Annotated in this window: 103 protein-coding genes, 1 tRNA gene and 1 other RNA gene (1 of these 105 running past the window's edge); 61 read left to right on the forward strand and 44 right to left on the reverse strand. The window is 64.2% G+C overall.

Going from position 1 to position 114366, the window contains the following annotated elements:
- The 5 genes from recR to ffs form a co-directional block, all read right to left on the reverse strand.
- Positions 1 to 293, reverse strand: the beginning of a protein-coding gene (gene recR, locus FJ974_RS00285; RefSeq protein WP_140533355.1) for a recombination mediator RecR. The gene continues 313 nt to the left of window position 1, outside the view; 293 of the gene's 606 nt are visible here — the first part of the coding sequence; it begins with the start codon at positions 291 to 293; the stop codon falls past the left edge of the window.
- Positions 294 to 493: 200 nt separating this feature from the next.
- The gene (locus tag FJ974_RS00290) at positions 494 to 1468 is read right to left on the reverse strand and encodes a cell wall hydrolase (RefSeq protein WP_140533356.1); all 975 of its coding nucleotides are present in this window, start codon (positions 1466 to 1468) and stop codon (positions 494 to 496) included.
- Positions 1469 to 1685: 217 nt separating this feature from the next.
- A complete protein-coding gene (locus tag FJ974_RS00295) occupies positions 1686 to 2009 on the reverse strand; it encodes a YbaB/EbfC family nucleoid-associated protein (protein ID WP_140533357.1) in 324 nt (107 codons plus the stop codon).
- A 21-nt stretch (positions 2010 to 2030) separates the two neighbouring features.
- Positions 2031 to 3842: a DNA polymerase III subunit gamma/tau gene (locus FJ974_RS00300; protein WP_140533358.1), complete on the reverse strand. Its 1812-nt coding sequence runs from the start codon at positions 3840 to 3842 to the stop codon at positions 2031 to 2033.
- 105 nt (positions 3843 to 3947) lie between these two features.
- Positions 3948 to 4044, reverse strand: an RNA gene (ffs, locus tag FJ974_RS00305) — signal recognition particle sRNA small type.
- A 191-nt stretch (positions 4045 to 4235) separates the two neighbouring features.
- On the opposite strand from ffs, the gene FJ974_RS00310 reads away from it, so the two are divergent.
- The 3 genes from FJ974_RS00310 to FJ974_RS00320 are packed head-to-tail and all read left to right on the forward strand — an operon-like array spanning position 4236 to position 5955.
- Positions 4236 to 4655, forward strand: a complete 420-nt coding sequence (locus FJ974_RS00310; RefSeq protein ID WP_140533359.1) for an HIT domain-containing protein — start codon at positions 4236 to 4238, stop codon at positions 4653 to 4655.
- A 45-nt stretch (positions 4656 to 4700) separates the two neighbouring features.
- On the forward strand, positions 4701 to 5642 hold the full coding sequence (gene nudC, locus FJ974_RS00315) for an NAD(+) diphosphatase (protein WP_140533360.1): 942 nt from the start codon (positions 4701 to 4703) through the stop codon (positions 5640 to 5642).
- A 10-nt stretch (positions 5643 to 5652) separates the two neighbouring features.
- On the forward strand, positions 5653 to 5955 hold the full coding sequence (locus FJ974_RS00320; protein WP_140533361.1) for a Dabb family protein: 303 nt from the start codon (positions 5653 to 5655) through the stop codon (positions 5953 to 5955).
- Between the two features lie 298 nt (positions 5956 to 6253).
- Here the strand turns inward: FJ974_RS00320 and FJ974_RS00325 are convergent, their stop codons facing one another.
- Together FJ974_RS00325 and FJ974_RS00330 are read right to left on the reverse strand one after the other, a co-directional pair.
- Entirely contained in the window at positions 6254 to 7117 is an 864-nt protein-coding gene (locus FJ974_RS00325; protein ID WP_140533362.1) for a prephenate dehydratase, read from the reverse strand.
- Positions 7118 to 7143: 26 nt separating this feature from the next.
- The gene (locus tag FJ974_RS00330) at positions 7144 to 7872 is read right to left on the reverse strand and encodes a 3-deoxy-manno-octulosonate cytidylyltransferase (RefSeq protein WP_140533363.1); all 729 of its coding nucleotides are present in this window, start codon (positions 7870 to 7872) and stop codon (positions 7144 to 7146) included.
- A gap of 192 nt (positions 7873 to 8064) precedes the next feature.
- Between FJ974_RS00330 and FJ974_RS00335 the strand changes: the two genes are divergently transcribed.
- The 7 genes from FJ974_RS00335 to FJ974_RS00365 all read left to right on the forward strand — a co-directional run bounded on the left by FJ974_RS00335 (position 8065) and on the right by FJ974_RS00365 (position 17557).
- A complete protein-coding gene (locus FJ974_RS00335) occupies positions 8065 to 8757 on the forward strand; it encodes a c-type cytochrome (RefSeq protein ID WP_140533364.1) in 693 nt (230 codons plus the stop codon).
- Positions 8758 to 8914: 157 nt separating this feature from the next.
- The gene (locus tag FJ974_RS00340) at positions 8915 to 10795 is read left to right on the forward strand and encodes an extracellular solute-binding protein (RefSeq protein WP_140533365.1); all 1881 of its coding nucleotides are present in this window, start codon (positions 8915 to 8917) and stop codon (positions 10793 to 10795) included.
- On the forward strand, positions 10795 to 12666 hold the full coding sequence (locus FJ974_RS00345; RefSeq protein WP_140533366.1) for an extracellular solute-binding protein: 1872 nt from the start codon (positions 10795 to 10797) through the stop codon (positions 12664 to 12666). Before FJ974_RS00340 ends, FJ974_RS00345 begins: the two co-directional genes overlap by 1 nt.
- Positions 12667 to 12696: 30 nt before the next feature.
- Complete coding sequence (locus FJ974_RS00350; protein ID WP_140533367.1) at positions 12697 to 13794, forward strand: microcin C ABC transporter permease YejB; 1098 nt, start codon at positions 12697 to 12699, stop codon at positions 13792 to 13794.
- Positions 13794 to 14936: an ABC transporter permease gene (locus tag FJ974_RS00355; RefSeq protein ID WP_140533368.1), complete on the forward strand. Its 1143-nt coding sequence runs from the start codon at positions 13794 to 13796 to the stop codon at positions 14934 to 14936. The genes FJ974_RS00350 and FJ974_RS00355 overlap by 1 nt, the downstream gene beginning before the upstream one ends.
- Positions 14933 to 16561, forward strand: coding sequence for an ABC transporter ATP-binding protein (locus FJ974_RS00360; protein WP_140533369.1), 1629 nt, complete (start codon positions 14933 to 14935; stop codon positions 16559 to 16561). The genes FJ974_RS00355 and FJ974_RS00360 overlap by 4 nt, the downstream gene beginning before the upstream one ends.
- A gap of 54 nt (positions 16562 to 16615) precedes the next feature.
- Positions 16616 to 17557, forward strand: a complete 942-nt coding sequence (locus FJ974_RS00365) for a 2-hydroxyacid dehydrogenase (RefSeq protein ID WP_140533370.1) — start codon at positions 16616 to 16618, stop codon at positions 17555 to 17557.
- 116 nt (positions 17558 to 17673) lie between these two features.
- On the opposite strand, the gene FJ974_RS00370 is transcribed toward FJ974_RS00365, so the two are convergent.
- Positions 17674 to 18066, reverse strand: coding sequence for a hypothetical protein (locus FJ974_RS00370; RefSeq protein WP_140533371.1), 393 nt, complete (start codon positions 18064 to 18066; stop codon positions 17674 to 17676).
- Positions 18067 to 18143: 77 nt separating this feature from the next.
- Positions 18144 to 19058 (reverse strand): methyltransferase domain-containing protein, encoded by a 915-nt coding sequence (locus FJ974_RS00375; RefSeq protein ID WP_140533372.1) that lies wholly within the window; start codon positions 19056 to 19058, stop codon positions 18144 to 18146.
- Positions 19059 to 19164: 106 nt separating this feature from the next.
- Here FJ974_RS00375 and FJ974_RS00380 point away from each other — a divergent pair, with 106 nt between their 5' ends.
- A complete protein-coding gene (locus FJ974_RS00380; protein ID WP_140533373.1) occupies positions 19165 to 20175 on the forward strand; it encodes a ligase-associated DNA damage response exonuclease in 1011 nt (336 codons plus the stop codon).
- 1 nt (position 20176) lies between these two features.
- The gene (locus FJ974_RS00385; protein WP_140533403.1) at positions 20177 to 21781 is read left to right on the forward strand and encodes a cisplatin damage response ATP-dependent DNA ligase; all 1605 of its coding nucleotides are present in this window, start codon (positions 20177 to 20179) and stop codon (positions 21779 to 21781) included.
- Here FJ974_RS00385 and FJ974_RS00390 read toward each other — a convergent pair.
- Both FJ974_RS00390 and FJ974_RS00395 read right to left on the reverse strand, forming a co-directional pair.
- Positions 21778 to 22182 (reverse strand): YybH family protein, encoded by a 405-nt coding sequence (locus FJ974_RS00390; protein WP_140533374.1) that lies wholly within the window; start codon positions 22180 to 22182, stop codon positions 21778 to 21780. The two genes, FJ974_RS00385 and FJ974_RS00390, sit on opposite strands and share 4 nt — an antisense overlap.
- 214 nt (positions 22183 to 22396) lie before the next feature.
- Complete coding sequence (locus FJ974_RS00395; protein WP_181177122.1) at positions 22397 to 23599, reverse strand: hypothetical protein; 1203 nt, start codon at positions 23597 to 23599, stop codon at positions 22397 to 22399.
- A gap of 346 nt (positions 23600 to 23945) precedes the next feature.
- On the opposite strand from FJ974_RS00395, the gene FJ974_RS00400 reads away from it, so the two are divergent.
- Both FJ974_RS00400 and FJ974_RS00405 read left to right on the forward strand, forming a co-directional pair.
- A tRNA-Thr gene (locus tag FJ974_RS00400) sits at positions 23946 to 24021 on the forward strand.
- A gap of 68 nt (positions 24022 to 24089) precedes the next feature.
- Positions 24090 to 24527, forward strand: a complete 438-nt coding sequence (locus FJ974_RS00405) for a VOC family protein (protein WP_140533376.1) — start codon at positions 24090 to 24092, stop codon at positions 24525 to 24527.
- A gap of 143 nt (positions 24528 to 24670) precedes the next feature.
- Here the strand turns inward: FJ974_RS00405 and FJ974_RS00410 are convergent, their stop codons facing one another.
- A complete protein-coding gene (locus FJ974_RS00410) occupies positions 24671 to 25165 on the reverse strand; it encodes a type II toxin-antitoxin system HicB family antitoxin (protein ID WP_226891434.1) in 495 nt (164 codons plus the stop codon).
- A gap of 3 nt (positions 25166 to 25168) precedes the next feature.
- Positions 25169 to 25387 carry a type II toxin-antitoxin system HicA family toxin gene (locus FJ974_RS00415; protein WP_140533406.1) on the reverse strand — a complete coding sequence of 73 codons (219 nt, stop codon included), beginning with the start codon at positions 25385 to 25387 and terminating at the stop codon, positions 25169 to 25171.
- A 337-nt stretch (positions 25388 to 25724) separates the two neighbouring features.
- Here FJ974_RS00415 and FJ974_RS00420 point away from each other — a divergent pair, with 337 nt between their 5' ends.
- From FJ974_RS00420 to FJ974_RS00455, 8 genes are all read left to right on the forward strand, one after another.
- Positions 25725 to 25913 carry a YodC family protein gene (locus FJ974_RS00420; protein WP_140533377.1) on the forward strand — a complete coding sequence of 63 codons (189 nt, stop codon included), beginning with the start codon at positions 25725 to 25727 and terminating at the stop codon, positions 25911 to 25913.
- Positions 25914 to 26073: 160 nt separating this feature from the next.
- A complete protein-coding gene (locus FJ974_RS00425) occupies positions 26074 to 26508 on the forward strand; it encodes an EF-hand domain-containing protein (RefSeq protein WP_140533378.1) in 435 nt (144 codons plus the stop codon).
- Positions 26509 to 26553: 45 nt separating this feature from the next.
- Positions 26554 to 27096 carry an RNA polymerase sigma factor gene (locus FJ974_RS00430; protein ID WP_140533379.1) on the forward strand — a complete coding sequence of 181 codons (543 nt, stop codon included), beginning with the start codon at positions 26554 to 26556 and terminating at the stop codon, positions 27094 to 27096.
- Between the two features lie 74 nt (positions 27097 to 27170).
- Positions 27171 to 27626, forward strand: a complete 456-nt coding sequence (locus FJ974_RS00435; protein ID WP_140533380.1) for a hypothetical protein — start codon at positions 27171 to 27173, stop codon at positions 27624 to 27626.
- Complete coding sequence (locus tag FJ974_RS00440; RefSeq protein WP_140533381.1) at positions 27623 to 28069, forward strand: periplasmic heavy metal sensor; 447 nt, start codon at positions 27623 to 27625, stop codon at positions 28067 to 28069. The genes FJ974_RS00435 and FJ974_RS00440 overlap by 4 nt, the downstream gene beginning before the upstream one ends.
- A gap of 112 nt (positions 28070 to 28181) precedes the next feature.
- A complete protein-coding gene (locus FJ974_RS00445; protein ID WP_140533382.1) occupies positions 28182 to 28460 on the forward strand; it encodes a GCG_CRPN prefix-to-repeats domain-containing protein in 279 nt (92 codons plus the stop codon).
- A 101-nt stretch (positions 28461 to 28561) separates the two neighbouring features.
- On the forward strand, positions 28562 to 30028 hold the full coding sequence (locus tag FJ974_RS00450; protein ID WP_140533383.1) for a DUF1800 domain-containing protein: 1467 nt from the start codon (positions 28562 to 28564) through the stop codon (positions 30026 to 30028).
- Between the two features lie 34 nt (positions 30029 to 30062).
- Complete coding sequence (locus FJ974_RS00455; protein ID WP_140533384.1) at positions 30063 to 31301, forward strand: DUF1501 domain-containing protein; 1239 nt, start codon at positions 30063 to 30065, stop codon at positions 31299 to 31301.
- 349 nt (positions 31302 to 31650) lie between these two features.
- Here FJ974_RS00455 and FJ974_RS00460 read toward each other — a convergent pair whose 3' ends face one another.
- The 6 genes from FJ974_RS00460 to FJ974_RS00485 form a co-directional block, all read right to left on the reverse strand.
- Complete coding sequence (locus tag FJ974_RS00460) at positions 31651 to 31917, reverse strand: GCG_CRPN prefix-to-repeats domain-containing protein (RefSeq protein ID WP_226891435.1); 267 nt, start codon at positions 31915 to 31917, stop codon at positions 31651 to 31653.
- Positions 31918 to 32001: 84 nt separating this feature from the next.
- Positions 32002 to 33585 carry an indolepyruvate oxidoreductase subunit beta family protein gene (locus tag FJ974_RS00465; protein ID WP_140533385.1) on the reverse strand — a complete coding sequence of 528 codons (1584 nt, stop codon included), beginning with the start codon at positions 33583 to 33585 and terminating at the stop codon, positions 32002 to 32004.
- A complete protein-coding gene (locus FJ974_RS00470) occupies positions 33578 to 35731 on the reverse strand; it encodes an indolepyruvate ferredoxin oxidoreductase subunit alpha (protein WP_140533386.1) in 2154 nt (717 codons plus the stop codon). Before FJ974_RS00470 ends, FJ974_RS00465 begins: the two co-directional genes overlap by 8 nt.
- Positions 35732 to 35775: 44 nt before the next feature.
- Positions 35776 to 36258, reverse strand: a complete 483-nt coding sequence (locus tag FJ974_RS00475; protein WP_140533387.1) for a MarR family winged helix-turn-helix transcriptional regulator — start codon at positions 36256 to 36258, stop codon at positions 35776 to 35778.
- Complete coding sequence (locus tag FJ974_RS00480; protein WP_140533388.1) at positions 36258 to 37829, reverse strand: phytoene desaturase family protein; 1572 nt, start codon at positions 37827 to 37829, stop codon at positions 36258 to 36260. The genes FJ974_RS00475 and FJ974_RS00480 overlap by 1 nt, the downstream gene beginning before the upstream one ends.
- 17 nt (positions 37830 to 37846) lie before the next feature.
- The gene (locus tag FJ974_RS00485) at positions 37847 to 38638 is read right to left on the reverse strand and encodes a cyclase family protein (RefSeq protein WP_140533389.1); all 792 of its coding nucleotides are present in this window, start codon (positions 38636 to 38638) and stop codon (positions 37847 to 37849) included.
- Between the two features lie 118 nt (positions 38639 to 38756).
- Here FJ974_RS00485 and FJ974_RS00490 point away from each other — a divergent pair, with 118 nt between their 5' ends.
- The 12 genes from FJ974_RS00490 (at position 38757) to FJ974_RS00545 (ending at position 52294) form a co-directional block, all read left to right on the forward strand.
- On the forward strand, positions 38757 to 40331 hold the full coding sequence (locus tag FJ974_RS00490; protein ID WP_140533390.1) for a phytoene desaturase family protein: 1575 nt from the start codon (positions 38757 to 38759) through the stop codon (positions 40329 to 40331).
- Between the two features lie 94 nt (positions 40332 to 40425).
- Positions 40426 to 41952, forward strand: coding sequence for an ABC transporter substrate-binding protein (locus FJ974_RS00495; RefSeq protein WP_140533391.1), 1527 nt, complete (start codon positions 40426 to 40428; stop codon positions 41950 to 41952).
- A gap of 185 nt (positions 41953 to 42137) precedes the next feature.
- Positions 42138 to 43145: an ABC transporter permease gene (locus FJ974_RS00500; RefSeq protein WP_140533392.1), complete on the forward strand. Its 1008-nt coding sequence runs from the start codon at positions 42138 to 42140 to the stop codon at positions 43143 to 43145.
- Positions 43138 to 43986, forward strand: a complete 849-nt coding sequence (locus tag FJ974_RS00505) for an ABC transporter permease (protein ID WP_140533393.1) — start codon at positions 43138 to 43140, stop codon at positions 43984 to 43986. The genes FJ974_RS00500 and FJ974_RS00505 overlap by 8 nt, the downstream gene beginning before the upstream one ends.
- The gene (locus FJ974_RS00510) at positions 43983 to 44873 is read left to right on the forward strand and encodes an ABC transporter ATP-binding protein (RefSeq protein WP_140533394.1); all 891 of its coding nucleotides are present in this window, start codon (positions 43983 to 43985) and stop codon (positions 44871 to 44873) included. The genes FJ974_RS00505 and FJ974_RS00510 overlap by 4 nt, the downstream gene beginning before the upstream one ends.
- Positions 44866 to 45681: an ATP-binding cassette domain-containing protein gene (locus FJ974_RS00515; RefSeq protein WP_140533395.1), complete on the forward strand. Its 816-nt coding sequence runs from the start codon at positions 44866 to 44868 to the stop codon at positions 45679 to 45681. Before FJ974_RS00510 ends, FJ974_RS00515 begins: the two co-directional genes overlap by 8 nt.
- 108 nt (positions 45682 to 45789) lie before the next feature.
- Positions 45790 to 48084, forward strand: coding sequence for a bifunctional salicylyl-CoA 5-hydroxylase/oxidoreductase (locus FJ974_RS00520; protein WP_140533396.1), 2295 nt, complete (start codon positions 45790 to 45792; stop codon positions 48082 to 48084).
- A 325-nt stretch (positions 48085 to 48409) separates the two neighbouring features.
- Entirely contained in the window at positions 48410 to 49168 is a 759-nt protein-coding gene (locus tag FJ974_RS00525) for an SDR family NAD(P)-dependent oxidoreductase (RefSeq protein WP_140538999.1), read from the forward strand.
- Positions 49162 to 49632, forward strand: coding sequence for a MarR family winged helix-turn-helix transcriptional regulator (locus FJ974_RS00530; protein ID WP_140539000.1), 471 nt, complete (start codon positions 49162 to 49164; stop codon positions 49630 to 49632). The genes FJ974_RS00525 and FJ974_RS00530 overlap by 7 nt, the downstream gene beginning before the upstream one ends.
- Positions 49629 to 50441, forward strand: a complete 813-nt coding sequence (locus FJ974_RS00535; protein ID WP_140539001.1) for an enoyl-CoA hydratase family protein — start codon at positions 49629 to 49631, stop codon at positions 50439 to 50441. Before FJ974_RS00530 ends, FJ974_RS00535 begins: the two co-directional genes overlap by 4 nt.
- A gap of 237 nt (positions 50442 to 50678) precedes the next feature.
- Positions 50679 to 51827: an acyl-CoA dehydrogenase family protein gene (locus tag FJ974_RS00540; RefSeq protein WP_140539002.1), complete on the forward strand. Its 1149-nt coding sequence runs from the start codon at positions 50679 to 50681 to the stop codon at positions 51825 to 51827.
- Positions 51828 to 51898: 71 nt separating this feature from the next.
- Positions 51899 to 52294: a RidA family protein gene (locus tag FJ974_RS00545; RefSeq protein WP_140539003.1), complete on the forward strand. Its 396-nt coding sequence runs from the start codon at positions 51899 to 51901 to the stop codon at positions 52292 to 52294.
- Between the two features lie 237 nt (positions 52295 to 52531).
- Here FJ974_RS00545 and FJ974_RS00550 read toward each other — a convergent pair whose 3' ends face one another.
- Positions 52532 to 53623 carry an LLM class flavin-dependent oxidoreductase gene (locus FJ974_RS00550; RefSeq protein ID WP_140539004.1) on the reverse strand — a complete coding sequence of 364 codons (1092 nt, stop codon included), beginning with the start codon at positions 53621 to 53623 and terminating at the stop codon, positions 52532 to 52534.
- Between the two features lie 487 nt (positions 53624 to 54110).
- Here FJ974_RS00550 and FJ974_RS00555 point away from each other — a divergent pair, with 487 nt between their 5' ends.
- The 3 genes from FJ974_RS00555 to FJ974_RS00565 all read left to right on the forward strand — a co-directional run bounded on the left by FJ974_RS00555 (position 54111) and on the right by FJ974_RS00565 (position 57107).
- Positions 54111 to 54908: an ABC transporter substrate-binding protein gene (locus tag FJ974_RS00555; protein WP_140539005.1), complete on the forward strand. Its 798-nt coding sequence runs from the start codon at positions 54111 to 54113 to the stop codon at positions 54906 to 54908.
- A gap of 200 nt (positions 54909 to 55108) precedes the next feature.
- Positions 55109 to 55783 (forward strand): amino acid ABC transporter permease, encoded by a 675-nt coding sequence (locus FJ974_RS00560; protein ID WP_140539006.1) that lies wholly within the window; start codon positions 55109 to 55111, stop codon positions 55781 to 55783.
- 40 nt (positions 55784 to 55823) lie between these two features.
- Entirely contained in the window at positions 55824 to 57107 is a 1284-nt protein-coding gene (locus tag FJ974_RS00565; protein WP_140539007.1) for a cysteine desulfurase-like protein, read from the forward strand.
- A gap of 261 nt (positions 57108 to 57368) precedes the next feature.
- On the opposite strand, the gene FJ974_RS00570 is transcribed toward FJ974_RS00565, so the two are convergent.
- From FJ974_RS00570 to FJ974_RS00590, 5 genes are read right to left on the reverse strand one after another with little or no spacing between them, the layout of a single operon-like run.
- Positions 57369 to 58196 (reverse strand): dipeptide ABC transporter ATP-binding protein, encoded by an 828-nt coding sequence (locus FJ974_RS00570; protein WP_140539008.1) that lies wholly within the window; start codon positions 58194 to 58196, stop codon positions 57369 to 57371.
- A 13-nt stretch (positions 58197 to 58209) separates the two neighbouring features.
- Positions 58210 to 59061: an ABC transporter ATP-binding protein gene (locus FJ974_RS00575; protein WP_140539009.1), complete on the reverse strand. Its 852-nt coding sequence runs from the start codon at positions 59059 to 59061 to the stop codon at positions 58210 to 58212.
- Entirely contained in the window at positions 59061 to 59969 is a 909-nt protein-coding gene (locus tag FJ974_RS00580) for an ABC transporter permease subunit (protein WP_140539010.1), read from the reverse strand. The genes FJ974_RS00575 and FJ974_RS00580 overlap by 1 nt, the downstream gene beginning before the upstream one ends.
- A complete protein-coding gene (locus tag FJ974_RS00585; protein WP_140539011.1) occupies positions 59969 to 60976 on the reverse strand; it encodes an ABC transporter permease in 1008 nt (335 codons plus the stop codon). Before FJ974_RS00585 ends, FJ974_RS00580 begins: the two co-directional genes overlap by 1 nt.
- Before the next feature lie 44 nt (positions 60977 to 61020).
- Complete coding sequence (locus tag FJ974_RS00590) at positions 61021 to 62619, reverse strand: ABC transporter substrate-binding protein (protein WP_140539012.1); 1599 nt, start codon at positions 62617 to 62619, stop codon at positions 61021 to 61023.
- A gap of 476 nt (positions 62620 to 63095) precedes the next feature.
- Here FJ974_RS00590 and FJ974_RS00595 point away from each other — a divergent pair, with 476 nt between their 5' ends.
- The 3 genes from FJ974_RS00595 to FJ974_RS00605 all read left to right on the forward strand — a co-directional run bounded on the left by FJ974_RS00595 (position 63096) and on the right by FJ974_RS00605 (position 67059).
- Positions 63096 to 65066, forward strand: a complete 1971-nt coding sequence (locus FJ974_RS00595) for a long-chain-fatty-acid--CoA ligase (RefSeq protein WP_140539013.1) — start codon at positions 63096 to 63098, stop codon at positions 65064 to 65066.
- Between the two features lie 71 nt (positions 65067 to 65137).
- Positions 65138 to 65779, forward strand: coding sequence for a class I SAM-dependent methyltransferase (locus FJ974_RS00600; RefSeq protein ID WP_140539034.1), 642 nt, complete (start codon positions 65138 to 65140; stop codon positions 65777 to 65779).
- Between the two features lie 188 nt (positions 65780 to 65967).
- Positions 65968 to 67059, forward strand: a complete 1092-nt coding sequence (locus tag FJ974_RS00605; protein WP_140539014.1) for a hypothetical protein — start codon at positions 65968 to 65970, stop codon at positions 67057 to 67059.
- Between the two features lie 31 nt (positions 67060 to 67090).
- Here the strand turns inward: FJ974_RS00605 and FJ974_RS00610 are convergent, their stop codons facing one another.
- Positions 67091 to 67813 carry an HAD family hydrolase gene (locus FJ974_RS00610; protein WP_140539015.1) on the reverse strand — a complete coding sequence of 241 codons (723 nt, stop codon included), beginning with the start codon at positions 67811 to 67813 and terminating at the stop codon, positions 67091 to 67093.
- Positions 67814 to 67818: 5 nt separating this feature from the next.
- Positions 67819 to 69462, reverse strand: coding sequence for a glucose-6-phosphate isomerase (pgi, locus tag FJ974_RS00615; protein WP_140539016.1), 1644 nt, complete (start codon positions 69460 to 69462; stop codon positions 67819 to 67821).
- Positions 69463 to 69927: 465 nt separating this feature from the next.
- Between pgi and FJ974_RS00620 the strand changes: the two genes are divergently transcribed.
- Positions 69928 to 71421, forward strand: coding sequence for a PLP-dependent aminotransferase family protein (locus FJ974_RS00620; RefSeq protein WP_140539017.1), 1494 nt, complete (start codon positions 69928 to 69930; stop codon positions 71419 to 71421).
- Between the two features lie 220 nt (positions 71422 to 71641).
- Positions 71642 to 73249: a trimethylamine methyltransferase family protein gene (locus tag FJ974_RS00625; protein ID WP_140539018.1), complete on the forward strand. Its 1608-nt coding sequence runs from the start codon at positions 71642 to 71644 to the stop codon at positions 73247 to 73249.
- Between the two features lie 9 nt (positions 73250 to 73258).
- On the opposite strand, the gene FJ974_RS00630 is transcribed toward FJ974_RS00625, so the two are convergent.
- Both FJ974_RS00630 and FJ974_RS00635 read right to left on the reverse strand, forming a co-directional pair.
- Positions 73259 to 73657 carry a hypothetical protein gene (locus FJ974_RS00630; protein ID WP_140539019.1) on the reverse strand — a complete coding sequence of 133 codons (399 nt, stop codon included), beginning with the start codon at positions 73655 to 73657 and terminating at the stop codon, positions 73259 to 73261.
- Between the two features lie 108 nt (positions 73658 to 73765).
- Positions 73766 to 75571: an IlvD/Edd family dehydratase gene (locus FJ974_RS00635; RefSeq protein WP_140539035.1), complete on the reverse strand. Its 1806-nt coding sequence runs from the start codon at positions 75569 to 75571 to the stop codon at positions 73766 to 73768.
- A gap of 150 nt (positions 75572 to 75721) precedes the next feature.
- Between FJ974_RS00635 and FJ974_RS00640 the strand changes: the two genes are divergently transcribed.
- A complete protein-coding gene (locus FJ974_RS00640) occupies positions 75722 to 76180 on the forward strand; it encodes an SRPBCC family protein (protein WP_140539020.1) in 459 nt (152 codons plus the stop codon).
- 16 nt (positions 76181 to 76196) lie between these two features.
- Here FJ974_RS00640 and FJ974_RS00645 read toward each other — a convergent pair whose 3' ends face one another.
- Complete coding sequence (locus FJ974_RS00645; RefSeq protein ID WP_140539021.1) at positions 76197 to 77375, reverse strand: Mrp/NBP35 family ATP-binding protein; 1179 nt, start codon at positions 77373 to 77375, stop codon at positions 76197 to 76199.
- Between the two features lie 233 nt (positions 77376 to 77608).
- Here FJ974_RS00645 and FJ974_RS00650 point away from each other — a divergent pair, with 233 nt between their 5' ends.
- The 12 genes from FJ974_RS00650 (at position 77609) to FJ974_RS00705 (ending at position 90031) form a co-directional block, all read left to right on the forward strand.
- Positions 77609 to 77986: a VOC family protein gene (locus FJ974_RS00650; RefSeq protein WP_140539022.1), complete on the forward strand. Its 378-nt coding sequence runs from the start codon at positions 77609 to 77611 to the stop codon at positions 77984 to 77986.
- Positions 77987 to 78076: 90 nt separating this feature from the next.
- A complete protein-coding gene (locus tag FJ974_RS00655; protein WP_140539023.1) occupies positions 78077 to 78976 on the forward strand; it encodes a LysR family transcriptional regulator in 900 nt (299 codons plus the stop codon).
- Between the two features lie 193 nt (positions 78977 to 79169).
- Positions 79170 to 79649: a formate dehydrogenase subunit gamma gene (locus FJ974_RS00660; RefSeq protein ID WP_140539024.1), complete on the forward strand. Its 480-nt coding sequence runs from the start codon at positions 79170 to 79172 to the stop codon at positions 79647 to 79649.
- The gene (locus FJ974_RS00665) at positions 79646 to 81202 is read left to right on the forward strand and encodes a formate dehydrogenase beta subunit (RefSeq protein WP_140539025.1); all 1557 of its coding nucleotides are present in this window, start codon (positions 79646 to 79648) and stop codon (positions 81200 to 81202) included. Before FJ974_RS00660 ends, FJ974_RS00665 begins: the two co-directional genes overlap by 4 nt.
- Positions 81203 to 81212: 10 nt before the next feature.
- The gene (fdhF, locus tag FJ974_RS00670; protein WP_140539026.1) at positions 81213 to 84125 is read left to right on the forward strand and encodes a formate dehydrogenase subunit alpha; all 2913 of its coding nucleotides are present in this window, start codon (positions 81213 to 81215) and stop codon (positions 84123 to 84125) included.
- Between the two features lie 3 nt (positions 84126 to 84128).
- Positions 84129 to 84959, forward strand: a complete 831-nt coding sequence (gene fdhD, locus FJ974_RS00675; protein ID WP_140539027.1) for a formate dehydrogenase accessory sulfurtransferase FdhD — start codon at positions 84129 to 84131, stop codon at positions 84957 to 84959.
- Entirely contained in the window at positions 84949 to 85260 is a 312-nt protein-coding gene (locus FJ974_RS00680; RefSeq protein ID WP_140539028.1) for a formate dehydrogenase subunit delta, read from the forward strand. The genes fdhD and FJ974_RS00680 overlap by 11 nt, the downstream gene beginning before the upstream one ends.
- 111 nt (positions 85261 to 85371) lie before the next feature.
- The gene (locus tag FJ974_RS00685) at positions 85372 to 86925 is read left to right on the forward strand and encodes an alpha/beta fold hydrolase (protein WP_140539029.1); all 1554 of its coding nucleotides are present in this window, start codon (positions 85372 to 85374) and stop codon (positions 86923 to 86925) included.
- A 111-nt stretch (positions 86926 to 87036) separates the two neighbouring features.
- On the forward strand, positions 87037 to 87513 hold the full coding sequence (locus FJ974_RS00690) for a carboxymuconolactone decarboxylase family protein (RefSeq protein ID WP_413468344.1): 477 nt from the start codon (positions 87037 to 87039) through the stop codon (positions 87511 to 87513).
- Between the two features lie 79 nt (positions 87514 to 87592).
- Positions 87593 to 87955, forward strand: a complete 363-nt coding sequence (locus FJ974_RS00695; protein WP_140539031.1) for a nuclear transport factor 2 family protein — start codon at positions 87593 to 87595, stop codon at positions 87953 to 87955.
- A gap of 42 nt (positions 87956 to 87997) precedes the next feature.
- On the forward strand, positions 87998 to 88312 hold the full coding sequence (locus tag FJ974_RS00700; RefSeq protein ID WP_140539032.1) for a hypothetical protein: 315 nt from the start codon (positions 87998 to 88000) through the stop codon (positions 88310 to 88312).
- Positions 88313 to 88621: 309 nt separating this feature from the next.
- Positions 88622 to 90031, forward strand: coding sequence for an FAD-binding oxidoreductase (locus FJ974_RS00705; RefSeq protein WP_140539033.1), 1410 nt, complete (start codon positions 88622 to 88624; stop codon positions 90029 to 90031).
- Between the two features lie 287 nt (positions 90032 to 90318).
- Here FJ974_RS00705 and FJ974_RS00710 read toward each other — a convergent pair whose 3' ends face one another.
- The 7 genes from FJ974_RS00710 to FJ974_RS00740 form a co-directional block, all read right to left on the reverse strand.
- Positions 90319 to 91701, reverse strand: coding sequence for an IS1380 family transposase (locus FJ974_RS00710; RefSeq protein ID WP_140539328.1), 1383 nt, complete (start codon positions 91699 to 91701; stop codon positions 90319 to 90321).
- Between the two features lie 127 nt (positions 91702 to 91828).
- Entirely contained in the window at positions 91829 to 93256 is a 1428-nt protein-coding gene (locus FJ974_RS00715; RefSeq protein ID WP_140534689.1) for a gamma-aminobutyraldehyde dehydrogenase, read from the reverse strand.
- 103 nt (positions 93257 to 93359) lie between these two features.
- Positions 93360 to 94175, reverse strand: coding sequence for an ABC transporter permease (locus FJ974_RS00720; protein WP_140534687.1), 816 nt, complete (start codon positions 94173 to 94175; stop codon positions 93360 to 93362).
- Positions 94165 to 95130 carry an ABC transporter permease gene (locus FJ974_RS00725; RefSeq protein ID WP_140534684.1) on the reverse strand — a complete coding sequence of 322 codons (966 nt, stop codon included), beginning with the start codon at positions 95128 to 95130 and terminating at the stop codon, positions 94165 to 94167. The genes FJ974_RS00720 and FJ974_RS00725 overlap by 11 nt, the downstream gene beginning before the upstream one ends.
- 223 nt (positions 95131 to 95353) lie before the next feature.
- Positions 95354 to 96352, reverse strand: coding sequence for an ABC transporter ATP-binding protein (locus tag FJ974_RS00730; RefSeq protein WP_140534679.1), 999 nt, complete (start codon positions 96350 to 96352; stop codon positions 95354 to 95356).
- Positions 96353 to 96515: 163 nt separating this feature from the next.
- Complete coding sequence (locus tag FJ974_RS00735) at positions 96516 to 97670, reverse strand: ABC transporter substrate-binding protein (protein ID WP_140534702.1); 1155 nt, start codon at positions 97668 to 97670, stop codon at positions 96516 to 96518.
- A gap of 213 nt (positions 97671 to 97883) precedes the next feature.
- A complete protein-coding gene (locus FJ974_RS00740; protein ID WP_140534676.1) occupies positions 97884 to 98729 on the reverse strand; it encodes a class I SAM-dependent methyltransferase in 846 nt (281 codons plus the stop codon).
- Between the two features lie 75 nt (positions 98730 to 98804).
- Between FJ974_RS00740 and FJ974_RS00745 the strand changes: the two genes are divergently transcribed.
- A complete protein-coding gene (locus FJ974_RS00745) occupies positions 98805 to 99281 on the forward strand; it encodes a helix-turn-helix domain-containing protein (protein ID WP_140534674.1) in 477 nt (158 codons plus the stop codon).
- Positions 99282 to 99289: 8 nt separating this feature from the next.
- On the opposite strand, the gene FJ974_RS00750 is transcribed toward FJ974_RS00745, so the two are convergent.
- Together FJ974_RS00750 and FJ974_RS00755 are read right to left on the reverse strand one after the other, a co-directional pair.
- Positions 99290 to 100195 (reverse strand): LysR substrate-binding domain-containing protein, encoded by a 906-nt coding sequence (locus FJ974_RS00750; RefSeq protein ID WP_140534671.1) that lies wholly within the window; start codon positions 100193 to 100195, stop codon positions 99290 to 99292.
- Between the two features lie 80 nt (positions 100196 to 100275).
- Entirely contained in the window at positions 100276 to 101040 is a 765-nt protein-coding gene (locus FJ974_RS00755) for a DeoR/GlpR family DNA-binding transcription regulator (RefSeq protein WP_140534668.1), read from the reverse strand.
- A gap of 385 nt (positions 101041 to 101425) precedes the next feature.
- On the opposite strand from FJ974_RS00755, the gene FJ974_RS00760 reads away from it, so the two are divergent.
- Positions 101426 to 102310, forward strand: a complete 885-nt coding sequence (locus FJ974_RS00760) for a phosphotransferase family protein (protein ID WP_140534666.1) — start codon at positions 101426 to 101428, stop codon at positions 102308 to 102310.
- Positions 102307 to 104760, forward strand: a complete 2454-nt coding sequence (locus tag FJ974_RS00765; protein WP_140534663.1) for a GcvT family protein — start codon at positions 102307 to 102309, stop codon at positions 104758 to 104760. The genes FJ974_RS00760 and FJ974_RS00765 overlap by 4 nt, the downstream gene beginning before the upstream one ends.
- A 6-nt stretch (positions 104761 to 104766) precedes the next feature.
- Here FJ974_RS00765 and FJ974_RS00770 read toward each other — a convergent pair whose 3' ends face one another.
- The gene (locus tag FJ974_RS00770) at positions 104767 to 105402 is read right to left on the reverse strand and encodes a class I SAM-dependent DNA methyltransferase (protein WP_140534660.1); all 636 of its coding nucleotides are present in this window, start codon (positions 105400 to 105402) and stop codon (positions 104767 to 104769) included.
- Between the two features lie 110 nt (positions 105403 to 105512).
- Here FJ974_RS00770 and FJ974_RS00775 point away from each other — a divergent pair, with 110 nt between their 5' ends.
- Complete coding sequence (locus FJ974_RS00775) at positions 105513 to 106412, forward strand: phosphotransferase family protein (protein ID WP_140534658.1); 900 nt, start codon at positions 105513 to 105515, stop codon at positions 106410 to 106412.
- 39 nt (positions 106413 to 106451) lie between these two features.
- Here FJ974_RS00775 and FJ974_RS00780 read toward each other — a convergent pair whose 3' ends face one another.
- The 3 genes from FJ974_RS00780 to FJ974_RS00790 form a co-directional block, all read right to left on the reverse strand.
- Positions 106452 to 106925, reverse strand: coding sequence for a DUF805 domain-containing protein (locus tag FJ974_RS00780; protein WP_140534655.1), 474 nt, complete (start codon positions 106923 to 106925; stop codon positions 106452 to 106454).
- A gap of 116 nt (positions 106926 to 107041) precedes the next feature.
- Positions 107042 to 107965, reverse strand: a complete 924-nt coding sequence (locus FJ974_RS00785) for a DMT family transporter (RefSeq protein ID WP_140534653.1) — start codon at positions 107963 to 107965, stop codon at positions 107042 to 107044.
- A 374-nt stretch (positions 107966 to 108339) separates the two neighbouring features.
- On the reverse strand, positions 108340 to 109653 hold the full coding sequence (locus FJ974_RS00790) for an amidohydrolase family protein (protein ID WP_140534650.1): 1314 nt from the start codon (positions 109651 to 109653) through the stop codon (positions 108340 to 108342).
- 164 nt (positions 109654 to 109817) lie between these two features.
- On the opposite strand from FJ974_RS00790, the gene FJ974_RS00795 reads away from it, so the two are divergent.
- Positions 109818 to 111572 carry an ABC transporter ATP-binding protein gene (locus FJ974_RS00795; protein WP_140534648.1) on the forward strand — a complete coding sequence of 585 codons (1755 nt, stop codon included), beginning with the start codon at positions 109818 to 109820 and terminating at the stop codon, positions 111570 to 111572.
- A 158-nt stretch (positions 111573 to 111730) separates the two neighbouring features.
- Here FJ974_RS00795 and ilvD read toward each other — a convergent pair whose 3' ends face one another.
- The gene (gene ilvD / locus FJ974_RS00800) at positions 111731 to 113575 is read right to left on the reverse strand and encodes a dihydroxy-acid dehydratase (RefSeq protein WP_140534700.1); all 1845 of its coding nucleotides are present in this window, start codon (positions 113573 to 113575) and stop codon (positions 111731 to 111733) included.
- Positions 113576 to 113823: 248 nt separating this feature from the next.
- On the opposite strand from ilvD, the gene FJ974_RS00805 reads away from it, so the two are divergent.
- Positions 113824 to 114291 (forward strand): VOC family protein, encoded by a 468-nt coding sequence (locus FJ974_RS00805; RefSeq protein WP_140534645.1) that lies wholly within the window; start codon positions 113824 to 113826, stop codon positions 114289 to 114291.
- The last annotated feature ends 75 nt before the right edge of the window (positions 114292 to 114366 follow it).

A 114366-nucleotide genomic window follows, 5' to 3' on the forward strand; every position in this document is an offset into this window, starting at 1 on the left:
TCAAGCGCCCAGAGGTCGGAGACGTCCTCGACGACGATCAGCGTGCCGGCATCGCGGCGCGGGTCGGTGCAGATCATGCAGGGATCTGACGTATCGACATTGCCGCAGGTGGAGCAGATGCGCACCTTGTCGACCGCCTCGCCCATAGCGGCCGCGAGCGGCTCGAGCAGCTGCTCCTTCTTCTTGATGAGATGGAGCGCGGCGCGCCTGGCCGAACGGGGCCCGAGCCCCGGCACCTTGGCCAGAAGCTGGATCAGGCGTTCGATCTCCGGACCGGCGATTCGCTTCGACATCGCCCTGATCTAGAGCAATTCCAGGAAAAGTGCGAAGCGGTTTTCCGTCCGCAATTGCGTCAAACGAGAAGTTGGAGTGGCTCACGTCTCCGTGAGGCGGTGAACCGATCCAGGATTTTTCAGAGCGCTTTGGAATATCCGCTACCGGGAATGATCCGCCATGCTGCCAGGCGGATCATCGGGCAGGTGGGCTGAGCCGGTTAGAGCGGCCGGTTCTGGCTGACGATCAGCGCTCCGATGGCGTCGGTGTTCTCAGGCGTCGACTGGAACCCCATCGATGCTTCCTGCGGGGCGCTCGGAACGGAGGTGACATACCGGCCCTTCAACGTGCCGCCGAAGCGGGACGCGTCCGGCTCCTCCATCGGCTCCTGCATCGCCACCACCGTCGGCTTCGCCGTGACGCGGCCGGCCTTCTGCGCCGGCGCGGCGGAGGCCGTCATATAGGTCTGCTCGGCCGGACCGGTCGCAGGCTTGACCGGAAGCGCAGGTGCCGCGGCCGCCGCCATCGCTGCCTGCTTGGCCGGATCGGCATGGACAATGGTCTTGACCACCGGTTCGGCGGAAGCGACGAGCACCGGAGCGGCAGGGTCGATCTTCTGGGGCTTGACAGAGGCCATGGCGACCATCGGCTCGTCCGGCAGCGGCTGCCAGTTGCGGCCGCGCTTCTCATAGAAGGCGTTGCCGCCGGCAACCATCGTGTAATGCATGTTGTTGTAAGGGAACCGCAGGCCGGCGGTGTGGAAATACATCGTGTTCTTGAGCTTGGCCTTGCGCTCGCCCTTGAGCACCGCCTCGGCGGCTTCCTCGACATCGGGCAGCGCCCGCGAATTCATCGGCCGGGTCATCACGCCGGGAGCGAACTGACCCGGCTCGCCGACAACCTCGCAGATGGTGTTGCCATGCTGGCCGGAACGCAACCGGTTCATGACGACGGTGCCGACGGCGATCATGCCGTCGCGGCTCGACCGGTTGGACTCGAAGAACATCGCCCTTTCAAGGCATTCCTTGTCCTTCATCGAATAGGAGCGTGAGCTCAGGAAGCTCGGCGTGATGGCATCGGTGAGACTCGCCACCGACATGCCGTGCGAGGTGGTCTGGCTGCAGCCGGCCAGAAGCAAGGGGGAAGTGACGATGCCGACCAGCAGCAGCGGCGTCTTCCATCGCGTCGCGATCAACAAAAAAGCCTCATGTCCTGATGCCAGCCCGCCCCGAGATGTGGCAAGAATGAGACTCTTTCAGGCAAAAAGATGGCTAGAAGGTTAGCAATCTCTGGACTTGGGTAAAACTTTATGAATGCCGCGAAATGCGTCCGTGAACAACGCCGGCAAAATGGTTAATAACGCGGCCTGTGCTCAATTTCCGTTCGTAATCAATTAACTGGCGGCGACTGCCTCAGAAGGGCAGTTTCATTCCGGGCGGAATCGGCAAGCCTGCCGTCAGCGCCTTGGTCTTCTCCTGCATGATCTGCTCGACCTTATTTTTGGCGTCATTGTGCGCGGCAAGCAGCAGGTCTTCCAGGATCTCGACCTCGTCCTCCTTGAACAGCGACGGGTCGATCTTCAGCGCCTTCATTTCGAACTTGCCGGTCAGCGTGACGCTGACCAGGCCGCCGCCGGCCTGGCCGGTGGCTTCGAGCAGCGCAATCTCGTCCTGCATGGCCTGGAACTTGGCCTGCATTTCCTTCGCCTTGCCCATCAGGCCGAGAAGATCCTTCATCTCAATGTCCTCTTTGTTTTGTCAGATTTCGTCGTCGTCGGCCGCAGGCTCGACCGGCAGCTCGGCTGCGGTCTCGTCCACTTCCGGCACCTCCGGAATGCGTACATCGATGATCTTCGCGCCGGGGAAACGGGCGAGGATGGCGGCGACCGTCGGGTCGCTCTTGGCGTCGAGGAAAGCGTTCTCGCGCTTGGTCGATTCCATCTCGGCCAACGTCTGGCCGCCCTCTTCCTTCGACAGCGACACCAGCCAGTTGCGGCCGGTCCAGGCGCGCAGCTTGGAGGTCAAATCGTTGAGCAGCATCTTCGGCGCGTCTTCGGTAAGGGTGACGTCGATGCGGCCGGGCTCGATGCGCACCAACCGCACGCAGCGCTTCAGGAGCACCTTGAAGGCGATGTCGCGATTGGCGTCGGCAAGAGCTGCGATATCTGCCAGCGACTTCAACGGAACGGCCGGCGTCTCGACGACCGGCTCGGGGGCCGGAACAAAGGCCGTGGGCATCGGCTCGGCCTCGACCAGCCGCATCGTCTGCGCGCCGCCACTGGAGCTGGGTATCCGCGCCTGCGCCACCGCGCTGGCGCCGCCGCCATTACCGGGGCTTGCCGGCGTTCCGTTGACGTGCGACGTACCACTCGGCAGAGGTGCCGCGCCTTCGAGCGATTTCAACGCTTCGTCCAGCGTCGGCAGGTCGGCGGCATGCGCCAGCCGGATCAGCACCATCTCGCCGGCGCTGACCGGCCGGTTGGAGGACTGCACCTCGGGAATACCTTTGAGCAGCATCTGCCAGGTCCGCGACAGCACGCGCACCGACAGCGTCTTGGCGAATTCGGCGCCGCGCCGGCGCTCGTCCTCGGAGAGCGAGGCATCGTCGGCGGCCGACGGCACGAAGCGCAGGCGGGTGACGAGGTGATTGAATTCGGCGAGATCGGTGAGCACCGCGGCCGGATCGGCGCCGGTGTCATACTGCGCGCGGAATTCGGCAAGGGCCGCCGCCACGTCGCCCTTCATGACATGCTCGAACAGGTCGATGATGCGGGCGCGGTCGGCAAGGCCCAGCATGGCGCGCACGGCCTCGGCGGTGACAGCGCCGCCGCCATGGGCGATCGCCTGGTCGAGGATGGAGAGCGAATCGCGCGCCGAGCCTTCGGCGGCGCGGGCGATCATCGCCAGTGCGTCGTCGTCGATGGAAATGCCTTCCTTGGCCGAGATCGCGGAAAGATGCGCGACCAGCGCGCCGGCATCGATGCGCCGCAGATCAAAGCGCTGGCAGCGTGACAGCACCGTGATCGGCACCTTGCGGATTTCGGTGGTGGCGAAGATGAATTTGACGTGCGGCGGCGGCTCTTCCAGCGTCTTCAACAGGCCGTTGAAGGCCTGGGTGGAGAGCATGTGCACTTCGTCGATGATGTAGACCTTGTAGCGGGCCGAGACCGGCGCGTAGCGCACGCGCTCGATGATATCTCGGATATCGTCGATGCCGGTATGCGAGGCGGCGTCCATCTCGATGACGTCGACGTGGCGGCCTTCCATGATCGCCTGGCAATGCTCTCCGAGCGCCGAAAGATCGACCGAGGGCTGATCTATTGTAGCAGTCTTGTAATTGAGCGCCCGCGCCAGGATGCGCGCCGTCGTCGTTTTGCCGACGCCGCGCACGCCGGTCAGCATCCACGCCTGGGCGATGCGGCCGGTGGCAAAGGCGTTGGTCAGGGTGCGGACCATCGGCTCCTGGCCGATCAGCTCGGAGAAATTCGAGGGGCGATATTTGCGCGCCAGCACGCGATAGGCGCCGGCCTTGCCCGTCTCCAGAGCCCCCGAATTTCCGGCTTCGCTCATTCGCCGTTAAAGCTCCAAGGACCGCCACTGAAGGCGGCCGATTCCTGCGCATAGTTTCGCCCGCACGGCTCGCAGCCGTCAATGTCGCGGGAGAAAGGCGAAGAGGCGGGAGGCTGGAACAATGACCCGTTCCGGGCTCGTTAGGGCTGCTTCCTTCCGGACCTGACCCGGTTGGCGAGTGGATCGTCCACCACCAACCTCCCGCGTCCCATATCGGCAATTCGGCGGCGAAATGCAAGGGCGCAGGCGAAGGATGGGCCGAGAGCCGTGTGGCGCCTGCCGGCGGAAAGCCCTTCAAATCGATAATGGCGCTCAATGAATCGCTTGCAGCCACCTTGCCGCCGCTCTAGCGTTCCATGTTTGAAACATGCTCCAAAAGCGAGGGAAACGCCGATGCTGCCGGGCCTCAAGGCCGGATTTTCGCTGGACGCCCGGCTGGAGGCGGACAGCGAGCAGCTGATATGGCTCGGCTTGTGCGAACTCAGGGTGATGAACGACCGCCGCTGGCCGTGGCTGGTGCTGGTGCCGCAGCGGCCGGGCGTGGAAGAAATTCACGACTTGACGCCGCTCGACCAGACGATGCTGACCTTCGAAACCAACATGGTGGCGCAAGCGCTGAAGAAGGTGACAGGCTGCACCAAGATAAACAGCGGAGCGCTGGGCAACATCGTTCGCCAATTGCATGTCCATGTCGTCGCCCGTTCCGAAGGCGATCCCGGCTGGCCCGGGCCGGTCTGGGGGCACGGAATACGCGAGCCCTACCAGCGCTCCGAAATCCGCCGGTTTGCCCAAACGATCAAGGCAGCGCTATAAGCTGACGCTCGTGTCCATTTCCGAACCTGCGCTCTCCGAGTCCCCATGAGCTTTCGCCTGTTTGACGCGCCCTTGCGCGAGCCGAGCCAGTTCGTCGGTTTCGCCGGCAACACGGTCGACCGGCAGTCGGAGAACCGCGCCGACGATTCCGTCGAGAAGGCGCTTGCCGATCCATCGACGCGGCTGCTCCTGATGCAGGGCGGGCGGCTCCATCTGAAACTGGAGGACGGCAGGTTCGACCCCTGGTTCGGCGCCGCCGAAAGCCAGACATTGCAGCCATCCCTCGAACGAGGCGTGCTGCTCGGCTTTTCGGAAAGCGGGCCGGTGCTGGCAGTGCCGGCGGGCGTCGAGCCGGAAACCCTTCCCGAAACCATCAAGGCGATCGACTACCGCTCGGTCTATATGCAGGGGCTGATCGACGAAGCGGCGGCAGGTGCGCTGGCGCAAGGCGCTGCGCTGCTTGCCTGGCATGCCAGCCATCGCTTCTGTTCGAAATGCGGCACGGAATCCGAAATGCGCGCCGGCGGCTACAGGCGCCATTGTCCGAATTGCGGCACCGAGCATTTCCCGCGCACCGATCCGGTGGCGATCATGCTGACGGTGACGCCCGAGAAATGCCTGCTCGGGCGTGGCCGGCATTTCGGGCCGGGCATGTATTCGGCGCTTGCCGGCTTCATCGAGCCCGGCGAGACGATCGAGGCGGCGGTGCGCCGCGAGACGCTGGAAGAGGCCGGCATCCGGCTCGGCCGTGTCGTCTACCATGCCAGCCAGCCCTGGCCGTTCCCCTATTCGCTGATGATCGGCTGCTTCGGCGAGCCGCTCAACGAGGACATCCAGGCCGACCTCGACGAGCTGGAGGATTGCCGCTGGTTCTTCCGCGACGAGGTGCGCTCGATGCTGGACAGAACCCATCCCGGCAATCTGATCACGCCGCCGAAAGGCGCGATCGCCCATCACCTCATCCGCGCCTGGGTCGACAGCGAATAGGAGCAGAAGAATGATCCGCCACACCGTCGTGTTCACTTTGAGGCATCCGCTGCAGTCGCTGGAGACGAAGCGCTTCCTCCATGACGCGAAGAAGATCCTGACCGGGATCAAGGGCGTCACGCATTTCGAGCAGTTGCGGCAGGTGAGTCCGAAGAACGATTACCAATTCGGCTTCTCGATGGAATTCGCCGACCAGGCGGCCTACACAAGATATAACGAGCATCCGGACCATGTCGCCTTCATCCGTGACCGCTGGGTGCCGGAGGTCGAGACGTTCATGGAGATCGACTACGTGCCGTTGGGATTTGGCTGATGTGCGGGTTGAGCGCAAACGTCGGAGATTGGCGAAGGCCTTCGTGCTTCGTCATCCACGGGCGAAGCAAGGAGCGAAGCGACGCGCGTAGACCCGAGGATCCATTCCGTGACGTCGACGCGTTACAACGGTCCAGAATTCTGCTCCGCTGCGCCCCTTGATTGAGGTAACGGCATGGATCCTCGGGTCTGCGCTCCGCTTCGCGTCGCTCCGCCCGTGGATGACGACCTCGCGAAGGCTCCCGCCAATCTCGAAGGTCTGTGAGCTCCGAACCGCCGGTTGGCGGACCGAAGACCGTTCAGTCCGCGACCTTCCACTGCTCGCGCGATGCGCTCGCCGGATAGACGCCGAGAATCCGCACTTCGCGCGAGAAGAAGCGCAGCTCGTCGAGCGCCAGCTTGACCAGCGGATCGTCGGGGTGGCCCTCGATGTCGGCATAAAACAGCGTCGCCGTGAAGGCGCCGAGCTGATAGCTCTCTAGCTTGGTCATGTTGATGCCGTTGGTGGCGAAGCCGCCCATGGCCTTGTAGAGCGCGGCCGGCACATTGCGGACGCGGAAGATGAAGGTGGTCATCATCTTGGCGTCGGAGGACGGGCGCTCGGCCCATTGCTTGTTCTTGGTCAGCACGACGAAGCGGGTGACGTTGGAATCGGTGTCCTCGACATTCCTTTCAATGATGTCGAGACCGTAGAATTCCGCGGCGAGCGCCGGCGCCAGCGACGCCATGGTGCGGTCCCCGACCTCGGAAACCAGCTTGGCCGAGCCCGCCGTGTCGCCGGCGACCACCGCCTTCCAGCCGTTCTTGCGGATGTATTTGCGGCATTGGCCAAGCGCGTGGATATGACTGTGCACGGTCTTGATCTCGTCGCGCTTCACACCCGGCAGCACCATCAGCTGGAAATGGATCGGCAGAAAATATTCGCCGACGATGTGCAGTTTCGATTCCGGGAGCAAATGGTGGATGTCGGCAACGCGCCCGGCGATGGTGTTTTCGATCGGGATCATCGCCAGGTCGGCCTTGCCGGTCTCGACTGCGTTGAAGGCATCCTCGAAGGTCGGGCACGGCAACGGCTCCATCGACGGGAACATGTTGCGGCAAGCGGTGTCGGAGTTGGCGCCGGGCTCGCCCTGGAAGGAGATTCTGTTGGTCTTTTCAGGCATTCGCCAATGTCTCGCTTACGGATGTCTCAGTTTGAAAGGATTTCCCTTGCCCGTTGCAGATCGGCGGGCGTGTCGACGCCAAGCGGCAGCGAGCGGACGATCTCGGCGTCGATACGCATGCCGGCTTCGAGCGCCCGCAACTGCTCCAGCCGCTCGCGGCGCTCCAGCGGCGACGGCATCAAGGCAACGAAGCGTTCGAGCGCGGCGCGGCGATAGGCATAGAGCCCGACATGATGATAGAGCGGCCCCTCGCCCCAAGGCGCTGTGGCGCGGGTGAAATAGAGCGCCCTGAGCCGCGTTTCTGACAACGGCGAGCCGACGATCTTGACGACGTTCGGATTGGTCTTTTCCTCGTCGCGGACGATCTCGACGCCGAGCGTGGCGATGTCGACGGCGCTGTCCTCGAAGGGTCTCAACGATGCCCCGATGATTTCAGGATCGATGGTCGGCAGGTCGCCCTGAACATTGACGATGGTCTCGACCTTTTTTCCGGGGTCGAGGGCGTTCAGCGCCTCGAAGATGCGATCGGAACCCGACTCGTGATCCGGGCGCGTCATGACCGCCTCGAAACCATGCGCCCGCACCGCTTGCGCCACCGCTTCCGTATCGGTCGCGATCACCACACGGCCAAGCCCTGCCTCGGCTGCGCGGCGGGCGACATGGACGATCATCGGCGCGCCGGCGATGTCGGCCAGCGGCTTGCCCGGCAGGCGTGTCGAGGCCATGCGGGCGGGGATCAGGATCAATGTCGACATCGGGCTTCAGGGCGCCTGAAAAAAGCGGATGGGAAAGTGGCAAAAGGTCTCACTGGAAGCGCCCTTATAGGTGTTGCAACGCCGGAGCAAAAGACCTAGTTTCCGCGCGGTTTGACTGGCCCTGCCGGGCCTTTCGCGATACCGACGGACGGAGTGGACGGGACGGTCCGCCGGAAAAGGAGCAAGGGGCGCATGGATTCCGACGAAGTCAACAAGCTGCTGGCCGGATTTCTTGGAACCGTCTTCGTCGTCTTTTCGGTCGGCATCGTCTCCGACGCGCTGTTTGCTTCGCCGGCGCCCGAGAAGCCCGGCTTCGCCATCGAGGCGGCCGAGCCGACCGAAGGCGGTCCTGCCGCGCCTGCCGCGGCGGAAAAGCCGATCGCCGACATGCTGGCCAGCGCCAGCGTCGACCAGGGCGCCGCCATCTTCAAGAAATGCCAGGCCTGTCACTCGGGTGAGAAGGGCGGCCCTAACAAGGTCGGCCCCGACCTCTGGGATGTGGTCGACCGTCCGGTCGCCTCGCATGAGGGCTTCGCCTATTCGGCCGGCATGAAGGATTTCTCGAAGGGCGGCAGCGAAAAGTGGACCTACGACAACATCAACCACTTCATCACCTCGCCGAAGAAGTTCGTGAAGGGCACGGCGATGGGCTTCGCCGGCCTGCCGAAGGAAGAAGACCGCGCCAACGTCATCGCCTATCTGCGCACGCTGTCGGACAATCCGAAGCCGCTGCCGCAGCCGGGCGCTTCGGCGGAGGCCAAGCCCGCCGAAGGCGCAAAGCCCGCCGGCGCAGCACCTGCCAAGCCCGCTGAGGGCGCCGCTCCCGCCAAGCCCGCCGAAGGGGCCGCCCCGGCCAAGCCCCCGGCGCCCGCTCCCGCTCAATAGACAAATTGTAATAGAGATATCCTCAGAAAAGCCGGGTTCGTCCCGGCTTTCTGTTAGGAAATCGCATTTGCGGCGACAAAGACCGTGCCTTGCGGTTTTCACCGCCGTCAAATGATCTAGATTGGCGGTGGACATAAGTACGCGAAGAGGAGAATGCATGAGGGTCGGCCGCTCCCGGACACTTTTCGCATCGATGATCGTGATGGCTCTCGCCGCCGGCCTGCAGGCCAGCTTCGCCGATGAATGGCACACCACCTCCTCGCTGATCGGCCCTTCCAAATACGGCGAGAATTTCCAGCGCTACGACTACGTCAACCCGGACGCGCCGAAGGGCGGCACCTTCAATTCCGTCGTCCAGGGGACGTATGACAGCTTCAACCCCTATATCGTGCAGGGAGCGCCAGCGGCCGGCTTCGCAGAATTCGGCGGCGGACTTCTCTACGACACGCTGATGGATCAGGCGCAGGACGAAGGCAGCGTCAGCCACCCGCTGATCGCCGAGGCCTATAAATACCCTTCGGACTATTCCTCGGCGACCTACCGGCTCGACACGCGCGCGAAATGGCATGACGGCCAGCCGATCACCGTCGACGACGTGATCTGGTCATTCAAGGTGCTCAAGGCCAATAGCCCGATGTACAGCCGCTACTTCGAGAACGTGACCGACGCCGTCGCGGTCTCGGATCGCGAGGTCGAATTCCATTTCAACCAGAAAGGCAACCGGGAACTGCCGAAGATCCTCGGCGACCTCGTCGTGCTGCCGAAGCACTGGTGGGAAGGCACCGACGCCAACGGCAAGAAGCGCGACATCACCCGGCCCACGCTGGAGCCGCCGCTGGGTTCCGGCGCCTACAAGATCGCCAGCTTCAAGCCTGGTTCGGAGATCGTCTGGCAGCGTGTGCCCGACTATTGGGGCGCCAAGCTTGCGGTTAAGATCGGCCGCGAGAATTTCGACACCCAGCACTTCACCTATATCCTCGACGACAATGCCGCCTGGCAGGCCTTCACCAAGGGCGGGCTGGACGACGTAAAGCCGGAAAACAGCTCCCGGCGCTGGGCGACGGCTTATAATTTCCCGGCTATCAAAGCGGGCGACGTGATCAAAAAGGAATTCAAGACCACCTCGCCGGAGCCGATGCAGGCCTTCATGCTGAACCAGCGGCGGCCTCTGTTCCAGAATCGGCTGGTGCGCGCCGCGCTGACCATGCCCTTCGACTTCGAGACGATGAACCGGACGCTGTTCTACAATTCGAACACGCGCACCCACAGCTATTTCGAAGGTACCGAACTGGCGTCGAGCGGTTTGCCGCAAGGCAAGGAGCTTGATATCCTCGAGAAGTATCGCGACAAGCTGCCGCCGGAATTGTTCACGCAGGAATTCAAGCTGCCGGTCTACGACTCGCCGCAGGCGGAACGGAAATATCTGAAGCAGGCGGTCGACCTGTTTGCCCAGGCAGGCTGGGTGATCAAGGGCGGCAAGATGGTGAACGCCAAGACCGGCGAGCCGTTCAAGTTCGAGATCCTCGGCTCGAACGATACGGACCAGGTCATCTCCAGCCCCTGGATCGCCAATCTGCGCAAGATCGGCGTCGATGCGACGCTTCGCATCATCGATCAGGGCCAGTACATCAATCGCCGCAACAATTTCGACTACGATGTCGTCATCGGAATACTCGGCCAATCGGAATCGCCAGGCAATGAGCAGCGCGACTTCTGGAGCTCGAAGGCCGCCGACTCGCCTGGATCCCGCAATTATTCCGGTATCAAGAACCCGGTCGTCGACGCGCTCGTCGACCGCATCATCTTCGCAAGCGATCGCGACGATCTGGTTGCTACCACCCATGCGCTCGATCGGGTGCTGTTGTGGAACTACTATGTCGTCCCGCAATACTACCGGGCGGTGGTGTGGCTCGCCTACTGGAACAAGTTCGGCATGCCGGAGAAACAGCCGAGCTACCGCGGCGCCGATATCGATTCCTGGTGGATCGACACAGAGAAGGAAAAGGCACTGACGGCAAAATACAAAGGCAGTGATTGATGGGGCGGGTGCTTCCCCGCCGCGACTTCCTGGCGCTCGGCGCCGCGGCGACCACCGCCGCGCTGCTGCCCGCACGAGCCTTTGCCGCTATTCCGACCGGCGTGAAGGTGCATGGCCTATCGGCTTTCGGCGACCTCAAATACAAGCCGGACTTCACGCATTTCGATTATGTCAATGTCGACGCGCCGCAAGGCGGCATCTTCAACTTCTCGCCGTCCACTTGGGACTACAACCAGAGCACCGACACTTTCAACACTCTCAATTCATTCAGCCTGAAGGGTGACGCGCCGCCGCGTATGGAGATGTGCTTTGATTCCTTGATGGTCCCAGCACTGGACGAGCCAGATGCCGTCTACGGTCAGGTCGCCGAGAGTGTGATCCTTTCGCAGGACCGCAATAGTTTCGAATTCTCGTTACGAGGCGAAGCGCGCTTTCACGACGGCACACCACTGACGGCCGAGGATGTCGCCTTCACCCTCAATCTCTACAAGGAGAACGGGCATCCCAAGCTTTCGCAGCCATTGAAGCATTTAACGGAGGCCGTGGCGGTCAGCGCGCGCGAACTGCGGCTGAGCTTCTCAGGCGGGCAATCCTCGCGCACCATTCTCAACGTCGTCCAGTTCCCGATTCAGTCGAAGGCCTTCTACACGGCCAATCCGTTTGATTCCTCGCAGCTCAATCCGCCACTAGGCTCCGGCCCCTACAAGGTTGGCCGCTGGTCGGCTGGGGCGTTGATCGAGTATGAGCGAGTGGCCGATTATTGGGGCAACCATCTTCCGGTCAATCGTGGCCAATACAATTTCCAGCGCATCCGCATCGAGTTCTACCAGAACCGCAACGCCGGTTTTGAAGCATTCAAGAAGGGCGAAATCCTATACAGGGAGGAAGCCACCTCGCGCGTCTGGGCAACGGCCTACGACTTCCCCGCCTTCACAGCCGGCAAAGTGGTCAAGAACGAGTTCCCGGGCGAAAAGCTGCCCTCCATGCAGGCCACCGCCGTTAACCAGCGACGCGAGCAGTTTCGGGACCCACGCGTGCGGCAGGCGATAGCATTGTGCTTCGATTTCGAATGGACAAGGCGCAACTTTTTCTACGACTCCTATGAGCGTTCGCAATCCTGCTTCGAGAAGTCGGATTTTCGCGCCGAAGGTATGCCGTCGTCTCAGGAATTGGCCCTCCTGGAGCCGCTGCGCGACCAGCTTCCACCCGAGACTTTCGGCGATGCGGTGACGCAACCGACCTCCGACGGCTCCGGTCGAGATCGCAAAATGCTCGGGAAAGCCGCCAAGCTGCTCGCCGAGGCCGGCTGGAAGCGGTCGGGCGATCTCGTCGCCAACGACAAGGGGAGACGGTTGTCGGCCGAATTCCTTGTCGATGACGAAGTCTTCGTCCAGGTTTATTCGCCTTGGGTCGCCAATATGAAAGCGGTCGGCGTCGATGCCTCCATCCGACTGGTCGATTCGGCGCAGTACCAGATCAGGCAATCGACGTTCGATTTCGACCTGATCTCCGCCGGGTTCTTGTTTTCGGCGACACCGACCCGCGACGATCTCGAAATCTTCTTCCATTCGCGAAGCGCGGCCATTTCAGGCTCGCGCAATTTGCCGGGCACGTCGAACCCAGCGATCGACATCCTCATCGATGCCGTGGGCGCGGCCAAGGACCGCGAAAGCCTGACGGTGGCGATGCGCGCGCTCGACCGGGTCTTGCGCGCGCGGCGCGATTGGATTCCAAGTTGGTATCTGGCGAATCATCGGAGCGCCTATTGGGACATGTTCGGCTTTCCCGAACAGAAACCCGATTTCGGCTTTCCGGTCGAAGCGCTGTGGTGGGTCGACAAGGGCAAGGCGGCGAAAATTGGCAAAGCCTGACACTCAAGTTCGCGCGGGGCCGGCGGCCTGATGGGCGCCTATATTCTGCGCCGCATTCTTTTGATGATCCCGACGCTGTTCGGCATCATGGCCATCTCTTTCGCCGTCATCCAGTTCGCGCCCGGCGGCCCGGTCGAGCAGGTGATCGCCAGGCTCACCAACCAGGGCGGCAGCGATCGTCTCGGCACCGGCGGCGGTGGCGATGCAGGCGCCACCAATTTCGACGTCGCCGGCGATGTCAGCTCGAAATACCGCGGTGCGCAGGGGCTCGACCCCGAATTCATCAAGAAGCTCGAAAAGCAGTTCGGCTTCGACAAGCCGCCGCTCGAGCGCTTCGGCATGATGCTGTGCAACTATGGCCGCTTCGATTTCGGCGACAGCTATTTCCGCGACATCTCGGTGCTCGACCTGATCTTGGAAAAAATGCCGGTGTCGATCTCGATCGGGCTGTGGATCACGCTGCTTTCCTATCTGATCTCGATCCCGCTCGGCATCCGCAAGGCAGTCAAGGACGGCTCGGCCTTCGACGTCTGGACCAGCGGTGTCGTCATCGTCGGCTATGCTATCCCCGGCTTCCTATTCGGCATCCTGCTTTTGGTGCTGTTTGCCGGCGGCTCGTTCTGGGACTGGTTCCCGCTGCGCGGCATCGTCTCCGACAATTGGGCCCAGCTGTCGTGGCCGAACAGGATCGTCGACTATTTCTGGCACATGACATTGCCGCTGGCAGCGCTTGTGCTGTCGGCCTTCGCCACGACGACGCTGTTGACCAAGAATTCCTTCCTCGAGGAAATCCGCAAGCAATATGTGGTGACAGCGCGCGCCAAGGGCCTGTCGGAGCGCAAGGTGCTCTACGGCCATGTCTTCCGCAACGCCATGCTGATCGTCATCGCCGGCTTTCCAGGCGCCTTCATCTCGGCCTTCTTCACCGGCTCGCTGCTGATCGAGAAGATCTTTTCGCTCGACGGCCTCGGCCTGCTCGGCTTCCAGTCGGTCATTGCCCGCGACTACCCGGTGGTGTTCGCCACGCTCTACATCTTCTCGCTGCTTGGCCTGTTCGTTAATCTGTTGTCCGACCTCATCTACACCTGGGTCGATCCGCGCATCGATTTCGAGCGGAGAGACGTCTGATGGCCGAACTCGTCTCAGCCACAGCGTCCGCAGCGCGTATCCGCCGGCCATGGCTGTCGCCGCTCAACCAAAGGCGGCTACAGAATTTCAAGGCGAACCGGCGCGGCTACTGGTCGCTGTGGATCTTCCTTTTCCTGTTCGTGCTGTCGCTGTTTTCCGAGCTGATCGCCAACGACAAGCCGCTGATCGCGTCCTACAAGGGCGAGATCCTGTTTCCGGTGGCGGTCGCCTATCCGGAGGAGAAGTTCGGCGGCTTCTATGCCGTTACCGATTATCGCGACCCGGTGATCCAGGAAGAGATCAACGCCAATGGCTGGATGATTTGGCCGCCGATCCGCTATTCCTACCTGACCGTCAACAACGCCATCCCTGAAGCGGCACCCGCCAAGCCGTTCTGGCTTTACGACAAGAAGACGCGCTGCAGCCAATATCCGAAAGGCGCCGACGACCCCAATTGCATCATCGGCAACTGGAACTGGCTGGGCACCGACGACCAGGCCCGCGATGTGCTGGCAAGGCTCATCTATGGATTCAGGATCTCGGTGCTGTTCGGCCTGATCCTGACCGCAGGCTCGTCGCTAATCGGCGTGGCGGCGGGCGCCCTGCAAGGCTATTTCGGCGGCTGGACGGACCTTTTGTTCCAGCGCTTTATCGAAATCTGGTCGGCGATCCCGGTGCTCTATCTGCTGCTCATCGTCGCCGCCATCCTGCCGCCCGGGTTCTTCATCCTGCTCGGGCTGATGCTCTTGTTTTCCTGGGTGTCGCTGGTCGGTGTGGTCAGGGCCGAGTTCCTGCGCGCCCGCAACTTCGAATATGTCAACGCGGCTCGCGCGCTTGGCGTACCTAACCTCACCATCATGTTCCGGCACCTGTTGCCGAATGCCATGGTGGCGACGCTGACCTTCCTGCCCTTCCTGCTCTCAGGCTCGATCTCGACGCTGACATCGCTGGACTACCTCGGCTTCGGCCTGCCGCCCGGCGCGCCTTCGCTGGGCGAATTGCTCAAACAGGCAGAGCGCAACCTCACCGCGCCGTGGCTCGGCATTTCCGCCTTTATCGTCATCTCGCTGATGCTGTCGCTGCTGGTGTTCGTCGGCGAGGCGACGCGCGACGCCTTCGATCCGCGCAAGACATTCAAATGACCGCCGCTCTGCTTTCCGTCCGCGATCTCAGCGTCGCCTTCGCGCAAGGCGGCAACCAGTCGATGGCCGTCGACCGCATCTCCTTCGACATCGCCAAGGGCGAGACATTGGCGCTGGTCGGCGAATCCGGCTCCGGCAAGTCGGTCTCGGCGCTGTCGGTGCTGAAGCTGCTGCCTTACCCGATCGCCAGCCATCCCTCGGGCAAGATCCTGTTCCAGGGCGCCGACCTGCTCGCCCTGAACGAGAATGCGCTGCGCAGCGTGCGCGGCAACAAGATCACCATGATCTTCCAGGAGCCGATGACCTCGCTCAACCCGCTGCACACGATCGAGCAGCAGATCGTCGAGGTGCTGCAGCTGCATCAGGGCCTGCGCGACAAGCCGGCCCGCGCGCGCACGCTGGAACTGCTCAAGGAGGTCGGCATCCGCGATCCGCAAAAGCGCCTCGACGCCTATCCTCACCAGCTGTCCGGCGGCCAGCGCCAGCGCGTCATGATCGCCATGGCCTTGGCCAACGAGCCGGAACTGTTGATCGCCGACGAGCCGACGACGGCGCTCGACGTCACCGTGCAGGCACAGATCCTCGAACTGCTCGCCGGCCTGAAAAGCCGCAAGGGCATGTCGATGCTGTTCATCACCCACGACCTCGGCATCGTCAGGAAGATCGCCGACCGCGTCTGCGTGATGACCAAGGGCAGAATAGTCGAGACCGGTCCGACCAAGGACATCTTCGCCAACCCGCAGCATGCCTATACCAAGCACCTGCTGGCGGCCGAGCCGAAGGGCAAGCCGCCGGCGGCGAATGCGGCCGCCAAGGCGGTGATGACGGGCAAGGATATCAAGGTCTGGTTCCCGATCAAAAAGGGCTTCTTCCGCACCACCGTCGACCATGTGAAGGCGGTGGACGGCATCGATGTCACCGTGCGCGCCGGCCAGACGCTCGGCGTCGTCGGCGAATCCGGTTCCGGCAAGACGACGCTCGGCCTGGCGCTGGCCAGGATGATCTCCTCGACCGGGGCGATCAATTTCAACGGGCGCGACATCAACCAGCTTTCCTTCAGCGCCATGCGGCCGCTGCGGCGCGAGTTGCAGATCGTGTTCCAGGACCCGTTCGGGTCGCTCAGCCCGCGCCTGTCGATTTCGGAGATCATCGAGGAGGGGCTGAAGATCCACGAGCCGAAGCTGTCGCCAGACGAGCGCGACGACAAGGTCGTCGCCGTGCTGAAGGAGGTCGGGCTCGATGCCGAAACCCGCCACCGCTATCCGCATGAATTCTCCGGCGGGCAGCGCCAGCGTGTCGCCATTGCGCGGGCCATGGTGCTCAACCCACGCTTCGTCATGCTCGACGAGCCGACTTCGGCGCTCGACATGAGCGTGCAGGCGCAGGTGGTCGACCTGCTGCGCAACCTGCAGGCCAGGCACGATCTAGCCTACCTCTTCATCAGCCACGATTTGAAAGTCATCCGCGCCCTTGCCAATGACGTCATCGTCATGCGCAATGGCCAGATCGTCGAAGCCGGGCCGTCCGAACAGATTTTCAGCAGCCCGCGAACCGACTATACGCGGGCGCTGATGGCGGCAGCCTTCAAGATCGAGACCGCGCCGGTAGGGGTGGTCAGCGAATAGGCTCGGCCCTGGACCGATAACCAAGACCGACATAACAGGGACAAAAATCCGCGAATGGAAAAAGGCAAAATCCTGCTTGCCGTCACCGGCTTTCACCCGCAGCGCTGGCGCGAGTTGCTGTCGGCCGAGCGTGAGGTGGTGCTGGAGCCGGACGGCGCCAGCGATCCTTCGATCACCTATGCGGTGGTGTGGAAGCAGCGGCCCAACTTGCTTTCGTCGTTGCCCAATCTGCGCGTTATCTTCTCGATCGGCGCCGGCGTCGACCATATCTTCGCCGATCCCGGCCTGCCCGACGTGCCGATCGTCAAGATCGTCGCCGACAACCTCACCCAGTACATGACGGAATATGTGGTCTGGCGGGTGCTCGACCACCATCGCCAGGGCATGCTCTACCGGGCGCAGCAGCTGAAGAAGACCTGGCACGAGCCGCAGCAGCGGCCGGCCGGCGACATTTCGGTCGGCATAATGGGACTGGGCAATCTCGGCCGCGCGGCGGCCTCGGTGCTTCTGTCGCTCGGCTTTCCGGTCAATGGCTGGTCGCGCACGGAGCGGCCGATGCAGGGCGTTTCCACCTATTCAGGGGAGGCCGGGCTGATCCCGTTCCTCAACGCCACCGACATCCTGGTGGTGCTTTTGCCGCTCACCCCCGAGACGCAAGGCATCGTCAATTACGGCGTTCTGAAGGAGCTGAGAAAGCGCAACGGACTCGGCGGCGCGGTGCTGATCAATGCCGGACGCGGCCGGCTGCAGAAGGACGCCGACATCTTGCGGGCATTGGACGACGGCACGCTGAAGGAGGCGAGCCTCGACGTGTTCGAGGTCGAGCCTTTGCCGAAGACCAGCCCGCTTTGGGCCCATCCGAAGGTATTCGTGACGCCGCACGCGGCGGCGACGTCCGATCCCGTCCACCTGGTTCCGATCATGCTGCGCCAGATGGACGCTTTCGAGCGGGGCGAGAAGCTCGACAATCTGGTGGACCGCAAGGCGGGGTATTGAGTTGCGGCTTCGGCCTTAGACCGTTTCATCGTTTCACGGAAACGCTGAACCGCTCTATCTCTTTGTTTTGACGCAATTCCGAACGGAAACCGCTTCACACTTTTCCTGGAATTGCTCTAGCTCTGGGCGGGTTTCGATCCCGGCAGCGCGAGACTGTCCTTCTTCTTCGGCTTGCCGCAGTCGCGGCGCTCGATCGAGCGGCTCATGGCGTCGATCTCGCCGCTCGCCTTGTCGCTGTCACGCTTTGCCTTGGAGCGCATGTCGGGCGTGAACGGGCCGAAGCCCATCGCCGGATTGGAAAAGCTCGGCTTGGCGGTGACCGGCAGATTATGTTGCTGCGCCAGCGCATTGCGATTGGCCAGCAATTGATCGCAAGGCACGCTGTCATATTGCAGCGACGATTGGACATCCTCGTCCTGGCGCTCGGCCATCGAGGAGCCGCCGACGCAGCCGGCCGCAATCAGGCAAGATGTCAGGCACGACGCCAACACCACCATGGTCCAGCGCATGGGTCCCTCCGTGCTGTATCCGCCCGACACAACCCCGCCACGCGATTGGGGCTTTTTCGCAGCAGCCGGCGCCTCGATCATCGCGGCGCCCGGCCGGCCAACACCGCCAAACCATCGACGGGCTCATCGTGGTCGTACCGGATGGCCGTGTCTTGCATCGACAGCATTGAAAATCCGCCGGCGGCCAGAACGCGCCGCACATAGGCCTCGGCATGGGCATAGCGGCGCGACGGACGCAGCACAAAATCCTCGGCGCCGACAAGCGTCTCAACCGAAAACGCGAACAGGCCACCGTCGTCCAACACGCCGGCAACCGCCCCGACGATGCGTTCGAGCGCGCCGACATAGATGAACACATCGGCCGCCACCGCCAGATCGGCCTTCAAGCCGTCATGGGAAAAATGCTGCAGGTCGGCCTTGACCAGCAGGTCGTATATGCCTTTGGCGCGCGCTTTGCTGAGCATGCTGGCCGAGATATCGTAGCCTTCCAGCCGGTCGACGAATGGCCGCAGTCTTTCGCCCATCAGGCCGGTGCCGCAGCCGAGGTCGAGAGCCAGCCGAAATCGGCCCGACCTTGCAGCGCGGATGGCGCGCGCAAGGAATTCCGGCAGGCGGTAGCCAAGCCTGCCGACAAGCGACTCCTCGAATTCGTCGGCATAATGATCGAACAGGGTCTCGACGAAGGCGCTGGGTGGCGCCGTGCCGGCCGGTGCCTTGCCGATCAATTGCAGCTTCAGCGCAGCGCCCAGCCGATCCGCCGGCTCCAGCTTCAGGGCCATCGTCCAGGCCTGGGCGGCCTGTTCGAGCAAGCCGGCGGCCTCCTGCACCTCGCCCAGCCGAAACCAGCCCGCCGCCCATTGCGGCGCAAGTTCCAGCGCGCCGAGCAGCAGTTCGGCCGTCTGCGCGGGCTCGCCGGAGGCGAAGAGCATCTCGGCGAAATCGGCGCGACGGTCGGCGTTCAGGTCGCCGGACGAAGCCTGAAGCGGTTTCATGGTTGAAGGATCCCACCGGTATTGGCGCCGGCCGCCGGCTGTAGGACGAGTCAGCAGTCTGTTGCAACAGGCTTCCCGGCAGGAATTTAGCCATTATCTTCAAGGTATGCGTGCCAGCGACCTGCTCAAGCCCCGGCCGGAGGGCCTTTACTGCCCGCCCGGTGATTTCTTCATCGACCCGGTGCGGCCGGTAGGCCGCGCATTGATCACGCACGGCCATTCCGACCACGCCCGCTCCGGCCACCGCTCGGTTCTGGCCACGCAAGAGACGCTCGACATCATGGGGCTGCGCCATGGCGAGGATTTTGCCGGATCGACGCAGGCCGCTACCCTCGGCGAGACGATCGACCTCAACGGCGTCTCGGTCATTTTCCATCCGGCCGGCCACGTGTTGGGCTCGGCGCAGATCGCCGTCGAGCACCGCGGCATGCGCATTGTTGCCTCCGGCGACTACAAGCGCCAGCAGGACGCCACCTGCCTGCCTTTCGAGCCCATCCATTGCGACGTCTTCATCACCGAGGCAACCTTCGGTCTGCCGGTGTTCCGGCATCCGCCGGACAGCGAGGAGATCGCGCGGCTGCTGAAATCGGCGGCGCAGTTTCCCGAACGCTCGCATCTGATCGGCGCCTATGCGCTCGGCAAGGCGCAGCGCGTCATGCGGCTCTTACGCGACGCCGGCTTTGATGGACCGATCTATATCCACGGCGCGCTGGCCAAGCTCAGCGAATACTATCAGGGCCAAGGGATCGACCTCGGCAGGCTTGAACCGGCGACCGTCGAAAGCGGCGGCAAGGCCGATTTTGCCGGCGCCATCGTCATCGGCCCGCCGGCCGCCTTCGCCGATCGCTGGGCGCGGCGCTTTCCCGATCCGATCTCATGCTTCGCATCGGGATGGATGCGCATCCGCCAGCGCGCCAAGCAAGGCGGCGTCGAGCTGCCGCTGATCATTTCCGATCATGCCGACTGGGACGAACTGATCGCCACGATCAAGGAGACGGGCGCGGAAGAAATCTGGGTCACGCATGGCCGCGAGGAAGCGCTGGTGCGCTGGTGCGAGCTGGAGGGCATTGCGGCGAGGCCGCTGCATCTGGTCGGCTATGAGGACGAGGGTGATTAAGTTGAACCGCTTCGCCGAACTTCTCGACCGGCTGGTGCTGACGCCGTCGCGCAACGGCAAGCTGACGCTCATCACCGACTATTTCCGCGCCGTCGAGGACCCAGACCGCGGACTGGCGCTGGCGGCGATCACCGGCGACCTGTCGATCGCGGCGGTCAAGCCGGCGATGCTGCGCGCGCTGGTGGTCGAGCGCATGGACCCGGTGCTGTTCGGCTATTCCTACGACTATGTCGGCGACCTCGCCGAGACCGTGTCGCTGGTCTGGCCGCAGCCGGCCGGGTACATCTCCAACCATGCGCCGACGCTGGCCGAGGTGGTCGGCAAGCTGCAGGCGGCAAGCCGTTCCGACGGACCGAAGGTTCTCGCCGGCCTGCTCGACAGCGCCAGCATCTCGGCACGGTTCGCCATCATCAAGCTGGTCACCGGCGGCCTGCGCATCGGGGTCTCGGCGCGGCTCGCCAAGCAGGCGCTGGCCAATCTCGGCAAGGTCGACGTCACCGAGATAGAGGAACTCTGGCACGGGCTGACGCCACCCTACACCAGCCTGTTCGCCTGGCTCGAGGGCCGCGCCGAGAAGCCGAAAAGTACGGCGCTGGCGCTGTTCCGGCCGGTGATGCTCTCCAACGCCATCGACGACGGAGACCTCGAAAAACTCAATCCGGCCGACTACGCCGCCGAGTGGAAATGGGACGGCATCCGCGTGCAGGCGGTGTGCGAAGGCGGCATTCGCCGGCTCTATTCGCGCACCGGCGACGATGTCTCCGGCGCTTTTCCGGATCTCGCCGCCGCGATGGATTTTTCCGGAGCTCTCGACGGCGAGCTTCTGGTCGGCGATCCACGCGTGGCGACGGGTACCTTCTCGGACCTGCAGCAGCGGCTGAACCGCAAGAGCGTGTCGCCGAAAATCCAGCAGCAATACCCGGCCTTCATGCGCTGCTACGATGCGCTGCTGATCGGCGACGAGGATTTACGCGCGCTGCCCTTCACCGAACGCCGCGCCCGGCTCGAGGCTTTCGTCGGAACACTCGATCCCAGCCGCTTCGATCTCTCGCCGCTGGTCGAATTCCCTGGCTGGGAGGCGCTGGAGCGGCTGCGTCAGGCGCCGCCGCATCCGATCATCGAAGGGGTGATGCTGAAGCGCTGGGATTCGCCCTATCTCGCCGGCCGGCCGAAAGGTCCGTGGTTCAAGTGGAAGCGCGATCCGCACACGGTCGACGCGGTGCTGATGTATGCGCAGCGCGGCCACGGCAAGCGCTCCAGCTTCTATTCCGATTACACTTTCGGCGTCTGGTCGGGACCTGACGGCGCCGAAGAGCTTGTGCCGGTCGGCAAGGCCTATTTCGGCTTTACCGACGAGGAGCTGAGGCAGATCGACAAATATGTCCGCGACAACACCATCGAGCGCTTCGGGCCGGTGCGCTCGGTGCGCGCCGACCGCAAGAACGGGCTGGTGCTGGAGGTGGCCTTCGAAGGCCTTAACCGCTCGACGCGGCACAAATCGGGTGTCGCCATGCGCTTTCCACGCATTTCGCGGCTGCGCTGGGACAAGCCGGCGGCGGAAGCCGACCGCATCGAGACGCTGCAGGCGCTGCTGGACGAGGCTTAGTCGGTTGCCGGCACCGAGTGGTGCTCATGCATGAAGGTCCACTGGCCGTCGACCTTCTCGAAACAGATGGTCAGCCGGAAATCGAGGTCGCTGGGTCCGGTCGCCTTTGCCTCGACGCAGCGCATCAGCGCGATCGCAAATGCCACATCGGCGCCCGCGGTGATTTTGAGATCGACGATGTCGAACACAGGCGTCGGCGGCGAAGCGCCAAAGAACAGAGGCCAGGTGTCACGATAGGCCTCGATGCCTCTCGATTGCAGCGGCGGCGGCACGTCGAACATGACGAAATCCGCCGCGTGATGACGCAGAATTCCATCCATGTCCTTGCGGCGCACGGCCTCGGCCCAGCGTTCGATCAGGCCGCGAACTTCCTCGACTTCTTTCGGGTGCACGGTGTTCATCGCGTCCTCCTCTTCTTGTGCATGGAGCGGCAGACGATCGAGAGCAATTCCAGGAAAAGTGTGACACGGTTTTCCGTCCGGAATTGCGTAAAAACAAAGAGATGGAGTGGTTCGCCGTTTCCGTGAAACGGTGAAACACTCCAGGCCGGGCGTTTGCGCGCACGCTCCTGGTCTTGCTTCGAAAGAACGATCCCGGCGTGAAATGCTTCCGAAATTACTGGGCGATCAAGACGCGTATCTCGTAGACATCGACGGACTTGCCCTGCTTGTCGAAGTCGGAGTTGACGGCGATGGTGCCGGCGGCGCCCGGGTGTTTGTCGGGGAACTGCACGTCGAACAGATATTCGTTGCGCTCGTGGCCGACCGCGTAGCGCTTGCGGCCGCAATCGCCGAGCTCGCCGAAATTGCAGTCGACCGAGATCTGCGTCTCCTTGCCCTCTTCCGAGCGGGCGATGATGTCGAACATGGCATGCTTGCCGGCGAGCTTTTCCAGGACACCCTGGCCGACATCGAAGGCGATCGCCGAACCGGAGGCGCCGGAACGGATGCGCAGGAACGAGCCGGTGTCGTCCTTCATCACCTCGGCATTGACGTCGGACGGCGTGCTGACATGGGTCGGATCACTCGGCGAGAAGATGTTGATCCAGTTCCGGGCCTGGTCCGCCTCGCCTGGCTTTTGCGGCGAGCCGGTGTTGGCCGGCTGCGAGGAGTCCTCGTCGTCCAGTGTCGCGGGTGCTTCCGGCGGCCCGGTGTCGAGCTGCGCCGCCGTCTTGAAGACACCGGTCTGGATGGCGAAGTACAGGCCGATGCCGGCCGCCGCGGCGAGCGTCGCGACAACGAAGATCGCCGTCAGCGGCAGCCGCCGTCCCCTGATCCGCCGCTCGTCGCGGTCGGACGCGACCTCGGCGCCGTCGTTGCCGACGGGAGCGCCGGGCGAATCGTCCAGCGTCGGCGCGTCGGGAAGTGCTGCCTCGTCCGGCATGATGTCGGGCACCACGGGCAGCACGCGCGAGCGCGGCGCATCCGCGGCAGCGGGCTGCACGGGTCTGTCAACGGTGATCGATGGCGAGGCTGCTTCTGCCGCAGGCGCCTGTCGCGGCGCGTCGACCGCCGGCGCCGCAGCCGGCGGCGATGCCTCGACGGCCGGTTCCCGGACCTGGTTTTGAGCCTGTGCCTGGCTTTCGGGCGGAAGCGTCACATCCGGTACGGCCGGCAGGAATTCCGATTCGATCTCGGCGATCTTGGCCTGCACCGCCTTGCGGCGGCTGATGGCGGCTTCCACCGTCACATTCGGATTGGCCTGCAGGACGCGGTCCAGCGCGGCAAAGGCCGATCGGTAGACCCTCTCGCGAAACGCCCGGTCCTCGGCATTGCCCTTCTCGAAGGCATTGCGGATCGCTTTCTCGATGGCGTCCAAGCGAGCTCCCTCTGCACGTCCGCTCTCATTGCCCTGATCGTTAGCCGCAGCCAACGGATCAATCAACGACGAAGCGCTGCCTCTGTAGGCGCGTACGGGTCCATTTCGGCGGTTTTTGCTGAAGAATCAACAATTTTCGTCATTCTTCCTCTGAGGCCAACCACCCGCCCGACAGGGTATTCTCTGTTCGAGCGGAGAGCCGTGCCGGACGGCGCTCGCAGCTGCAACGCGGCCATCAGCACCGGGAATTGCCGATCCCAAGGCTGGAATTCCGTGCCACCCATCTTGAATTAGCGCCCGGTTGAGTCTATCACCCAGCGCATCTTGGAAGCTGAGAGCTTCCCGGGCCGCTTTAGCTCAGTTGGTAGAGCACATCATTCGTAATGATGGGGTCGCGTGTTCGAGTCACGCAAGCGGCACCAAAAATTCAATAGCTTAGCTGATCGCCTCGCCGGATTTGTACAGAAACCGCGCAGAAAAGGCTCCGCACATGGCGCTCAAACGAATGGACAACGTAGGAATCGTCGTCGATGACCTCGATGAGACGATTGATTTCTTTCGCGAACTCGGCCTTGAGCTCGAAGGGCGGGCCACGATCGAAGGCGAATGGGCCGGACGTGTCACCGGACTGGGCGATCAGCGCGTCGAGATTGCCATGATGCGCATGCCGGACGGCCACGGCCGGATCGAGCTGTCCCGCTTCCTCACGCCGCCTGTCGTCGCGGATCATCGCAACGCCCCGGTCAACGCTCTTGGCTACCTCCGCGTCATGTTCGCCGTGGACGACATCGACGAGACGCTTGAAAGGCTCCGCAATCGCGGCGCGCAGCTCGTAGGCGAAGTCGTCCAGTATAAGGACGTGTATCGGCTCTGCTACATCCGCGGGCCCGGAGGGCTTCTCATCGGACTCGCCAAGGAACTCGGCTAGGGTCTACGAAAGACAGGCTACACACTGCCTCGCCACTGGGGAAATCGCCCGACAAGAGCGCTGCGTGTTCAGCACTGCCTGTCGCAAGGGCCGCGACAACGCCCCCTTCGACAAGCAGAGGCCGTTCTATTTGTGGCGGCATGTTAGACGGTTTCCCGGATTTTATCCCGTAAGGCAGCCGCGACGAAAGCCGATCGAGTAACGCCCAAACGATGGGCTGTTTCATCCACATCGGCAAGCAGGCCGGCGTCCAATGAAATATTGGCCCGCGCCGGCCTGCCGGCATCGCGTATCAAAGGTACCTGGGCCAAAATGGCGCCACCAGCGAGGGCCTCCCTAACTTCGGCATCGTTTACAAGTACCTCAATACTGCGGGGAGCAGGAATTTGACGACCTTCTGCGACTTCCTCGTCCACCCATTCGGCGAGTGCGGCCACTGCATCCTTAATGGCCTCGTCCCGATCTTTTGACTGAGCAACGCAGCCGGGGGCATCAGGGAAGGATACACCGACAAAGCCGTCGGCGGCGTCCACGAGAGCGATATAGCGAGACATAGTCCAACAAACCTTGAGCTGGGAATTTCTGTTAAGCGTTAAGCGTGAGTTGTTCGGATCCAGAGTTTTTGTGACGAGGGGCATGGACTACTCCCAGCCCGCCGCCTTGGCGATCGACCGAGCCACCAGTGGGGTCAGGGTCCGGTGACGGGGCACCATGATCGTCGGCATCCCGTCTTTTTTGTATTTGTCGTGTTTTGACCCGCCGACCTTAACCCAACCCTCTCTTTCGAGGCGGGCCTTGACCTTAGCTGTGTTATTCTCAGGCACTTCGCCATCCCAATCTATGTGCAAATATATGCACATAGATTGCGCAGCGGTCAAGCCATGACGTGCAAATAAATGCACAAGATATTCCGTGCTGTTCGCGACTGGCCTTAGGGGCAAGGCGCATATTCCAGCGTAGGCCTGACACCTGTTTCCGCGCCGAGCCAGGCGGTTTTTCGGCCTGTTGCAGCTGCCGAGAGCCGCTGTTCGGAGCTTTTCAACAACGCGAATTGAATGGACCCCATGGTTTTGCGATGAGGCTTTGCCTCGCGCAAGCGGCACCAGCTTCCCTGTGCCCACACCCTCCCGGCATCACGGCCATTGTCGAGACTCATGTTTGGTGGAAAACTCCCGGCGTCAGCATGGGAGGTCGAAAATGCCCTATAGTCTCAAGACCGGAGACGTCGTCAGGCTGAAATCCGGTGGCCCGGAGATGACCGTGAGCGACGGCGCCGCCTCGGGCACTTATCTGTGCCACTGGTTCAACCGCGAGGGCGACGTCTGGACGCCGCAGCATGCCGGCTTCAAGCCAGACCAGCTGGTGGTGATCGACCAGCCGAAATAGTCTTTCGCGAGCTCGTTCTTCTCGAGAGTTTAGCTCCGGCGCTGCCGGATCGGCTGTCGTCGTTGCCTCGATAGAGCCCAACCGACGGATTTCTTTCGTCGCCGCGTTTAACGACTGAAGCGTGGCCGCCAATGGCTGCGCCCAACCGGAGACGAAAAGCATGATTTGCCGTTCGATATTTGCCGCCGCCCTTGGTTTGCTGACCGCCGGCGCGGCACTGGCCCAGATAACGGTGCCGACTCCTGCCCCAGCGCCGGCTCCAGCGGCGCCGAGCGCGCCCGCGGCCGACAAGCATGGCCTCACGCTGGCGACGTTCGAGATGCGTCGGGAAAAGGCATTCACGGCCGCAGATACCGACGGCGACGGCAAAATCAGCCTTGCCGAATGGACGGCGTTCCAGACCAAGCGCAAGGGCAAGGGCGATCCCGAGAAATCCTTCGCGCGGATGGACGCCAACAAGGACGGCTTCATCGACAAGTCCGAGCTCGACGCCGTGCTCGCCAAGCGCTTTGCCAGGCTGGACAAGAACAGCGACGGCATGCTCAGCGCCAGCGAGCGGCCGGGCCACAAAACCGCTCCCGATCAGGAGCAATGACCGAGAGGTTATGCCGTACCATGACAATTGCGAGCGCCCCGGTTGATGGGCGCCGATCCGGACGAGGATCTGGTTCGCCGCGTTGGCGCCGGCGACGCGGCGGCCGTGCAGGCCATGGTGGCGCGCAAGCTGCCGCGCATCCTGGCGCTGGCCACCCGCATGCTGGGCGACGCGGCCGAGGCGGAGGACGTCGCCCAGGAGACCTTCGTGCGCATCTGGCGCCATGCTTCCGGCTGGCGCCGGGGGCGCGCGCGGTTCGACACCTGGGTTCATCGGGTGGCGCTCAACCTTTGCTACGACCGGCTGCGGCGCCGGCGCGAATGGACGACGGACGAATTGCCGGAGGTGGCCGATGAAGCAGCGCTTCCCGACGCATTCCCCGGCGATGACGAGCGGCGTGTCGGCCAAGCGCTGCAGCGCATCGCGCCGCGCCAGCGCGAGGCGATCGTGCTGGTGTATTATCAGGACATGTCCAACATCGAGGCGGCCAGCACCATGCAGGTCAGCGTCGATGCGCTGGAAAGCCTGCTCGCGCGGGGGCGCCGCTCTCTGCAGGCAATGCTCGCCGGAGGCGATGGCGATGACTGAGACAGCAAGGGCACTGCCGGTTCCGCGGGATGCAACGTGGGGGGCCACGCCGAAAAAGTGGAAGGGGGAACGAAATGGCTGACGGCAGAAGGCCCGCCGGCGGGCCGATGGATGCCCGGCGCTTCGCCGCGCTGGCGGATGCTTATGGCGGCGCGCTGCGGCGATGGCCACAGGCCGAGCAGGCTGGCGCGACGCTGTTTGCCGAGACCGAGGAGGGCCGCGCCATCTTGGCGAGCGCCGGCAGGCTCGACGCGATTCTGGACCGGCATCGCGTCGAGGCGCCCGGTCCGGCGCTCCATAGCGCGATTGTCGCGAAGGCCGCGACCGAGCTCAGGCTGGGCCGGCGCCGGCAACTCTGGTGGCTCGGCTTCGGGCTCGCCGGCGTCGGCCTCGCCGGCGCGGTTGCCGGGCTGGCGCTGGTCACCGTCGTCACCCCCGACATGCCCTCCGACCATTATGTGATGGATGCCAACGCGACGTCGTTCGGCGATGCCGGTTCCGACGCCGATCCGCTCGAGGAAAACCTATGAACCCCCGTCTTGTCGCGGCATCGCTGGTGCTCAACGTCTTCCTGATCGGCGTCGTGGCCGGCGGCACCGGCTGGCTGCTCGGCCGGTCCGGTCCGGGCTATTCGCTGGAATCGGCAGGCAGCCGGCTCCCGGCCGGCGACCGCAAGGCGTTCCGGCAGGCTCTCAGGGAAGTCCGTCGGGAGTCCCGCGATGTCATCGTCGACGGTCAGCAGGCGCGGCGCGAGGCAGCCAACCTTCTGCAACAGCCGACGCTCGACGCGGCTGCCCTGGCGGCCGCGCTGGAGCGGGCGCGCAACGCCGATGCCACTGTCCGCACCAGGCTGGAGCAGCGCATCGTCGCATTCGCCGCAGCGGGCTCGCCGGAAGACCGCCACCTGCTTGCCGATGCCTTGCTGCGGCATGTCGGCAGGCAGCGGACGCCGCCAGTAAAAAATTCGCCCTGACGAGCGACGGAATGAGCGGGGCATTGCCGTTCAAGGGAGAGAGGGACAGCCCTGCCGCCGCACGGATTGCGGGCAGGTTGGTTTCAACCTTGTGAACTTTCGGGAGTATCCCATGAACGGTCTGGCGAAATATTTCGGTGCTGCCGCCCTCGCCGTCGGCGGGACGGTTGCGGCAAGCGCTGCTTCGGCGATGCCGATAGCGCCGGTCGCGGCGGCTCCGGCGCTGGTGGAACATGTCGCCTGGGGCTGCGGCCCGGGCTGGCATCCCAACTACTGGGGCCGCTGCGTGCCCAACCGCCGCGTCGTCTACCCTGGCTGGCACGGTCCGGCCGTCTATATCGGCCCGGTCTGGCATCCCTACCACCGCTGGCATCACTGGCGCCGCTGGTAAGGCGTCGGCCGCTGTCATGATGGCGGGTCCGGCATCGTGAGAGCTTCCCTTCACACATGGCCGACGCGACCGGCGTCGGCCTCTGACGACGGAGGCCCTCGATGGCTGCATCCGTTTCAAATGCCGGCTCGCCTGATCCGGGCCTGATCGCGCTCAACCGTTTCGGGCTCGGCGCGCGGCCGAGCGACGACCTCGCCAAGATCGCCGGCGATGCGCGCGGTTACCTGGAGGCAGAGCTCACGCAGCCGGACATCGCGCTCGTCGCCACCGACGATCCGGCCAATGCCGGGCTGCTGGACAGCACGGCCTCCATCCAGGCCAGCATGGCGGCGGCCGCGGAACGCAAGGCGGCGCGGGACAGCATGGCGTCGCGGCCATCCATGCAGCCGGCAGCGGACGCCCCAGCCGAGGCGTCCGTACCGACCGAGGCAAAAGCCAAGCCCGCCGTGCCGCCGGTCGAGGCCGATATCTATCGGGCGGAGGCGCAGGCGCGTCTCGCTAAGGCGCTCGGCGCCGGCGCCGGCTTCGTCGAACGGCTGGTCGGCTTCTGGTCGAACCATTTCTGCGTCTCGGCCGCCAAGGCTCCGATCGTGCGGGCGAGCGCCGGCGCCTTCGAGCGGGAGGCCATCCGCCCGTTCGTGCTCGGCCGCTTCGCCGACATGCTGCTCGCGGTGGAGCACCACCCGGCGATGCTGTTCTATCTCGACAACCAGCAATCGATCGGGCCCGATTCGCGCGCCGGCAAACGGCGCGAGCGCGGCCTCAACGAAAACCTCGCCCGCGAAATCCTGGAACTGCACACGCTGGGTGTCGGCGCCGGCTACAGCCAGGCCGACGTCACCAGCTTCGCCGGTATGCTCACGGGCTGGACAATGGCCGGGCGCAAGGGCCGGCTCGGCGAACCCGGCAGCTTCGTCTTCAACGCCAACGCGCATCAGCCCGGCGATGCGGTGCTGCTCGGCAAGACCTATCCGGCCGGCGGCATGGGCCAGGCGGAAGCGGCGCTCAACGACATCGCCCGGTATCCGGCGACGGCGCAACATATCGCCGCCAAGCTCGCGCGCCATTTCATAGCGGACGACCCGCCGCCGGCGGCGGTCACCCGGCTCGCAAAAGTCTTCACCAGGACGGACGGCGATCTGCGGGCGCTTGCGCTGGCGCTCATCGACTTGCCGGAAGCCTGGTCGACGCCGCTCGGCAAGCTGCGCTCGCCCTACGACTATGTCGTTGCGCTTCGCCGCGCGATCGGTGCATCCACCGGCAACGAGCCGCAACGAACGCTTCGCTGGCTAAGCATCCTGGGCGAACCGTTGTGGCAACCGGCCGGCCCGAACGGGTTTTCCGACCAGACCGACGCCTGGACATCTCCCGAAGGCATGAAGACCCGCCTCGACATCGCCTGGCAGGCCGCGAAGCAGGCGGACGACATCGGCAGTCCCAACGAAATGCTCGACCGGCTGCTCGGCGCCTCCGCCTCGGCCGAGACGCGGCAGGCCATTTCTCGCGCGGAGTCGAAGCAGCAAGGCCTGGCGCTGCTGTTGATGGCGCCCGAATTCCAACGAAGATGATTCCAGCGCCGGCAAAACGAACGGAGATGCGGTCATGAGCCTTTTGTGCGAAACTCCCAACCTGTCCCGCCGCGCCGTGCTGATGACCGGCGGCGCGCTGTTTGCATGGGCCTATCTGCCGCGCTTCGCCCGTGCGGCCGACAATCGCGATCCGCGCCTGATCGTCATCGTGCTGCGCGGCGCGCTCGACGGCCTGTCGACCGTCGGGCCGGTCGGCGACCCCGATTATGCCGGCTTGCATGGCGACATCGCACTGTCGCTTTCGGGTTCAAACCCGGCGCTGCCGCTTGACGGCTTCTTCGCCGTCAACCCGGCGATGCCGGTGTTCGCGCGCCTGTTCAAGACAGGGCAGGCAGCGGTGGTGCATGCTGCCGCGACCGGCTATCGCGACCGCTCGCATTTCGACGGCCAGGATGTGCTGGAGAGCGGCCTGCCAGGGCCTGGCAACGCCACCACGGGATGGCTCAACCGGGCGCTCGCCAGCCTACCGACCGGTGACAGGATAGCGAAAGCCGGCGGGCTGGCGGTCGGGCCATCGACGCCGCTGGTGATCCGCGGTGCCGCCCCCGTGCTCGGCTGGGCGCCGCAGGCCTTGCCGGCACCCGGCGACGCGCTGGCGGCGCGCGTGCTCGACCTCTACAACCACCGCGATCCGGTGCTGGCGGCAGCGCTGCAGAAAGGCCTCGACGCCGACCGGATGGCGGCGAGCGACCAGCTCGATGGTGAGACGATGAAGCCGAAAGGCGGCCTCGACAATGCCGCCGGCATGCGGCAGTCGGCACAGGGCGCGGCGAAGCTGATGGCAGCCGACGACGGACCGCGCATCGCGGCGCTCGCCTTCGACGGCTGGGACACGCATGTCAATGAAGGCGGCGCCACCGGTCGGCTGGCCAATTTGCTCGGCGGCCTCGACGGCGCCTTCGAAGAATTCCAGCAAGGGCTTGGCGAGCGCTGGCAGGACACGGCGATCGTCGCCATCACCGAGTTCGGGCGCACGGCCCGCATCAACGGCACGGTGGGGACCGATCACGGCACCGGCACGGTGGTGCTGCTTGCCGGCGGCGCGATCAAGGGCGGCCGCGTCATCGCCGACTGGCCCGGCCTGAAGCCGGCTCAGCTTTATGAACAGCGCGACCTCGCCCCGACAAGCGATGTGCGGGCGGTGCTGAAGGGGCTGCTTGCCGATCAGTTCGGGCTCTCGGCCGCGGTGCTTGGCGACAAGGTGTTTCCGGATTCGGCGCTGGTGTCGCCGATGCGGGGTTTGGTGGTGTGAGCCGCGAGCTTGTCCATCAGCGATAGGCGCCAGCGCCTGGCAGCTCGTCATCCACGGGCGGAGCGGGAGCGAAGCGGACGCGGAGACCCGAGGATCCATTCCGTTACCTTAATCGAAGGGCGCAGCGGAGCAGAATTCTGTATTGTGACAACGCCTCAACGTCACGGAATGGATCCTCGGGTCTGCGCCGCGTCGCTTCGCTCCTTGCTCCGCCCGAGGATGACGAGGCTGAGGGGCTTCGGCCAATCACGAACGCTGGCGCGAAGGCCCACCGAATGAACTGCATGGGGAACTCAACAAAAACGCCCGCGCCGTTCCCGGGGCGGGCGTTCTTCTCCCCTTGGGACGATCAATAGCCCCAATAACCCGGGTGCCAGCGGTGATGCGCCCAGAAGCCGGGATGCCAATGGCGCACGGGGCGGATGGCCACGCGACCGTTCGGCACGCATCTGCCCCAGCGGTTCACGTGCCAGCCCGGACCGCAGCGCCAGCCGACGGTTTCGACTGGCAGCGGCGCAGCGTTGGGCTTGGCCATCGGCATGGCCTGCGAGCCGGCGCCGGACAGCATCAATGTCCCCGCCGCCAGCGCGAACGGTAGAAAATATTTGGTAAGCAAGGTTCGTCTCCGTGATTCATCCCTACCGCCGTGAAACGGAGGGCATGGCCGAAACCCGTCGGAGCGTGGCGGATCACATCTTCGTTATCGAGCGACGTCTTCGCCAAGCGTCGCCACGGTCTTCAGCGCGCCGTCCAGCATGTCGCCCTTTTCGTCCTTCAGCGCCGCCTCGCGCAGGCGGCGGATCCAGTCGGCGGCGTCGGCGCGGCCCTTGAGCATGGGCAGCGCCGAGAGCACGCGGTCGAATTTCGACTGGGCGCGGGCATGGGTGTCGCTGTAGCCCTTGATCAGCCGGCGGCAGTTGAGGATTTCGACAGCAAGCACATAGTCCTTCGGCGCGTGGTCAAGCGCCAGATCGTACCAGCGCTCCAGATGCTCGGCTTCGACCTTGTGGCGCAGCAGGCGGCGGCGCCATCGGCGCAGGCCGCCGATGAACCACAAAGCTGCAAAGCCGGCAAAGCTGTCGGTGCGGATGTGGCGACCGCGGTTGATGCGGCGGTCGAGGAAGGCGGCGAGCTTCGGCCGGTTCTCGATGTAGCTGCCAAGGCCCACCGGCAGCGTGCCGCAGAACTCCTCGATGCGCGGATGGAAATATTCGGTCACCTGCAGGACCGTACCGTCCTTGACGCCGACCTCGTTGCGCACCCGCTTGTCTCGCGTCGAGCGAGTCTTCAAATCCGCGACGCGGATCATGTCGTCGTAGCACATGGCGTTGGCGAGGTGCTTTGCCGCGGCGATCGACAGCGCATAACCGCGCTCCGCACTGTCCAGCGCCACCCCCCTGCCCAACCGGTCGAGGTATTCGCCGCCATAGGCGATGTCCTGGTAATCGACGACCTTCTTCAGCCCGCGCTCGGCCATGTCGCGCACGGGCTCCGGGAGCGCCGCGACCCGAGCGGCAAGCCCCTGCCAGCCCTTAAGGAGGGTTTCCGGTCCGCTGACCTTCGCCGTCGACTTGGGTTCGCCAGCAGCAGGCTTCGCTGTCTTATCGCCGGCGGGCGCAGCCGTAATCCCACGCGCGCGATCGTAAGCCGCGCCGAAGGCGGCGAGGCTTGGCCCGACGCCACGGCCGCCGGCGCCGATCGCCTGCTCGTACCTCTCGCGCGTGAACGGCAGCGCATCCGAGCCGGCCAGCGCGCCGAGCAGGCTGGCCGAGATCATGGTGCCGTTCTCGGCCGCGATCTTTTCCATGTCGAAGGCGATGAAGCGCTTGGCCGCCGCTTGCGCCGTCGCGTGCACCTTTTCCGAGGAGGCGCGGCCGTCGCCCGGCTCGATCTTTTCCGAGACGGCGGCGATGCGGTGCGAGGAGGCGATGAGCGTCGTGCGCTCGGGCGTCACGAATCCCCTGATGATGGCGCGGCCGGCCTCCATAAGCTCGGCGGCGATCAGGATATCGACATCGCCCTGCGAGGGCGACAACGCGAAGACCGGCAGCCGGCCGGTGTCGCGGGCCATCTCGACGTAATAGATCGTCGCGCCAGTGCGCTGGGCGACACCTGCAACGGACGTCGATTGCGCGATGTAGCCGCTGCGCTCGGCGACGTCGGTGATCCAGTCGGCGAGCACACCGCCGCCCTGGCCGCCGACGGCAAGCACGGCGAGTTTAATCACTGGCTCGTCTTCGCTGGCGCCGGCCTTGGGGCGCAATACGGCGTTGTGGTCAAGCATCGGCGAACATCAGGCGGCGGCTCTCGCGGCGCCGCTGCAGGAGACCAATCACCGCGCGGCGCGTGCTTTCCAGGAAGCGGTCCCAGCGGCTTGGGTTGTGCACGACATCGGCGCGATAGAAAGAAGGGCAGAGCACGGCGGCGTCGGCCACCTCGCCGCAATTGCCGCAGCCAACGCAATTCTCGTCAATCGAGGCAACCGGATCGTCGCGCAGCGGATCGTCCAGCGACTTCACCGACAGCGACGGGCAGCCCGAAAGCCGCATGCAGGCGTGGTCACCGGTGCAGATATCCTCGTCGACGCCGAATTTCGGCTTGACGATGCGCGCTCCTCCCTCGATCGCCTTGTCGATCAGCGGCTTCTCCCGGCGCTGGCGGTTGAGCATGCATTCCGACGAGGCGACGATGACCTTCGGCCCCTTCTCCTCCGTCGTCAGCGCCTCGCGCAGCGCGGCTTGCATCTTGCCGACATCATAGGTGCGGTCGATGTGGCGCAGCCATTTGACGCCCATGCCTTTCACCGCTTCATCGATCGGATGCTTGGTCGACTTGGTGCGATTGTTGGCGCGGGATGAAAGAATGTCCTGGCCGCCGGTGGCGGCCGAATAGAAATTGTCGACGATGACGATGACGCCATCGTTCTTGTTGAACACCGCATTGCCGATCGAGGAGGTCAGGCCGTTGTGCCAGAAGCCGCCATCGCCGACGAAGGAGATCGAGCGGCGTTTTGCTTCGGGCGAATTGAAGGCCGAGGCCGAAGCCGGGCCCAGCCCATAGCCCATAGTGGTGGCGCCGAGCTCGAAGGGCGGCATGATCGAGAACAGATGGCAGCCGATGTCGGACGCGATGTGGTGCTTGCCGAGTTCCTGCTCGACCAGCTTCGTTGCGGCAAAGATCGGCCGCTCCGGACAGCCGATGCAGAAGCCCGGCGGGCGGCCCGGCACGACGTTGATCAGGTCCGCGGTGTCGACGCCCTCGCCCAGCTTGTTCGGCGCACGCACCTCGCCCGGCAAAAGATGCGGGGCGTTGGTGCGCAGGAAGGAGCCGATGCCGTCGAGCATGACCTGGCCGGTGTACTCGCCGGCCATCGGCAGATGTTCCTTGCCGACCAGCCTGGTGCCGCGGCCGGCCTTGTGCAGCATGGCGGCAAAGGCCTGCTCGATGTAATTGGGCTGGCCTTCCTCGACGACCAGCACCGCCTGCTTGCCCTCGCAGAAGGACAGGAACTCGTCGTCGACCAGCGGATAGACGGCGTTGAGCACGTAGAGCGGCACCTCGGTGTCGCCATAAGTGTCGGCAAGGCCGAGCCTCTGCAGCGCGCGGATCACCGAATTATACATGCCGCCCTGCATGACGATGCCGACAGAGCCGTGGTCCGAGCCGAAGATCTCGTTGATCTTGCGGCTTTTGATGAAGTCCACCGCCGCCGGCCAGCGCTTCGCAACCTTTTCCTTCTCATGCAGGAAGGAGGCGGGCGGCAGCACGATGCGGCCGGTGTCGCGGCGCGGCGCTTCCAGTGCATCGGCCACCGACATTGGCGGGCGCTTGTTGTCCTTGGCGATGAAGTGGCCATGGACGTGGCAGCAGCGGATGCGCACCTGCAGCATGACAGGCGTATTGGAGACTTCGGACAGCTCGAAACCGTCCTCGACCGCCTTGACGATCGAAGGCAGGTTGGGGCGCGGGTCGAGCAGCCAGACCTGGCTCTTCATCGCGAAGGCATGGCTGCGCTCCTGCATGATCGAGGAGCCCTCGCCATAGTCCTCGCCGACGATGATCAGCGCGCCGCCGGTGACGCCGCCGGACGCCAGATTGGCGAGCGCATCGGAAGCGACATTGGTGCCGACTGTCGACTTGAAGGTGGCGGCACCGCGGATCGGGTAGTGCACCGAGGCGGCAAGCATGGCGGTGGCTGTCGCCTCCGAAGCGCTCGCCTCGAAATGCACGCCGAGCTCGCCCAGAATATCCTGCGCGTCGGCCAGCACGTCCATCAGGTGGCTGATCGGCGCGCCCTGGTAGCCGCCGACATAGCCGACGCCGCATTGCAGCAGCGCCTTGGTGATGGCGAGGATGCCCTCGCCGGCGAATTCCTGCCCGGCGCCGAGCCTCAGCTTTTCGACTTCCCTGGCAAAAGACCGTTCGGCCATCTCTGCCTCCTTCCGTTGCCGCCGATTTCGGGCGGCGCGTACAACTAAATCTCGTGCTTGCGGATGTTCTTCAGCATCTTCTGCAGCGTAGCGATCAGCGCGGCATATTCGGCGTCGTCGATGCCGTCGAACATCGCCTCGAAAGCGTCGTGCATGGCCGGCCAGGCGCGGGTGAACAATGCCCGCCCGTCATCGGTCAGGAATACGTGGCGGAAGCGGCTGTCGCTGACGCCCTGCTCGCGCCGCACCAGCCCCTGCCCTTCCAGCGTATCGAGCGTGCGGCTGAGCGTCGATTGCTCGATCACCGTGTAGACCGAGAGATCGTTGACGGTGATGCCGTCGGTGACCGACAGCACGGCCAGCGTGCGGACCTGCGGAATGGTCAGGCCCTGCTTGCGAAAATCCTCGCGCAGCGTGGCGTTGTAGCGGCCCATGATGCGGTTCATCAGATAGGGCGCGAATTGCTGCAGGCCGATCTGGCCGAGGGTCGAGATGCGCTGGCGCTTCTCGAGCGGCTTCTGATCCATCAGAGCCTCCTCGCCAGGAGAAAGCCGGAGCCGCCGCCGAGGCCGGCGCCGGGGTGGGTGGAGGCGCCGATATGGTAGAGGCCCTTGATGCCGGTCTCGTGGTTGCGGCTCGCCTTGAACGGCCGCCACAGGAAGGACTGGTCGATGGTGGAAGAGCCGCCATAGGGATCGCCGCCGACCAGGTTGATGTTCATGGCTTCGAGATCGGCCGGCGAACAGGCGCGGCGCGCGATGACCGTCTCGCGGAAGCCATCGATATGATTGGCTAGGATCGCCTCGACCCGGTCGGCATAGGCCTCGCGCAAGGGTTCGGTCCAGCGTCCGTCGGCCGGCGCTTCGAGCTTGCCGGCGGCATCGCCCTTGATATAGCGCGGCGCCTCCGGCAGTTGCAGCCACAGGATCGCCTTGCCCTCAGGGCAGCGCGACGGATCGAGTGCGTGCGGCTGGCCGACGCAGATGGTCGGCACTTCCGGCAGCAGGCCGCGCACCGCCTCGTTGCAGGCCTTGGAGACGCCGTCGAGGCCTGGCGTCAGATGCAGCAGCGCCACCTTGTCGAGGCCCTCGCCGCGCCAGGCCGGCGGCTTGTCCAAGGCATAGTGGATCTGGAAATTGCCTTTGCCGTAGCGATAGTTCTGCGTGGCCTTGGCTGCGTCCTCGGGCGCATCCTTGCCGAGCAGGCGGCCATAGAGCTGGGTCGGGGTGACCGAGCAGATGACGCTCTTGATGGCGTTGATCGTTTCGCCTGAGGCGAGCCGCACACCGGTGGCACGGCCGCCGCCCTGGACTATCGAGGCGACGTCGGCATTGACGCGGATGCCGCCGCCGCGCTCGCGGATCAGCGCCTGGAAAGCGGCAAGCAGGTTTTTCGCGCCGCCCTTGACGATCGGCGCGCCGGCGGCCTCCAACGCGAAGGCAATAACCTTGGCGATCTGGCCGGAAAAGGCGTCTTCCGGTCCGAGGCCGGCATGCAGCACCCAGGGCGCCCACAGCGCGCGGACGGTGTCGGATGTGTAAGCCGTTTCTAGCCAGCCCCGCGCGGGTACCAACGCCTCGCCGAGAAAGGCGGCGAGATTGCGCGGCCCGCGCCGCCAGGCCTCGCTGGCCATCAGCTTCGTCGTTGGATAAGACCACAGCGCGCCGCCAAGCAGGCCGAAGAGCAGGCCGGCATTGCGCTTTATGTCGCCGACATCGCGGCCGTGGCGGTCGCCGTCGCCTGATGCGATCTTGTTCAGCGCCGCGATGTTGGCGGCGCGGTCGGTGGTGAGCACGGCATGGCTGCCGTCAGGCCTGAGCACGCCGGTGGGCGTCGCGGTATGGCAGAACTCCAGCCCGTGCCGCGCCAGGTCCTTGCCGAGCGCCGCATAGGCCGGCGAGGTGATGAACAGCACGAAGGTCGTCGCCATCACATCGTGGACGAAGCCGGGCGCCGTGATCTCCTCCGTGCGCATGCAGCCGCCGACGCGGTCGTTGCGCTCGAGCACGAGCACTTTGGCGCCTTTGGCGCCAAGCATCGCCGCGCAGACCAGGGCGTTGATGCCGCTGCCGACGATGATGTGATCGACATCGCTCATCGTCGTGGCCTTAAGCCTTAGCCTCGTGGCACCAGCGCCAGCGCGCGGATCGGGCTGCCGGTGCCGTGCTCGATCTTGAGTGGGGCAGCGATCAGGATCGCGCCTTTCGGCGGCAGTTGATCGAGGTTGCACAGGCTGGCCAGACCATAGCGGTTGGCCTTGTGCATCAGCGTATGCGCCGGGAACGGCGGTTCCATGCCGCCGGCCTTGCCGGCATCGGTGCCGATCGTCTCCGAGCCCCAGCCCTTGATGTCCTTGCCGATCAGGAACTGGATGGCTTCCGCCGTTGGGCCAGGCGTGTGCGGGCCGGTCTCGTTGGCGTTGAGAAACTCGGCCTCCGAGCCGTTGCGCTTGTACCAGTCGGTGCGCATCACCACCCATTCGCCCGGGTTGATGGCGCCATGCTCTGCTTCCCAGGCCTTGATGTGGTCCACGGTGAGCAGGAAATCGTGATCGGCGGCGGCTTCCTTGGAGCAGTCGATGACATTGACCGGGCCGACGAAATTCTGCGCCGGAATGGTGTCGGTGGCGCCGTCCGGATAGTCCTTGCCGGTGATCCAATGCTGCGGTGCGTCGAAATGCGTGCCCGAATGCTCGCCGAGCTTCAGCCAGTTCCAGGCCCACCACGGACCGTTCTTGTCGTATCTGGAGATGGCGTGGATCTCGACCTTCGGCGTGTCGACGGCGAGTTCCGGCGGCAGCTTGATCAGCGGCGTATCCGGCCCGAGCGGCGCCGACAGGTCGACCACCTTGATGGCGCCCGAAAGCAGCTGGCCGGCGACCTCGCCGAGGAGTTCTTGCGTGTCCATGGTCTTTCGTTCCCTCTTTCTCGTGATGATCAAGGCTCGTTGCGGCCCTTAATATCCTACTAGACGAAAACATATGCATCTGCAATTATCTTTAAGCATAAAGCATCTGGGGCGGGGCGTGAGCGAGTTCGACGCCATCTTTGTCGGAGCGGGCCATAACAGTCTGGCTTGCGCCGCGCATCTGGCGCTCAAAGGCTGGAAAACCGCGGTTTTTGAACGCGGTGCAACAATCGGCGGCGCCGTCAGGACGGCGGAATATACGCTTCCCGGCTTCCGGCACGATTTCGGCGCGATGAATCTGAGCCTGTTCGCCGGCTCGGCCTTCCACCGGAAATATGCAAATGAATTGAAAAGCCACGGGCTGGAATTCGCCCCGGTGGCCGATTGTTTCGCCAGCGCCTTCCCGGACGGGAAATGGTTCGGCGTCAGCAACGACCTGGAAAAGACCGCGTCGCGGCTGGCCGCCTTCTCGGCGGCGGACGCGGCCACATGGCGTAAGCTGGTCGGTGCTTTTCCGGGGGAAGCGGAGCATTTGTTCCGCCTGCTGGGTTCGCCGATGAGCGTGCGCGCGCTCGCCGGCACGGCATGGAATCTCTGGCGCAAGAAGGGCATTGCCGGCGCGCTCGATACGGCGCGCCTGCTGTTGTCCTCGCCTCGCGCCTGGCTGGATGAAAATTTCGAGACGCCGCATGTCAGGGCGACGCTCGCCGCCTGGGGCATGCATCTCGATTTCGCGCCCGACATCGCCGGCGGCGCCGTGTTCCCCTATCTGGAATCGATGGCTAACCAGAGGTTCGGCATGGTGCTCGGCAAAGGCGGCGCCGATACCATCATCCGGGCGCTTGCCGGCATGCTCAAGGCGGCCGGCGGCAAGATCATAACAGGCGCGGAGGTGTCGGAGATCACGGTTGCCGGCGGAAAGGCGACGGGCGTGCGGCTGGCTTCCGGCGATTTTCATGCCGCCAGCAAGGCCGTCATTGCCGGCGTCGCGCCCAAGGCTCTGGCGGGCAAGCTTCTGCCCGGCGGATCGGGCGATGCCGGCTTCGATGCGGCGATGAAGACATTCCGCCACGCGCCGGGCACGATGATGATCCATCTGGCGCTGGACGACCTGCCGGACTGGCGCGCCGGCGCCGAGCTTCGCCAATTCGCCTATGTGCATCTGGCACCGTCGCTCGATACGATGTCGCGCACCTATCAGCAAGCGGTTGCGGGCCTGTTGCCGGACGAGCCGGTGCTGGTCGTCGGCCAGCCGACGGCGGTCGATCCGTCGCGGGCGCCCGTCGGCAAGCACGTGCTGTGGGTGCAGGTGCGCATGCTGCCTGCCGAAATCCTTGGCGATGCTGCAGGAAAGATCGAGCCTGCCCCTTGGGATATAGTCAAGGATGCCTATGCCGAGCGCGTGCTCGACATTATTGAGGCCTATGCGCCAGGATTGAGGCGGAGGATTCTCGGCCGAGCGGTCTTCTCGCCGCTCGACCTCGAGCGCGAGAATCCGAACCTGGTCGGCGGCGACCAGATCTGCGGCAGCCATTACCTGGCGCAGAATTTTCTGTTTCGCCCGGCGCGCGGCTTTGCGCGCTGGAACACGCCGGTCGCCAACCTCTACCTCACCGGCGCCGCGACATGGCCCGGCGCTGGCACGGGTTCTGCGTCCGGCTACATGCTCGCCCAACAGCTCGGAGGGAATTAGAATTCCAGGACGGGAAGTGCGCGGTTGCCCGGGAACCTGAACCGACGGATCGATTACGCCGCGCAAACAATGACAATCAACAAGGGGAACGACCATGACCATCAACAGACGCGATCTTCTCGGATACAGCGCCGCAGCGATCGGCACCGCCACGCTCGGCTTGCCGAAGACGGCAAAAGCGGCGGACGAGCTGACCATCGCCTACAACGTCAACCTGCCGTCCTGGGACCCGACCACCGGGCCTTCTGCCGTCAACCCGACAATCCAGGGCCTCTACCAGTCGGTGTTCGACCAAATCATCGGCCAGAAGCCGGACCTGTCCTTCACGCCCGGCCTGCTCACCGAATGGGGCTGGAACGACGACCGCACCAAGGTGATGATGACGGTGCGCGACGGCGTCACCTGGCATGACGGCTCGCCCTTCACGGCGGAGGACGTCGTGTGGTCGCTGCAGCGGGCCGGTGACGAGAAGACCGGCAATCCGATCCAGTTCGTCTGGAAGAACGTCAACAACTTCAAGATCGACGGCAACAAGATCACCGGCGACGTCGTGCAGTTCGACCCGGTCTATTTCAAGTGGATGTCGTTCCTCACCGGCTACATCCTACCGAAGGCTTATTACGAGAAGGTCGGCGCGGAAGGCTTCGAGAAGGCGCCGATCGGCACCGGTCCCTACATGGTCGACAAGTTCGAGCGCAACGCCTTCCTGCGGCTCAAGGCCAATCCGCATTACTGGGGCGCCAAGCCGGCCTTCGAAAACGTGACGATCAAATTCGTCACCGATGCGGCAAGCCGCGTCGCCGAGATCGAGTCGGGTTCTTCGCAGGTGACGCTCGAAATTCCGTATGAGGAGTATGACCGGCTGATCGCCAAGGACGGGCTCGCCGGCTCGATCAAGAACGTCTCCGATATCGGCATGATCTTCTTCAACGACATCGAGGCGATGCTGGACAAGAATGTCCGCCAGGCGGCCGTGATGGCAGTGGACAAGGACCTGCTGGTCAAGCGGCTGCTTCGCGGCTACGGCCAGCCGATCGCCACGCTGGAGACGCCGGAATATGCGGCGTTCGATCCATCGATCAAGGTCGAGCACAATGCGGAAAAGGCCAAGGAACTGCTCGCCGCTTCCGGCTATTCGCCCAAGAAGCCGGTCAAGTTCACCATTCAGACGACCAAGGGCTTCAAGCCCAAGGACTATGAGATGATCCAGGCGATCGTCGGCATGTGGCGCAAGGTCGGCATCGAGGCCAATATCGAGGTCTACGAGATCGCCAAGCATTACGAGCTGCGCGCCGCCGACAAGCTGGCGCCGGCCGCCTTCTACAACTGGGGCAACTCCATCGGCGACCCGACCACATCGACCGGCTTTGCCATGTACGGGCCGAGCCCGCATTCGGTGTGGGACAGCCAGGACCTGATCGACATGATCAACCCGCTGTGGGGCGAGAAGGACGAGGCCAAGCGCATCGCCGGCTGGAAGGCGGTCGACAAATACATCGCCGAGCAAGCCTATGTGCTGCCGCTGATGCAATATGCCCAGCCGATCGTGCATTCGAAGAAGGTCAATGTCGTGCAGCACGTGTCCGGCGCGCTGCTTCCGGCGCTGATGACCCCGGCCTGATCATCGGCCTTGCTCCTGCCGGTCTTCGCCCGGCAGGCCCCCGCATCCGGCCGCTTCGCGGCCACCTTCTCCCCGGTGGGGAGAAGAGACTAGCTCAGCCGTCTGCGACCTCTTCTCCCCTCGGGGAGAAGGTGGCCGCGAAGCGGCCGGATGAGGGGGAGTCCGTTCAGAGTGATTACGCCAGCATGCTGCTGCAAAGATTCCTCGTTCGTCTGGTGACGATGCTGGTGACGCTGTTCGGCGTCGCCATCGTCGTCTTCGTCGTCATCCGCGTCGCCCCCGGTGACCCGATCGCGATGATGCTGCCGCCCGGCGCCAGCAATGACGACATCGCGCGGCTGCGGGCGCTCTACGGACTGGACAAGACCATCGTGCAGCAATTCTTCATCTGGCTTGCCGGCGTCCTCAGGGGTGATTTCGGCACTTCGATCTCGCTCCGCCAGGACGTGCTCGGCCTTGTCTTCAACCGGCTGCCGGCGACGCTGGAGTTGGCCACCGTCGCCCTCATCATGGCAGTGGCGATCGGCGTCAGCGCGGCGATTCTCGGCGCGCGCGAGCGCGGCACGGCGGTCGAGGCCGGCATCGATATCGCCAGCGGCGCGACGCTCTCCATTCCAGACTTCCTCTGGGGTCTGGTGCTGATCCTGCTGTTCGGCGTGCTTGTGCCGGTGTTCGATATTTCCGGCAGGGTGTCGCCACAGCTCGACCTGCCCTTCGTCACCCAGTTCTATCTGATCGAGAGCATTGTCAGGCTCCGCTTCGACCTGACCTGGGATCTGCTGAAGCACATGCTGATGCCGTCGATCGCGCTGGCGCTGCCGCTGGCGGCGATCATCGCGCAGCTTTTGAAACAGTCGCTCAACGAAGTGCTCGACCTCGACTATGTCGTGCTGGCTCGGGTGAAGGGCTTTTCCGAGACACAGGTGATCCTGCGCGAGGCGCTGAAGAACGCCGCGCTGCCGACGCTGACGCTGGTCGGCGTGCAGTTCACTTTCCTGATCGGCGGCACGGTCATCGTCGAGCGGCTGTTTTCCTATGAAGGCCTCGGCAATATGGCGATCGACGCCGTCATCAACCGCGATTTGCCGCTGATCCAGGGCATCGTGCTGGTGTTCGCGCTGCTCTTCGTGCTGATCAACCTTGCCGTCGACATGATGTATGCGCTGCTCAATCCGAGGCTGCGCCATGGATGAAGCCCGCACGCCGCGACGCAGGCTGAGCCCGCGACTGTGGTTGGCCGGCGGCTGGCTGCTCGTCGCACTGCTGGCGGCGATCTTCGCGCCCCTGATCGCGCCGCAAGACCCGCTGGCGCAGGATCTGATGCTGGAGCGCCTGCCGCCCTTCTGGCTCGACGGCGCCGAGCCCGGCTATTGGCTGGGCACCGACAGCCTCGGGCGGGATCTGTTGTCGCGGCTGATCTTCGGCGGTCGCATCGCCTTTGTCGTCGCCTTTGCCGCCGCGTCGGCTGCCTGCCTTGTCGGATCGGCATTGGGGCTGATCGCCGGCTATTTCGGCAGCTGGGCGGACCGCATCATCTCGCGCATCGTCGACGTCTGGATGGCCTTCCCGCCGGTGCTGTTCGCCATCCTTCTGGTGGCGGTGCTGGGCACGGGCTTGAGCTCCGTCATCATCGCGATCGCCGTCATCGACTGGACGCGCTTTTGCCGGGTGATCCGCGCCGAGGCGTTGGGCCAGTCGCGCATGGACTACGTCGAGAACGCCCGCATCGCCGGCTATGGCCGCATCGGCATCATGCTACGCGAGGTGCTGCCCAATGTGGTGCCGTCCATCGTCGCGCTTTTGTCGCTCGAAATGGGCATCGCGATTATCGTCGAGGCGATCCTGTCCTTCGTCAATCTGTCGATCTCGACCGACGACCCGACCTGGGGCGGCATCATCGCCGAGGGCCGGCTGTCGATCCATCAGGCCTGGTGGGTGCTGGTGTTTCCGCTGATAACGCTCATCCTCACCGTGCTGTCCTTCAGCCAGTTCGGCGAAGGGCTGAAGGCGCGTTTCGACCCGGTGCTGCGATGAGCGCCGCCGCCAAATCGTGCCTCGACATCCGCAACTTGAGCGCCGTGCTGCCGAACGGCCAGCGCGTGCTACGCTCGGTCTCGCTGGTGGTCCAACCCGGCGAGGTGCGCGCGCTGGTCGGCGAGAGCGGCGCCGGCAAGACAATGATCGGCAAGGCAGTGCTCGGCGTGCTGCCGAAAAGCGTGCGCATCGTCGAGGGCGAAATGCTGATCGAGGGCGAAGACCTCGGCCGTCTCGACGCCAAGGCGCGGCGGAACCTGATCGGCGCGCGCACAGCGCTGATTCCGCAGGATCCGCTCACCGCGCTCAATCCGTCGCGCCGCATCGGCTCGCAGATGACGGACCGGCTCGTGCGCATCCTCGGCTGGAGCGGCCAGCGGGCGGATCAGCGCATACGGCAGTTGCTCGACGAGGTGCATATCCGCGACCCGGAGCGCGTGCTGAAATGCTACCCGCACGAATTGTCCGGCGGCATGCGCCAGCGCGTGCTGATCGCGGCGGCCTTCGCGGCGGAGCCCAGGCTGATCGTCGCCGACGAGCCGACGACGGCGCTCGACGTGACCGTGCAGAAGCAGATCCTGCGGCTCATCGCGCAGTTACAGCGCGACCACGGCACCGCGATCCTGTTCGTCACCCACGACCTCGGCGTCGTCGCTAAGATCAGCCAGAAGGTGTCGGTGCTCTTTGCCGGCAAGGTGGTCGAAGAAGCCGAGACGGCCGCGCTCTTTGCCGCCCCGCAGCACCCATATACGCGGGCGCTGATGGCGGCGACGCCGCGCTATACCGATCCGCTGGCGTCGCTGAAGCCGGTGGACGAAACCGTGCTCGCCGGGCTTGCGGCGGAGATCGCGGCGGCAGACCAGGCATGGAGGCCCGGCCATGGCTGAGCCGCTCATCTCCGTGCGCGGGCTGAAGGTGGCACTGCCAGACATGACGCGTAAGCCGCTGATCGGCCGGGCGCCGCTGGCCGAGATCCTGAAAGGGCTCGATTTCGACCTGCCGAAAGGATCGGTCACCGGCATCGTCGGCGAATCCGGCTCGGGCAAGTCGACGCTCGGCCGCACGCTGGTGCGGCTGATCGAGCCGAGCGCCGGCTCCGTCCATTTCGACGGGCGCGACATCAGCCATCTTTCGGACGCCGAGCTGAGGCCTTTGCGCCGCGACCTGCAGATGATCTTCCAGGACCCGATGTCGTCGCTCAACCCGCGCCGCACCATTTTCAGCATCATCGCCGCGCCGCTGAAGCAGAACGGCCTCAGCGACAGGCTGAAGGAGCGCATCGCTGAGGCCTTGCGGCGCGTCGGCCTGCCGCAGAGTTTCGCCAGCCGCTACCGACATGAATTGTCGGGCGGCCAGCGGCAGCGCGTCGGCATTGCCCGCGCCCTGGCGCTGTCGCCGAGATTCGTGCTGGCCGACGAGATCGTCTCGGGCCTCGACGTCTCGACCCAGGCGCAGATCCTGACGCTGCTGGAAAAGCTGGCGGCGGAGATGGGGCTGACGGTCGCCTTCATCAGCCACGATTTGTCGGTGATCCGGCGGCTCTGCCAGCAGGTCATCGTCATGCGCGAAGGCGTGATCGTCGAGGCCAGCGCCACCGATGCGCTGTTCGAAAACCCGCAGCAGGCCTATACGCGCGACCTGCTTGCCGCCATTCCCCTGCCCGAGATCGATGCGGACTGGCTGACGTCCCGATAGCGGCAAGTCGTCATGATTGGCCCCTTCATCTTAGAAATTTTAAGCTTGAAACAATTTGCATGACACGCCATGATGCGTGTGGGCGAAGGCAAAGAGGAGATCGCAGGCATGAAGGTTGCGGTTCTCGGCGGCGGACCGGCCGGGCTCTACTTTGCCATCTCGCTGAAACTCCGCGACGCCGCGCATGAGGTGACGGTGTATGAGCGCAACCGGCCGGACGACACGTTCGGCTGGGGCGTGGTGCTGTCGGCCGAAACACTCGAGAACCTGACCAAAAACGACCCGGTCAGCGCGGTCTGGATCCGAAAGCATTTTGCCTATTGGGACGACATCGCGGTCATCCATGGCGGTGTGCGCACGGTCTCGACCGGCCACGGCTTCTGCGGCATCGGCCGCAAGCGGCTGCTGATCCTTCTGCAGCGCCGCGCCCGCGAGCTCGGCATCAAGCTGATGTTCGAGACCGACATCGCCGATCCCAAGCCGTTCATGGAAACGCACGACCTGGTGGTCGCCGCTGACGGGCTTAATTCCAAATCCCGCGCCACTTTCGCCGATGTCTTCAAGCCCGATATCGACATCCGCAAATGCAAGTTCGTCTGGCTCGGCACGACGCAGAAATTCGACGACGCCTTCACCTTCATCTTCGAGAAGACGGAGCTTGGCTGGGTGTGGGCGCATGCCTACCAGTTCGACAGCGAGACCGCGACCTTCATCGTCGAATGCAGCGAGCAGACCTGGGAGCGCTTCGGCTTCGGCCACATGACGCAGCAGGAATCGATCGCGGCCTGCGAGCGCATTTTTGCAAAGCATCTCGGCGGCCATCCGCTGAAGACCAATGCCAACCATATCCGCGGTTCGGCCTGGATCAATTTCCCGCGCGTGCTGTGCGAGCGCTGGTCGTACAAGAATCTCGCGCTGATGGGCGATGCGGCGGCATCGGCGCATTTCTCGATCGGCTCGGGCACGAAGCTGGCGCTGGAGAGCGCTGTGGCGCTGGCCGACTATGTCGAGTCCGAGCCGGACCTCGAGGCGGCCTTCCGCAAATACGAAGATGCGCGGCGCACCGAGGTGCTGAAGCTGCAATCGGCGGCGCGCAATTCGCTCGAATGGTTCGAGGAAGTCGAACGATATCTCGGTTTAGATCCAGTTCAGTTCAATTATTCGCTGCTCACCCGCTCGCAGCGCATCAGCCACGAGAACCTCAGGCTGCGCGACGCCGAATGGCTGGCGGGTGCGGAGGAATGGTTCCAACGCAAGGCCGGCGCCGGCGGCAACAGCTTACGCCGCGCGCCGATGTTCGCACCGTTCAAGCTGCGCGACATGGCGGTGCAAAACCGCATCGTCGTCTCGCCGATGGCGCAGTACAAGGCGGTGGATGGCTGCCCGACCGACTGGCATTTTGCCCACTATGCCGAGCGCGCCAAGGGCGGCGCGGGACTGCTCTATATCGAAATGACCTGCGTCAGCCCCGAAGGCCGCATCACGCCCGGGTGCACCGGCTTCTATAAGCCCGAGCATGAAGTGGCCTGGAAGCGGCTGGTCGATTTCGTTCATGCCGAGACCGAAGCCAGGATTTGCGCCCAGATCGGCCATTCGGGCGCCAAGGGCTCGACCCGCGTCGGCTGGCAGGGCACCGACGTGCCGCTGCCCTCCGGCAACTGGCCGGTGATGGCGCCGTCGGCAATTGCCTGGTCGCCGCAGAACCAGGTGCCGAAGGCGATGGACCGCGCCGACATGGATTTGGTGCGCGATCAGTTCATCGCCTCGGCGCAAATGGCCGCGCGTTGCGGCTTCGACATGCTGGAGATCCATGCAGCGCATGGCTATCTGCTGTCGTCCTTCATCACGCCGCTGACCAACCGCCGTACCGACGCCTATGGTGGCCCGCTGGAAAACCGCATGCGCTACCCGCTGGAGATCTTCCATGCGGTGCGCGCGGTATGGCCGGCTGAAAAGCCGATCTCGATGCGCATCTCGGCCAATGACTGGGTTGGTATCGAGGGCGTGACGCCGGCGGACGCGGTCGAGATCGCGAGACTCCTGCATGAGGCCGGCGTCGACCTTTGCGACGTGTCGGCCGGGCAGACCTCGATTGCCGCAAAGCCTGTCTATGGCCGCATGTTCCAGACGCCGTTCTCCGACCGCATCCGCAACGAGGTCGGCATGGCGACGATGGCGGTCGGCAACATCTATGAGCCGGACCATGCCAATTCGATCCTGATGGCCGGCCGCGCCGACCTGGTGGCGCTGGCAAGGCCGCATCTCACCGATCCCTACTGGACGCTGCATGCGGCCGTCGCCCTCGGCGACCGCGGCGTCAAATGGCCCGATCCTTATCTGCCTGGGCGCGACCAGATCTACCGGCTGGCAGAGCGCGAAGCGGCAGGGGGGCTGAAGGTATGAGCGCTTCCTTGGCCCTAAAGCGGCGGCGTGCCCCCGCCCCTAGCCCTTCCCCTTTATGGCAGGGCAATCGCACATGGCGGCGCCAGCCCCCCACTCCGTCCGCTGCGCGGCCACCTCTCCCCCATGTCCATGGGGGAGAGGAAACCCAAGCCTTCCAACGCCGCGACCTCGGCGGTTGGCGTTTCCTCTCCCTCACCGAAGGTGGGGGAGAGGTGGCTCGGCGAAGCCGAGACGGAGTGGGGGAGCGCCGTACGCGATTGCCCTGCCCCTTGTGGGGAGGGGTTAGGGGTGGAGGTACCCAGCGCCAGCCTTCGGAGGCGTTCGCATGATCGCCGGGACGCACGCCCTCGTCACCGGCGGCGGCTCGGGCGTCGGGCGCTCGATCGCGCTGGCGCTGGCGGAAGCCGGCGTTACCGTCACCATCTGCGGCCGGCGCGAGACGGCGCTCGCGGAAGTAGCCCGCGAAAACGACCGCATCTTTGGCATTGCCGCCGATGTCACCGACGAAGCGGAAATGGCCGCCCTCCACGAGAAAGCGGAAGCTGCGCGCGGACCGATCGACATCGTGGTTGCCAATGCCGGGATGGCCGGCAGCGCCCCGGCGCAAAAGATTTCGCTGGCCGACTGGCGGCGCACGCTCGAAGTCAACCTGACCGGCGCCTTCCTGACGGTGAAGCCGGCGCTGGTCGGCATGCTGGCGCGGAAGTCGGGCCGTATCGTCTTCGTCGCCTCAACCGCTGGCCTCAAGGGCTACGCCTATGTCGCGCCCTATGTCGCGGCCAAGCATGGTGTCGTCGGGCTGATGCGTTCGCTTGCCGCAGAGATCGCCAAATCCGGCGTCACCGTCAATGCGGTGTGCCCTGGCTTCGTCGAAACCGATATGCTGGAAGAGTCCGTCCGACGCATCGTCGAAAAAACCGGCCGCGCCGCCGATGAGACGCGGGCGAGCCTTGCCGCGATCAATCCGCAGGGCCGCTTCATCCAACCTGAAGAGGTGGCCGCGGCGGTGCTTTGGCTGTGCAGCGATGCCGCCCGGTCGATCACCGGGCAGGCGATTTCGATTTCGGGAGGCGAGACATGGTAGCCGGTCCCCTGCCCGCACGCTCGGGTCCCGGCAAGGACAGGCTGCGGCTATGGATACGCCTGCTGCGCGCCTCGCGCACTATCGAGGCGGAACTGCGCGAGCGGCTGAAGAAGGAATTCGACACCACGCTGCCGCGCTTCGACGTGATGGCCGCGCTCTACCGGTCGCCGGAAGGCATGCTGATGAGCGACCTGTCGCGCTTCCTGCTGGTCTCGAACGGCAATGTCACCGGCATCGTCGACCGGCTGGTTTCCGAAGGGCTCGTCACCCGCGCGCGCCGCAACGGCGACCGCCGCACCTCGATGGTGCGGCTGACCGAGGAAGGTGCGCAGACTTTTGCCGCGATGGCCGCGGCGCATGAAAGCTGGATCGGCGAGCTGCTCGGCAATGTCAGCGAGGACGAGGCGCGCCGGCTGGCCGGCATGTTGACCTCGTTCCGCAGCAATTGGGAGGGACGCGAATGACCAACATGGCCGGTCTCAAGCCGAAGCATTTCCTCTGGCAGGTCGAAGGCAGGATCGCTCGCATCCGGCTCGATCGGCCGGAGCGCAAGAACCCGCTGACCTTCGACAGCTATGCCGAGCTGCGCGACACGTTTCGCGATCTCGTCTATGCCGACGATGTCGATGCCGTGGTGTTCCTGCCCAACGGCGGCAACTTCTGCTCGGGCGGCGATGTCCACGACATCATCGGACCGCTGGTCGAGATGGACATGAAGCAGCTGTTAGCCTTCACCCGCATGACCGGCGATTTCGTCAAGGCGATGCTCAACTGCGGCAAGCCGATCATCGCGGCGGTCGACGGCGTGGCGGTCGGCGCCGGCGCCATCATCGCCATGGCTTCAGACATCCGCATCGCCACGCCGGAGGCAAAGACCGCCTTCCTGTTCACCCGGGTTGGGCTCGCCGGCTGCGACATGGGCGCCTGCGCGATCCTGCCGCGCATCATCGGCCAGGGCCGCGCAGCCGAGCTGCTCTACACCGGCCGCACGATGACGGGGGCGGAAGGCGAACGTTGGGGGTTCTACAACCGGCTGGTCGAAGCCGCCGCACTCGAGGCCGACGCGCTCGACATGGCGGCGCGCATCGTCTCGGGTCCGACCTTCGCGCATGGCATCACCAAGACGCAGCTCAACCAGGAATGGTCGATGGGCCTCGACCAGGCGATCGAGGCCGAGGCGCAGGCACAGGCGATCTGCATGCAGACCGGCGATTTCGAGCGGGCTTACAAGGCGTTCGTGGCGAAGGAAAAGCCGGTGTTCGAGGGGAATTGAGGATGTTGTGTCCGTTTAAGAAGGACATGCTGGCGGGACAGCGCCCCCCTCTGTCCTGCCGGACATCTCCCCCACGAGGGGGGAGATCAGCTGTCTCATCGGCCTTCGCAAATCGCCAAGATTGCACGATTGAGCGGGGCGCCCGAGTTGCTAATCTCCCTCCTTGTGGGGGAGATGTCCGGCAGGACAGAGGGGGGCGCCGTAGAGCGCAACGCTTGAGGCACTGCGGAGGCGCAAATGCCTGACCGCTCCTTCCTCGACTGGCCGTTCTTCGAGGACCATCATCGCGAACTGGCCGAACAGCTCGAAGCCTGGTGCGCGAAAAACCTCCCCGTCGATCATCATGATATCGACGCAGCCTGTCGCGCGCTGGTGGCGATGCTCGGCCGCGACGGCTGGCTGGAACCAACTGCGCTCGACCCCGACAATCCGGGACCGCTCGACGTCCGCACGCTCTGCATTATCCGGGAGACGCTGGCCCGTTACGATGGGCTTGCCGACTTCGCCTTTGCCATGCAGGGGCTCGGCACTGGCGCGATCACGCTGTTCGGCACGCCGGAGCAGCAGCAGTGGCTGACAAAAACGCGCGCGGGCAAGGCGATCGCTGCCTTCGCACTGTCGGAGCCGCGTTCAGGATCGGATGTCGCCAACATGGAGATGACGGCTATCCGTGACGGCGACTTCTATCTGCTCTCCGGCGAAAAGACCTGGATCTCCAATGGCGGCATCGCCGATCTCTATATCGTCTTTGCCCGCACCGGCGAGGCGCCGGGGGCCAAGGGAATTTCCGCCTTCATCGTGCCTGCCGAGACGCAAGGGCTCAGCATTGCCGAGCGGCTGGAAACCATTGCCCCGCATCCACTGGCGCGGCTGGCATTCGACAACGCTCGCGTTCCTGTTTCGGCGCTGATCGGCAAATCCGGCGACGGTTTTCGGATCGCGATGTCGGTGCTCGACGTGTTCCGTTCGACGGTAGGCGCCGCGGCCCTTGGATTTGCCCGGCGCGCGCTGGACGAGAGCGTCAGCCGGGCCAACGAGCGCGAATTGTTCGGCGCGCCGATGGCCGATCTGCAGATGGTGCAGGGCCACATCGCCGACATGGCGCTGGATGTCGATGCAGCAGCGCTACTCGTCTACCGCGCCGCCTGGACCAAGGACATGGGGGCCGCGCGGGTGACGCGCGAGGCGGCGATGGCCAAGCTGTTTGCCACCGACCGCGCGCAAGTGGTGATCGACAAGGCGGTGCAGCTGCATGGCGGCGACGGCGTGCGCAAGGGCCACATCACAGAGAGCCTCTATCGCGAGATCCGCGCCCTGCGCATCTACGAGGGCGCTTCTGACGTGCAGAAGGTGGTGATTGCCAGACAGGTGATGGGCGCAGCCTGAAGCAGGTCGCCGGCGGGGTTTTCGAACGTGAATATTGCGAACCGGCTTTTTGTTGAATCGGGAGACTTGAGATGCATGAGATTCTGCAGCCGGAAGGCTGGGCGAAACCGATCGGCTACGCCAATGGCATAGCTGCGCGCGGCCGGCTGGTGTTCGTCGGCGGCCAGGTCGGCTGGAACGCCGGGTGCCGGTTCGAAACCGACGACTTCGTCGGCCAGGTGCGGCAGACGCTCGAGAACATCGTCGCGGTGCTGGCCGAGGCCGGCGGCGAGCCGCAGCACATCACCTCGATGACCTGGTATTTCACCGACAAGGCCGAATATCTGGCCAACCTCAAAGGGATCGGCGAAGCCTATCGCGCCGTCATCGGCCGGCACTTCCCGGCGATGGCCGCCATGCAGGTGGTGGCGCTGGTCGAAGACCGCGCCAAGGTGGAGATTCAGGCGACGGCTGTTATTCCGGAATAAGCGCCCCATCGCTTCGTCATCCACGGGCGGAGCAAGGAGCGATAGCGACGCAGCGCAGACCCGAGGATCCATTCCGTGACTTCGACGCGCAGCATCGGTGCAGAATTCTGTTCCGCTGCGCCCTGCGTCCGGGGTAACGGAATGGATTCCAGGGTCTCCGCGACGGAGCTTCGCTCCTGCTCCGCCCTGGAATGACGAAGTTGCGAAATCCCCCGCCAGCAGGTACCGACCCGGACCTTATCCTCGCAGTCCTGCCTGTCTCAAAATCGGCAGCACGTGGTCGCAGAAATAGGGCAGTTCCTGCGTGTAGTTGACGAAGGACAGCGCGATGCCCTGGTAGCCGTATCCGGCGATTGCCGCCATGTCGGCGGCGATCGTCTCCGGCGTGCCGATCAGCGGATAAGTGCCGGCGCCGCCGGCGAAGCGCTGCCGGTAGCGGTCATAGGCATGCGGGTCGTGCGACTGCGAGAATTCCTTCTTGCCGGCCATGTGGGCATCGACCGCGTCGTGGTCGGCCATGTCGACGGCATAGCGCGCGTAATAGGCCTGCGCCTCCTCCATGGTCGGGCGGCAGACGACATGCGCTACCGTATAGACGCCGACATCGCGGCCCGCCTTGGCGGCCCGCTCGCCGATATCGGCCACATGCATGCCGGCATCGGCCATCTCGGAAAAGGTCGTGAACAGGAAATCGCATTTGGCGGCCGCGAAATCACGGCCTGGCCCGCCGAAAGCGGCATTCATGGTGACCGGGCGTGGCTGCTGCAGGCTGGCCGGCCGGCTGACGGCTTCCTTCAGGCGGTAATAGGTGCCTTCATGGTCGAGAGGCTCGCTGGAGGCATAAAGCCGTTCGAGGATTTCGATCCATTCGGCCGCCTGCTCATAGCCCTTCTCGACCAGCGGCGTGCCGAACATGCCGAATTCCTTCGGATTCCAGCCGCAGACGATGTTGAGGCCGGCGCGGCCGCCGCTGATGTGGTCGACCGTAGCCAGCGCCTTGGCGGCATAGAGCGGATGCACCAGCGGCACATGCACTGTCATGAACAGGCCGATCTGCTCGGTTGCGGCGGCAAGCGCGGCCGCCCAGGTGAAGGTCTCGAACGACCATTCGCGCACCTTGTTGCGGCCGCCAAAGCCGCGCCAGCGCGCGATCGGCAGCATGAATTCCAGCCCCGCCCGGTCGGCGATCTGCGCCGCCGTCAGATTGTCCTGCCAGCCTGCCGTCCAGCGTTCCGGCACGTCGGTGATGGCAAGCCCGCCATCGGCATTGGTCGAAAAGACGCCGAGCTTCAGCCTGTTCGGACCGTGCAGGGGATGCGCTTTGATCATGTTTGGAACCCGCGGCAGGAAATGGCACGCTACGGTTCCGAGAAAATATTTCAAGCCTGAAACAGCTTCGCCTGGCCGCCATTTACGCAAGCCTGGGTGGCAAGGCCGAAGTTTTTTAAGCTTAAAACTTTTGCCTTGAAAAGTCCGGCGCTTTGGATAAGCATTCAAAAATTGATCGTGACTGCCGTGCCCAGCGTGCGGCCCCGTCGCGGCGTTCGGGGTGCGAGGTTTAATCCTTGTCGTTCATGCTGTCCCAGCCAGCGTCTCTGACCAGCGCGCGCTACGCCCGTGAAGGCGTGCGCACTCGAATTTCGCGATCTGCACACAGAAACATCGCCAACCTTGCCGTACGCGCCCGCGAGCAACGGCGCTCGACCGCATGGGTGCCGCCATGAATTGACGCCCTGCCGAAAACTGGGCGGCAAGAAACCGTGCGGGGAGAACCCGCACGAGCAACAACCAGAGGGACAACCCAGAGGGAACAACCATGAGCCTGAACCGTCGAAGCCTGCTTGTCATCGCTGCCGCGATCGGCATCGCCGCCGGCCCTGCCACCGCCTTTGCCGCCGACGTGCTGAATGTCGGCGCCTATCCGACCAACCCGCCGTTCGAATACAAGAACGAGAGCGGCACGTTCGAGGGCTTTGAAGTCGATATCGTCAACGAGGCGGCAAAGCGCATCGGCATGACCACCGACATCGCCGACCTCGGCTTCCAGGCGCTGTTCGCCGCCACCACCTCGAAGCGCATCGATGTGGCGATCTCCTCCATCACCATCACGCAGGAGCGGTTGAAGTCGCAGTCCTTCACCCAGCCCTATTACGATTCCGACATGGGCATCGCCACCAAGACCGACAGCGCGATCAACACGGAAGCCGACCTCAAGGGCAAGGTCGTCGGCGTGCTGTCCGGCTCGACCGGCGAGACCTGGGTCAAGGACCATCAGCAGGCCGACGGCTTCAGCGACGTGAAGGGCTATGACACGCAGCAAAACCTTTTGCTCGACCTCAGCGCCGGTCGCGTCGACGCGGCCGTCAGTGACATCCCCGGCATGCAGTATTCCTTCAAGAAGATGAAGGATCTGACCGTCAAGGAGCGCATCAAGACCGGCGAGCAGTACGGGCTGATGATGACCAAGGACCATCCGCTGCTCGGCAAGCTGAACGACGCGCTGACGGCGATGAAGAAGGACGGCACGCTGGCCGCGATCCACAAGAAGTGGTTCGACAGCGATGCGCCGGCCGACTCCTCGACCGTCAAGGAAATGCCACTGCCCAAGGCCTGAACGGAGACGATGCGAGGATTGTGCCGGCGGCAAGCCGGCGCGATCCTGGCAGTGCCGCACGCCCGCGGAGCGTGGCAGCGGCGCGGCCTTCTCCCTGCATAAACCTCCCGGAGAGGGCTGGCGGGCGCGGCGAAACTGCTTTCGGCGGCCCAGGTCCTGCTCTAGCGTCACTGGACGCCAAACGGTTCGGGAACGCTCCCATGTCGCTGATCGACACTTTCTTCAATCCCGACGTTATTGCGTCCAGCCTGCCGGCGCTGCTGCGCGGCTTCCTCAACACGCTGCTGCTCGGAATGATGAGCATTGTCATCGGCATCGCCGCGGGGCTGGCGATCAGCCTGGTGCGGCTTTACGCCGTGAAGCCGCTGCGGCTGCTCGCAATCGGCTATACCGATATTTTCCGCGCCCTGCCGGTGCTGGTGGTGTTGATCCTGATCTATTACGCACTGCCCTTCCTCGGCATACGCCTGTCGTCCTGGGCTTCCGCCGTGACGGCGTTCGCCATCATCATGTCGGCCTATTCGGCCGAGGTGTTTCGCTCCGGCATAGAAAGCATTCCGAAGGGTCAGTTCGAGGCGGCGCAGGCGCTCGGCCTGCCGTTCCTTTTGACCTTGCGCAAGGTGGTGCTGCCGCAGGCGATCCGCGTGGTCATCCCGCCGATGACCAGCAATTGCGTCTCGATGTTCAAGGACACGTCGCTCGCCTCCACGGTGGCGCTGCCCGAGCTCTTGAAGGAAGCGACCAACGCGCAGTCGCTCTATGCCAACCCCTCGCCGCTGATCGGCGCGGCGCTCGTCTATTTGATCTTCCTATGGCCGATGGTGCGGCTCGTCAGCCTGCTCGAAGCCCGCTTCCAGACCGAGAAGACGCGCTGACCTCACCGCCCCATCCAAGTCCTTCGCAGGAGCACGCCCCGTGAACAAGCATCAGACCGACAATACCAACGCCGCCGCATTCCCCATCGAAAAAATCCGCGCCATGTTCCCGGCGCTGCAGCGCGCGGGCGATTTCATCTTCATGGACAATGCCGCCGGCGCGCAGATCCCGCAAAGCGTGCTCGACGCGGTGACCAATCATCTGGTGCTGCACAATGTGCAGCGCGGCGGGCGTTATGGCCGCAGCGTCACCGTCGACCAGTCGGTCGCCGACGCCCGGGCAAGCGTGGCGCTACTGATCAACGCCTACAACCCGGCGGAAATCTGCTTCGGCATGAACGCCACCTCGTTCATCCGCCTGGTCAGCCTCGGCATCGGCCAGTTGCTTGCCAGACAGCCCGAGCGCGACGAGATCGTCATCACCGACATGGACCACGACGCCAACATCGCCACATGGCTGGCGCTGGAATCCGCCGGCGCCAGGTTCAAATGGTGGCGCATGCGCGAGGACGGCAATCTGCATGTCGACGACCTCAAACCGCTGGTGTCGGAGCGAACACGGCTCGTCGCCTGCACGGTGACGGCGCACTCGATCGGCTCGATTGTCGATGTCGCCTCGGTGGCGAAGATAGCGCATGCCGCCGGCGCCGAAGTGTTCCTCGACTGCGTGCATTACGGACCGCACGGCCTGATCGACGTGCAGGCCTGGGATTGCGACTATCTCGTCTGCTCCGGCTACAAGAATTTCTCGCCGCATATGGGTTTTCTGTGGGGCCGCTTCGACACGCTGAAGCGGCTGCCGACCTTCCGCGAGGATTTCATCCCCGACGAGCCGCCCTACAAGGTGGAGGCCGGCACCTTCATCTATGAGAATGTCTCCGGCATGGATGCGGCCGTGCAGTATCTGGAGCTGATCGGCCGCAATCTTGCGCCGTCCAACAACCGCTCGCGGCGCGAAAACATCGTCGCCGGCATGGGCGCCATCCGCGACTATGAGCTGATGCTGGCGCGCGAGATGCTTGCGCTGCTGAAGGATTGCGGCGCAACAATCTATGGCGTCGCCGACGAAGCCCGGCTCGCCGAGCGCGTGCCGACCTTCTGCTTCAACATCGGCAAGCTGTCGCCGCAGAAAATCGTCGAGGAAATGGCCGAGATGCAGATCGGCATCCGCGACGGTCATATGTATGCGCCGCGGCTGATGAAGCGCCTCAACCTGTCGATGGACAGCGGCGCCATCCGCGCCTCGCTGGTCCACTACAATACGGTCGAGGAAATCCACAAGTTCGGCGAGGCGCTGCGGGCGATTATTGCCAGGCTGTCGTGATCTAACGACCTTTGGTGAGAGCCTCATCGGAGCGGCTACCCTGCGTCGTCATCCACGGGCGGAGCAAGGAGCGAAGCGACGCGGCGCAGACCCGAGGATCCATTCCGTGACGACAACGCGTTGCAGCGGTGCAGAATTCTGCTCCGCTGCACCTCTCGGCCAAGGTAACGGAATGGATCCTAGGGTCTGCGCGACGCTTCGCGTCGCTCCGCCCTAGGATGACGATCTCCGGGCTTACCACCCCGGGCTACAGCACTGAGCCTAAGCCGCCTTCTTCTTTGCCAGCCTTGCCTTGATGCTCGCCACGTCCGCGCGCGGCGTCGCGGCGAATAGCGTCCTGGTGTAGCTGTGCTTGGGGTCCGAGAAGACCTCGTCGCGCGGACCGTATTCGACGGCTTCGCCGAAATACATCACCATCACGTCGTCGGCGATGTAGCGCACCACCGAGAGGTCGTGGCTGATGAAGACATAGGTCAGATGGAACTCGTCCTGCAGGTCGGCAAGCAGGTTGAGCACCTGCGCCTGCACCGAAAGGTCGAGCGCGGAGACCGGCTCGTCCAGCACAAGCAGGCTCGGGTTCAGCATCAGCGCGCGGGCGATGGCGATGCGCTGGCGCTGGCCACCGGAGAACATGTGCGGGTAGCGGTTGTAGTGCTCCGGTCCGAGGCCGACCTTCTTCAGCATCTTCATGGCGAGGTCGCTCCGTTCCTCGGCCGGCTTGTCGGTGTTGATGAGCAGCGGCTCGCCCAGCACATCGCCGATCTTCTGGCGTGGGTTGAGCGACCCGTACGGGTTCTGGAAGACGATCTGCACCTTGCGGCGCATCTCCTTCGTCAGTCCGTCCCTGGCGATATCGACCTTGTTGCCGTCGATGAAGAGGTCGCCGGATGTCGCCGGATCGATCAGCGTGATGATGCGGGCAAGCGTGGACTTGCCGCAGCCCGATTCGCCGACGATGGCCAGCGTCTTGCCTTTCTCGACGCTGAAGGAGACGCCCTTCACCGCATGCACGGTGCGGGCACCGCGAAACAGACCGCCGCCGACATGGTAGTCGCGTTTGATGTTCCTGCCTTCGACGACCTTGGTCATGCCGCGGCTCCGGTCATGTACCAGCTCCCTGGGGCGCGGCCTCGAACATCATGTCGGAGACGGTCGGCAAGCGGTCGCCGACGGCGTTCTCGGGCAATGCCGAGAGCAGCGCGCGCGTATAGTTGCTCTTCGGGTTCTCGAACAGCGACAGCACGTCGGCCTCTTCCATCTTGCGGCCCTTGTACTGGACGATGACGCGGTCGGCGGTTTCGGCGACGACGCCCATATTGTGGGTGATCATGATCAGGCCCATGCCGTATTTGGCCTGCAGCGAAACCAGCAGATCGAGGATCTGCTTCTGGATGGTGACATCAAGGGCAGTCGTCGGCTCGTCCGCGATCAACAGCTTCGGATTGCAGGCAATGGCGATGGCGATCATGACGCGCTGGCACTGGCCGCCCGACATCTGGTGCGGGAAGGATTCCAGCCGCTGTTCCGGCTCAGCGATGCCGACCTGCTTAAGCAGTTCGATGGCCCGCGCCCGGCGCTGGACACGATCCATGCCCATGTGGAAGCGCAGCACCTCTTCGATCTGGAAGCCGACGGTGAAGCAGGGATTGAGGCTGGCCATCGGTTCCTGGAAGATCATCGACATGTCCTTGCCGACGATCTTGCGCCGTTCGGCGGAGCTCAACTTCAGGAGATCGCGGCCGGCGAAGTCCATCCGGTCGGCGGTCACCGTCGCCGTCCACGGCAGAAGACCCATCACCGCCAGCATCGACACCGACTTGCCGGAGCCGGATTCGCCGACAATGGCCAAGACTTCGCGCTCGTCGACATGGAGCGAGACGCCGTCGACGGCGCGGAACGGACCCGACGCGGTCTGAAATTCGACGACGAGATTGCGGATGTCGAGCAGCGCCATCACGATCTCCTGAGCTTCGGATCGAGCGCATCGCGCAGGCCGTCGCCGATCAGATTGATGGCGAGCACGGTGATCAGGATGGCGAGGCCGGGGAAGGTCACCACCCACCAGGCGCGCAGGATGAATTCACGCGCCGAGGCAAGCATGGTGCCCCATTCGGGCGTCGGCGGCTGCGCGCCAAGGCCGAGGAAGCCGAGGGCGGCGGCCTCGAGGATGGCGTTGGAGAAGGACAGCGTTCCCTGCACGATCAGCGGCGCCAGGCAATTCGGCAGGATCGTGCGAAGCATCAGCCTGAGATGGCCGGCGCCGGCGACCTTGGCGGCGACGACATATTCGCGGCTCTTCTCGGCCATCACGGCGGCGCGCACAAGACGCGCGAAATGCGGCTGCAGCACCAGCGAGATCGCCAGCATCGCATTGAACAGGCCCGGCCCAAGGATGGTAACCAGCACCAGCGCCAGAAGCAGCGACGGGAAGGCGAGAATCAGGTCCATGACGCGCATGATCGCGACGTCGACCCAGCCACGGAAATAGCCGGCAAGCAGGCCGAGGGTGATGCCGCCCGTGAGAGCCAGCGTGACCACGACCGCACCGATGAGCAGCGAGAAACGGGCGCCATAGAGCAGGCGCGAGAGGATATCGCGGCCGACCGCGTCGGTGCCGAGGATGAATTCGGAACTGCCGCCGGTCTGCCAGGCCGGAGGTCTCAGGAACGCGGTCTTGTCCTGCACGTCGGGCGCGTAAGGCGCCAGCAACGGTGCAAAGAGCGCCGCCAGCACCAGCAGGATGAAGACGAAAAGGCCGATGACCGCGCCGCGGTTGACCGAGAAATAATGCCAGAAGGTCCTGAGGCCGGTGAGGCGGTCCGGACTGCCGGCCGCCATCGGGGCGATTTCGGTCTGGCTCATCACGCGGCCCGGATGCGCGGGTTGATGACGGCGTAGAGCACGTCGACGATGAGGTTCACGGCCATGACGATGAGGGCGATCAAAAGCAGACCTGACTGCACGACGACATAGTCGCGCTTGAAGATGGAATCGACCATCCACTTGCCGATGCCCGGCCAGGCGAAGATGGTTTCGGTGAGGATGGCGCCGGCCAGCAGCGTGCCGACCTGCAGGCCGATGGTGGTGACCACCGGGATCAGCGCATTGCGCAGGGCATGCACGCCGATGACGCGGGCCGATGAAAGGCCCTTGGCGCGGGCGGTGCGGACATAGTCCTCGCCAAGCACCTCAAGCATGGCCGAGCGGGTCTGGCGTGCGATCACCGCCAGCGGAATGGTGCCGAGCGCGATCGCCGGCAGGACGAGATGGCTGAGCGCCGAGCGCAACGCATCCCATTTGCCGTAGAGGATGCAGTCGATGGTCATGAAGCCGGTGATCGGCTTGAAGAAGAATTGCAGGCCGATGCGGCCCGACACAGGCGTCCAGCCGAGAAAGCCGGAAAAGAAGATGATAAGCAGCAGGCCCCACCAGAAGATCGGCATGGAATAGCCGACGAGCGCGGTGCCCATCAGCGACTGGTCGAACCATGAGCCGCGCTTGACGGCCGCGAAGATACCGGCCGGGATACCGAGCACCATGGCAAAGATCATGGCGAAGAAGGACAGTTCCAGCGTCGCCGGGAAGAGCGTCTTGAACTCTTCCATCACCGGGCGCTTTGATGAGATGGAAACGCCGAAATCGCCGGTGGCGACCTCGCCGACATAGCGGGCATATTGGTGCCAGATCGGCAAATTGTAGCCGAACTGCTCCTTGAGCTCTTCATAGCGCGCGGGAGTGACGCCGTGCTCGCCGGCCATGGCCAAGATAGGATCGCCGGGCAGCAGCCTGACGAAGGCGAAGGCGCAGATGGTGATGCCGACCAGCGTCGGGATCAGAAGTGCGATTTTGTTGAGAAGGTATCTGAGCATCGTAGAATGGGGCGGCGCATGATTGCGCCGCCCCGTTCGCAATCTTATTCGGCTTTGTCAACGCCGTCGAAGCGATGAATGCCGAGCGGGTCCATCATGAAGCCGCTGACATTCTTGCGAACGACCGCATAGACCTGGCTGTGGGCCAGCAGGAAGGCAGGCGCCTGCTTGGCGAAAATCACCTGCGCCTGCTGGTAGAGCTTGGTGCGCTCGCCCTGGTCGCTGGTCTTCTTGGCCTTCTGGATCAGGTCCTCAAAGTCCTTGTCACACCAGCTGGAGTAGTTCGAGACGCCAATGGCGGAGCAGGCGAAGAGGGTGGCGAAGAAGTTGTCCGGATCGCCGTTGTCACCGGTCCAGCCGATCTGGAACGCACCCGGACGGTCCTTCTTCTTGCCTTCCTCGCGATACTTGGTCCACTCGTAGTTGACGATGTTGGCCTTGACGCCGACCTTGGCCCAGTCGGCCTGGATCAGTTCGGCGGCGCGCTGGAAGTTCGGGTTGTAAGGACGAACGCGATCGGCGGCCCAGAGCTGGATCTCCTTCAGCCCGGCATCGGCCAGCACCTTCTTGGCCGCTTCCGGGTTATAGGCGTCGGTCTTCACGTCCTTGTCCCACGACCACATGGTCGGCGGGATGAGATTTTGGGCAGGCGTCGCGCCGGCGTCCTGGAACAGCGACTTGATCAAGGCTTCCCGGTCGATCGCCTGGTTGAGCGCATGGCGAACCTCCGGCTTGTCGAGCGGCGGGATCGTCGTGTTGTAGCTCATGTAACCGATGTTGAGGCCGGCCTGGTCCATCAGGGTCACGTCCTGATTGGCCTTGATGGTGGCGATGTCGGCCGGGTTCGGATAGGGCGCGACGTCGCATTCGCCGGCCAGCACCTTCTGGATGCGGGCGGTCGCGTCCGGCGTGATGGCGAAAACGAGATCGTCGATCTTTTCCTTGCCCTTGAAATAGTCGGGGTTGGCCGCATAACGGATGACCGCATCAAGCTGGTAATCGACAAACTGGAACGGACCGGTGCCGATCGGCTTGGTCGAGAAGTCGGCCATCTTGCCGTCCTTCTCAAGCTTATCGGCATATTCCTTCGAGACGATCGAGGCGAAGTCCATGCCGAGATTGGCCAGCATCGGCGCGTTCGGCTCGGTCAGCGTCAGCTTGACGGTGAGGTCGTCGACCTTCTCCCACTTGGCGACATATTTCGGCATGTCCATGCCGGTGTAATAGTCCCAGGTCAGGTTCGGCAGATACTTGGCGCCATTCCATGGATTTTGCTTGTTGAACTGGCGGTCGAAGGAGAAGACGACGTCATCGGCATTGAGGTCGCGCGTCGGCTTGAAATAATCGGTGGTCTGGAACTTCACGCCCGGATGCAGGTGGAAAGTATAGACCAGGCCATCGTCCGAGATTTCCCACTTGTCGGCAAGACCGGGCTCGATCTCGGTGCCGCCATGCTTGAACTCGACCAGGCGCGAATAGACGGTGCGCGACGAGGCGTCGAAGTCATTGCCGCCCGTCGTCGTACCCGGATCGAAATTGGCCGGCGACGCTTCCGAGCAATAGACAAGCGTCTTTGCATTGGCCATGCCGCCCAGGACGCTTGCAGCCAGCAACGCGGCTGCAAAAGTCATTGTCTTTTTCATTGAGCACTCCCTGATGTTCTTCCAAGCCCCTCTATCAGGCTCGCGAAGGGCGCATATAAGCACCGTTTTTCGGGCTTTGGAACACCCCGTTTGCGTACCCCACGGGAAGCAGGAAAAGAATCCGATTTTTGCTGGAATAGCGGAAAAAATGAGCACACTTTTTCGCTCACGACATTGTTAACGACTGAATTTTTTTATTGATTGCCCGTCTCACGAAATCGCGCCGCGCAGCCTTCCGGCCGCGGTCCGTCGCCTGCAAAGCCAAGCCCGGGATACGGCCCGATGAAAGGATTTCGACGGCAAATCTTTCCGCCGCTGCCGCCGGGGCAAGGCTTGCACGGCCGCTGATAGAGGCAATACATAGACGGCGCGGCGGATTTCTTGGGAATTCGCGGCCGGCGGCAGCGGAGGGGCGCTTCATAGAAGAGGCGAGCGCGGCACGAGCAGTGAGACCAAAGGCACCAGGGAGGAATTTGGTGGCAAGAGCAGCAAAGACGACGCCTCCGGCGAAGGCGACGGCCAAGACCGCGAAATCCGCTGCCGGCGCAGAGGTGTCCAAGGCAGCGCCGGCCAAGGCCCCGGCTTCGAAGCCGAAGGCTGCTGCGTCCGCCAAGCCAGCTCCGGCAAAGTCTACCAGGACAGGCGTCAAGCCCGGCGCAAAAACCACCAAGCCAGCCACCGCCAAGCCCGCCTCGAAGGCAGTGCGGGCAGCGAGCGCCGCAGAACCTGCCAAACGGCTGCCGAAGGCGATCGCGGCGCTCGCCGCCGGGCTGCCGGACAAGCCGTGGCTGCAGAGCTACCCGAAGAACATGCCGGCCGCGATCGGCGCCCTGCCCTACAATTCCATCGGCGATTTCCTCGTCGGCGCCTGCAAGCAGTTCTCCGGCCAGCCGGCCTTCGTGTGCATGGGCAAGTCGATCACCTATGCCGAGGTCGAGCGGCTTTCGGCGACGTTTGGCGCCTATCTGCAGTCGACGGGGCTGAAGCATGGCGCGCGCGTGGCGCTGATGATGCCCAACGTGCTGCAATATCCGGTGGCGATGATGGCGGTGCTGCGCGCCGGCTTCACGGTGGTCAACGTCAACCCGCTCTACACGCCGCGCGAACTCGAGCATCAGCTCAAGGATTCCGGTGCCGAGGCCATCGTCATCCTCGAAAACTTCGCCGGCACGCTGCAGGCGGTGATCGCCCGGACACCGATCAAGCATGTCGTGGTCGCGGCGATGGGCGACATGCTGGGCGGCCTCAAGGGCACGATCGTCAACCTCGTCGTGCGCCGGATGAAGAAGATGGTGCCGGCCTGGTCGCTGCCCGGCCATGTCCGGTTCAACGCCGCGCTGAAGGCCGGCGCGGCGATCGCCTTCAAGCCGGCGGCGGTTTCGGCCGACGACGTCGCTTTCCTGCAATATACGGGCGGCACGACCGGCATCTCGAAAGGCGCTGTGCTGCTGCACCGCAACGTCTTGTCGAACGTCGCGCAGAATTCGCTGTGGGTGGAGGATGCCTATACGGTCAAGCCGAAGCCGGCGCATCTCAACTTCGTCTGCGCGCTGCCGCTCTACCACATTTTCGCGCTGACGGTGAATGCGCTGATGGGCATGCAGCAAGGCGCCCAGAACGTGCTCATCCCGAACCCGCGCGACATTGCGGGCTTCGTCAAGGAGCTGCGGAAATACCCGATCCACATCTTCCCCGGCCTCAACACCCTGTTCAACGCGCTGCTCAACAATGAGGATTTCCGCAAGCTAGACTTCAGGCCGCTGATCCTGACGCTGGGCGGCGGCATGGCGGTGCAGAAAGGTGTCGCCGAGCGCTGGAAGGCCTTGACCGGCTGCCCGGTGAGCGAAGGCTACGGTCTTTCCGAAACCTCGCCGGTGGCGACCGCCAACAAATTCAGCTCCGCCGATTTCACCGGCACGATCGGCCTGCCGCTGCCCTCGACCGAGATTGCCATCCGCGACGACGACGGCAACAACGTGCCGCTCGGCGAGGTCGGCGAGATCTGCATTCGCGGACCGCAGGTGATGGCCGGCTACTGGAACCGGCCCGACGAGACCGCCAGGGCGATGACCGAGGACGGCTTCTTCAAGTCCGGCGACATGGGCTTCATGGACGAGCGCGGCTACACCAAGATCGTCGATCGCAAGAAGGACATGATCCTAGTCTCCGGTTTCAACGTCTATCCGAACGAACTGGAAGAGGTCGTCGCGCATCACCCCGGCGTGCTCGAAGTGGCGGCGATCGGCGTGCCGGACGAGCATTCGGGCGAAGTACCGAAGCTGTTTGTGGTCAAGAAGGATCCGGCGCTCACCATCGAGACGCTGATGGCCTATTGCCGCGAAAACCTGACCGGCTACAAGCGGCCGAGATTCATCGAGTTCCGCACCGAATTGCCGAAGACGCCGGTCGGCAAGATCCTGCGGCGGGCGCTCAGGGACCAGATTTGAGCAACAATGCTGCCGCCGCAACGCCAGCGCGGCGCAAAGGCTTCGATCCGGCGGAATTCATCAAGGCGAACATGCGGCTTGCGCCGGTGCCGTCGCTGCCGGAAATCCGCCTCTACATGGCGCATCCCGGCAGCGGGCTGAGGCGGCTGCTCGAACCGGACGACGATAGTGGCTTGGACGACCACTTGGCCGAGCCGCAGCCGCCCTACTGGGCCTATGCCTGGGCCGGCGGCGCGGTGCTGGCGCGCTATATCCTCGAACGTCCGTCGATCGTGGCCGGCAAACGCGTGCTCGACCTCGGCGCCGGCTCGGGGCTGGTCGGCATCGCGGCGGCAAAAGCGGGAGCGCGCGCGGTGATCGCAACGGAGATCGACCGCAATGGCGCCGTGGCGCTCCGCCTCAATGCGCAAGCCAATGGGGTCGCCATCCAGATGCGCGACGAGGACCTCACCGAGGGTCCGCCGCCGACGGTCGACCTGGTTCTCGCCGGCGACGTCTTTTACGCGCAGGATGTCGGGCAACGGATGATCCAGTTCCTCGACCGCTGCCTTGCCGCCGGCATCCAGGTGCTGGTCGGCGATCCGGGCCGCGCCTGGCTGCCCAGGCCACGGCTTCGACCGCTTGCCGAATATCAGGTCCCGGATGTCGGCGGCAACGGCGGCGGCGAGCCGAAGCCGAGCGCCGTCTTCGCTTTTATGCCCGACAATCGCTGACGCAATCTCAAAAACCAATTGCTCTCGAGGGCCGATTTCGACCCTTTGCAGCAGGAGTTGCCTGGGCTATTGTGCAGCGACGGATCAAAGGCCGTAAAGCGCTGGACAGATGGCGCATCGCCTTGCCGCACAAACCCCAAACCCCTCGTGTCCGAACCCCATAGCAGCTTTGCGAGCTGCGCCTGAGCTTGATCAACAACACGCCTGCACACATAGACCCAGAACTGTTTTCGAAGTTTCGTGCGCCCAGTCGAGGTTCCGGCAATCCCGAGCCCATGACCAATCCAGTCTGGACATGGGCAGTCGAGCATTGTCTAACCGCTCACTCACTGAACAAGACGTTTCGCGGCCCACGCTCCGAGCATGTAGGGCCATGTTGGAGTTTTGACCGGTTCGGTCGCACCGAGACAGAACTGCCGGACGGCCGCCTCATCAGGATCGGCGGCGAGCATGAAGATTGGTATGACCCGGATTTCTACATCTACAATGATGTGATCGTGACTGATGCGGAGGGTCGCACCGAGATTTTCGGTTACTCGGATAAGGTCTTTCCACCCACCGATTTCCACACGGCAAATCTCGTTGACTCCCGCATATTCATAATCGGGAACCTGTCTTACTCGTTTGTTCGGGCCGACAAGGCGCAAGTGCTCGTACTAGACACGACAAACTATGGCATCGATAGCGTTCACACGACTGGTGAGGCACCGCCATGGCTATACAAGCACTCTGCGGAACTGGTGGAAAATGGTGGCGCGATCCTGGTTCGCGCCGGACTCATCTGTGATCCGCGGTGGCCTGCAGTGATCGAGAACATCGACGATTGGCGCCTCGATCTCCGTCAGAGCCGCTGGGAACGCCTTACGCAGCGACCTTGGCCGCGATTTGTATTCGTTCGAGCTGATCTCGATCCAAATCATCTGAATTGGCTTCGCGGCCTTCTTTCGGATCGCAAATGGGGACGGCCCGAAAACAGAAGCAGCTTTCGAAACGAACGCCTCCGCGATCTCGGCCCCAACCCGCGACTGGATTTGCTCGAAACACTTTACACGCCCAACATACCTCACTCGAAGATGCCGGAAATTGCGGACGAACATCGTGTCCATCGCCTGTGCGTCGAGGGCGTCACCATTCGCTATGTCGAGGGTTGGAACGATGTTCGGCTGACGGTGGAAGGTGTTCTTCAGGAGCGGACCGTCGAGACGATCCGCCTGGACCTGCTGACCAAACTTGAAGCCATTGAGAATGCGAATATCGACTGTACCCGCGTGATGGTCTGATAGGTCGGGAGACGTCCGGTGCCGTTGGTCCTCAGATCGTCTCCTTGACACGCGCCGAAAGGAAATCCGGCAGGTCGGCGACCGAATCCAGGATGACATCGGCGATCGCAGCCAGCGAATCCCGGTTGCCGGTGCCGGAAAGAACACCCACTGCCAGCCCGCAGCCGCCGGCGCGCGCCATTTCGAGATCGTGGCGGTTGTCGCCGACCATGGCGATCTCGGCGGCCTTCAACCCGGTGAGGTCGCAGAAAGCGACAACTGTATCCGGCGCCGGCTTGGAATTGGCCACGGCATCGTAGCCATAGGCGGCATCGAAGAGTTGGGCGACGCCAAGCGTGGCCAGGGTCTTCTCGGCGCCGCTGGTCGAATCATTGGTGGCGACGCCCATCCGGTAGGATCGCTTGTGCAGCAGCCGCAGCGATTCAATGACGCCCGGCAGCGCGACCGCCATGGCCGAGCCTTGCGCCGAGGTGATTTCGTTGAAGCGAGCGACCGCCAGCATCTGGTCTTCGTCGGAAAGGCGCGGGAACCACAGCTCGACGACATCCATGTTGGAGCCGGAAGCAAAGATCGAATCGGGCTTGAAACGCTTGCTGACGAAATCGAAGCCGGCGGCGGCGAGCAGCCGGTCGGCTTTCCAGCGATCGCCTTCGGCGGCATCCATGGCCATGAAATCAGCGATACCGAGCCAGGTCGCGTTGAAGTCGACAAGCGTGCCGTCCTTGTCGAACAGAATTCCCTTGATGCCTGCCAATCCTGTCACTCCGCGCCGCGCAATTGGTGGATATGACCCACCAGTCCGGCAGTCGAGGCGTCGCGCTTTGCGGCAGTCTCCTTGCCCTCCACGACGGGCAGCAGGCCGGTCGCTAATTCCTTGCCCAGTTCCACGCCCCACTGGTCGAAGGAATTGATGTTGAACAGCGTGCCCTCGACGAAGACGCGGTGCTCGTAAAGCGCGATCAGCCGGCCGAGCGTGCGCGGGTCGAGCTTTCTGTAAAGAATGGTCACCGAGGGGCGGTCGCCCGAAAACACCCGATGCGGCGCGATGCGATCGACATCGGCCGGCTTCATGCCCTTGGCCAGCATCTGCGCGCGCGCCTCCTCCAGCGTGCGGCCCTTCATGAAGGCCTCCGACTGCGCCAGGCAATTGGCGAGCAGAAGATCGTGCTGATGTTTCAGCTCCGGCTCGTGGCCGACTGCCGCGGCCAAAAACTCGACCGGGATGAAGTCGGTGCCCTGGTGCAGCAACTGGAAGAACGCGTGCTGGCCGTTGGTGCCGGGCTCGCCCCAGACCAGCGGGCCGGTCGGCGTGGTGACGGCGCCGCCGTCCAGCGTCACGCTCTTGCCGTTCGATTCCATGTCGAGCTGCTGCAGATAGGCCGGCAGGCGCGACAGGCGTTGATCGTAGGGGATGACGGCGCGGGCCGGGTATTTGCAGACGACCCGGTGCCACCAGCCGATCAGCCCCAGCAGCACCGGCAGGTTCTTGTGCATCGGCGCCGTGCGGAAGTGCTCGTCCATCGCATGCGCGCCGTCGAGGAAGGCGCGGAAATTGCGCGGACCGACGGAAATCATCACCGGCAGGCCGATGGCGCCCCACACCGAATAGCGGCCGCCGACCCAATCCCAGAAGCCGAAGACGCGGTCGGAGGCGATGCCGAATTTCGCCACTAGGTCGAGCGCGGTCGAGACGGCGGCGAAATGCTTGGCGACCGCATCCTTGCCCAAAGCCCTCTCGATCCACTTCCGCGCGGTTTCGGCATTGGTCATCGTCTCGACCGTGGTGAAGGTCTTGGAGGCGATGATGAACAGTGTCGTTTCGGCGGAAAGGCCTTTCAGCGTGTCGTGAATATGGGCGCCGTCGATGTTGGAAACATAATGGGTCCGCGGCCCGTCATGGTAAGGCGCCAGCGCCAGCGTCACCATGGCCGGGCCGAGATCCGAACCGCCAATGCCGATGTTGACGACGTCGGTGATCTTCTTGCCGGTGGCGCCGGCGGCCTTGCCCGAGCGGATGGCATCGGCGAAGGCGCCCATGGCGTCGAGCACGGCGATGACATCGGCCTTGGTGTCCTGGCCGTCGACAATGATGCTCTTGCCGGTCAGGTTGCGCAACGCCGTGTGCAGCACGGCGCGGCCCTCGGTGATGTTGATCTTCTTGCCTTCGAACATGGCGGCGCGGCGGCCTGCGAGGTCGGCCGCGCCGGCGAGCTTTTCAAGCAGGTCCATCGTCTCGGCGTCGACGGCGCATTTCGACCAGTCGAGCAGAAGATCGCCATCGGTGGCGGAAAATGTCTCGAAGCGCCTGGGATCGGCGGCGAAGGCCTCGCGCATAGTGCCCCTGGCAGCCGCGCGTTGCTCACGCAAAGCGGCAAGTTGCTTGTCGAAGGAGGACTGATCCACAGGCGGGCTCCTGGCGGTTTTTGGATTGATCTTAGCAGACCGGATGTTTCCGGCGCGTGTCGTCGCGACAATCTATTGAGCCGATTTCGGTTTCGTTCAAGCGCGGCGATGACGCAGTGTCACGCAGCGACGACGCGATGCGTCGCGCTTATGATGCGCGGTATTGGACGGTGAAGATGGAAGGATCTCACCGTGAGGGTGCTGTGCTCATCGCACCGCGACGACGCTGCGCGTCGCGCCTGGGCAGTGCCGCGACGATGCTGCGCATCGCGCCTGGGCAGTGCTGCGACGACGCTGCGCGTCGCGCTTGGGCAGTGCCGCGACGATGCTGCGCATCGCGCTTGATAGATCACTGGCATAAATCCCAGCGATCAGAAAAATTGATTGGCGCAACCCCTTGTGCCACCGATACACTCGAATGGTCCAGCCAAGTGAAAACAGCTGGCCATCCGAGGAAGATTTCCCATGCCACAGCGCAACGACACGGCCATATGGTCCGGCCTGTTCCGGATTTCGGCCGAATCCGGCCAGACCCTCCAGGCACAGATCCGCCAGGCGATCGTCGCGGCCATTCTCGACCGGCAGATCGCCGCTTCGATGCCGCTGCCGTCATGCCGGATTTTGGCGGAGAAACTTGGCGTCGCCCGCGGCACGGTGGTGCTGGCCTTCCAGCAGCTGGTCGACCAGGGCTTCCTGGTGGCACGCGAGCGGCGCGGCCATTTCGTCAATCCGGACGTGCTGGCCACCCCCGCCAAGCCGCACCAGAAGGCGCCCGACCAGCAGAACGAGATCGACTGGAAGGCGCGCCGGCAGATCGCTGCCAGCGACATGCCGCCGCCGGCCAAGCACGACAACTGGATCAAGTCCTCCTATCCGTTCGTCTACGGCCAGTTCGACCCGGCGCTGTTCCCGACCGCCGAGTGGCGCGAATGCAACCGCATGGCGCTGGCGGTGCTGGAGATCCGCAACTGGGCGTCCGACATGGTCGACCGCGACGATCCGCTGCTGATCGAGCAGATCCAGGCGCGGCTGCTACCGCGGCGCGGGATCTTCGCCAACCCGGACGAGATCATCGTCACGCTGGGCGCCCAGAACGCGCTCTATATGCTCGCCACACTGCTGATGACCAAGGGCTCGAAAGTGGCGATGGAAGACCCCGGCTATCCGGATGCCCGCTCGATCTTCCGGCTCGCCGGCGCCGACATCCAGCCGGTTCCGGTCGATCACTCCGGCATCGTGACCTCCGCAATCCCGCAGGATTCCGGCTTTGTCTTCGTCACACCGAGCCACCATTGCCCGACCATGGTGCCGCTGTCGGCGGAGCGGCGGCAGGATCTGCTGGCGCGGGCCAATCGCCACAATCAGATCATCATCGAGGACGGCTATGACAGCCAGCTTCTCGACGAGGCGCCGCAGCAGGCGTTGAAGAGCCTCGATCGCTCGGGCCGCGTCATCTATGTCGGATCGATGTCGAAGACGCTGGCTCCGGGCCTTCGGCTTGGCTACATCGTCGCCTCGGCGGGGCTGATCGCGGAGCTGCGCGCGCTGCGCCGCTTCATGCTCAGACACCCGCCGGCGAACAACCAGCGCGCGGTGGCGCTGTTCCTGTCGCTCGGCCATCATGAGGCGCTGGTGCGCAGGCTGTCGGCTGCCTTCGACGAGCGGCGCAAGCGGCTGGTCCATGCGATTTCGGCGTTCCTGCCAGAGTGGCGCTCGACCGATTCGGCCGGCGGCACATCGCTGTGGCTGGAAGGGCCGCGCGGCACCGATTCGCGAGGTTTGGCCGAAGCGGCCGCTTCGCGCAGCGTCATCATCGAGCCCGGCGACCGCTTCTTCGACCGCAGCGAAAAGCCCTCGCGTTTCATGCGTTTGGGCATCTCGTCGATCTCGCTGCAGCACATCGAGCCCGGCATCCGCGAGCTCGCCACAGCCGCCGGCCGCAGGCCCGCCGCGGCCTGACCGCCAGCCCCATCTCGCAAACAGAGCCGGCCTTCGCCGGCTCTGTTTGTTTTGGTGCGACCTCCTTGCTTTAGTATTCTGGCATATTCGACGGGATAGGCTGGCTCATAGGCTGTGCCAATGCCGGCGGCATAGTCGGAGCATAAAGGGGATAGGGCAGGCCGATGGTGGACCAACCGCCGCGCGTCCTGGCCCTGAAAGCTAAAGCGGAGTGCCTCCCATGTCAGTGGCTCTTGAGAAGCAGGATGCGGCTCTTAGGCAGGATACGTCTGGCGACCAGCGTTCGCGGCGGTCCGGCGGGCGCGAGGCGCGCCGCGCGATGCGGGCGGCGCCGCTTGCCGACGATATCCGCCCTGTGCGCGCCGGTCTCGAGGGCGGCAGCTACGGACCGCTCAGCGAGAACGACCGCGAGCGCATCCACGAAGCGGTGCTGACGCTGCTGGAGACGGTGGGCTTTGCCAACGCCATTCCTTCCTGCATCGAGGCGCTGACCCGGGTCGGCGGCATCTATGGCGATGACGGCCGCATCCGCCTGCCGCGCGCCTTGGTGCTCGACACCATCAAGAAGGCAGCGCGCAACTTCACCCTCCATGGCCAGGATCCCAGGCACGACATGCTGATCCAGGGCAAACGCGTGCATTACGGCACGGCGGGTGCTGCCGTGCATCTGGTCGACGTCGAGAAGCGCGAATATCGCGAGTCGCTGCTGCAGGATCTCTACGACGCCGCCCGCCTCGTCGAAGGGCTCGACAACATCCATTTCTTCCAGCGCACGATGGTGCCGCGCGACGTCCCCGATCCGCTCGATATGGATTTCAACACGCTCTATGCCTGCGTGATGGGCACTTCGAAACATGTCGGCACCTCGTTCACGGTGCGCGAGAACGTCAAGCCGGCGCTGGAGATGCTCTACGCGATTGCCGGCGGCGAGGAGAATTTCCGGGCGCGGCCATTCGTGTCGAACTCGAACTGCTTCGTGGTGCCGCCGATGAAATTCGCCGAGGACGCCTGCGGCGTGCTCGAAGCATGCGTCGAGGGCGGCATTCCGATCCTGCTTCTGTCGGCCGGCCAGGCCGGCGCCACGGCGCCCGCGGCAATTGCCGGCGCCGTCGTGCAGGCGGTCGCCGAGGTGCTGATGGGCCTCGTCTATGTCAACGCCATCAAGCCCGGCCATCCGGCGATCTTCGGCACCTGGCCGTTCGTGTCCGACCTCAGGACCGGCGCCATGTCCGGCGGCTCGGCCGAACAGGCCGTGCTGACCGCCGCCTGCGCGCAGATGGCGCAGTTCTACGATTTGCCGGGCGGGTCGGCGGCCGGCATGACGGATTCCAAACTGCCCGACATCCAATCGGGTTACGAGAAGGGCATCACCGATGTCATGGCGGGCCTGGCCGGTCTCAACCTGGTCTACGAATCGGCTGGCATGCACGCCTCGCTGCTCGGCTTCTGCCTGGAAAGCCTGATCATCGACAACGACATGCTCGGCCACTGCCTGCGCTGCGTGCGCGGTATCGAGGTGACCGACGAGGCACTGTCGATCGACACCATCGCCGATGTCTGCCTGCGGGGCCCCGGCCATTATCTCGGCAACGAGCAGACGCTAAGGCTGATGCAGACCGAGTATTTCTATCCCGCCGTCGGCGACCGCTTCTCGCCCAAGGAATGGAACGAGAAGGGCCGGCCCGACATATTGCAGCGGGCGATCGCCGAAAAGAAACGCGTGCTGGCCGAGCGTTTTCCGCGGCATGTATCGCGGCTCGTCGACGACAAATTGCGCGCCCGTTTCGGCGAGATGATCAAGCTGCCGCGCAACAAGATGGGCGGCTGAACTCGGCGATCATTCCGCCGTCAGCCTGTAGCGCTCGACGACCTCGGCGCTGATCAGCTTCGCATGCAGTGTCATCAGCACGATCTGCGCGTCGAAACTGTCGCCGGTTTCGAGCGCGGCCTCGATGCGGCGCTCGGCATCCAGCGTCGGCTGCTCGCCATTGGCCCGTTCGAAGGTTTCCGGCCCGGCGATGCAATAGCTGCACAATTGCGCCACCGACGCATAGGCCTGTGGCGGCGGCTCTTCCGGCCAGCGGTCGTGCATCAAATTGACGATGGTGAGCTTCACGCCCTCCGGCACCAGGGCCGGATGCAGGTCGGCCTTGCGCAGAGCATCGTCGAGCTGGCGCAGGTCGCCCGAGCGGCCGAATATGCCGAGGAAGCCAAGGGAAGAGCGTCGCGCAGTCATGATGGTCTCACCGTTGTGCAGGACCTTATCTGTAGGTCCGGTGCGATCGAAACAAGAAGGGCGGCCTGCCGCGCCGGCAAGCCGCCCCTTGATTTTCGCCGACCGCGCTCAGTGATTGTCGCGCGGCACGCCGCTGGTATGGGCGACGTCCTGGTATTTCACCGCCGGCTTCAGCACCATGCCTGCCGAGAACTGATCGACCATGCCGCGCTGGATCTCCTGCCATGGCGTCTGGTGCTTGGGGTAGTGATAGCCGCCCTGGCTTTCGAGTTCGGTCCGCCGCCTGGCGAGTTCTTCGTCGCTGATCAAGATGTTGGCTGTGGCTTTGCGCAGATCGATGCGGACGCGGTCGCCGGTCTTGAGCAGCGCCAGGCCGCCGCCGACTGCTGCTTCCGGCGAGGCGTTGAGGATCGACGGCGAGCCGGACGTGCCCGACTGGCGGCCGTCGCCAATGCAAGCCAGCGAATGGATGCCCTTCTTGATGAGGTAGGCTGGCGGCTGCATGTTGACGACCTCGGCGCCACCCGGATAGCCGACCGGACCGGCGCCGCGCATGAACAGGATGGTGTGCTCGTCTATGCCCTGCGCCGGATCGTCGATGCGGGCGTGGTAGTCCTCCGGTCCGTCGAAGACCATGGCGTTACCCTCGAAGGCCTCCGGGTCGTTCGGGTTGGACAGATAGCGCTCGCGGAATTCAGGCGAAATGCCACTCATCTTCATGATCGCGGAATCGAACAGATTGCCCTTGAAGTTGATGAAGCCGGCATTGGCCTTCAGCGGCTTGTCGACGCTGCGGATGACGTCGGAATTCTCGTTGACGGCACCGCTGCAATTGTCGCCGATGGTCTTGCCGTTGGCGGTCATGGCATCGGGATGCGGCAAACGCCCAGCCTTCATGAGTTCGGCCACCACCGCGGGCACGCCACCGGCATGGTGATAGTCCTCGCCGAGATATTCGCCGGACGGCTGCAGATTGACGATCAGCGGCACCTCGAGACCGATCTTCTGCCAGTCGTCATTGTCGAGCGGCACGCCGAGATGGCGGGCGATCGCATTGAGGTGGATCGGCGCATTGGTCGAGCCGCCGATGGCCGAGTTGACGACGATGGCGTTTTCGAAAGCCTTGCGGGTCATGATATCGGACGGCTTCAGGTCTTCATGCACCATGTCGACGATGCGTTTTCCCGTCTCGTAGGCGACCTGGCCGCGCTCGCGATAGGGCGCGGGGATGGCGGCCGAACCCGGCAATTGCATGCCGAGCGCCTCGGCCAGCGAGTTCATCGTGGTGGCGGTGCCCATGGTGTTGCAGTAGCCGGTGGACGGCGCCGACGAGGCGACGATATCCATGAACTCGTCATAGTCGATTTCGCCGGCCGACAGGCGCTGGCGCGATTCCCAGACGATAGTGCCGGAGCCGGTGCGCTTGCCCTTGTGCCAGCCGTTGAGCATCGGGCCGACCGAAAGCGCGATGGCGGGAATGTTGACGGTGGCCGCCGCCATCAGCAAGGCGGGCGTGGTCTTGTCGCAGCCGATGGTGAGCACGACGCCGTCGAGCGGATAGCCGTAGAGCACCTCGACCAGGCTGAGATAGGCAAGGTTGCGGTCGAGCGCCGCGGTCGGGCGCTTGCCGGTCTCCTGGATCGGATGGCAGGGGAATTCGAAGGGAATGCCGCCCATCGATACGATGCCTTCGCGCACGCGCTTGGCGAGCTCGATATGATGCCGGTTGCAGGGCGACAGGTCAGAGCCGGTCTGGGCGATGCCGATCAGCGGCTTGCCCGACATCAGCTCGGCGCGGGTCAACCCGTAATTCAGGTAGCGCTCGAGATAGAGCGCCGTCATGCCCGGATTGTCGGGATTGTCGAACCACTCCTGCGAGCGAAATTTTTTCTTGTCTGTCGGGGCGCCGGCCATCATGGTCTCCGTATTTGTATGACAAATCGATATGACAACGCGCCGGTGCAGGCAAGAGGCAGGCGCGGTCCGAACCCGGACTTTGGTGCGATAGACACATATCTGACTGCACGCTAGGACCAACAAGCATCAGTCGCACGGGAGGTTTTGGTGGCTTTGGTGATCGAAGGCGAGGAGCGCATTGCCGCATCCGTGCAAAAAGTTTGGGAAGCCCTCAATGATCCCGAGATCCTGAAGCAAGCCATCCCCGGCTGCCAAAGCCTCGAAAAGAAATCCGATACCGGGATGGCGGCAACCGTGCTGCTGAAGATCGGGCCGATCAAGGCGACATTCAACGGCGAAGTGACGCTGAAGAATCTCAAGCCGCCGCACTCCTACACCATCCAGGGCGAAGGCAAGGGCGGCGTCGCCGGCTTTGCCAAAGGCGGCGCCGATGTAACGCTGACCGCCGACGGGGCGGACACGACGATCCTGAAATACGCGGCCAAGGCCGAGGTCGGCGGCAAGATCGCGCAGCTCGGCAGCCGGCTGATCGAATCGACGTCGAAGAAGCTCGCCGGGCAGTTTTTCTCGACGTTTGGGGAGAAGGTTGGTTCCCCTGCCCCTTGAGGAGGGAAAATCCTCGCTACTCGAAGACGATGCTTGGCACCGCCGCTTCGGCCGCACCGCGTTCTTCGTTCACCCTATCCCAGACCTTGGCAGCGATATCGCGATAGATTTTCGCTTCCGCCCCATCCGGTTTCGAGACCACCACGGGCGCGCCAGCGTCGGAGCTTTCGCGGATGCCCATCTCAAGCGGCACCTCGCCGAGGAAGGTAACGCCGAGCCGCTCGGCTTCGCGGCGCGCGCCGCCATGGCCGAAGATGTCGTAGCGCTTGCCGGTGTCGGGCGCGAGGAAGTAGCTCATGTTCTCGACGATGCCGAGCAGCGGCACGTCGACCTTCCTGAACATGTTGAGGCCCTTGCGGGCGTCGATCAACGCCAGGTCCTGCGGCGTCGAGACGATGACCGCGCCGGCGAGCGGCACCTGCTGGGCCATGGTGAGTTGGGCATCGCCGGTGCCGGGCGGCATGTCGACGACGAGCACGTCGAGCGGTCCCCACTCGACCTCGCGCAGCATCTGCGTCAGCGCCGACATCACCATCGGGCCGCGCCAGATCATCGGCGTCTCCTCGTCGACGAGGAAGCCCATCGACATCACCTTCAGGCCGTAGTTCTGCATCGGCTTCAGGACCTTGCCGTCGACGGTCTGCGGCCGGCCGTGGATGTTGAGCAGCCTCGGCATAGACGGGCCGTAGATGTCGGCGTCGAGCACGCCGACCTTCAGGCCGTTGGCGGCAAGGCCGAGCGCGAGGTTTACCGCGGTGGTCGACTTGCCGACGCCGCCCTTGCCGGAGGCGACCGCGATGATTGCCTCGATGCCGGGCACGCCGCGCTTGCCGTGGCTGTGCGAAGCGGGCGCCTGCGGCGCCGGACGCTGTGACGCCGGAGCCGGACGTGGCGGCATTGCTTGCGAAGGCTGGCGCGGCGGGACCGGCGCTTCCATGCCGCCGCCCTTCTTCTCGGCCGTCAACGCCACGACCGCGCCGGCGACGCCTGGAATGGCCTTGACCACGCGCTCGGCGGCGGCACGCAGCGGTTCCATCTCCTGCGCGCGGGCGGCGGGAACAGTGATGGAGAAAAACACCTTGGCATCGGCGATGAAAATCTCGGAGACCATGCCGAGGTCGACGATGTTGCCGGTGAAGTCAGGCCCGTTCACCGTTTTCAGGCGTTCGATGACCGATTCCTTGGTGATGGGCATGGCGGTTTCCTCAGCGTTTGGCGATCCAGATAGTGCAGTTTCCGGACGGAACCAAGCCGTGGAGCAAATGCTTGCCCCGGCGTGCCCCTGAAAACGACCGAAGGTGTCGGATTCGCCGGAACAGAACCTGCAACGGGGTTGACGGGTCTGCCACTTGCCCGTGGCCAAGCGGCCGGGGCGCCCTATTTCGGGCTGCCATAAGTGTCGACACGATAATCCGGAAGGAGGCAATCATGCTTGAAAACAGCAATGCCGTGGCCAATGTCGCGGTGAAGGACCTGGCCAGGGCAAAAGCCTTTTATGAGGGCACGCTCGGCCTGAAGCAGGTTGACGACATGGACGGCGAACTGGTCGTCTACAAAAGCGGCGACACGGTCATCAATGTCTACCATTCGCAATTTGCCGGAACCAACAAGGCGACGGCGGTGACCTGGACGGTCGGCGACCAGATCGAGCCGATCGTCAAATCGCTGAAGGCCAAGGGTGTCGCCTTCGAGCACTATGAGATGCCCGGCCTGTCGCTCGAGGGCGACATCCATGTCGGCTCAGGCATGAAGGTGGCATGGTTCAAGGATCCAGATGGCAACATCCTGAACCTGGTGGACAAGTAATACCGGACGTTCTCCTGCCGCCGGGCGATCGGATTATCGTTGCGCCGGCGCCATCTGGCGTAGCCGCCCCGCGCCCGATAGCCTGCGTCGATGATCGACAAGCTGGAATTCTTCATTGCGCTCGCCAAGGAAGAGCATTTCGGCCGGGCGGCGGAGGTGTGCGGCGTCACCCAGCCGACGCTGTCGGCCGGCATCAAGCAGCTCGAGGCGCAGCTCGGCGTCATGCTGGTGCTGCGCGGCTCGCGCTTCCAGGGCCTGACTCCGGAAGGCAAGCAGGTGCTGGTTTGGGCGCGCCGCATTGTCGGGGACTCACGCACGATGCGCGAGGAGATGCGGGCGGCGCGCCATGGCCTGTCCGGGCGCATCCGCATCGCCGCGATTCCGACGGCGCTCGCCATGGTCGCGCGGCTGACGACGCCCTTCCGCGAAAAGCATCCGGGCGTCACCTTCTCGGTGCTGTCGCGCACATCGATCGAAGTGCTGTCGCTGCTCGGCAATTTCGACGTCGATGCCGGCATCACCTATCTCGACAACGAGCCGCTCGGGCGGGTGACCAGCGTGTCGCTCTATGACGAGCGCTACCAGTTGATCACGGCGGTCGGGAACCCCTATTCCGACCGCGACAAAGTGACATGGGCCGAGATCAGCCAGCTGCCACTCTGCCTGCTGACGCCGGACATGCAGAACCGCCGCATCATCGATCAGCATCTGGCCGAAGCCGGCGTGCAGGTGCGGCCGACGCTGGAATCCAACTCGATGATCGTGCTGTTCTCGCATATCCGGACCGGCAAATGGTCATCCATCATGCCGCTCAACCTCGCGGAAACATTCGGCTTTTCCGAACCGATCCGCGCCATTCCGATCGTCGAGCCGGACGCCAGCCACACGGTGGGCCTTGTGGCGGCGCCGCGCGAGCCGCACACGCCGCTGGTGCAGGCGCTGCTGGACGAGGCAATGGCGCTGGCAGACGATTTCCGCGCCCATCGCTAGGTTAGAAAATGCGGACGGGCGTCCTTGATAGAAAATTTCTATCGAGCAACGGATCGGCTTTATTGATCTAGAGGGTTTCCTCTGATTTTGTAAGGACTTAGCGATATTGCGTCCTGTGCGTGTCGTTGCCCCAAAAACGCTCTATATCTTGGGGTGGCATACATTGGGACGCCATGACCAGGGAGGGCGCTGCATGACGATGCAGCCTGCAAGTACCGAGATCGCATCGCGCACGGCCGCGATCATCGACGAGTTGAAGGACCTCGAAGGTCCGCTGCTGCCGATCCTGCACGGCATCCAGGAAGAATTCGGCCATGTGCCGCAGGCAGCGCTCCCGGTCATCGCCGACGGGCTGAACCTCTCCAGGGCCGAGGTGCACGGCGTCGTCACCTTCTATCATGATTTCCGCGCCCGCCCGGCCGGCCGGCACGTGCTCAAACTCTGCCAGGCGGAAGCCTGCCAGTCGATGGGCTCGGACGCCGTCGCCGCCAAGGTCAAGCAATTGCTCGGCATCGATTTCCACGAAACCGCGCGCGACGGATCGGTGACGCTGGAGCCGGTCTATTGCCTCGGGCTTTGCGCCTGCTCGCCATCGGCAATGCTGGACGGCGAGGTGATCGGCCGGCTCGACGACGAGAAGATCGAAGAGATCGTCGCGGAGGTGCGCTCATGACCCCGCGCATCTACATCCCAGGCGATTCCGGCGCGATAGCGCTTGGCGCGGAGAAAGTCGCCAAGGCGGTTCGTGCCGAGCTTGCCGAGCGCGGCATCGAGGCCAAGATCGTGCGCACCGGCTCACGCGGCGCCTATTTCCTCGAGCCGATGGTCGAGGTGGCGACAGAGACGGGCCGCGTCGCCTACGGACCGGTGAAGCCGTCGGACGTGAAAAGCCTGTTCGACAGCGGCTTCCTCAAGGGCGGCCATCACAAGCGCTGGCTCGGTTCGCCCGACAAAATCCCGTTCCTTGCCAGGCAGACGCGGCTGACCTTCGCCCGCTGCGGCGTCATCGATCCGCTGTCGCTCGACAATTACAAGGCGCATGGCGGCCTGAAGGGCCTTGAGAACGCCGTCGCCATGGCATCGGCCGATATCGTCAAGCAGGTTACCGAGTCCGGCTTGCGCGGCCGCGGCGGCGCAGGCTTTCCGACCGGCATCAAATGGAAGACCGTGCTGGATACGACTTCCGACCGCAAATACATCGTCTGCAATGCCGACGAGGGCGACAGCGCCACCTTCGCCGACCGCATGATCATGGAGGGCGATCCCTTCGTGCTCATCGAAGGCATGACAATCGCCGGCATCGCCACCGGCGCCACCAAGGGTTTCGTCTATATCCGCTCGGAATATCCGCATGCGGTGGCGACGATGAACAAGGCCGTCGAGATCGCCCGCAAGCACGGCGTGCTCGGCGTCAATGTGCTGGGCTCGTCCAGCGCCTTCGACATGGAAATCCGCGTCGGCGCCGGCGCCTATGTCTGCGGCGAGGAAACCTCGTTGCTCAACAGCCTGGAAGGCAAGCGCGGCGTGGTGCGCGCCAAGCCGCCGCTGCCGGCTATCCAGGGTCTGTTCGGCAAACCGACGGTGATCAACAACGTGATCAGCCTCGCCTCGGTGCCGATCATCATGGACAGGGGTGCTGCCTTCTACAAGGATTTCGGCATGGGCCGCTCGCGCGGCACGATCCCGATCCAGATCGCGGGCAACGTCAAGCATGGCGGCCTGTTCGAAACGGCGTTCGGCCTGACGCTGGGCGAGATCGTCGACGAGATCGGCGGCGGAACGGCCACCGGCCGGCCGGTGAAGGCGGTGCAGGTCGGCGGCCCGCTCGGCGCCTATTTCCCACGCAGCCTGTTCGACACGCCGTTCGACTACGAAGAATTCGCCAAGCGCGACGGGCTGATCGGTCACGCCGGCATCACGGTGTTCGACGATACTGCCGACATGCTGAAGCAAGCGCGCTTCGCCATGGAGTTCTGCGCCATCGAGAGCTGCGGCAAGTGCACGCCCTGCCGCATCGGCTCGACCCGCGGCGTGGAGGTTCTCGACAAGGTCGCCGCCGGGATCGAGGCGGAGAAGAACCTCGCCCTGGTCACCGACCTCTGCAACACGATGAAGTTCGGATCGCTGTGCGCGCTGGGCGGCTTCACGCCCTACCCGGTGATGAGCTCGATCACGCATTTCCCCGAGGATTTCAAGCCCGCGCCGGCGCGCGTGGCCGCTGAATAGGAGCTGGCAGATGAACATCAAGGCCGACTTCCCGACACTCATCGAAGAGATCGATTTCGGAACTCCGGAGTCGAAAGCGGAGAAGCGGGTCACGTTGACCGTCGACGGCCGCAGCATCAGCGTGCCGGAAGGCACCTCGATCATGCGCGCGGCGATGGAGGGCGGGGTCGAGATCCCGAAACTCTGCGCCACCGACATGCTGGATTCCTTCGGTTCCTGCCGTGTCTGCCTGGTCGAGATCGAAGGCCGCGGGGGCACGCCGGCTTCCTGCACGACGCCGGTCGGCGAAGGCATGGTGGTGCGCACGCAATCCGAACGGCTCGACGCCATCCGCCGCGGCGTCATGGAACTCTACGTCTCCGATCATCCGACCGGCTGGAACGAGAAGGCCGGCACCGGCGCCAGCGAGTTCGACGCGGTGGCGAAGTCGGTTGGCCTCTCCGAAAACCGCTACGGCGTCGAGGGCCGCAACCACGTCAAAGACGAAGGTGGCGTCGCGCCCGGCCATGGCTCGCTGGCGGTCGACTACATCGCCCGCGACGAATCCAACCCCTATTTCACCTATGATCCGGCGCAGTGCATCGTCTGCTCGCGCTGCGTGCGCGCCTGCGAAGAAGTGCAGGGCACCTTCGCGCTGACCATCGAAGGCCGCGGCTTCGAATCGCGCATGGTCGCCGGCATGCACGAGGATTTCATCGCTTCCGAATGCGTGTCCTGCGGCGCCTGCGTGCAGGCCTGCCCGACCGACGCGCTGCGCGAGAAGACGGTGCTGGAGAAGGGCATGCCGGAGCGCTCGGCTGTCACCACCTGCGCCTATTGCGGCGTCGGCTGCTCGTTCAAGGCCGAGGTGAAGGGCGACGAGGTCATCCGCATGCTGCCCTACAAGGACGGCAAGGCGAACCACGGCCATTCCTGCGTCAAAGGCCGCTTCGCTTACGGCTATGCCACCCACAAGGACCGCATCCTGTCGCCGATGGTCCGCGAGAAGATCAGCGATCCCTGGCGCGAAGTGAGCTGGGAAGAGGCTATCGCCCATACGGCCAAGGAATTCCGCCGCATCCAGTATCAGTATGGGCGCACCGCGATCGGCGGCATCACCTCCTCGCGCTGCACCAATGAGGAGACTTATCTCGTCCAGAAGCTGGTGCGCCAAGGCTTCCGCAACAACAATGTCGACACCTGCGCGCGCGTCTGTCATTCGCCGACCGGCTACGGCCTCGGCCAGACCTACGGCACCTCGGCCGGCACGCAGGATTTCGATTCTGTCGAATTCACCGACGTCGCCGTCATCATCGGCGCCAATCCGGTTTCCGCCCATCCGGTGTTCGCTTCGCGGCTGAAGAAGCGGCTGCGCCAAGGTGCCAAGCTGATCGTGCTCGATCCGCGCCGTACCGAGATGGTGAAGTCGGCGCATGTCGAGGCCGACTATCACCTGCCGCTGAAGCCCGGCACCAATGTCGCGGTGCTGACTGCACTGGCGCATGTCATCGTCACCGAAGGCCTGTTCGACGAAGCCTTCATCCGCGAACGCTGCGACTGGGCCGAGTTCCAGGACTGGGCATCCTTCGTCGCCCTGCCGGAAAACAGCCCAGAGACGGTCGGCAAGCTCTCGGGCGTCGATCCGGAGCTGATCCGCGGTGCGGCGCGTCTCTATGCCACCGGCGGCAACGGCGCGATCTATTACGGCCTCGGCGTGACCGAGCATAGCCAGGGCTCGACCACGGTGATGGCGATCGCCAACCTCGCCATGGCGACCGGCAATATCGGGCGTCCGGGCGTCGGCGTGAACCCGCTGCGCGGCCAGAACAACGTGCAGGGCTCCTGCGACATGGGCTCGTTCCCGCATGAGCTGCCCGGCTATCGCCACATCTCGGGCGATGCGGTGCGCGACATCTATGAGAGCCTGTGGGGCGTGAAGCTCGACGACGAGCCGGGCCTGCGCATCCCCAACATGCTCGACGCCGCCGTCGACGGCTCCTTCAAGGGCATCTACATCCAGGGCGAGGACATCCTGCAGTCCGATCCCGACACCAAGCATGTCGCGGGCGGCCTTGCGGCGATGGAATGCGTCGTCGTGCACGACCTCTTCCTCAACGAGACGGCGAACTACGCGCATGTCTTCCTGCCGGGCTCGACCTTCCTCGAGAAGGACGGCACCTTCACCAATGCCGAGCGCCGCATCAACATGGTGCGCAAGGTGCTGGAGCCGAAGGCGCGCTACGCCGACTGGGAGGCGACGCAGGAGCTTGCCCGCGCCATCGGGCTGGACTGGAACTACACGCATCCCTCTGAGATCATGGACGAGATCGCCCAGACGACGCCGAGCTTCGCCGGCGTCTCCTTCGAGCTGCTCGACCGTGTCGGATCGGTGCAATGGCCCTGCAACGAGAAGGCGCCGCTCGGTACCCCGATCATGCATGTCGACGGCTTCGTGCGCGGCAAGGGCAAGTTCATCCGCACCGAATATGTGGCGACGGACGAGAGGACCGGCCCGCGCTATCCGCTGCTGCTCACCACCGGCCGTATCCTGTCGCAGTACAATGTCGGCGCGCAGACCAGGCGCACCGAAAACGTCATGTGGCATGCCGAGGACCGGTTGGAGATCCATCCGCATGACGCCGAAGTCCGCGGTGTGCGCGAAGGCGACTGGGTGCGGCTGGCGAGCCGTTCGGGCGAGACGACGCTGCGCGCGCTGATCACCGACCGCGTCTCGCCGGGCGTCGTCTACACGACCTTCCACCATCCCGATACGCAGGCCAACGTGATCACCACCGACTTCTCGGACTGGGCGACCAATTGTCCGGAATATAAGGTCACCGCCGTGCAGGTGGCGCCGTCCAACGGCCCGACCGACTGGCAGAAGGACTATAACGAGCAGGCCAAGCAGAGCCGCCGCATCGCCCCGCTGGAAGCGGCGGAGTAGTCCTTGGCCGCGCGCCGCAAAGCGACGACACAGATATCGCGGCTGGCGCATCGCGCCAGCGGCACGACTGCCGCCAACCGCATGGTGCCCGAGGAGACGCCGGTGGCGTTCTCCTATGCCGGCACCACGCATGCGGTGATGATGGCGAGCCCCGCCGACTTCGAGGATTTCGCGCTCGGCTTCTCGCTGACCGAGGGCATCATTGCCGACCCGGCAGAGATCGAGGCGATCGAGGTCGCGGATCTCGGCGCCGGTATCGATATTCAGATCAGGCTGAGGGACAAGGCCAATACGCGTTTCCAGGCGCGGCGGCGCAGGCTCGCCGGTCCGGTCGGCTGCGGGTTGTGCGGCATCGAATCGATCGAGGAAGCCATGCGTTCGGTCGATGCGGTCGGTTCGTCGAAACTTACGCTTGAGGCCGAGGACATCACCCGCTCGGTCAAGCTGCTGTCGAAGCTGCAGCCGTTGCATACCGCGACCGGCGCCGTGCATGCGGCCGGCTTCTACGTTCCAGGCAAAGGCATCGTCATGGCGCGCGAGGATGTCGGCCGCCACAATGCGCTGGACAAGCTGGCCGGCGCGTTGGCCAAGGCCGGCATCGACGGCGCTTCGGGTGCGGTCGTGGTGACGTCGCGCGTGTCGGTGGAAATGGTGCAGAAAACCGCTGCCATCGGCGCAGCCGTCATCATCGCCGTCTCGGCGCCGACCGCGCTGGCCATCCGCACGGCGGAGGCCGCCGGCATGACGCTGGTAGCGCTGGTGCGCGGCGACGATTTCGATATTTTCACCCACCCGGACCGGGTGGCTTCCGGAGTTGCCCAGCATGTCGCATGACGAGGAACACATCACCAGCACCAGGGAAAAGCTGGTGCGCATGGCCAACCAGATCGCGGCCTTTTTTCATTCGAAGCCGCGCGAGCAAGGCATTGCCGGCGTCGCCGAGCATATCAACAAGTTCTGGGAGCCGCGGATGCGGCGGCAGTTCTTCGAGATGCTGGACGGCGGCACGGAGAATTTCGACGAGCTGGTGATCGCCGCCTCGGCCAGGATCAAGCGGCCGATCACGCCGGCCGAGGCCGATCTGAAACTCGGGCTCAAAGTTCCTCCAGGCGACATCGCCGCTCCGCAAAAATAGCAGCGTAGCCGACGGCTTATATTTTCAATCGCTAAAGTTTAAGCTGCCGCAGCCGGGGCAGCTCTGCTATGGTTGACGACAGGAAATCGTCTGGCCAGACAGGGCTATTGCGTGAGGCCGATCGAGACCCGATACGCCCGTAGCGGCGATGTGCGGATCGCCTATCAGGTGGTCGGCCAGGGTTCGCTTGATCTCGTCTTCGTGCCGGGCTTCATCTCCAATCTCGACCTGCACTGGGAAGACGAGGGCTACAGCCGGCTGTTGAAGCGGCTTTCGGCCTTCTCGCGGCTGATCCTGTTCGACAAACGCGGGACCGGCCTGTCGGACCGCGTCGACACCCACCATTTGCCCAGCTTAGAGACCCGCATGGATGATGTGCGCGCGGTGATGGACGCGACCGGCAGCGGCCGGGCGGCGATCCTCGGCGCCTCGGAAGGCGCGCCGATGGCGATGCTGTTCGCCGCCACCTATCCCGAACGGACGCGGTCGCTGGTGCTCTATGGCGGCTATGCGCATTTCCACAAATGGGTGATGCCGCCGGAACGGCTCGACGCCTTTATCGAAACCGCGGAGACGTCATGGGGCACCGGCGCCACGCTGCCCAATTTCGCCCCGGGCCGGGTCGACGACCCACACTTTGCCCAATGGTGGGGACGGTTCGAGCGGCTGTCGGCAAGCCCGACGGCGGCGGCGGCACTGGCGCGCATGAATGCCGGGATCGACGTGCGCGGCATTCTCGCGGCGATTAGCGCGCCGACGCTTCTGATCCATCGCCGCAACGACGCCCGCGTCGACCCGGAGGCCAGCCGCTTCCTCGCCAGGAAGATTCCGAACGCCCGGCTGGTCGAAATACCCGGCCGCGATCACCCGATCTGGACCGGCGATGTCGACCGCGTGGCCGACCTGATCGAGGAATGTCTCACCGGCCAGCCGGCGGTGGCCGACACCGAGCGTGTGCTGGCCGCGCTGCTGGTGACGCGCATCTACGACACCGCGCGGCTTGGCGACCGATTGTGGAGCGAACGCAGCCTGCGGTTCCAGGAAAACTGGCGCATGCTGGTGGGGCGGCACGGCGGACGCATCGCCGGAACGCATGGAGAATTAATGATCTCACGCTTCGACGGCCCGGCGCGCGCCGTCCGCTGCGCGGCGCTGCTGCGCGAGGCGGCGCAGGAGATCGGTGTGGCAAGCGCGCAAGGCGTGCATGTCGGCGAGGTCGAGGTGCGCGGGCCGCCGGCAGGGCTGACGGCGCGGGTGACCATACAGCTTGCCGCCCATGCCGAACGCGGCCACATCCTCGCCTCGCGGCTGGTCGCCGACCTGGCGGCGGGTTCCGGGCTGCATTTCACCGATGCCGGGCGCATCAGCCTCGACGAATTGGACGAGCCGCTGGCGGTGGTCCGGGTAACGGCCGAACAGCATCTGGAGCCGGCCTGCCGCCCCAAGCCAAAGCCGGCCGAGCCGACAGCGCTGACGGCGCGCGAAAGCGAGGTGGTGAACCTGATTGCCGACGGCAAGAGCAATGCCGCGATCGCCGCCGAACTCAGCCTCAGCGAGCACACGGTCAAACGTCATGTCGCCAACATACTGCTCAAGCTCGACCTGCCGTCGCGGGCGGCGGCGGCCGCATTCTCGGCCAGACATGCTGGCCCGGACGGGCCATGAAAGCCATGGCGCTTTCGGGCGAAGCGGGAGGAAGATGTACGCTCTATCAATTCTCCCATGCAGGCCAGGCGGATGTCGCCGGGTAAGGCGCTGCGAACGGAGGATGAAATGATGAAGTCGAACCGGACACTCAAATCGCTGCTGGTCGCGGCAGGCATTGGCGCGCTGTTCGTCGCCACGCCTGCAAAGGCGGAAGACGCTTCGGCCGCAGCCGCCTACAAGGACATCCAGGCCACGCTCGGCACGGTGCCGGATATGTTCAAAACGCTGCCGGACGTCGCGGTCGCCGGCGCCTGGGCCGAAATCAAGGGCGTGCAGCTCAATCCGAACACCGCCCTCAACGGCAAGACCAAGGAACTGATGGGTCTCGCGGTCGCCTCGCAGATCCCCTGCCAATACTGCATCTATTTCCACACGCTGGCGGCCAAGGCCAATGGCGCGAGCGACGAGGAGATCAAGGAGGCGATCGCGATGGCGGCGATCGTGCGCCACTGGTCGACGATGCTCAACGGCAGCCAGGTCGACCTTGCCACATTCAAGAAGCAGACCGACGACCTGTTCGCCGCCGTCAAGGCGAAGTCGCAGTGACGATCCGCCGTCCGGCGATCACGCCGGGCTGCGTACCCATCAATCGAACACCCGCTCAGACGGGCCATGGTGACAAGAAATGTTGACCAAGACAAAGATAGTGGACGGCGCGGCGATCAAGAAGGCGATCGAGGGCCGTGACGGCAAGCTGCTGTCGAGCTTCTACGCCGACGACGCGCTGGTGCGCGTGGTGGACCGCAACAATCCGCCGAGCAGGCCGCGCGAGATCCGCGGCCGCGCGGCGATCAGCATCTTTTGGGACGACATCTGCAGCCGGGCGATGACCCACAAGGTCGATACCACCATCGCCGAGGGGGACAACCTCGCCTTCATGCAAGCCTGCGCCTATCCGGACGGCACCAAGGTGTTCTGCGCGGCGATGCTGGAACTGAAGAACGGCCTGATCGCGCGGCAGACCGTCGTGCAGGCCTGGGACGAATAGTCAACCGCGGGCTCAACCGCAAAATCAGGGAGGAGAATGACGATGTTCAGCGCCAGATGGCAGATCGACGCCAAGTTCGGTCACAAGCAGACCGCCCTCGAGCTGATGCGAAAATGGGAGCGCGAGATCGGGTCGCAGGTCGGGCTCGCCGACCTGAAGTTCCAGCTCATGACCGGTTCGGTCGGCGCGCGCGAAGCGACGATCGAGGCCCACCACCAGGTCGAGAGCCTGGCCCGGTTGGAGGAGTTCTTCGCCAAGATCGCCAAGATCGACGCACACGCCAAATGGGGCAAGGAGCTGGAGCCCTATGTGGTGTCGGGCACCAGCCTCTGGCAGATTTTCCGCATCGTCGAATAGCCGCGGTCGAACGCCCGGAGGTGGCGGCCAGCACGATGGACGGATGGCCGCGGCGACGGCCTGGCTCATCGTTGCGTCGAGGGAGAGGTCGTGCCCCCGCACAGCCAATCCCACGACAGCTTCCGGCTGTCCCCCATGGCTCTCCCGGGCCATGCCCCGCTGGCCCTTTCGGGCGAAGCAGCGGCGACCGGATCGGTGCAATGTGCTCTTCCTGCACCATCCGATGCATCGGCCCGATGAGGCCGCACAAACGAAGCAACAATGCGCGTCGACGCCGCTTGGCGCGGGCGCAATCAAGGGAGCAAACCAATGACCGACGAAGCCCATGCAAAACTGCGTGAAAGCCTGCGCGGGGAGGTGATCCTGCGCGACGATGCCGGCTATGACGAGGCACGCAAGGTCTACAACGGCATGATCGACAAGCGCCCGTTGCTGATCGCACGCTGTGCCGATGTCGCCGACGTGATCACCGCCGTGAGGTACGCACGCGACAACGATCTGCTGATCGCCGTGCGCAGCGGAGGACACAACGGCGCCGGACTGGGGATATGCGACAATGGCCTCGTCATCGACCTGTCGATGATGAAGGGTGTCCATGTCGATCCGAAAACCCGCACCGTGAGGGTCGCGCCCGGCTGCACCTCGGGCGACGTGGACCACGCCACCCATCCCTTTGCGCTCGCCGTGCCGTTCGGCATCGTCTCGACCACCGGGGTTGCCGGCCTTACGCTTGGCGGAGGCACGGGCTATCTCACGCGCAAATACGGTCTCACCATCGATAATCTGATCGAGGCCGATCTGGTGCTGGCCGACGGCAGCCTGGTGACCGCCAGCAAGAGCGAGCATCCCGACCTGTTCTGGGCGCTCCGGGGCGGCGGCGGTAATTTCGGCGTGGTGACCAGCTTCCTCTTCCAGGCCCATCCCGTGAACATGATCTTCGGCGGCCCGGTATTCTGGGAGGCCAGGGACGCGCCGGCCGTCATGCGGGCCTATCGCGACTATCTGCCGGATGCGCCGGAAGATCTCGGCGCCTTTGTCGGGCTGAAGTCCGTCCCCTCGACCGATCCCTTCCCGCGCGAGCATTGGGGCAAGCGCGTCTGCGCCATCATCTCGTGCTATAACGGCACCGAGGAGGACGGGCGCAAGGCCATGGCGCCGCTGCTGGACAATTTACCTCCGCCGATCTTCAACTGGATGGGGGTGATGCCCTTCCCGGCGATGCAATCGTTGTTCGATCCGCTGTTTCCGAAAGGCCTGCAATGGTACTGGAAGGGCGATTTCGTCAAATCGCTTCCAGACGAAGCCATCGCAACCCATATCGCGCAGGCCGCTCAGGCGCCCAGCGAATTGTCGCTCATGCATCTCTATCCGATCGACGGCGCCGTCCGCCGCGTCGGCAAGGACGACACCGCCTGGAACGCACGCGACGCAACCTGGTCAATGGTCATCGCCGCCATCGATGCCGATTCGGGCAAGGCTGCCGAACTGACCGAGTGGGCCCGAAATTACTGGGCGAACATCCATCCCCACAACGTCGAAGGCGGCTATGTGAATTTCATGATGGAGGACGAAGGGGAAGCGCGCTTGCGGGCGAGCTACGGCGCGAATTACGAACGGCTGAGCCAGGTGAAGGGGGCCTACGACCCGTCCAACGTTTTCCGGGTCAACCAGAACATCAAGCCAGCGCTAGCGGCGATGCAAGGCAGGACGGCGGCGTAGCTGCCGGGTAGTCGGCGCTGGCGCCGTTTCAGTGCCTGCTGCCTGCCGAATGCAGGGCCATCGCATCTAGCGGACGTGCAATGATGACCCCTTTCCGCGAACGGGAAGGGGTCATTAGCCCGCTTCTCTCACCGAATCTATCGCCGGGCTGCGCTTTGAGGCGGCGCGGCCATTGGCATGGCTGTGGAGTTCGAGGACGGCGGCGATCAGCGCCGCGGTGTGGCGACGGTCAGGTCTTCAGCAATGTGTCCTCTATTGTTTGTGAGAAGGGTTCAGGTCCGGCGGCATTACAGAGCCGCGGCACGTATTCGGGCGTGAGCCAGGGCGAACTCCTCGGCATAGGGACACGCTGAGGCCATCGCCACCTTGATGCGACGAACCGAGACGCGCACCTGCGCGCCGATCTTCAGCAGTTTCAATCTGATCGTGCCGCAACTGGCGTTGGCGAGCCGGGTATGGGCAAGACCGAGGCGACGCAAGGCGCAGATCAGGACATACGCAAACGAGGCGAACCACAGCCGCAGCTGATTGGCGCGCATGGTGTTGGCACTGGTGCGATCAGCGTAGAGGTCGAGCTGGCACTCCTTGATCCGGTTCTCCATGTCGCCGCGGGCGCAGTAGAGCTCCTCGTAAAGCACCCGTGCCGCCCAGCGCCCCGGCTTGAGTGACGTCACGATGAAGCGCGGATTGGCGCCCTGCGTCGTCCATTCGGCCTTGGCCACGACCCGCCTGCGGCGCGACCAGCTGTCTTTTGTCGACCACCTGAAGTCGCGGAAGACCCGGGCGGCCTGCCCGCTTGCCCGAGATGCCAGGCAGGCTTCCTTCAAGGTCGGGGCGATCTTGGTTTCCAGCCGTTCATTGCGGGCGAGGCCGAAGACGTAGTCGACGCGATTGATCTCGCACCAGGCCATCAGTTCCTCGCGCGCAAAGCCGGAATCAGCGCGCAGGATGATGTGGACCCTGGGCCAGGTTTTGCGGATCTGGGTCACGATCCGCTCAACCTCCTCGACCGCTCCTTTGCTGGCATCGATGTTGGAACGCCTGAGCTTTGCCGCCAAAAGGTGCCGGCCGCAGAAGATGTAGAGCGGCAGGTAGCAGTAGCAGTTGTAGTAGCCGTGAAAGAACCTGCCTTCCTGCCGGCCGTGCAGCGGATCATCGGTGGCGTCGAGATCGAGCACGATCTCGGCCGGCGGCTTGTCGTGGGCTTTTAGGAACAGGTCCACGAACAAGGCCTCCAACGCTAGCCTGTCGTAGCTGATCTTGTGATAGCGCGTCGGCTCCCCGACCCGGCCATGCTCCAGCCGGTTGAGCGTCGACTTGCCAGCAAGCACCGCACAATCGTCTCGCTTCGGCGTCAAGCGTTCCGACACAAGTGCGAGCACCGGGTCGTGGCGAAGCGTGTCGTGGTCGTCGATGTCCTCGTATCCCAGCGCGATCGCTGCGATGCGTTGCCCGACCAACGTGCGGACGCTGTGAACCGTGAGATCCGGATCGCGGTAATCGACGAAGCACGAGGCCACCCGGTCGAACAGCCCGATGGCCCGATCAACGTGACGCAGAAGCAAGGCGCCCGCGTCTGAGGTAATGGCTCCGCCGTCGAAACCAGCCACAACTTTGTGGCCGTCGAAGCCTTCAAATTCAAGCTGCTCGGAAGTACAGTGTGTCTGCATCGGACCCCGTTCCTGAATCTGATAACTCTTTGTTGCAAAAGCAGTTTCTCAGATTCTCGGGGCCGATGCACTTCTTTTGGTGAGATATTCGGGTTAGCGCCTTGCCCTTCCCGGCAAAGAAGACAAATTACCCGTGCGCCACCATCACATGGCGAACGGCGGTGTAGTCTTCCAGCGCGTAGAGCGACATGTCCTTGCCGTAGCCGGACTGCTTCAGGCCGCCATGCGGCATCTCGTTGGTCAGCATGAAATGGGTGTTGATCCAGGTGCAGCCATATTGCAGGCGCGCCGCCGTCGCCATGGCGCGCGTGACGTCCCTGGTCCACACCGATGAGGCAAGGCCGTAGTCGCTGTCGTTGGCCCAGTTCACCGCCTCGTCGACCTCCGAGAAGCGCGTGATCGAGACGACCGGGCCGAACACCTCGCGGCGCACGATCTCGTCCTCCTGCAGCGCGCCGGCGACGACGGTCGGCTGGTAGAAGAAACCCGAGCCTTCACCCGGCTTGCCGCCGGTGGTGATCTCGATGTGCTTCAATTCCGAGGCGCGCTCGACGAAGCTCGAGACCCGGTCACGCTGGCGGCGCGAGATCAGCGGCCCGATCTCGTTCTCGGTGTCGTCCGGCTGGTTGTACTTGATGGTCGAGACGGCGGAGGAGAGGTCGGCGACCAGCTTGTCGTAGACCTTCTTGCCGGCATAGATGCGGCAGGCGGCGGTGCAGTCCTGGCCGGCATTGTAATAGCCGAAGGCGCGCAGGCCGCTGACGACGGCGCCGAGGTCGGCGTCGTCGAAGACGATGACCGGCGCCTTGCCGCCGAGCTCCAGATGCGTGCGCTTGACCGACTTGGCGGCCGCCTGCAGCACCTTCTTGCCGGTGGCGACGTCGCCGGTGATCGAAATCATGTTGACCTTGGCGTGGTTGATCAGCGTGTTGCCGACGCTGTCGCCGCGGCCGAGCACGACGTTGACGACGCCCTCGGGCAGGATCTCGGCGAGAATTTTCGCCAGCTTCAGCGCCGTCAGCGGCGTCTGCTCGGACGGCTTGAAGATCACCGTGTTGCCGCCGCCGATCGCCGGCGCAATCTTCCAGGCCATCATCATCAGCGGATAGTTCCAGGGCGCGATGGAGGCAACGATGCCAATCGGGTCACGCCGCACCATCGAGGTATGGCCGGGCAGATACTCGCCGGCCACCTGGCCCGGCATCGAGCGCACCGCGCCGGCGAAGAAACGGTAGCAGTCGACGATCGCCGGGATCTCATCATTGAGCACGGCGTTGATCGGTTTGCCGCAATTCAGCGCCTCGAGCGCCGCGAACTCCTTCGCTTGCGACTCGATACGGTCGGCGATCTTCAAGAGATAGCCTGAGCGCTGCGCCGGCGTCGTGCGCGACCAACTGACGAACGCATGTGCGGCGGCACTGACAGCGGCCTCGATCTGCGCCGGACTTGCTTCGGGCAGGTTGAGAATGATCGCCCCGGTCTTTGGATTGAGGATCGGCTCCTCGGTTTCGGTGCCTTTCTCGAATTTCGAGCCGATCAGCATCTGGGTGTCCATAAATATTCTCCCTGAACAGGAGCGAGTAGCGAATAGCGAATAGCGAGTAGGGTTGGATGTCGATTTCCCTATTCGCTATTCGCTACTGCCTATTCGCTGTTTTTCATTTTCCACTCCCCGCAATCTGGTCGCTGTCGCGGGTCAGGTAATAGGCAAAGAGGATCGGCAGCAGCGTCACCAGCACGACGACCATGGCCACGACATTGGTGACCGGGCGCTGGCGCGGGCGGATCAGTTCCTCGAGCATCCAGATCGGCACGGTCTGCTGCTGGCCGGCGGTGAAGGTGGTGACGATGACCTCGTCGAAGGACAGCGCGAAGGCGAGCATACCGCCGGCAAGCAGCGCGGTAGCGATATTGGGCAGCACGACATGGCGGAAGGTCTGGAAACCGTCGGCGCCGAGGTCCATCGAGGCCTCGATCATCGAGCCCGAGGTGCGGCGGAAGCGGGCGACGGCGTTGTTGTAGACGACGACCACGCAGAAGGTGGCGTGGCCGAGCACGATCGTCCAGAACGAGAACGGGATGTCGGCGAGCGCGAAAGCCGAGCGCAGCGCGATGCCGGTGATGATGCCGGGCAGCGCGATCGGCAGGATGACGAGCAGCGAGATGGTCTCGCGACCGAAGAAGCGCGTCCGCGAGACGGCGGCGGCGCAAAGCGTGCCGAGCACCAGCGCGATCGCTGTCGAGATGGCGGCGACGCGGACCGACAGCGACAGTGCTTCCCAGACGTCCGGGCGGTTCCAGGTGACGGCGAACCATTGCGTGGTCAGCCCCGGCGGCGGCCAGACGAAGCTCTTTTCCTCGGTGGTGAAGGCGTAGACGAAGATCAGAAGGATCGGCAAATGCAGGAAGAGCAGGCCGCAGGCGGCGGCGATCTTCAGGCCGAGCGGAGCGGATTGGCCGCGGTCAGAGCGCATCGAAAGCCCCCATGCGCTTGGCGCCCCACAGGTAGAAGCCCATGATGACGATCGGCACGACGGTGAAGGCGGCGGCGAGCGGAATATTACCGGCGGTGCCCTGCTGCGAATAGACGGCCTGGCCGATGAACAGCCGCGAGGTGCCGATGATCTGCGGGATGATGTAATCGCCCAATGTCAGCGAGAAGGTGAAGATCGAGCCGGCGACGATGCCGGGCAGCGCCAGCGGGAACAGCACGTTGCGGAAGGTCTGGCCGGGCGAGGCGCCGAGATCGGACGAGGCCTCGACCAGATTGCCGGGCACGCGTTCCAATGCCGCCTGAACGGGAAGGATCATGAACGGCAGCCAGACATAGACGAAGACGATGAAGGTGCCGGTGAAGGACACCGACAGCGAATTGCCGCCGACGACCGGCAGCGACAGCCAGCCATCGAGCAGCCATAAAAGGTTCAGCTTGGCGAGCAGCCAGGTGAGGATGCCTTCCTTGGCAAGAATGAGCTTCCAGGCATAGATCTTGACCAGATAGCTCGACCACAGCGGCAGCATGACGCCGAGATAGAACAGCGCCTTCCAACGGCCGCGCGCATAGCGCGCCGCATAATAGGCGATGGGGAAAGCGATGATCGCGGAGGCCAGCGTCACCAGCGCGGCCATGGTCACGGTGCGCAGGATGATGTCGAGATTGGCGGCCTGGAACAGGTCGCCATAGGTCTTCAGCGTGAACTGGCGGTTGATCAGGCCGGAGAACTCGTCGATCGAGAAGAAGCTTTGCAAAAGCAGCGCGAACAGCGAGCCGATATAGACGATGCCCAGCCACAGCACGGGTGGCAAAAGCATGAGCAGGAGGAGCAGTTGCGGCCGGCGCCAGAAGAGGTCGGACAGCGCGCCGCGCAGACCGCCGCCGCCCGGCAGGATGGCGGGGTTGGGGTTGGATTGAACAGCGGCAACGGTCATGGGGCCGCCGCGTGCTGAAGTGAATTATCTGGAAGGTCGCGATCCTTCGCCCCCCTCTCTGTCCTGCCGGACATCTCCCCCTCAAGGAGGGAGATTAGCCGTCGCCACCGGCTTCGCCAATTTTCGACATTGCAGAACTGGCGGGACAGCCAAGCTGCTGATCTCCCCCCTTGAGGGGGAGATGTCCGGCAGGACAGAGAGGGGGGCCTCGCGCAAACCTTTCTCATGCCGGCTCATCCATCAAATGCAGGCTGTCACGGTTGAAGGTCAGCATCACCGCTTCGCCCTCCGCCGGCAGCGCCGTGCCCGCCGGCACCATGGCATGGAGCCTGAGCCCTTCGGCGTCGAGCGCCAGCCTGGTGGTGGCGCCGAGATAGTTGGTCCCGACCAGGCGCGCAGCGACGCCGTCGCCACTCGCAGCTTGCGACACGCGGATGGATTCTGGCCGCAGGCTGCCCCACCGGTGCTGGCCGGAATAGCGCTGCACGAAATCCGGCGGCAGCACATTGGAGGAGCCGACGAAGTCGGCGACGAAGCGCGTCCTTGGCCGCTGGTAGATATCCTCCGGCGTGCCGACCTGCATGATCCTGCCGTCGTTGAAGACGGCGACGCGGTCGGCCATGGAAAGCGCCTCGCCCTGGTCGTGGGTGACGAAGACGAAGGTGATGCCGAGCACCTTCTGCAGCGATTTCAGCTCTTCCTGCATGTTTTCGCGCAGCTTGAGGTCGAGCGCGCCGAGCGGCTCGTCGAGCAAAAGCACCTTCGGCTGGTTGACCAGCGCACGGGCGAGCGCGACGCGCTGGCGCTGGCCGCCGGAGAGCTGGCCCGGGCGACGGCCGCCGTAGCCCGGCAGGCGCACCAGCGACAGCGCCTCTTCGGCCGCCTTCAGGCGTTCGGCTTTGCCGACACCCTTGACCATCAGGCCGTAGGCGACGTTGTCGAGCACATTGAGGTGCGGGAACAGCGCATAGTCCTGGAAGACGGTGTTGACGTTGCGGCGATAGGGCGGCACCCCCTCTGCGCGCTCGCCGAAGATCGAGATCGAGCCGGCTGTCGGCTGATCGAAACCGGCAATCAGGCGCAGGCAGGTCGTCTTGCCGGAACCGGACGGACCGAGCATGGCGAAGAACTCGCCCGGCGCGATGTCGAGATCGACTGCGTCGACGGCGCGCACGCTGCCGAAATGGCGCGAGACTTGTCTGAAGGAAACGGCGGAGGTCATGGGCCCTGTCAGTTCAGTTGCCGGGTGTAAGAGGTCGCACGACGCCCTACCACCCCCTCGTGGGGAGGTCGCGGCGAAGCCGCGGGTAGGGGGAGGTTTCGCGCTAAGACCCCCACCCGACGCTGCGCGTCGACCCTCCCCACGACGGGGAGGGTAAGGGAGATCACCGCCCGCCGATCACGCCGATATAGTCCGACACCCAGCGGTAATAAGGCACACACTGGTCGTTCTGGCTGGCGCATTTAGAGACCGGCGTCTTCCAGAACTTGATCTTGTCGAAATTGTCGTAGCCGTTGGTCTTGCAGCCCTCGTCGCCGAGCAACTCGTTGCCCTTGCAGGCGGCCGGCACGACCGGCAGCGAGCCGAACCAGGCGGAGACATCGCCCTGCACCTTGGGCGACAGCGAATGTTCCAACCACATATAGGCGCAGTTCGGATGGGCGGCGTCGGCCTCCATCATGGTGGTGTCGGCCCAACCGGTGACGCCTTCTTCCGGAACGGTCGAGGCGACCGGCTTCTTGGCAGCGACAAGCGTGTTGACCTGATACGGCCACGAGCCGGAGGCGACCACGCCTTCGTTCTGGAAATCGTCGACCTGGATGGCGGCGTCATGCCAGTAGCGGCCGACCAGCGTGCGCTGCGTGCGCAACAGGTCGAGCGCCGCCTTGTACTGATCCTCGTTGAGCTCGTAGGGATCCTTGATGCCGAGCTCCGGCTTGTGGAACATCAAATAGTTGGCGGCGTCGGCAATGTGGATCGGCCCGTCATAGGCCTGGATGCGGCCCTTGTTCGACTTGCCGTCCGGCAGCTTCATTTCCTCGAAGACGACGTTCCAGCTCTTGGGTGCTTCCTTGAAGACATCGGTGTTGTACATCAGGATATTCGGTCCCCACTGATAGGGAACGCCGTAATGGACCTTGTCGACGGTGAACCAGGGCGCGTCCTTCAGGCGGTCGTCAACCGTCTTCCAGCTTTTGATGAGATCGGTGTTGATCGGCTGCACGCGCTTGCCGGCGACGAGACGCAGCGAGGCGTCACCCGAAGCCGTGACGAGATCGAAGCCGCCCTCGTTCATCAGCGAGACCATTTCGTCCGACGTGTTGGCGGTCTTGACGTTGACCTTGCAGCCGCTCTCCTTCTCGAAGGCGGTCACCCAGTCATAGCCCTTGTCGGTTTCGCCGCGCTCGATATAGCCCGGCCAGGCGACGATGTTGACCTCGCCCTCGCCCTTGCCGAGTTCCTTGACCTGGGCCATGGCCTGACCGGAAAAGGCCAGCGCGACAGTCAGCGCCGTGCACGACTTCAGGAATGCATTCATCATCGATCTCCCATTTTGGCGCATGATCCCGAAACCGTTTCGGTTTTCGGAAAGGATCATGCACAAATTGAAAACGTCAGAGCGCGGTGCGCTCTGACAAGCAGCGCTCTCACGGCGCGGCTTTGTTCCCTGTACCAAAAGTGCTGTGAAAATTCCGGTTTCGCAAATTCATTTATCAGAACGGCTGTATCGATTTTTCCGATACCACCAATTTCAAGCCCGCGCTGTAACCAGCCAGCTGGCGGCATTGAAACGAGCCTTACCGTCCTCCACGAAGGGCGCGAATGCAGCAGGCAGGGCTGTGGTGATTTTTTCGGCCGTTGCCCGGTCAACCTCGCGCAGCGCAGCGCCGACTGGCCCCAGCCGGGTGGCATACGTCATCAGATCGCCTTCGGCGATCTGACACGGGAGATCCGCCTGTTCGAGTTTGATTGACGACCAGCCGCTCGCTTCAAGGATCCGCTTCACCTTGGCACCGTCCGCAAAGGCAAACTGCCCCGGCGCATCGGGGTTCGGCACGGGTGCGGGCGGCAGGAAAGGCGCAGCCGCTCGCGCAGCAGTCGTCATGAAATCATTCTCTGCCGGACTGCGCCACGCGACAAAGGCGAGTTTGCCGCCGGGCCTTGCGGCCTGCCTTATGTTGATGAACGCGGCCACGGGATCATCGAAGAACATGACACCAAAGCGCGAGACAACGGCATCGAAGTGCCTGGATTCGAACGCATATGCCTGGGCATCGCCCACTTTAAAACTTGCATTTGCGACCTCTTGCACCCGCGCGCGCTCCGTCGCCAGGGCGACAAGCGGCTGCGAAATATCGATCCCGACACAACGGCCGTCGTTGCCGACGCGGCGCGCCATCGCCAGAGTCGTGGCACCGGCGCCGCAGCCGATGTCCAGCACATTGCCTCCTTCGCCGGGATAGCCGGCATCCACCACCAGGCTCTCGAACGGCGCCAGCACCCCGTCGAGGATCGGCTGCATCTCGACCCAGGCCTTTCCGCTGGCGTCGTTCCAGAGAGCGGCTTGCCGTGTGTTTGGCTGCGTGGATTGCGGCATGGCGGACCTCGCTTTCTATTGCTCTCATCGATCGTCGCGAGCACTCTACGAGTTCAAGCCGACTTGAGGTCAAGCATGAAAGATATGGACATTGCCGAAGTGTCGCGCCGCACCGGCGTGCCCGCCTCGACACTTCGCCACTATGAGGAAAAGGGCCTCATCGCCCCGATCGGCCGTCGCGGCCTGCGCCGCTTGTTCGACCCGGCCGTCCTGGAACGGCTCGCCTTGATCGCGCTTGGACGCGCAGGTGGATTCGCACTGGACGAGATTTCCGCGATGCTGGCGCCCGACGGACTGCCGAAAATGGATCGAGGGCGCCTGGACGCCAAGGCGGACGAACTGGATCGGACGATCCAGCGCCTGACCGCGATCCGAACGGCTCTGCGTCATGCCGCCCGATGTCCGGCCGCCCGGCCGATGGATTGTCCGACGTTCCGGCGCGCCGTCCGGCTGGCCGGCGCCGGCCGCTTCGAGGTTGCTCCGATCGGTCCGTTCAAGGCGGAGGCCGTCACAAGGCGCAAGCGCAAGACTGGTGACGTCGGCCTGGAGTAGGCCCCGCTCTAGCGGCGGACCATGCGCTGCGACTGGGCGAGGCCGACGAAGTCGCGTGCCGCCTGCGGCAGGCTGGAGCCACGGCGCCAGACCGTGCCGACCTGAACGACCGGCAGCGCGCCGGAAATATCGCGGGATTCGATGCGGTCGCCTTCCAGCGACCAGGGCCGGTAGACAAGGTCCGGCAGCAACGCCACGCCGGCGCCCGTGGCGACGAGGCTGCGCACGGCCTCGACCGAGCGGGTGCGGAAGGCGACATGGGGTTTGGCGCCAATCGCCGCCAAAAGCTTGCCGGTGTTCTCCTCGATCTCGTCGACGGTCAGCATGATCAGCGGCTCGGACGCGATGTCGCCGATGCTGATGATATCGGCGCTGGCAAGCTTGTGGCTGAGCGGCAGCCACAGCCGGTAGGCCGAGACCTCGAGGATTTCAGACTGCAGCGCGGTGCGGTCGCGCAGATTGGAGGTGACCATGACGGCGATGTCGAGCTTGCCGCCGACCAAAAGGTGCTCGAGATAATCGCCATTGTCCTCGATAGCCGAGACCTCGACGCCCGGATAGGCGCGGCGGTAGCGGGCAAGCAGGTCGGACAAAACATAGCCGGCGACCAGCGAGGTGACGCCGAGCTGCAGGCGGCCGCCGGCCGCCGCCTGATCGCCGAGGAAGGCGCGGCGGGCATCGGAAACGTCGGCCAGGATCTTTTTGGCGTGGCGCAGGAACTGATGGCCCTTGTGGGTGATGTTGAGACCGCGCGGATGGCGCTCGAACAGCTCGACGCCGAGATAGCGCTCCAGCTCCTTGATCGCCTCGGTGACCGAGGATTGCGAGATGGACAGGTTCTGCGCGGCACCCGACACCGTGCCCTGCTCGGCGACGGCGACGAAGAACTGCAATTGTCTGATGGTGAAGGACATGGCCGGACTAAACACGGCCACGGCGATGGAGGGAAGTGGCCATCGGCCGATCACCACATGCGTGCAGTTCGGAGCTCGCTCTAACCGTCCGCAATGCTGAGCCGCGCGCCCCCCTCACCGAGCACGGCGGCGATGTCGCGCGGCGGTGGCCGGTCGGTGGCGAGCTCGGAAAAGCCGTCGAAGCCGCAGACCTGGACCAGTCCCTGCCGGCCGAACTTGGTGTGGTCGGTGATGACCAGCGAGCGCTGGCCGCGCGACAGCACCATGCGGGCGAACTCCGCCTCTGCCAAATCATAGTCGGTGAGGCCGGCGACGGCGTCGACCGCGCCGATCGAGATCACCGCGTGATCGACGGAGAAGCGGCTGACGAATTCGATCGCCGAGACGCCGAATGCGGCGCCTGAATCGCTGCGCAATTCGCCGCCGGCCATATAGACCTTGTTGCCGTTTACCGTCGCCAGCGTGCGGGCGATGTCGGATGAGTTGGTGACGACGGTCAGCCGGCGATGACCAAGCAGCTCGCGCGCCAGGAAGGACGTGGTGGTGCCGGTGTCGAGCATGACCGACTCACCGTCGCGGATGGTGGCTGCGACCATGCGCGCAATCAGCCGCTTGGCCTCGGCATTCTCGCGCATGCGCCGTTCGAACGGCGCCTCGCCGGCCATCGAGAGCAGGCTGACCGCGCCATGCATCTTGAGGACCGATCCATCATTGGCGAGCGGCTTGACGTCGCGCCGCACCGTTTCCAGCGACACCCCGAGCCGTTCGGCCAGGCTGGCGATGGTGACGGTGCCCTCCTCGTTGAGGAGCCGCAGGATTTCGCCACGCCGCTTCGAGTGGATCATGTGGGCGTCCTGGATTTTGACCGATTCTAAGGTATTCCTGGCGCTTTTAAAGGAACTGCCTATGCATTTCGGGCAAAACACCCAAAAAAGGTCACAGCTTCTTGTTGACAGCCGGGCCGTGCCGGCGTGAGATCGGCGATGTGACAGGCTCGGAACTGCCGCGGGAGGGTGATGGCAGGGCCGCAATCGACCGACCAGATCTTCTGGAACATGCCTGGCGCGAGCTTTTTCAAATCCGCGGGGGCGGATGCCGGGGCCGTAAAACCTGGCCAAGGGGCTCGTCGGTGCGGTGCGGGACACAAATCCCGGCATCCCGCACCGACGAGGCTTTTCTGCTTTCCCTCGCTGTTGCCATGTCGAAGGCCGGCCGAAGCAGGATGAGTCCGTGAGCGCCGAAGACCGCATCCGCGCGCTGCCCTGCTGGACGGGCAGCATCGAGATCGAGCCGCTGCCGGGCGGCCTCAGCAACGCCAACTATGTCGTGACGGACGCTGCCGGAAGACATGTCGTGCGCTTCGGCCAGGACTATCCGTTTCACCACGTCTTTCGCGAGCGCGAAGTGATGACCGCGAAGGCCGCACAGGCGGCAGGTTTCGCGCCGGCCGTGCACTATGCCGAGCCCGGCATACTGGTGACGGCGTTTCTCGGCGCAAGGACCTATCTCGGCGAGGACGTGCGCGCCAATCTCGGTCGCGTGGCGGCGCTGCTGCGCGCCTTTCATCGCGAGATGCCGAACCATGTCTCCGGCGCCGGCTTCATGTTCTGGGTGTTCCACGTCATCCGCGACTATGCGCGCACATTGGACGAAGGCGGCAGCCGCAAGAAGGACCAGTTGCCAAATTACCTCGCCCTGGCGAACGAGCTCGAACGGGCGCAGAAACTGTTACCGATTGTCTTCGGCCACAATGATCTTTTGCCGGCAAATATCCTCGACGACGGCCAGAGGCTTTGGCTGATCGATTTCGAATATGCCGGCTTCAACACGGCGATGTTCGACCTGGCCGGAGCAGCCTCCAACGCCGGCATGAGCGACGATGAGTCCTTCGCCTTCCTGACCGCCTATTTCATGAAGGAGCCGGACATTGAGATCCGCCGCTCGCACGCGGCCATGCAATGCGCCTCACTGCTGCGCGAGGCGATGTGGAGCATGGTCTCCGAGCTCTATCTCGACGCGCCCGGCATCAACTATGTCGCCTACACTGAGGAAAACCTCGTGCGGCTCGACGCGGCGCTGGAAAACTACCGGACGAAATACGGAACAAAGCCATGACCTTGCCCAGTCACGCCGGCATCGTCGTCATCGGCGGCGGCATCATCGGCTGCTCGACGGCTTATCATCTGGCGCGCGACCACAAGGCGGACGTGGTGCTTTTGGAACAGGGCAAACTGACCTCCGGCTCGACCTGGCATGCGGCGGGCCTGGTTGGCCAGTTGCGCTCCTCGGCCTCGATCACGCGCGTGCTCAAATATTCGGTCGAGCTCTACAAGGGGCTCGAAGCCGAGACAGGGCTGGCGACCGGCTGGAAGATGACCGGGTGCCTGCGGCTCGCCACCAATGCCGACCGCTGGACCGAGTTCAAGCGGCTGGCGACGACGGCAAAAAGCTTCGGCATGGACATGCAGCTGCTGTCGCCGGACGAGGTGAAGCGCATGTGGCCGCTGATGGAAACCGGCGACCTGGTCGGCGCCTCCTGGCTGCCGACCGACGGCCAGGCAAGTCCGTCGGATATCACGCAATCGCTCGCCAAGGGCGCGCGCATGCACGGAGCAAAACTGTTCGAGGACGTGCGCGTCACCGGCTTCGAGATGAAGGACGGCCGCATCACGGCGGTGAAGACGCAAAAGGGCGACATCGCCTGCGACAAGGTGGTGAACTGCGCCGGGCAATGGGCAAGGCAGGTCGGCGCGATGGCCGGCATCAACGTGCCGCTGCAGCCGGTCAGGCACCAGTATATCATCACCGAGAAGATCAAGGGGCTGGCGACCGACGCGCCGACCATCCGCGATCCTGACCGCCGCACTTATTTCAAGGAAGAGGTCGGCGGGCTGGTGATGGGCGGCTATGAGCCCAACCCGCAGGCCTGGGCGACCGGTCTGCCTGGCGGCGATATTCCCAGCGACTGGGAATTCCGCCTGTTCGATGACGATTACGATCATTTCGAGCAGCATATGGCCCAGGCGATCGCGCGCGTGCCGGCGCTCGCCGATGCCGGCGTCAAGCAGATGATCAACGGCTCCGAAAGCTTCACGCCGGACGGCAATTTCATCCTCGGCGTCGCGCCCGAATGCGCCAACATGTTCGTCGGCGCCGGTTTCAACGCCTTCGGCATTGCGTCCGGCGGCGGCGCCGGCTGGGTGCTGGCGCAATGGGCGATCGACGGCGAGGCACCGCTCGACCTCTGGGTGGTCGACATCCGCCGCTTCTCGGGCCTGCACCGCGACCGGCAATGGGTTTGCGACCGCACGCTGGAAGCCTATGGCAAGCACTACACGATCGGCTTCCCGCATGAGGAATATCTTTCGGGCCGGCCGCGCATCGTCTCGCTGCTCTACGAGCGGCTGAAGACGCACCGCGCCGTGTTCGGCTCCAAGCTCGGCTGGGAGCGGCCGAACTGGTTCGGGCCCGAGGGCGTCGAGCCGCAAGACGTCTATTCGATGGGCCGGCAGAACTGGTTCGCCCCGGTCGGCGACGAGCACCGCCTGGTGCGCGAAAAAGTCGGCATCTTCGACCAGTCCTCTTTCGCCAAATATGAGATGACCGGCGCCGATGCGCTGAAGGCGCTCGACTGGATCTGCGCCAACGACATCGCAAAGCCGGTCGGACGGCTGACCTACACGCAGCTTCTCAACACGCGCGGCGGCATCGAGGCGGATCTCACCGTCGCCAGGCTCGCCGAGGACAAATTCTACATCGTCACCGGTACCGGCTTCCGCACCCATGATTTGTCGTGGATCAGCGACCATGTTAGCCAGGGGCTGGACGTTGCGCTGAGGGACGTCACCGAGGATTTTGGCACGCTGTCGCTGATGGGGCCGCGGGCCCGCGACGTGCTGTCGGCGGTGACCGATGCGGATGTGTCCAACACAGCCTTCCCGTTCGGCCATGTCCGCGAGATCGCGATAGCCGGCCATACAGTGCGGGCGCTGCGCGTCACATATGTCGGCGAGCTCGGCTGGGAGTTGCATGTGCCGATCGCGACGACGGGCGAGATCTTCGATGCGCTGATGGCGGCTGGCGAAAAGCACTGCATCCGGCCGGTCGGCTACCGCGCTCTGGAATCGCTGCGGCTGGAGAAAGGTTATCGCGCCTGGGGCTCGGACATCACGCCCAACGACACGCCGCAGGAGGCCGGGCTCGGCTGGGCGGTGAAGCTGAGGAAAAACACCGACTTCGTCGGACGGCGGGCGCTGGAGAAGAGAGTCGGCGAGGCGCTGACCAAGCGTTTTGCCGGCTTCACGGTGGACGATCCGGAGATCGTGCTGGTCGGGCGCGAGACGATCCTGCGCAATGGCGAGCCGGTGGGCTATCTTACCAGCGGCGGCTATGGCTACACGCTGGCGCGCAACATCGGCTATGGCTATGTGCGCAACGCCGATGGCGTCAGCGACGATTTCCTCGCCTCCGGCGATTATGAGCTGGTGGTGGCGATGGAACGCACGCCGGCAAAGATCCATCTCGAGCCGCTATACGACCCGGCCGGACAGAAGATCAAGGCCTGAGCCTGATCAGCGCACGCGCAGCACGAGGCCGCGGCTCGGAATGGTGTCGGCCTCGCCCGGCATCGAGACATAGGGCGCTGTCTCCTCGGCGCGGACGACCGCGCCTTGCACTTCGAGGTCGGCGATGCGCTCGGCAAAGCCCGCATACCACAGTGTGTTCTTGACCGTCAGCACGATGACGCCGCCCGGCTTGCAGATGCGGATCAGCTCGTCCAAGCCCTCGGCGCCGACATGGCCGGAGGTGAAGACGCCGGCCGAGACGATGCCGGCGTAGGTGTTGTCGGCGAAGGGCAAAGGCAGCCCACCCAGCGCCAGGCAGTGAAGCGCCGTGTAGACGCCCTTCGCCGCCGCCTTGGCCAGCATGCCTTCCGAGATGTCGAGCGCTTCGACCTTTGGATAGCCGGTGATGGCAAGCCACTCGCCGATCAGCCCGGTGCCGGCGCCGGCATCGAGCAGAGGCCCGGCGCCGCGCGGCAGATGGCGGGTAAGCAGCGCCAGGCAGATCGTCGGATGGCGGTAGCCGGCAGCCGACATGTCGGCGTCATAGGTCTCCGACCATTTGTCGTAGATCGCGGCGACTTCTTCGGGCCGCTTGGCGGCGTAGGCGGCGCTGAGCCCACCATCGTGCTTGTTGTCGGTCATTGCTGTATTTGCCGCCGCCTGTCGTGTCGCCTTCGACCGGATGATAGCCAAATGACGAAAACTGTGGAACCGTCTGACTGGAAATAAGGTTTCCAGGAGAATGCGGGGGCATGACAATGGATGAGGCACGCGCGGCGCTTTCGGCCATACCGATGATGGCCGGGTTCGACGGACCGCTGGAGCGGCTCGGCGGCCTCACCAATCTCGTATATCGGGCCGGCGACATCTGCCTGCGCATTCCGGGCAAGGGCACCGAGGAATATATCAACCGCGCCAATGAAGCGGTGGCGGCGCGCGAGGCGGCGAAAGCCGGCGTCAGCCCGGACGTGCTGCATGTCGATCCCGCGACCGGCTTGCTGGCGACGCGTTTCGTGGCCGCCGAGACGATGTCGCCGGAAAAGTTCAAGACAAGGCCGGGCAGCCCCGCGCGGGCGGGCCAAGCCTTTCGTAAGCTGCATTCCTCCGGCGCCGTCTTTCCCTTCCGTTTCGAGCTGTTTGCGATGATCGACGACTATCTGAAGGTGCTGTCGACCAAGGATGTCGCGCTGCCCGCAGGCTATCACGACGTGGTGCGCGAGGCCGAAAGCGTGCGAGCCGCACTTGCCGCGCACCCCATCAAGCTCGCCGCCTGCCACTGCGATCCGCTATGCGAGAATTTCCTCGATGCCGGCGACAGGATGTGGATCGTCGACTGGGAGTATTCAGGCATGAACGATCCGCTGTGGGACCTCGGCGACCTCTCGGTCGAAGGCAAGTTCGATGCGGCACAGGACGAAGAACTGATGCGCGCCTATTTCGGCGGCGAGGCGAAACCGGCCGAGCGCGGCCGCATCGTCATCTACAAGGCGATGTGCGACCTGTTGTGGACATTGTGGGGGCTGATCCAGCTGGCCAACAACAACCCGGTCGACGATTTCCGCGCCTATGCCGACGACCGCTTCGCCCGCTGCAAGGCGCTGATGGAGACGGAGGAATTCTCAAACTATCTGGCGGCGGTGCGCCTGGGTTAGAGCTTTCCAGATAAGATTGGTTCCCGGCTTCCGGCGATCCTACCTGAAAACATTCTGTATTTCGTTCAGCGATCCAGTTTCGTCGGACTTTTTGCAATACCAGATGATCAACGCGATGGTACCGATGGGAAACAACCCCGCAAGCAGTTGAAGCCAACCGCTCCTGTTGATGTCATGCAGCCGGCGCGTAGTCATGGCAAGTGTCGGCACAAGGATGGCAAGATTCCAAATCGATGAAATGAGTTCATTTCCGACGACGGCGTCAACCACGATCATAGCGATGCCGACGATGAAGATGAATAGATACGCAAACCAGAACGCCGACCGGCTGGCCCTGCCAGAAAAATTCGCATAGTTTTGGAAGAAACTTGAAATAGCTTCACCAAAACCCATCGAAGGCGGTGTGTCTCCGAAACGATTGACGCCGGCCGGCGGCGCCTTCAGAACAAACACCAATGGCAAGCCGACAAGAACCAGAATTATAAGCCAATGCCATATAGAGAAACTTCCCATAATTCCCCCCTGCCCAAGATTCCCGAGGATTAGTATCCTGCCTATCCCACCAAGATTCAATCGCTGATTGCGCTCGGCAGGCGATTTTGCACCGTAAAAAAGATCGTGAAATTGCTTTAGTTAACCCCCTTCGGCACGTTCTCCGGCGGCACCACGGTTTCAACCACCTTCTGGCGGTGAAAGATGAACAGACCGGCGAGCACGACGATGACCGAGCCGACCAGGATGCGAGGGCTCGGCAAATCGCCGAAGAAGGCGAGGCCGAAGACCACGGCCCACAGAAGCAGGCTGTAGTGCAGCGGCGCCAGCGTCGAGGCCGGCGCCAATTTCAGCGCCCTGGTGATCATCAGATGGGCGGCGCAGGAGACCACACCGAGCAAAAGCATGGCGCCGAAATCAAGCACCGAGGGCGTGCGCCAGGCACCGATGGTGAACACGCCGCCGACCACCAGCGTTCCGATGGTCTGCCAGGTGACAAGCGTCGTGTCACTCGTTCCACGCAAACGCCGATTGAGGATGATGGCGAAGGCGAAAGCGATGCTGCCGGCCAGCGCGAAGGCCGACGACAGCGAAAACGCCGCCGAGGAAGGCTTGAGAATAATCAGGACGCCGCAAAAGCCGACCAGGATCGCCAGCCAGCGGCGCCAGCCGACCTTCTCGCCGAGCAGGAGATGCGACAGTGCGGCGACATAGATCGGGCCGGCCATGTAAAAACTCATCACGTCGGCCAGCGGCAGATAGACGACCGCGGCGTAAAACAGTCCGGTGTCGGCCGTGGTCGCCACCACGCGCAGCAGCTGCAGGAGCGGTCGTTCCATGTGAAGCAGCCTGCTCGTCCCCTGGTTGGCGATCATCGGGCCGAGCACGATGAAGGCGCCGATGGAGCGGATCAGCACCACCTGGCCGACCGAGAAACTGGCGACCAGCCATTTGCCCATCGCGTCATTCAGCGCGAACATGAAGTCGCCGGCCAGCATCAGAAGGATGCCGGCGAGCAGCACGTTCCTGAACGTAAGATTGCGGGCGACGGGCTGGACCATGGCCGGCTCCCTAGACGCAAGCGGCCGCTTTGACGAGTGAAATCCATAAGACCAGGGGCGGGAATCGAGATTGGCCGAACCGCCGGAGCTTCGTCATCCACGGGCGGAGCGGGAGCGAAGCGGACGCGCAGACCCGAGGATCCATGCCGTAACCGCGCGCGAAGGGCGGAAGCGGCGCAGGACAAAGGTCGTTCTGCATCGCTGCGACGCTTTGAGGTAACGGCATGGATTCTATGGTCTGCGCCGCGTCGCTTCGCTCCTTGCTTCGCCATAGAATGACGAAGTCACGAGCGGTCCGGCCAATCGCGAACCGTTCATGATGCTTTGCCCCAAACGAAGCAGATCGCTGACTTTGGAGATGGGCGAAAGCGCCGCTAATGCGACCGGTCTAACCGAGACGCAGAGGCCTGCGCTGTTTTATGCCGCCGGTTCACCTGCGCCGGCCGTCCAGCGATCGACAGCCGCGTTTCCTGCCTGGTTCGCTCGGCCACGACCTTGCCCCTGGCGACGACGCAGAGGCGTTCAGGGCGCAGTCGTATCGCTTCGATAGGATTGCCGGCGTCGAGCACGACGAGGCTGGCGCGCTTGCCTTCGGCGAGGCCGAGATGATCCAACCCCATGATGGCGGCGTTGACGTTGGTGACCATATCGAAGCAGCGCGCCATATCGGCCGGGCTCGACATCTGGGCGACATGCAGGCCCATGAAGGCGACGTCGAGCATGTCGGCCGTGCCCAGCGAATACCAGGGATCGAGCACGCAATCCTGGCCCCAGCCGACGCGAATACCAAGCGCCAGCATCTCCTTCACCCGGGTCAGGCCGCGCCGTTTCGGAAAAGCGTCGTGGCGGCCCTGCAGCATGATGTTGATCAGCGGATTGGGGATGGCCGAGACGCCGGCCTCGGCAATCAGCGGCAGCAGCTTAGAGACGTAGTAATTGTCCATCGAGTGCATGGACGTGAGGTGCGAGCCGGCCGCCCTGCCCTGCAGTCCGAGGCGCAGCGTTTCATAGGCAAGCTGCTCGATGTGGCGAGACAGCGGATCGTCGGTCTCGTCGCAATGCATGTCGACCATCAGGCCGCGCTTGGCGGCGATCTCGCAGAGCTCGGTCACCGAGCGCGTGCCGTCGGCCATTGTGCGCTCGAAATGCGGGATGCCGCCGACGATGTCGACGCCCAGATCGAGTGCGCGGATGGTGTTTTGGAGCGCCGTCGGCGAGCGGTAGAGGCCGTCCTGCGGAAAGGCGACGAGCTGCAGATCGATATAGGGCGCAACGATCTTTTTGACATCGAGCAGGGCTTCCACCGCAAGCAGCCGGTCGTCGCAGACATCGACATGGCTGCGGATAGCAAGCAGGCCCATCGACACCGCCCAGTCGCAATAGGCGAGTGCCCGGTCGCGCACGGCCTCCTGGGTCAGCAGCGGCTTCAACTCACCCCAGAGCGCAATGCCTTCGAGCAGCGTGCCCGAGGCATTGATGCGCGGGATGCCGTAGGAAAGCGTGGCGTCCATATGAAAATGCGGATCGACGAAAGGCGGCGAGACCAGGTTGCCGCTCGCGTCGACCTCGGCGCGCGCGGAATTCTTAAGTTCCGGTTCGATCGCCGCAATGATCTCGCCATTTATGCCAATGTCGGCAACCCTGCCGTCGGGCAGCGTGCCACCACGCACGATGAGGTCGAAATCCATTTCTGTTCATCCCCTCGAAGAATCGACCGCTATCGTGGCCGAAAAGACACCCTGCCGCAGCCGTTTCCTTCGTGGGCGGCAAAAGGTTCCATCCAGCGGCAACTCGCTCTATAAGCCGCCTCTCGCCCCTGTGGCGAATCCGAAATTGGCATGGGACCAGCCGTTTGTTTCGCTTCTTCCGTTTGACGGAAAACCAGCGCCTCATCGCAAGGCTGGTCAAGGAATCCTTCAGCCAGCATAAATTCGGCTATGGCGCCGCCATGCTGTCGATGCTGGTGGTGGCCGCCACGACCGGCGCCAGCGCCTGGATCCTGCGCGAGATCACCAACGAATTCGTAATCTACAAGAGGATCGACCGCGTCAACCTGATCGCCGCGGCAGTCGCGGCGATCTTCATCCTCAAGGGCATTGCCAACTTCGTCCAGGCCTATTTCATGAGCCGGGTCGGCAACGCCATCATCGCCGACCGGCAGCGCAAGATATATGACCGCATCCTCGCGCAAGGCATCGAGTTCTACCATTCGACCTCGTCGTCGGACCTGATCACCCGCATGACCAACAACGCGCAGGCGGCGCGCAGCGTGCTCGATCTCGTCGTCACCTCCTACGTGCGCGACCTGGTGACGCTGATCGTGCTTGTGCTGGTCATGGTCTGGCAGCAGCCGGCGCTGTCGCTGATTTGTTTCGTCATCGGGCCTGTCGCCATCTACGGCGTCAACCATATCCTCAAGCGCGTCCGCCATATCGCCAAGATGGAATTCCGATCGCTCGGCCAGATCGTGCATGTGATGCAGGAAACGGCAATCGGCGTGCGTGTCGTCAAATCCTTCAATCTCGAAGGCGCGATGCGCAAGCGCATGCACAAAGCAGTGTCCGATGTCGAGACACGCGCCAACAACATCGCCACGCTGGAGGCCGCCACCAGCCCGGTGATGGAAACGCTGGCTGGACTGGCAATATCGGGTGCGGTGCTGGTCAGCGGCTTCCTCGTCCTGCAAGGTGGCCAGATGCCTGGCAACATCATGGCCTTCATCGCGGCGCTGCTGCTGGCCTACGAGCCGGCCAAGCGCCTGGCGCGCGTGCGCATCTCGCTGGAAACCGGCATAGTCGGCGTGCGCATGATGTTCCAGCTCGCCGACCGGCCGCTGACGCTTGCCGAAAAACCCGATGCCAGGCCGCTGCAGGCCGGGCCGGGCGAGATCCGTTTCGACGATGTGAGCTTTGCCTATCCGGAAAGTTCGCCGGTATTCGAGGACTTCAACCTGACTTTTGCAGCCGGCAAGATGACGGCCCTGGTCGGACCTTCGGGCAGCGGCAAGTCGACGATCCTCAACCTCATCATGCGCATGTATGACCCGCAACAGGGCAAGGTATTGTTCGACGGCCAGGACATCTCTCACGCCACGCTCGCTTCGCTGCGCGAAAAGATCGCCTATGTCAGCCAGGACACGTTCCTGTTTGCCGGCACCGTCATGCACAACATCCGCCTCGGCCGCCAGGACGCGACGGACGAAGAGGTCGTGGCCGCTGCCAGGGCCGCCAATGCGCATGACTTCATCAGCGCCATGGCCAAGGGCTATGAGACGGATGTCGGCGAGAACGGCGCACTGCTGTCAGGCGGCCAGCGCCAGCGCATCTCGATCGCGCGCGCAATGCTGCGCAATGCCGAGATCCTGCTGCTCGACGAAGCGACCAGCGCGCTGGATGCGGAATCGGAAGCGCTGTTCCGCGACGCGCTGCAGCAGCTCACCGTCGGGCGCACGACGATCGTCATCGCGCACCGGTTGTCGACCGTGCACCAAGCCGACACGATCGTGGTGCTGGAAAAGGGCAAGGTGCAGGAAAGCGGCCCGCACAAGACGCTGCTCAAGCAGGGCGGGCTCTATCAGAAGCTTTACGAATACCAGCTGATGCCGTGAGGGTGCCTTCGAATGTAGGCGCAGGCCCCCTCATCCGGCCCTTCGGGCCACCTTCTCCCCGAGGGGAGAAGAGGTCGTCAACGCCGGCGCCAGCCTCTTCTCCCCACCGGGGAGAAGGTGGCCGCGAAGCGGCCGGATGAGGGGGTTTAGCGCAAACCCTACTCAGGCACGTTCCGCACAGCGCCCTTGTCGGCGCTGGTGGCGAAGGCGGCGTAGGCGCGGAGCGCCGTCGTCACCTTGCGCTTGCGCTTTTCGGCCGGCTTCCAGGCGTCGGCGCCCTTGGCGTTCATCGCCGTCCGGCGCGCTTCGAGCTCGGCTTCGCTGACGGCCAGATGTATCTTGCGGTTGGGGATGTCGATCTCGATCGTGTCGCCTTCGTGGACAAGCCCAATCAACCCGCCTTCGGCCGCCTCGGGCGAGACATGGCCGATCGACAGGCCGGATGTGCCGCCGGAGAAGCGACCGTCGGTGACCAGCGCGCAGGCCTTGCCGAGGCCTTTCGACTTCAGATAGCTGGTTGGGTAGAGCATTTCCTGCATGCCGGGGCCGCCACGCGGCCCTTCATAGCGGATGACGACGATGTCGCCGGCCTTGATCTCGTTTCCGAGGATCGCCTTGACCGACGCGTCCTGGCTCTCGAAGACGCGGGCCGGGCCGGTGAACTTCAGGATCGACTCGTCGACGCCGGCTGTCTTCACGATGCAGCCGTCTAGCGCCAGATTGCCCTTCAGCACCGCGAGGCCGCCATCCTTCGAGAACGGCGTCGTTGCCGAGCGGATGACGCCCGTCTCGCGGTTCGTGTCGAGCTCGTCCCAGCGGCGGTCCTGGCTGAAGGCGACCTGCGTCGGCACGCCGCCGGGCGCGGCCAGAAAGAAATCGCGCACAATCTTGCTTGAGGTGCGGGAAATGTCCCAATGGTCGAGCGCTTCGCCGAGGCTCGCCGTGTGCACGGTCGGCAGGTCGCGGTTGATCAGCCCGGCCTCGTCGAGCTGGCCGAGGATGGCCATGATGCCGCCGGCACGGTGAACGTCCTCCATGTGCACGTCCGACTTCGCCGGCGCGACCTTGCACAGCACCGGCACCTTGCGCGACAGCCGGTCGATGTCCTCCATGGTGAAGTCGACCTCGCCCTCATGCGCCGCGGCAAGAATGTGAAGCACCGTGTTGGTCGAACCGCCCATGGCGATGTCGAGCGCCATGGCGTTCTCGAAAGCGCCTTTGGTGGCGATGCCGCGCGGCAGCGCGCTTTCGTCTTCCTGCTCGTAATACCGCTGCGCCAAATCGACGATCAGGTGACCCGCCTCGACGAACAGGCGCTTGCGGTCGGCATGGGTGGCCAAGGTCGAGCCGTTACCGGGCAGGGAAAGACCCAGCGCCTCGGTCAGGCAGTTCATCGAATTGGCGGTGAACATGCCGGAGCACGAGCCGCAGGTCGGGCAGGCCGAGCGCTCGATGACCTTGACGTCCTCGTCGGAGATCTTGTCGTCGGCGGCCGCGACCATGGCGTCGACCAGGTCGAGCGCCTGCGCCTTGCCGGCCAGCACCACCTTGCCGGCCTCCATCGGCCCGCCGGAGACGAACACGGTCGGGATGTTGAGGCGCAGCGAGGCCATCAGCATGCCGGGGGTGATCTTGTCGCAATTGGAGATGCAGACCATGGCGTCGGCGCAATGCGCGTTGACCATATATTCGACGGAGTCGGCGATCAGCTCGCGCGACGGCAGCGAATAGAGCATGCCGTCATGGCCCATGGCGATGCCGTCGTCGACGGCGATGGTGTTGAACTCCTTGGCGACGCCGCCGGCCTTCTCGATCTCGCGCGCGACCAGCTGGCCGAGGTCCTTCAGATGGACATGGCCCGGCACGAACTGGGTGAAGGAATTGACCACCGCGATGATCGGCTTGCCGAAATCCGAATCCTTCATGCCGGTGGCGCGCCACAGGCCGCGGGCGCCGGCCATGTTGCGGCCATGGGTGGTGGTGCGGGAACGATAGGCGGGCATCGAATTGTCCTTGCTGGCTGGCCGCGCCGGGCGCGGCGCGGCGGCGCTGAATTTCAGTCGGCAGCGGTTATAGCGGCCATGATCCGGCCGTGCCACAGTTTTGCGCTGCGCCATGATTCTTCAGGAAAATTTGAAGCGGCTGTCGGATCGCGCCCTGCCGATACGTCCTTGAAGCAGCGGTCACGGCACGAAATCGTCGGCGCACCGTTTAAAGACGGACCCAACCCGGGACAATCCAAGGAGCGGACATGCAAAAGATCACCACCTGTCTGTGGTTCGACGGCCAGGCCGAAGAAGCGATGAACCACTACATCTCCATCTTCAAGAATTCGAAGGTGCTGAGCGTTTTGCGTTGGCCCAAGGGTCACGCCAGCGAGGGCAAAGTGCTGATGACTTCATTCGAACTCGACGGCGTGCCGTTTCAGGCGCTCAATGGCGGCCCCAATTTCAAGTTTAACGAGGCGATGTCGCAGTCGATAGACTGCAAGACGCAGGAAGAGGTGGACCATTTCTGGACCCGCCTCACGGAAGGCGGCGAGCCCGGTCCGTGCGGCTGGCTGAAGGACAAGTTCGGCGTGTCCTGGCAGGTCGTGCCGGAGCAGTTGCCGCGCCTGCTTCAGGACCCCGACCGGGCCAAGGCCGGTCGTGTGATGTCGGCGATGATGCAGATGGGCAAGATCGACATCGCCAAGATCGAAGAAGCGGCGAAGGGGTGAGCGCGGCTTTTCCCTTCCCCCTTGCGGGAGAAGGTGGATCGGCGCGAAGCGCCGAGACGGATGAGGGGTGCTCCA

The sequence above is a fragment of the Mesorhizobium sp. B1-1-8 genome, from assembly GCF_006442795.2.
Taxonomy (GTDB): domain Bacteria; phylum Pseudomonadota; class Alphaproteobacteria; order Rhizobiales; family Rhizobiaceae; genus Mesorhizobium.

Bases quoted from the DNA above. Each gene is read 5' to 3' on its own strand.
- FJ974_RS00695 (WP_140539031.1), top strand. From the start codon at position 87,593: ATGTTGACCAAGACAAAGATAGTGGACGGCGCGGCGATCAAGAAGGCG.
- FJ974_RS00755 (WP_140534668.1), bottom strand. From the start codon at position 101,040: ATGATCCACTCGAAGCGGCGTGGCGAAATCCTGCGGCTCCTCAACGAG.
- FJ974_RS00730 (WP_140534679.1), bottom strand. From the start codon at position 96,352: ATGACCTCCGCCGTTTCCTTCAGACAAGTCTCGCGCCATTTCGGCAGC.
- FJ974_RS00430 (WP_140533379.1), top strand. From the start codon at position 26,554: ATGGGCGCCGATCCGGACGAGGATCTGGTTCGCCGCGTTGGCGCCGGC.
- FJ974_RS00570 (WP_140539008.1), bottom strand. From the start codon at position 58,196: ATGACCAAGGTCGTCGAAGGCAGGAACATCAAACGCGACTACCATGTC.
- FJ974_RS00775 (WP_140534658.1), top strand. From the start codon at position 105,513: ATGACAATGGATGAGGCACGCGCGGCGCTTTCGGCCATACCGATGATG.
- FJ974_RS00370 (WP_140533371.1), bottom strand. From the start codon at position 18,066: ATGCGCTGGACCATGGTGGTGTTGGCGTCGTGCCTGACATCTTGCCTG.
- FJ974_RS00700 (WP_140539032.1), top strand. From the start codon at position 87,998: ATGTTCAGCGCCAGATGGCAGATCGACGCCAAGTTCGGTCACAAGCAG.
- FJ974_RS00710 (WP_140539328.1), bottom strand. From the start codon at position 91,701: ATGCAGACACACTGTACTTCCGAGCAGCTTGAATTTGAAGGCTTCGAC.
- FJ974_RS00510 (WP_140533394.1), top strand. From the start codon at position 43,983: ATGAGCGCCGCCGCCAAATCGTGCCTCGACATCCGCAACTTGAGCGCC.
- FJ974_RS00590 (WP_140539012.1), bottom strand. From the start codon at position 62,619: ATGAAAAAGACAATGACTTTTGCAGCCGCGTTGCTGGCTGCAAGCGTC.
- FJ974_RS00660 (WP_140539024.1), top strand. From the start codon at position 79,170: ATGACGATGCAGCCTGCAAGTACCGAGATCGCATCGCGCACGGCCGCG.
- FJ974_RS00375 (WP_140533372.1), bottom strand. From the start codon at position 19,058: ATGAAACCGCTTCAGGCTTCGTCCGGCGACCTGAACGCCGACCGTCGC.
- FJ974_RS00540 (WP_140539002.1), top strand. From the start codon at position 50,679: ATGCCTGACCGCTCCTTCCTCGACTGGCCGTTCTTCGAGGACCATCAT.
- FJ974_RS00690 (WP_413468344.1), top strand. From the start codon at position 87,037: ATGAAGTCGAACCGGACACTCAAATCGCTGCTGGTCGCGGCAGGCATT.
- FJ974_RS00455 (WP_140533384.1), top strand. From the start codon at position 30,063: ATGAGCCTTTTGTGCGAAACTCCCAACCTGTCCCGCCGCGCCGTGCTG.
- FJ974_RS00360 (WP_140533369.1), top strand. From the start codon at position 14,933: ATGACCGCCGCTCTGCTTTCCGTCCGCGATCTCAGCGTCGCCTTCGCG.
- fdhF (WP_140539026.1), top strand. From the start codon at position 81,213: ATGAACATCAAGGCCGACTTCCCGACACTCATCGAAGAGATCGATTTC.
- FJ974_RS00555 (WP_140539005.1), top strand. From the start codon at position 54,111: ATGAGCCTGAACCGTCGAAGCCTGCTTGTCATCGCTGCCGCGATCGGC.
- FJ974_RS00465 (WP_140533385.1), bottom strand. From the start codon at position 33,585: ATGCTTGACCACAACGCCGTATTGCGCCCCAAGGCCGGCGCCAGCGAA.
- FJ974_RS00320 (WP_140533361.1), top strand. From the start codon at position 5,653: ATGATCCGCCACACCGTCGTGTTCACTTTGAGGCATCCGCTGCAGTCG.
- FJ974_RS00735 (WP_140534702.1), bottom strand. From the start codon at position 97,670: ATGAATGCATTCCTGAAGTCGTGCACGGCGCTGACTGTCGCGCTGGCC.
- FJ974_RS00650 (WP_140539022.1), top strand. From the start codon at position 77,609: ATGCTTGAAAACAGCAATGCCGTGGCCAATGTCGCGGTGAAGGACCTG.
- FJ974_RS00725 (WP_140534684.1), bottom strand. From the start codon at position 95,130: ATGACCGTTGCCGCTGTTCAATCCAACCCCAACCCCGCCATCCTGCCG.
- FJ974_RS00740 (WP_140534676.1), bottom strand. From the start codon at position 98,729: ATGCCGCAATCCACGCAGCCAAACACACGGCAAGCCGCTCTCTGGAAC.
- FJ974_RS00405 (WP_140533376.1), top strand. From the start codon at position 24,090: ATGGCGCTCAAACGAATGGACAACGTAGGAATCGTCGTCGATGACCTC.
- FJ974_RS00620 (WP_140539017.1), top strand. From the start codon at position 69,928: ATGCCACAGCGCAACGACACGGCCATATGGTCCGGCCTGTTCCGGATT.
- FJ974_RS00380 (WP_140533373.1), top strand. From the start codon at position 19,165: ATGCGTGCCAGCGACCTGCTCAAGCCCCGGCCGGAGGGCCTTTACTGC.
- FJ974_RS00665 (WP_140539025.1), top strand. From the start codon at position 79,646: ATGACCCCGCGCATCTACATCCCAGGCGATTCCGGCGCGATAGCGCTT.
- FJ974_RS00530 (WP_140539000.1), top strand. From the start codon at position 49,162: ATGGTAGCCGGTCCCCTGCCCGCACGCTCGGGTCCCGGCAAGGACAGG.
- FJ974_RS00680 (WP_140539028.1), top strand. From the start codon at position 84,949: ATGTCGCATGACGAGGAACACATCACCAGCACCAGGGAAAAGCTGGTG.
- FJ974_RS00300 (WP_140533358.1), bottom strand. From the start codon at position 3,842: ATGAGCGAAGCCGGAAATTCGGGGGCTCTGGAGACGGGCAAGGCCGGC.
- FJ974_RS00470 (WP_140533386.1), bottom strand. From the start codon at position 35,731: ATGGCCGAACGGTCTTTTGCCAGGGAAGTCGAAAAGCTGAGGCTCGGC.
- FJ974_RS00505 (WP_140533393.1), top strand. From the start codon at position 43,138: ATGGATGAAGCCCGCACGCCGCGACGCAGGCTGAGCCCGCGACTGTGG.
- FJ974_RS00485 (WP_140533389.1), bottom strand. From the start codon at position 38,638: ATGGACACGCAAGAACTCCTCGGCGAGGTCGCCGGCCAGCTGCTTTCG.
- FJ974_RS00545 (WP_140539003.1), top strand. From the start codon at position 51,899: ATGCATGAGATTCTGCAGCCGGAAGGCTGGGCGAAACCGATCGGCTAC.
- FJ974_RS00645 (WP_140539021.1), bottom strand. From the start codon at position 77,375: ATGCCCATCACCAAGGAATCGGTCATCGAACGCCTGAAAACGGTGAAC.
- FJ974_RS00445 (WP_140533382.1), top strand. From the start codon at position 28,182: ATGAACGGTCTGGCGAAATATTTCGGTGCTGCCGCCCTCGCCGTCGGC.
- FJ974_RS00350 (WP_140533367.1), top strand. From the start codon at position 12,697: ATGGGCGCCTATATTCTGCGCCGCATTCTTTTGATGATCCCGACGCTG.
- FJ974_RS00425 (WP_140533378.1), top strand. From the start codon at position 26,074: ATGATTTGCCGTTCGATATTTGCCGCCGCCCTTGGTTTGCTGACCGCC.
- FJ974_RS00535 (WP_140539001.1), top strand. From the start codon at position 49,629: ATGACCAACATGGCCGGTCTCAAGCCGAAGCATTTCCTCTGGCAGGTC.
- FJ974_RS00390 (WP_140533374.1), bottom strand. From the start codon at position 22,182: ATGAACACCGTGCACCCGAAAGAAGTCGAGGAAGTTCGCGGCCTGATC.
- FJ974_RS00415 (WP_140533406.1), bottom strand. From the start codon at position 25,387: ATGTGCATATATTTGCACATAGATTGGGATGGCGAAGTGCCTGAGAAT.
- FJ974_RS00715 (WP_140534689.1), bottom strand. From the start codon at position 93,256: ATGGACACCCAGATGCTGATCGGCTCGAAATTCGAGAAAGGCACCGAA.
- FJ974_RS00790 (WP_140534650.1), bottom strand. From the start codon at position 109,653: ATGGATTTCGACCTCATCGTGCGTGGTGGCACGCTGCCCGACGGCAGG.
- FJ974_RS00750 (WP_140534671.1), bottom strand. From the start codon at position 100,195: ATGTCCTTCACCATCAGACAATTGCAGTTCTTCGTCGCCGTCGCCGAG.
- FJ974_RS00450 (WP_140533383.1), top strand. From the start codon at position 28,562: ATGGCTGCATCCGTTTCAAATGCCGGCTCGCCTGATCCGGGCCTGATC.
- FJ974_RS00585 (WP_140539011.1), bottom strand. From the start codon at position 60,976: ATGCTCAGATACCTTCTCAACAAAATCGCACTTCTGATCCCGACGCTG.
- FJ974_RS00310 (WP_140533359.1), top strand. From the start codon at position 4,236: ATGCTGCCGGGCCTCAAGGCCGGATTTTCGCTGGACGCCCGGCTGGAG.
- FJ974_RS00575 (WP_140539009.1), bottom strand. From the start codon at position 59,061: ATGGCGCTGCTCGACATCCGCAATCTCGTCGTCGAATTTCAGACCGCG.
- FJ974_RS00335 (WP_140533364.1), top strand. From the start codon at position 8,065: ATGGATTCCGACGAAGTCAACAAGCTGCTGGCCGGATTTCTTGGAACC.
- FJ974_RS00435 (WP_140533380.1), top strand. From the start codon at position 27,171: ATGGCTGACGGCAGAAGGCCCGCCGGCGGGCCGATGGATGCCCGGCGC.
- FJ974_RS00745 (WP_140534674.1), top strand. From the start codon at position 98,805: ATGAAAGATATGGACATTGCCGAAGTGTCGCGCCGCACCGGCGTGCCC.
- ilvD (WP_140534700.1), bottom strand. From the start codon at position 113,575: ATGCCCGCCTATCGTTCCCGCACCACCACCCATGGCCGCAACATGGCC.
- FJ974_RS00630 (WP_140539019.1), bottom strand. From the start codon at position 73,657: ATGACTGCGCGACGCTCTTCCCTTGGCTTCCTCGGCATATTCGGCCGC.
- FJ974_RS00780 (WP_140534655.1), bottom strand. From the start codon at position 106,925: ATGGGAAGTTTCTCTATATGGCATTGGCTTATAATTCTGGTTCTTGTC.
- FJ974_RS00550 (WP_140539004.1), bottom strand. From the start codon at position 53,623: ATGATCAAAGCGCATCCCCTGCACGGTCCGAACAGGCTGAAGCTCGGC.
- FJ974_RS00625 (WP_140539018.1), top strand. From the start codon at position 71,642: ATGTCAGTGGCTCTTGAGAAGCAGGATGCGGCTCTTAGGCAGGATACG.
- FJ974_RS00355 (WP_140533368.1), top strand. From the start codon at position 13,794: ATGGCCGAACTCGTCTCAGCCACAGCGTCCGCAGCGCGTATCCGCCGG.
- FJ974_RS00805 (WP_140534645.1), top strand. From the start codon at position 113,824: ATGCAAAAGATCACCACCTGTCTGTGGTTCGACGGCCAGGCCGAAGAA.
- FJ974_RS00520 (WP_140533396.1), top strand. From the start codon at position 45,790: ATGAAGGTTGCGGTTCTCGGCGGCGGACCGGCCGGGCTCTACTTTGCC.
- FJ974_RS00600 (WP_140539034.1), top strand. From the start codon at position 65,138: ATGCGGCTTGCGCCGGTGCCGTCGCTGCCGGAAATCCGCCTCTACATG.
- FJ974_RS00580 (WP_140539010.1), bottom strand. From the start codon at position 59,969: ATGAGCCAGACCGAAATCGCCCCGATGGCGGCCGGCAGTCCGGACCGC.
- FJ974_RS00500 (WP_140533392.1), top strand. From the start codon at position 42,138: ATGCTGCTGCAAAGATTCCTCGTTCGTCTGGTGACGATGCTGGTGACG.
- FJ974_RS00295 (WP_140533357.1), bottom strand. From the start codon at position 2,009: ATGAAGGATCTTCTCGGCCTGATGGGCAAGGCGAAGGAAATGCAGGCC.
- FJ974_RS00325 (WP_140533362.1), bottom strand. From the start codon at position 7,117: ATGCCTGAAAAGACCAACAGAATCTCCTTCCAGGGCGAGCCCGGCGCC.
- FJ974_RS00765 (WP_140534663.1), top strand. From the start codon at position 102,307: ATGACCTTGCCCAGTCACGCCGGCATCGTCGTCATCGGCGGCGGCATC.
- FJ974_RS00475 (WP_140533387.1), bottom strand. From the start codon at position 36,258: ATGGATCAGAAGCCGCTCGAGAAGCGCCAGCGCATCTCGACCCTCGGC.
- FJ974_RS00635 (WP_140539035.1), bottom strand. From the start codon at position 75,571: ATGGCCGGCGCCCCGACAGACAAGAAAAAATTTCGCTCGCAGGAGTGG.
- FJ974_RS00515 (WP_140533395.1), top strand. From the start codon at position 44,866: ATGGCTGAGCCGCTCATCTCCGTGCGCGGGCTGAAGGTGGCACTGCCA.
- FJ974_RS00340 (WP_140533365.1), top strand. From the start codon at position 8,915: ATGAGGGTCGGCCGCTCCCGGACACTTTTCGCATCGATGATCGTGATG.
- FJ974_RS00560 (WP_140539006.1), top strand. From the start codon at position 55,109: ATGTCGCTGATCGACACTTTCTTCAATCCCGACGTTATTGCGTCCAGC.
- FJ974_RS00785 (WP_140534653.1), bottom strand. From the start codon at position 107,965: ATGGTCCAGCCCGTCGCCCGCAATCTTACGTTCAGGAACGTGCTGCTC.
- FJ974_RS00480 (WP_140533388.1), bottom strand. From the start codon at position 37,829: ATGAGCGATGTCGATCACATCATCGTCGGCAGCGGCATCAACGCCCTG.
- FJ974_RS00655 (WP_140539023.1), top strand. From the start codon at position 78,077: ATGATCGACAAGCTGGAATTCTTCATTGCGCTCGCCAAGGAAGAGCAT.
- FJ974_RS00720 (WP_140534687.1), bottom strand. From the start codon at position 94,175: ATGCGCTCTGACCGCGGCCAATCCGCTCCGCTCGGCCTGAAGATCGCC.
- FJ974_RS00495 (WP_140533391.1), top strand. From the start codon at position 40,426: ATGACCATCAACAGACGCGATCTTCTCGGATACAGCGCCGCAGCGATC.
- FJ974_RS00440 (WP_140533381.1), top strand. From the start codon at position 27,623: ATGAACCCCCGTCTTGTCGCGGCATCGCTGGTGCTCAACGTCTTCCTG.
- FJ974_RS00330 (WP_140533363.1), bottom strand. From the start codon at position 7,872: ATGTCGACATTGATCCTGATCCCCGCCCGCATGGCCTCGACACGCCTG.
- FJ974_RS00345 (WP_140533366.1), top strand. From the start codon at position 10,795: ATGGGGCGGGTGCTTCCCCGCCGCGACTTCCTGGCGCTCGGCGCCGCG.
- FJ974_RS00770 (WP_140534660.1), bottom strand. From the start codon at position 105,402: ATGACCGACAACAAGCACGATGGTGGGCTCAGCGCCGCCTACGCCGCC.
- FJ974_RS00420 (WP_140533377.1), top strand. From the start codon at position 25,725: ATGCCCTATAGTCTCAAGACCGGAGACGTCGTCAGGCTGAAATCCGGT.
- nudC (WP_140533360.1), top strand. From the start codon at position 4,701: ATGAGCTTTCGCCTGTTTGACGCGCCCTTGCGCGAGCCGAGCCAGTTC.
- FJ974_RS00705 (WP_140539033.1), top strand. From the start codon at position 88,622: ATGACCGACGAAGCCCATGCAAAACTGCGTGAAAGCCTGCGCGGGGAG.
- FJ974_RS00525 (WP_140538999.1), top strand. From the start codon at position 48,410: ATGATCGCCGGGACGCACGCCCTCGTCACCGGCGGCGGCTCGGGCGTC.
- FJ974_RS00365 (WP_140533370.1), top strand. From the start codon at position 16,616: ATGGAAAAAGGCAAAATCCTGCTTGCCGTCACCGGCTTTCACCCGCAG.
- FJ974_RS00410 (WP_226891434.1), bottom strand. From the start codon at position 25,165: ATGCCCCTCGTCACAAAAACTCTGGATCCGAACAACTCACGCTTAACG.